The sequence below is a fragment of the Streptomyces sp. NPDC001220 genome, assembly GCF_053597895.1.
The window spans coordinates 288357-401936 of record NZ_JBSFJE010000002.1 but is presented as its reverse complement, the minus strand read 5'-3'; the positions used below and the strand labels follow the sequence as shown (position 1 = coordinate 401936).

Annotated in this window: 103 protein-coding genes, 1 tRNA gene and 1 pseudogene; 64 read left to right on the top strand and 41 right to left on the bottom strand. The window is 72.6% G+C overall.

Features of this window, described 5'->3' with window-relative positions; all coding sequences use genetic code 11:
- Window positions 1-242 precede the first annotated feature (242 nt).
- From ACWDGI_RS06365 to ACWDGI_RS06345, 5 genes are all read left to right on the top strand, one after another.
- A complete protein-coding gene (locus ACWDGI_RS06365; RefSeq protein ID WP_450755913.1) occupies window positions 243-1640 on the top strand; it encodes an APC family permease in 1398 nt (465 codons plus the stop codon).
- Between the two features lie 324 nt (window positions 1641-1964).
- The gene (locus ACWDGI_RS06360; protein WP_450755911.1) at window positions 1965-4613 is read left to right on the top strand and encodes a CocE/NonD family hydrolase; all 2649 of its coding nucleotides are present in this window, start codon (window positions 1965-1967) and stop codon (window positions 4611-4613) included.
- Window positions 4610-5464: an ABC transporter permease gene (locus ACWDGI_RS06355; RefSeq protein WP_450755909.1), complete on the top strand. Its 855-nt coding sequence runs from the start codon at window positions 4610-4612 to the stop codon at window positions 5462-5464. The genes ACWDGI_RS06360 and ACWDGI_RS06355 overlap by 4 nt, the downstream gene beginning before the upstream one ends.
- A 165-nt stretch (window positions 5465-5629) precedes the next feature.
- Window positions 5630-7138, top strand: coding sequence for a YfbK domain-containing protein (locus ACWDGI_RS06350; RefSeq protein ID WP_450755907.1), 1509 nt, complete (start codon window positions 5630-5632; stop codon window positions 7136-7138).
- Window positions 7139-7280: 142 nt separating this feature from the next.
- Window positions 7281-9215 carry an AMP-dependent synthetase/ligase gene (locus ACWDGI_RS06345; protein ID WP_450755905.1) on the top strand — a complete coding sequence of 645 codons (1935 nt, stop codon included), beginning with the start codon at window positions 7281-7283 and terminating at the stop codon, window positions 9213-9215.
- 83 nt (window positions 9216-9298) lie between these two features.
- On the opposite strand, the gene ACWDGI_RS06340 is transcribed toward ACWDGI_RS06345, so the two are convergent.
- Together ACWDGI_RS06340 and ACWDGI_RS06335 are read right to left on the bottom strand one after the other, a co-directional pair.
- Window positions 9299-9709 carry a rodlin gene (locus ACWDGI_RS06340; protein ID WP_450755903.1) on the bottom strand — a complete coding sequence of 137 codons (411 nt, stop codon included), beginning with the start codon at window positions 9707-9709 and terminating at the stop codon, window positions 9299-9301.
- Between the two features lie 232 nt (window positions 9710-9941).
- Window positions 9942-10355: a rodlin gene (locus ACWDGI_RS06335; protein ID WP_450755901.1), complete on the bottom strand. Its 414-nt coding sequence runs from the start codon at window positions 10353-10355 to the stop codon at window positions 9942-9944.
- 267 nt (window positions 10356-10622) lie between these two features.
- Here ACWDGI_RS06335 and ACWDGI_RS06330 point away from each other — a divergent pair, with 267 nt between their 5' ends.
- The 3 genes from ACWDGI_RS06330 (at window position 10623) to ACWDGI_RS06320 (ending at window position 12325) form a co-directional block, all read left to right on the top strand.
- Complete coding sequence (locus tag ACWDGI_RS06330; protein ID WP_450755899.1) at window positions 10623-11039, top strand: rodlin; 417 nt, start codon at window positions 10623-10625, stop codon at window positions 11037-11039.
- Window positions 11040-11280: 241 nt separating this feature from the next.
- Window positions 11281-11508 (top strand): chaplin, encoded by a 228-nt coding sequence (locus ACWDGI_RS06325; RefSeq protein WP_450755897.1) that lies wholly within the window; start codon window positions 11281-11283, stop codon window positions 11506-11508.
- 142 nt (window positions 11509-11650) lie between these two features.
- Window positions 11651-12325, top strand: coding sequence for a chaplin (locus ACWDGI_RS06320; RefSeq protein WP_450756503.1), 675 nt, complete (start codon window positions 11651-11653; stop codon window positions 12323-12325).
- Between the two features lie 58 nt (window positions 12326-12383).
- Here ACWDGI_RS06320 and ACWDGI_RS06315 read toward each other — a convergent pair whose 3' ends face one another.
- Both ACWDGI_RS06315 and ACWDGI_RS06310 read right to left on the bottom strand, forming a co-directional pair.
- The gene (locus tag ACWDGI_RS06315; protein WP_450755895.1) at window positions 12384-13640 is read right to left on the bottom strand and encodes an FAD-dependent oxidoreductase; all 1257 of its coding nucleotides are present in this window, start codon (window positions 13638-13640) and stop codon (window positions 12384-12386) included.
- Window positions 13640-14983 carry a carboxylate--amine ligase gene (locus ACWDGI_RS06310; RefSeq protein WP_450755894.1) on the bottom strand — a complete coding sequence of 448 codons (1344 nt, stop codon included), beginning with the start codon at window positions 14981-14983 and terminating at the stop codon, window positions 13640-13642. The genes ACWDGI_RS06315 and ACWDGI_RS06310 overlap by 1 nt, the downstream gene beginning before the upstream one ends.
- A gap of 174 nt (window positions 14984-15157) precedes the next feature.
- Here ACWDGI_RS06310 and ACWDGI_RS06305 point away from each other — a divergent pair, with 174 nt between their 5' ends.
- Window positions 15158-16492: a glycoside hydrolase family 26 protein gene (locus ACWDGI_RS06305; RefSeq protein WP_450755892.1), complete on the top strand. Its 1335-nt coding sequence runs from the start codon at window positions 15158-15160 to the stop codon at window positions 16490-16492.
- Here the strand turns inward: ACWDGI_RS06305 and ACWDGI_RS06300 are convergent.
- From ACWDGI_RS06300 to ACWDGI_RS06260, 9 genes are read right to left on the bottom strand one after another with little or no spacing between them, the layout of a single operon-like run.
- A complete protein-coding gene (locus tag ACWDGI_RS06300) occupies window positions 16489-17607 on the bottom strand; it encodes a GNAT family N-acetyltransferase (RefSeq protein WP_450755890.1) in 1119 nt (372 codons plus the stop codon). The two genes, ACWDGI_RS06305 and ACWDGI_RS06300, sit on opposite strands and share 4 nt — an antisense overlap.
- Complete coding sequence (locus tag ACWDGI_RS06295; protein ID WP_450755888.1) at window positions 17604-18251, bottom strand: lipopolysaccharide biosynthesis protein; 648 nt, start codon at window positions 18249-18251, stop codon at window positions 17604-17606. Before ACWDGI_RS06295 ends, ACWDGI_RS06300 begins: the two co-directional genes overlap by 4 nt.
- The gene (locus tag ACWDGI_RS06290) at window positions 18248-19387 is read right to left on the bottom strand and encodes a glycosyltransferase (protein ID WP_450755886.1); all 1140 of its coding nucleotides are present in this window, start codon (window positions 19385-19387) and stop codon (window positions 18248-18250) included. Before ACWDGI_RS06290 ends, ACWDGI_RS06295 begins: the two co-directional genes overlap by 4 nt.
- A complete protein-coding gene (locus tag ACWDGI_RS06285) occupies window positions 19388-20143 on the bottom strand; it encodes a polysaccharide deacetylase family protein (protein WP_450755884.1) in 756 nt (251 codons plus the stop codon). It lies immediately after the preceding gene.
- Window positions 20127-21785 (bottom strand): murein biosynthesis integral membrane protein MurJ, encoded by a 1659-nt coding sequence (gene murJ / locus ACWDGI_RS06280; RefSeq protein ID WP_450755882.1) that lies wholly within the window; start codon window positions 21783-21785, stop codon window positions 20127-20129. Before murJ ends, ACWDGI_RS06285 begins: the two co-directional genes overlap by 17 nt.
- A 26-nt stretch (window positions 21786-21811) precedes the next feature.
- On the bottom strand, window positions 21812-23167 hold the full coding sequence (locus ACWDGI_RS06275) for an O-antigen ligase family protein (protein ID WP_450755880.1): 1356 nt from the start codon (window positions 23165-23167) through the stop codon (window positions 21812-21814).
- Between the two features lie 2 nt (window positions 23168-23169).
- A complete protein-coding gene (locus ACWDGI_RS06270) occupies window positions 23170-24591 on the bottom strand; it encodes an exopolysaccharide biosynthesis polyprenyl glycosylphosphotransferase (protein WP_450755878.1) in 1422 nt (473 codons plus the stop codon).
- The gene (locus ACWDGI_RS06265; protein ID WP_450755876.1) at window positions 24588-25739 is read right to left on the bottom strand and encodes a glycosyltransferase; all 1152 of its coding nucleotides are present in this window, start codon (window positions 25737-25739) and stop codon (window positions 24588-24590) included. Before ACWDGI_RS06265 ends, ACWDGI_RS06270 begins: the two co-directional genes overlap by 4 nt.
- A gap of 57 nt (window positions 25740-25796) precedes the next feature.
- Window positions 25797-26897, bottom strand: a complete 1101-nt coding sequence (locus ACWDGI_RS06260; RefSeq protein WP_450755874.1) for a DUF3344 domain-containing protein — start codon at window positions 26895-26897, stop codon at window positions 25797-25799.
- Between the two features lie 257 nt (window positions 26898-27154).
- On the opposite strand from ACWDGI_RS06260, the gene ACWDGI_RS06255 reads away from it, so the two are divergent.
- The 8 genes from ACWDGI_RS06255 (at window position 27155) to ACWDGI_RS06220 (ending at window position 32303) form a co-directional block, all read left to right on the top strand.
- Entirely contained in the window at window positions 27155-27394 is a 240-nt protein-coding gene (locus tag ACWDGI_RS06255; protein WP_450755872.1) for a chaplin, read from the top strand.
- Between the two features lie 284 nt (window positions 27395-27678).
- Window positions 27679-28419, top strand: a complete 741-nt coding sequence (locus tag ACWDGI_RS06250) for a hypothetical protein (protein ID WP_450755870.1) — start codon at window positions 27679-27681, stop codon at window positions 28417-28419.
- A gap of 242 nt (window positions 28420-28661) precedes the next feature.
- Window positions 28662-28952 (top strand): hypothetical protein, encoded by a 291-nt coding sequence (locus tag ACWDGI_RS06245; protein WP_450755868.1) that lies wholly within the window; start codon window positions 28662-28664, stop codon window positions 28950-28952.
- Between the two features lie 128 nt (window positions 28953-29080).
- Window positions 29081-29581, top strand: coding sequence for a DUF5949 family protein (locus ACWDGI_RS06240; RefSeq protein WP_450755866.1), 501 nt, complete (start codon window positions 29081-29083; stop codon window positions 29579-29581).
- Window positions 29581-30165, top strand: coding sequence for a vitamin K epoxide reductase family protein (locus tag ACWDGI_RS06235; protein WP_450755864.1), 585 nt, complete (start codon window positions 29581-29583; stop codon window positions 30163-30165). Before ACWDGI_RS06240 ends, ACWDGI_RS06235 begins: the two co-directional genes overlap by 1 nt.
- Window positions 30166-30306: 141 nt before the next feature.
- Window positions 30307-30822 (top strand): hypothetical protein, encoded by a 516-nt coding sequence (locus ACWDGI_RS06230; RefSeq protein ID WP_450755862.1) that lies wholly within the window; start codon window positions 30307-30309, stop codon window positions 30820-30822.
- Between the two features lie 136 nt (window positions 30823-30958).
- Complete coding sequence (locus ACWDGI_RS06225) at window positions 30959-31453, top strand: tyrosinase family oxidase copper chaperone (protein ID WP_450755860.1); 495 nt, start codon at window positions 30959-30961, stop codon at window positions 31451-31453.
- Complete coding sequence (locus ACWDGI_RS06220) at window positions 31437-32303, top strand: tyrosinase family protein (RefSeq protein ID WP_450755858.1); 867 nt, start codon at window positions 31437-31439, stop codon at window positions 32301-32303. Before ACWDGI_RS06225 ends, ACWDGI_RS06220 begins: the two co-directional genes overlap by 17 nt.
- A 65-nt stretch (window positions 32304-32368) precedes the next feature.
- Here the strand turns inward: ACWDGI_RS06220 and ACWDGI_RS06215 are convergent, their stop codons facing one another.
- The 3 genes from ACWDGI_RS06215 to ACWDGI_RS06205 all read right to left on the bottom strand — a co-directional run bounded on the left by ACWDGI_RS06215 (window position 32369) and on the right by ACWDGI_RS06205 (window position 34838).
- Window positions 32369-32668 carry a chaplin gene (locus ACWDGI_RS06215; RefSeq protein ID WP_450755856.1) on the bottom strand — a complete coding sequence of 100 codons (300 nt, stop codon included), beginning with the start codon at window positions 32666-32668 and terminating at the stop codon, window positions 32369-32371.
- Between the two features lie 253 nt (window positions 32669-32921).
- Window positions 32922-33851 (bottom strand): NAD-dependent epimerase/dehydratase family protein, encoded by a 930-nt coding sequence (locus ACWDGI_RS06210; protein ID WP_450755854.1) that lies wholly within the window; start codon window positions 33849-33851, stop codon window positions 32922-32924.
- A 27-nt stretch (window positions 33852-33878) separates the two neighbouring features.
- Window positions 33879-34838 carry a ScbA/BarX family gamma-butyrolactone biosynthesis protein gene (locus tag ACWDGI_RS06205; protein ID WP_450755852.1) on the bottom strand — a complete coding sequence of 320 codons (960 nt, stop codon included), beginning with the start codon at window positions 34836-34838 and terminating at the stop codon, window positions 33879-33881.
- Window positions 34839-35299: 461 nt separating this feature from the next.
- Between ACWDGI_RS06205 and ACWDGI_RS06200 the strand changes: the two genes are divergently transcribed.
- Together ACWDGI_RS06200 and ACWDGI_RS06195 are read left to right on the top strand one after the other, a co-directional pair.
- Window positions 35300-36106 (top strand): response regulator transcription factor, encoded by an 807-nt coding sequence (locus ACWDGI_RS06200; protein ID WP_450755850.1) that lies wholly within the window; start codon window positions 35300-35302, stop codon window positions 36104-36106.
- A 157-nt stretch (window positions 36107-36263) separates the two neighbouring features.
- Entirely contained in the window at window positions 36264-36872 is a 609-nt protein-coding gene (locus tag ACWDGI_RS06195; protein ID WP_450755848.1) for a ScbR family autoregulator-binding transcription factor, read from the top strand.
- A 125-nt stretch (window positions 36873-36997) separates the two neighbouring features.
- Here ACWDGI_RS06195 and ACWDGI_RS06190 read toward each other — a convergent pair whose 3' ends face one another.
- Window positions 36998-37579 carry a TetR family transcriptional regulator gene (locus ACWDGI_RS06190; RefSeq protein ID WP_450755846.1) on the bottom strand — a complete coding sequence of 194 codons (582 nt, stop codon included), beginning with the start codon at window positions 37577-37579 and terminating at the stop codon, window positions 36998-37000.
- Between the two features lie 397 nt (window positions 37580-37976).
- Here ACWDGI_RS06190 and ACWDGI_RS06185 point away from each other — a divergent pair, with 397 nt between their 5' ends.
- From ACWDGI_RS06185 to ACWDGI_RS06135, 11 genes are all read left to right on the top strand, one after another.
- Window positions 37977-38600 (top strand): OvmZ protein, encoded by a 624-nt coding sequence (locus ACWDGI_RS06185; protein ID WP_450755844.1) that lies wholly within the window; start codon window positions 37977-37979, stop codon window positions 38598-38600.
- A gap of 32 nt (window positions 38601-38632) precedes the next feature.
- Window positions 38633-38836: a hypothetical protein gene (locus ACWDGI_RS06180; protein WP_450755842.1), complete on the top strand. Its 204-nt coding sequence runs from the start codon at window positions 38633-38635 to the stop codon at window positions 38834-38836.
- A 386-nt stretch (window positions 38837-39222) separates the two neighbouring features.
- Window positions 39223-39594, top strand: a complete 372-nt coding sequence (locus ACWDGI_RS06175; protein WP_450755840.1) for a dehydrogenase — start codon at window positions 39223-39225, stop codon at window positions 39592-39594.
- Complete coding sequence (locus tag ACWDGI_RS06170) at window positions 39591-40595, top strand: ester cyclase (RefSeq protein ID WP_450755838.1); 1005 nt, start codon at window positions 39591-39593, stop codon at window positions 40593-40595. Before ACWDGI_RS06175 ends, ACWDGI_RS06170 begins: the two co-directional genes overlap by 4 nt.
- A gap of 98 nt (window positions 40596-40693) precedes the next feature.
- Window positions 40694-41104, top strand: a complete 411-nt coding sequence (locus ACWDGI_RS06165) for a nitroreductase family deazaflavin-dependent oxidoreductase (protein ID WP_450755836.1) — start codon at window positions 40694-40696, stop codon at window positions 41102-41104.
- The gene (locus ACWDGI_RS06160; protein ID WP_450755834.1) at window positions 41101-41694 is read left to right on the top strand and encodes an NADPH-dependent FMN reductase; all 594 of its coding nucleotides are present in this window, start codon (window positions 41101-41103) and stop codon (window positions 41692-41694) included. Before ACWDGI_RS06165 ends, ACWDGI_RS06160 begins: the two co-directional genes overlap by 4 nt.
- 189 nt (window positions 41695-41883) lie before the next feature.
- Window positions 41884-43191: a cation:proton antiporter gene (locus ACWDGI_RS06155; protein WP_450755832.1), complete on the top strand. Its 1308-nt coding sequence runs from the start codon at window positions 41884-41886 to the stop codon at window positions 43189-43191.
- Window positions 43192-43342: 151 nt separating this feature from the next.
- Window positions 43343-44002 carry a hemerythrin domain-containing protein gene (locus ACWDGI_RS06150; protein WP_450755830.1) on the top strand — a complete coding sequence of 220 codons (660 nt, stop codon included), beginning with the start codon at window positions 43343-43345 and terminating at the stop codon, window positions 44000-44002.
- A 60-nt stretch (window positions 44003-44062) separates the two neighbouring features.
- A complete protein-coding gene (locus ACWDGI_RS06145; RefSeq protein ID WP_450755828.1) occupies window positions 44063-45535 on the top strand; it encodes an MFS transporter in 1473 nt (490 codons plus the stop codon).
- Window positions 45536-45633: 98 nt separating this feature from the next.
- Window positions 45634-46674 (top strand): methyltransferase, encoded by a 1041-nt coding sequence (locus tag ACWDGI_RS06140; RefSeq protein WP_450755826.1) that lies wholly within the window; start codon window positions 45634-45636, stop codon window positions 46672-46674.
- Between the two features lie 139 nt (window positions 46675-46813).
- The gene (locus ACWDGI_RS06135) at window positions 46814-47734 is read left to right on the top strand and encodes a MarR family winged helix-turn-helix transcriptional regulator (protein WP_450755824.1); all 921 of its coding nucleotides are present in this window, start codon (window positions 46814-46816) and stop codon (window positions 47732-47734) included.
- An 18-nt stretch (window positions 47735-47752) separates the two neighbouring features.
- Here the strand turns inward: ACWDGI_RS06135 and ACWDGI_RS06130 are convergent, their stop codons facing one another.
- Window positions 47753-47923, bottom strand: a complete 171-nt coding sequence (locus tag ACWDGI_RS06130; RefSeq protein WP_450755822.1) for a hypothetical protein — start codon at window positions 47921-47923, stop codon at window positions 47753-47755.
- A gap of 44 nt (window positions 47924-47967) precedes the next feature.
- Here ACWDGI_RS06130 and ACWDGI_RS06125 point away from each other — a divergent pair, with 44 nt between their 5' ends.
- The 20 genes from ACWDGI_RS06125 (at window position 47968) to ACWDGI_RS06030 (ending at window position 69374) form a co-directional block, all read left to right on the top strand.
- Window positions 47968-49683 carry an NAD(P)/FAD-dependent oxidoreductase gene (locus ACWDGI_RS06125; protein WP_450755820.1) on the top strand — a complete coding sequence of 572 codons (1716 nt, stop codon included), beginning with the start codon at window positions 47968-47970 and terminating at the stop codon, window positions 49681-49683.
- 45 nt (window positions 49684-49728) lie between these two features.
- Entirely contained in the window at window positions 49729-50322 is a 594-nt protein-coding gene (locus ACWDGI_RS06120; protein ID WP_450755819.1) for a flavin reductase family protein, read from the top strand.
- A gap of 1 nt (window position 50323) precedes the next feature.
- Window positions 50324-52093 carry an acetyl/propionyl/methylcrotonyl-CoA carboxylase subunit alpha gene (locus ACWDGI_RS06115; RefSeq protein ID WP_450755817.1) on the top strand — a complete coding sequence of 590 codons (1770 nt, stop codon included), beginning with the start codon at window positions 50324-50326 and terminating at the stop codon, window positions 52091-52093.
- 40 nt (window positions 52094-52133) lie between these two features.
- Complete coding sequence (locus ACWDGI_RS06110) at window positions 52134-53081, top strand: hypothetical protein (protein WP_450755815.1); 948 nt, start codon at window positions 52134-52136, stop codon at window positions 53079-53081.
- A 65-nt stretch (window positions 53082-53146) separates the two neighbouring features.
- The gene (locus ACWDGI_RS06105; protein WP_450755813.1) at window positions 53147-54613 is read left to right on the top strand and encodes an FAD-dependent monooxygenase; all 1467 of its coding nucleotides are present in this window, start codon (window positions 53147-53149) and stop codon (window positions 54611-54613) included.
- A gap of 99 nt (window positions 54614-54712) precedes the next feature.
- Complete coding sequence (locus tag ACWDGI_RS06100) at window positions 54713-55042, top strand: TcmI family type II polyketide cyclase (protein ID WP_217549284.1); 330 nt, start codon at window positions 54713-54715, stop codon at window positions 55040-55042.
- Window positions 55039-56313 (top strand): beta-ketoacyl-[acyl-carrier-protein] synthase family protein, encoded by a 1275-nt coding sequence (locus tag ACWDGI_RS06095; RefSeq protein ID WP_450755811.1) that lies wholly within the window; start codon window positions 55039-55041, stop codon window positions 56311-56313. Before ACWDGI_RS06100 ends, ACWDGI_RS06095 begins: the two co-directional genes overlap by 4 nt.
- Window positions 56310-57518 carry a ketosynthase chain-length factor gene (locus tag ACWDGI_RS06090; protein WP_450755809.1) on the top strand — a complete coding sequence of 403 codons (1209 nt, stop codon included), beginning with the start codon at window positions 56310-56312 and terminating at the stop codon, window positions 57516-57518. Before ACWDGI_RS06095 ends, ACWDGI_RS06090 begins: the two co-directional genes overlap by 4 nt.
- Window positions 57519-57717: 199 nt before the next feature.
- Window positions 57718-57993, top strand: coding sequence for an acyl carrier protein (locus tag ACWDGI_RS06085; protein ID WP_360483609.1), 276 nt, complete (start codon window positions 57718-57720; stop codon window positions 57991-57993).
- A gap of 107 nt (window positions 57994-58100) precedes the next feature.
- A complete protein-coding gene (gene fabG, locus ACWDGI_RS06080; protein WP_450755807.1) occupies window positions 58101-58886 on the top strand; it encodes a 3-oxoacyl-ACP reductase FabG in 786 nt (261 codons plus the stop codon).
- Window positions 58887-58915: 29 nt separating this feature from the next.
- The gene (locus tag ACWDGI_RS06075; RefSeq protein ID WP_450755805.1) at window positions 58916-59854 is read left to right on the top strand and encodes an aromatase/cyclase; all 939 of its coding nucleotides are present in this window, start codon (window positions 58916-58918) and stop codon (window positions 59852-59854) included.
- Between the two features lie 3 nt (window positions 59855-59857).
- On the top strand, window positions 59858-62146 hold the full coding sequence (locus tag ACWDGI_RS06070) for an SDR family oxidoreductase (protein ID WP_450755803.1): 2289 nt from the start codon (window positions 59858-59860) through the stop codon (window positions 62144-62146).
- Between the two features lie 4 nt (window positions 62147-62150).
- A complete protein-coding gene (locus ACWDGI_RS06065; RefSeq protein WP_450755801.1) occupies window positions 62151-63743 on the top strand; it encodes an MFS transporter in 1593 nt (530 codons plus the stop codon).
- Window positions 63744-63745: 2 nt separating this feature from the next.
- Window positions 63746-64201, top strand: coding sequence for an acyl carrier protein (locus ACWDGI_RS06060; RefSeq protein WP_450755799.1), 456 nt, complete (start codon window positions 63746-63748; stop codon window positions 64199-64201).
- An 8-nt stretch (window positions 64202-64209) separates the two neighbouring features.
- Window positions 64210-65055, top strand: coding sequence for a 4'-phosphopantetheinyl transferase family protein (locus tag ACWDGI_RS06055; protein ID WP_450755797.1), 846 nt, complete (start codon window positions 64210-64212; stop codon window positions 65053-65055).
- 103 nt (window positions 65056-65158) lie between these two features.
- Complete coding sequence (locus ACWDGI_RS06050) at window positions 65159-66670, top strand: acyl-CoA carboxylase subunit beta (protein WP_450756501.1); 1512 nt, start codon at window positions 65159-65161, stop codon at window positions 66668-66670.
- Window positions 66667-67317: an acyl-CoA carboxylase epsilon subunit gene (locus ACWDGI_RS06045; protein ID WP_450755795.1), complete on the top strand. Its 651-nt coding sequence runs from the start codon at window positions 66667-66669 to the stop codon at window positions 67315-67317. Before ACWDGI_RS06050 ends, ACWDGI_RS06045 begins: the two co-directional genes overlap by 4 nt.
- A gap of 121 nt (window positions 67318-67438) precedes the next feature.
- A complete protein-coding gene (locus tag ACWDGI_RS06040; RefSeq protein WP_450755793.1) occupies window positions 67439-68014 on the top strand; it encodes a nuclear transport factor 2 family protein in 576 nt (191 codons plus the stop codon).
- A 4-nt stretch (window positions 68015-68018) separates the two neighbouring features.
- Window positions 68019-68327, top strand: a complete 309-nt coding sequence (locus tag ACWDGI_RS06035; protein ID WP_351329174.1) for an acyl carrier protein — start codon at window positions 68019-68021, stop codon at window positions 68325-68327.
- A gap of 357 nt (window positions 68328-68684) precedes the next feature.
- On the top strand, window positions 68685-69374 hold the full coding sequence (locus tag ACWDGI_RS06030) for a GAF and ANTAR domain-containing protein (protein ID WP_450755791.1): 690 nt from the start codon (window positions 68685-68687) through the stop codon (window positions 69372-69374).
- A 186-nt stretch (window positions 69375-69560) separates the two neighbouring features.
- On the opposite strand, the gene ACWDGI_RS06025 is transcribed toward ACWDGI_RS06030, so the two are convergent.
- A tRNA-Arg gene (locus tag ACWDGI_RS06025) sits at window positions 69561-69633 on the bottom strand.
- Window positions 69634-69953: 320 nt separating this feature from the next.
- Between ACWDGI_RS06025 and ACWDGI_RS06020 the strand changes: the two genes are divergently transcribed.
- From ACWDGI_RS06020 to ACWDGI_RS05995, 6 genes are all read left to right on the top strand, one after another.
- The gene (locus ACWDGI_RS06020; protein WP_450755789.1) at window positions 69954-71561 is read left to right on the top strand and encodes a dynamin family protein; all 1608 of its coding nucleotides are present in this window, start codon (window positions 69954-69956) and stop codon (window positions 71559-71561) included.
- 435 nt (window positions 71562-71996) lie between these two features.
- Window positions 71997-74186 carry a GTPase gene (locus ACWDGI_RS06015; RefSeq protein WP_450756499.1) on the top strand — a complete coding sequence of 730 codons (2190 nt, stop codon included), beginning with the start codon at window positions 71997-71999 and terminating at the stop codon, window positions 74184-74186.
- Window positions 74187-74483: 297 nt separating this feature from the next.
- Window positions 74484-74951: a single-stranded DNA-binding protein gene (locus ACWDGI_RS06010; RefSeq protein WP_450755787.1), complete on the top strand. Its 468-nt coding sequence runs from the start codon at window positions 74484-74486 to the stop codon at window positions 74949-74951.
- 494 nt (window positions 74952-75445) lie between these two features.
- On the top strand, window positions 75446-76828 hold the full coding sequence (locus ACWDGI_RS06005) for a Cys-Gln thioester bond-forming surface protein (protein ID WP_450755785.1): 1383 nt from the start codon (window positions 75446-75448) through the stop codon (window positions 76826-76828).
- Window positions 76829-76864: 36 nt separating this feature from the next.
- Window positions 76865-77224, top strand: a complete 360-nt coding sequence (locus ACWDGI_RS06000; RefSeq protein WP_450755783.1) for a hypothetical protein — start codon at window positions 76865-76867, stop codon at window positions 77222-77224.
- A gap of 115 nt (window positions 77225-77339) precedes the next feature.
- Entirely contained in the window at window positions 77340-77813 is a 474-nt protein-coding gene (locus tag ACWDGI_RS05995) for a hypothetical protein (RefSeq protein WP_450755781.1), read from the top strand.
- Window positions 77814-77914: 101 nt separating this feature from the next.
- On the opposite strand, the gene pepN is transcribed toward ACWDGI_RS05995, so the two are convergent.
- Window positions 77915-80347 carry an aminopeptidase N gene (gene pepN, locus ACWDGI_RS05990; RefSeq protein WP_450755779.1) on the bottom strand — a complete coding sequence of 811 codons (2433 nt, stop codon included), beginning with the start codon at window positions 80345-80347 and terminating at the stop codon, window positions 77915-77917.
- A 144-nt stretch (window positions 80348-80491) separates the two neighbouring features.
- Here pepN and ACWDGI_RS05985 point away from each other — a divergent pair.
- From ACWDGI_RS05985 to ACWDGI_RS05970, 4 genes and pseudogenes are all read left to right on the top strand, one after another.
- A pseudogene (locus ACWDGI_RS05985) lies at window positions 80492-80575 on the top strand (GntR family transcriptional regulator); the annotation flags it as partial.
- A gap of 294 nt (window positions 80576-80869) precedes the next feature.
- Window positions 80870-82534 carry an energy-dependent translational throttle protein EttA gene (gene ettA, locus ACWDGI_RS05980; RefSeq protein WP_450755777.1) on the top strand — a complete coding sequence of 555 codons (1665 nt, stop codon included), beginning with the start codon at window positions 80870-80872 and terminating at the stop codon, window positions 82532-82534.
- A gap of 6 nt (window positions 82535-82540) precedes the next feature.
- The gene (locus tag ACWDGI_RS05975) at window positions 82541-82951 is read left to right on the top strand and encodes an acyl-CoA thioesterase (RefSeq protein ID WP_450755775.1); all 411 of its coding nucleotides are present in this window, start codon (window positions 82541-82543) and stop codon (window positions 82949-82951) included.
- A complete protein-coding gene (locus ACWDGI_RS05970; RefSeq protein ID WP_450755773.1) occupies window positions 82948-83616 on the top strand; it encodes a hypothetical protein in 669 nt (222 codons plus the stop codon). The genes ACWDGI_RS05975 and ACWDGI_RS05970 overlap by 4 nt, the downstream gene beginning before the upstream one ends.
- Window positions 83617-83675: 59 nt before the next feature.
- Here the strand turns inward: ACWDGI_RS05970 and ACWDGI_RS05965 are convergent, their stop codons facing one another.
- Window positions 83676-84080 carry a globin gene (locus ACWDGI_RS05965; protein WP_351735218.1) on the bottom strand — a complete coding sequence of 135 codons (405 nt, stop codon included), beginning with the start codon at window positions 84078-84080 and terminating at the stop codon, window positions 83676-83678.
- A gap of 79 nt (window positions 84081-84159) precedes the next feature.
- Here ACWDGI_RS05965 and ACWDGI_RS05960 point away from each other — a divergent pair, with 79 nt between their 5' ends.
- The gene (locus tag ACWDGI_RS05960; protein ID WP_450755771.1) at window positions 84160-85143 is read left to right on the top strand and encodes a methyltransferase domain-containing protein; all 984 of its coding nucleotides are present in this window, start codon (window positions 84160-84162) and stop codon (window positions 85141-85143) included.
- Between the two features lie 208 nt (window positions 85144-85351).
- On the opposite strand, the gene ACWDGI_RS05955 is transcribed toward ACWDGI_RS05960, so the two are convergent.
- The 15 genes from ACWDGI_RS05955 to ACWDGI_RS05885 form a co-directional block, all read right to left on the bottom strand.
- Entirely contained in the window at window positions 85352-87142 is a 1791-nt protein-coding gene (locus ACWDGI_RS05955) for an FHA domain-containing protein (protein WP_450755769.1), read from the bottom strand.
- 86 nt (window positions 87143-87228) lie between these two features.
- Entirely contained in the window at window positions 87229-88569 is a 1341-nt protein-coding gene (locus ACWDGI_RS05950) for a vWA domain-containing protein (protein ID WP_450755767.1), read from the bottom strand.
- A gap of 139 nt (window positions 88570-88708) precedes the next feature.
- Window positions 88709-90091, bottom strand: coding sequence for a PP2C family serine/threonine-protein phosphatase (locus ACWDGI_RS05945; protein WP_450755765.1), 1383 nt, complete (start codon window positions 90089-90091; stop codon window positions 88709-88711).
- A 3-nt stretch (window positions 90092-90094) separates the two neighbouring features.
- Window positions 90095-92647, bottom strand: coding sequence for a tetratricopeptide repeat protein (locus ACWDGI_RS05940; protein WP_450756497.1), 2553 nt, complete (start codon window positions 92645-92647; stop codon window positions 90095-90097).
- 23 nt (window positions 92648-92670) lie between these two features.
- Window positions 92671-94002: a hypothetical protein gene (locus ACWDGI_RS05935; protein WP_450755763.1), complete on the bottom strand. Its 1332-nt coding sequence runs from the start codon at window positions 94000-94002 to the stop codon at window positions 92671-92673.
- Between the two features lie 46 nt (window positions 94003-94048).
- A complete protein-coding gene (locus ACWDGI_RS05930) occupies window positions 94049-95074 on the bottom strand; it encodes a glutamate ABC transporter substrate-binding protein (RefSeq protein WP_450756495.1) in 1026 nt (341 codons plus the stop codon).
- A gap of 29 nt (window positions 95075-95103) precedes the next feature.
- The gene (locus tag ACWDGI_RS05925) at window positions 95104-96516 is read right to left on the bottom strand and encodes a hypothetical protein (protein WP_450755761.1); all 1413 of its coding nucleotides are present in this window, start codon (window positions 96514-96516) and stop codon (window positions 95104-95106) included.
- Between the two features lie 255 nt (window positions 96517-96771).
- On the bottom strand, window positions 96772-97743 hold the full coding sequence (locus ACWDGI_RS05920) for an N-acetylglucosamine kinase (RefSeq protein ID WP_450755759.1): 972 nt from the start codon (window positions 97741-97743) through the stop codon (window positions 96772-96774).
- The gene (locus tag ACWDGI_RS05915) at window positions 97734-99002 is read right to left on the bottom strand and encodes a 6-phospho-beta-glucosidase (RefSeq protein ID WP_450755757.1); all 1269 of its coding nucleotides are present in this window, start codon (window positions 99000-99002) and stop codon (window positions 97734-97736) included. The genes ACWDGI_RS05920 and ACWDGI_RS05915 overlap by 10 nt, the downstream gene beginning before the upstream one ends.
- 6 nt (window positions 99003-99008) lie before the next feature.
- The gene (locus ACWDGI_RS05910) at window positions 99009-99905 is read right to left on the bottom strand and encodes a carbohydrate ABC transporter permease (protein ID WP_450755755.1); all 897 of its coding nucleotides are present in this window, start codon (window positions 99903-99905) and stop codon (window positions 99009-99011) included.
- 2 nt (window positions 99906-99907) lie between these two features.
- Window positions 99908-100849 (bottom strand): carbohydrate ABC transporter permease, encoded by a 942-nt coding sequence (locus tag ACWDGI_RS05905; protein ID WP_450755753.1) that lies wholly within the window; start codon window positions 100847-100849, stop codon window positions 99908-99910.
- Between the two features lie 2 nt (window positions 100850-100851).
- A complete protein-coding gene (locus tag ACWDGI_RS05900; RefSeq protein WP_450755751.1) occupies window positions 100852-102195 on the bottom strand; it encodes an ABC transporter substrate-binding protein in 1344 nt (447 codons plus the stop codon).
- A 70-nt stretch (window positions 102196-102265) separates the two neighbouring features.
- Window positions 102266-103477, bottom strand: a complete 1212-nt coding sequence (locus ACWDGI_RS05895) for an ROK family transcriptional regulator (RefSeq protein ID WP_450755749.1) — start codon at window positions 103475-103477, stop codon at window positions 102266-102268.
- 281 nt (window positions 103478-103758) lie between these two features.
- Window positions 103759-104592 (bottom strand): hypothetical protein, encoded by an 834-nt coding sequence (locus ACWDGI_RS05890; RefSeq protein WP_450755747.1) that lies wholly within the window; start codon window positions 104590-104592, stop codon window positions 103759-103761.
- Window positions 104593-104904: 312 nt separating this feature from the next.
- Complete coding sequence (locus ACWDGI_RS05885; RefSeq protein WP_450755745.1) at window positions 104905-106008, bottom strand: mechanosensitive ion channel family protein; 1104 nt, start codon at window positions 106006-106008, stop codon at window positions 104905-104907.
- Window positions 106009-106357: 349 nt separating this feature from the next.
- Here ACWDGI_RS05885 and ACWDGI_RS05880 point away from each other — a divergent pair, with 349 nt between their 5' ends.
- A complete protein-coding gene (locus tag ACWDGI_RS05880) occupies window positions 106358-106894 on the top strand; it encodes an HNH endonuclease (protein WP_089107458.1) in 537 nt (178 codons plus the stop codon).
- Between the two features lie 36 nt (window positions 106895-106930).
- Here the strand turns inward: ACWDGI_RS05880 and ACWDGI_RS05875 are convergent, their stop codons facing one another.
- From ACWDGI_RS05875 to ACWDGI_RS05855, 5 genes are read right to left on the bottom strand one after another with little or no spacing between them, the layout of a single operon-like run.
- On the bottom strand, window positions 106931-107545 hold the full coding sequence (locus tag ACWDGI_RS05875) for a hypothetical protein (protein WP_450755743.1): 615 nt from the start codon (window positions 107543-107545) through the stop codon (window positions 106931-106933).
- Window positions 107542-108846, bottom strand: a complete 1305-nt coding sequence (locus ACWDGI_RS05870; protein ID WP_450755741.1) for a hypothetical protein — start codon at window positions 108844-108846, stop codon at window positions 107542-107544. The genes ACWDGI_RS05875 and ACWDGI_RS05870 overlap by 4 nt, the downstream gene beginning before the upstream one ends.
- Complete coding sequence (locus ACWDGI_RS05865) at window positions 108843-109595, bottom strand: ABC transporter ATP-binding protein (protein ID WP_450756493.1); 753 nt, start codon at window positions 109593-109595, stop codon at window positions 108843-108845. Before ACWDGI_RS05865 ends, ACWDGI_RS05870 begins: the two co-directional genes overlap by 4 nt.
- Before the next feature lie 8 nt (window positions 109596-109603).
- Window positions 109604-110506, bottom strand: a complete 903-nt coding sequence (locus tag ACWDGI_RS05860) for a zf-HC2 domain-containing protein (protein WP_450755739.1) — start codon at window positions 110504-110506, stop codon at window positions 109604-109606.
- Window positions 110503-111084 (bottom strand): RNA polymerase sigma factor, encoded by a 582-nt coding sequence (locus ACWDGI_RS05855; protein WP_450755737.1) that lies wholly within the window; start codon window positions 111082-111084, stop codon window positions 110503-110505. Before ACWDGI_RS05855 ends, ACWDGI_RS05860 begins: the two co-directional genes overlap by 4 nt.
- A gap of 157 nt (window positions 111085-111241) precedes the next feature.
- Between ACWDGI_RS05855 and ACWDGI_RS05850 the strand changes: the two genes are divergently transcribed.
- Both ACWDGI_RS05850 and malQ read left to right on the top strand, forming a co-directional pair.
- The gene (locus ACWDGI_RS05850) at window positions 111242-111451 is read left to right on the top strand and encodes a hypothetical protein (protein WP_450755735.1); all 210 of its coding nucleotides are present in this window, start codon (window positions 111242-111244) and stop codon (window positions 111449-111451) included.
- Window positions 111452-113542 carry a 4-alpha-glucanotransferase gene (gene malQ, locus ACWDGI_RS05845; RefSeq protein WP_450755733.1) on the top strand — a complete coding sequence of 697 codons (2091 nt, stop codon included), beginning with the start codon at window positions 111452-111454 and terminating at the stop codon, window positions 113540-113542. It begins immediately after the preceding gene.
- Window positions 113543-113580 lie beyond the last annotated feature (38 nt).

The window sequence follows — 113580 nt, the reverse complement described above, 5'->3', positions numbered from 1 at the left end:
GATGAAACGGATGGCTTAAGCACTCTTGGCGTGTGACCTTCGAAAGCAAGGTCAGGCGATCGGAAGGCTTGGTGATTGCCCTATGCGCGTGCTCGACCCTGCGAATGCGATGTGACCACCGTCGCTTTAAGGGTGCGGAATCCGAAGGTAAACAGCCATTGACGCCGCGGTTTTCGTCGGGGTTCCATGCAGCACAGCCCAACCGCCGGAGGCATCCGCAACGACGCGATCGGAACCGCCGCATGACCGACACGCTCCGCCCTGTCGAGACCGCCCTCCCCGAGGTGTCCGACAGTCCCAAGACGCTCAAGCGCTCCATCGGCGTGGTCGGCGGCACCCTCCTGACCCTCTCCTGCGTGACCCCCGCCTCGACGCTCTTCGTGGTCGTGCCCGACCTGTTCGGGTCCCTCGGCACCGCCACCGCCCTGACGATCGCCATCGGCTCCCTCCTCTGTATCGCCGTGGCGTTCTGCTACTCGGAACTGGGCACGCTCATCCCCAGCGCGGGCGGCGAGTACGCCATGGTCTCCACGATGGCGGGCCGCCTGGCCGGCTGGCTGGTCTTCGTCCTCTCCCTCCTCGTCGTGATGATCGTGCCCCCGGTGATCGCGATGGGTACGGCCGACTACCTGGCCCCGATCGTCCACCTGGACCCCGCCATGACCGGCGCCGGCGTGATGCTGCTGGCGACCCTCGCCGGCCTCCTGGACCTGCGCGCGAACGCCTGGATCACCGGCATCTTCCTGGTCCTGGAGGTCATCGCCGCGGGCGTGGTGGCCGTGCTGGGCTTCTCCCACAGCCACCGGGGCGTCGGCAGCCTCACCTCCATGCAGGTGGCGGACACGGGCGGCCACACCACCACGGTCACCGCCATGCTCGTCGTCTCCGGCCTCGCCATCGCCCTCTTCGTCACCCAGGGCTTCTCCACGGCGGTCTACCTCTCCGAGGAACTGGAGAACCCGCGCCGCAACGTCGCCCGCACGGTCCTCGCCACCCTCGCGATCTCCACGGTGATCATCCTCGTCCCGGTCGCCGCGATCACCATGGGCGCGACCGACCTCAAGGCCCTCACCGGCGGTGACATCAGCGCCATGGTCACCGCCTGGTCCAACTCCGCGGTCGGCACGTTCGTCAGCCTCTGCGTGGCCCTCGCGATCATCAACGCGGGCATCGTCATGGTCATCCAGAACTCCCGCGTCCTGTTCGCCTCGGCCCGCGACAAGGCGTGGCCGGCACCGGTCAACAGCGCCCTCTCCCGCCTGGGCCGGTTCGGCTCCCCCTGGGTGGCCACCCTCGCCGTCGGCGTCCCCGGCGCCCTGCTCTGCTTCGTCAACCTGGACACCCTGTACGGCGTGACGGGCGTGTCCGTGACCGGCATGTACCTCCTGGTCGCCGTCGCCGCCCTGCTGGCCCGCCGGGGCGCCCACAAGCACACCCCGGCCTGGCGCATGCCCCTGTGGCCGGCGATGCCGATCCTCCTCATCGCCGTCCTCGCCTACATCCTCACCCAGCAGGAAACCGTCTACCTCCTGTGGACCGGCGGCATCACAGCAGCGGCAACCCTCTACTGGGCCTTCTACCTCCGCCCCCGCAAGGAAACCCACTGGGTCGTCTCGATCCCGGAGGACGTCCAGTCCTGAAGAGGGGGCGACTGCAGCGCCCCGACAGGGGCGCGGGGCTGTATCGATCTGCGGCTACCGCCGCGCGGGCGCGAACGGCCGCGACGGTGCGCAACTGTTCGCACGAACCGAAGCGGCCCCGACAGGGGCGCGGGGCTGTATCGATCTGCGGCTACCGCCGCGCGGGCGCGAACGGCCCCCACCGGCCCGCACCCGAGGTCGCCCCGGCGCCCCGGTGTACCGCACCCGAAGTACGCGGCAACGCGGCCGTACTCCTCGGGGATGGCCCGCTGTTCAGCCCACCGTCGGCATCGGATGCCGGTACGGCCCCGTACCGTTGAGGGCATGGATCTTCGACCCCCCGGCCTACGAGCCCTGCTTCGGCGGCCGCGACGGCTTCTGTCCGCCGCGGCCGCCGTCGTCGTGCTCGTCGGCGCCGGCACGTGGACGGCCGTCGCGTCCGACGACCCGACCCCGGTCCACCGGTCCGACCAGGTCATGGCCGTCGACGGGGTACGGCTGGACACCTCGTTCTTCACCACCCCCGGCACCGGCCGGCGCCCCGCGGTCCTGCTCGCCCACGGCTTCGGCGGCTCCAAGGCCGACATGCGCCAGGAGGCCGAGGACCTCGCCCGCCAGGGCTACGCGGTCCTCACCTGGTCCGCCCGCGGCTTCGGCAGGTCGACCGGCAGTATCGGCCTGAACGACCCGAAGGGCGAGGTCGCCGACGTCTCCCGGCTCATCGACTGGCTCGCGAAGCAGCCCCAGGTCCGGCTCGACAAGCCCGGCGACCCCCGCGTCGGCATGGCCGGCGGCTCCTACGGCGGCGCGATCTCCCTCCTGGCCGCCGGCTACGACCGGCGCGTGGACGCGATCGCCCCGTCGATCACCTACTGGAACCTCGCGGACGCCCTGTTCCCGAACGGCGTCTTCAAGAAGCTGTGGGCCGGGATCTTCTTCAACACCGGCGGCGGCTGCGCCAGGTTCGAGCCGGCGCTGTGCGCGATGTACGACCGGGTCGCCGAGTCGGGCAGGCCGGACGCGGCCGCGGTCAAGCTCCTGGAGGAGCGCTCGCCGTCGGCCGTCGGCGCCCGCATCAAGGTGCCGACCCTGCTCTTCCAGGGCCAGACCGACTCCCTCTTCACACTCGCCCAGTCCGACGCCGCCGCGAAGGCGATCCGGGCGGCCGGCGCCCCCGTCGACGTCGACTGGATCGCCGGCGGCCACGACGGCGGCGACCTGGAGACCAGCCGCGTCGAGGGCCGGATCACCTCCTGGTTCGACCGCTACCTGAAGGACGACAAGGCCACCGGAACCGGCCCGGCCTTCCGGATCACCCGCACCGGAGGCGTCGACTCCACCGACGGCGCCGCCCAGCTGCGGGGCGCGACCTCGGACAGCTACCCCGGCCTGGAGAGCGACCGGAGGTCCATCGCCCTGACGGGCGGCACACAGCGCGTCCAGAACCCGGCGGGCGCCACCCCGCCCGCCGTCTCCGCGCTGCCCGGCCTCGGCGCCGGCGGCGGCCTCGCCCAGCTCTCCTCCCTCGGCGTCGGCGTCTCCCTGGACTTCCCGGGCCAGTACGCCCGCTTCGACTCGGCGCCCGTCGCCGACAACGTGCAGATCACCGGCTCACCCACGGCCACCGTCCACATCACCTCGACGAGCGACGACGCCGTGCTCTTCGGCAAGGTGTACGACGTCGGCCCGGGCGGCACCCGGCAGGTGCTGCCCTCCCAGCTGGTCGCCCCGATCCGCGTCGAGGGAGCCAGGTCCGGCAAGGACGTCACGGTCACCCTCCCGGCGATCGACCACGAGGTGCAGAAGGGCCACCGGCTGCGCCTGGTCCTCGCCTCCACCGACCTCGGCTACGCCTCCCCGACCGCCCCGGCGACCTACACGGTCTCCCTCAGGGGCGCTCTCAGCGTGCCGACGGCACCCCAGGTGGACACGGCCGCCGCGGCGCTGCCCGCCTGGGTGTGGTGGCTGCCGTCGGCCGGAGCGCTCGCCGCCGTGGCCCTGCTGCTCACCGGCCGCCGCCGTACCGCCACCCCGGCACCCGACCCCGAACTCGCCGACGTCCCGCTGCAGATCACGGACCTGAGCAAGCGCTACGCGGGCTCCACCGACCGGTACGCGGTCCGCGAGCTGTCCTTCCGCGTCGAGAAGGGCCAGGTCCTCGGCCTGCTCGGCCCGAACGGCGCGGGCAAGACCACCACCCTCCGCATGCTGATGGGCCTGATCAAGCCGGACGACGGCGATATCCGGGTCTTCGGCCACGCCGTCCGCCCCGGTGCCCCCGTCCTCTCCCGGGTCGGCGCCTTCGTGGAGGGCGCCGGCTTCCTGCCGCACCTCTCCGGCCGGGAGAACCTGGAGCTGTACTGGCAGGCCACCGGCCGCCCGGCGGCGGACTCCCACATCGAGGAGGCCCTCAAGATCGCGGGCCTCGGCGACGCGCTGGCCCGCGCGGTCCGCACCTACTCGCAGGGCATGCGCCAGCGCCTGGCCATCGCCCAGGCCATGCTCGGCCTGCCGGACCTGCTCATCCTCGACGAACCGACCAACGGCCTGGACCCGCCGCAGATCCGCGAGATGCGCGAGGTGATGATCCGCTACGCGGCCGCCGGCCGCACGGTGATCGTCTCCAGCCATCTCCTCGCCGAGGTCGAGCAGTCCTGCACCCACCTCGTGGTGATGGACCGCGGCCGGCTGATCCAGGCCGGCCCGGTCGCGGAGATCGTCGGCTCCGGCGACACCCTGCTCGTCGGCACCGGCGTGCCCGTGGAGGAGCCCGTGGTGGAGAAGGTGGCCGCGCTGTCCGGCGTCGCCTCGGTGACCCGCACGGACGACGGACTGCTGGTCCGCATGGAGCCCGGCGGCAGCGCGCCGCGACTGGTCGCCGAACTGGTCCGGCTCGATGTGCCCGTGGCGTCGGTGGGCCCCCACCGCCGCCTCGAAGACGCCTTCCTCACCCTGATCGGAGGTTCCGCATGAGCACGTTCACCGAGGTCGCCTCCGGCTATCGGGCGGGCCGCACCCTGCCGCTGCGCGTCGAGCTGGTCCGCCAGCTCAAGCGCCGCCGCACCCTGGTGATGGGCGGGATCCTCGCCGTACTGCCGTTCGTCCTGCTGATCGCGTTCGCCATCGGCGGCCAGCCGGGCGAGCGGAACGGCCAGGTCACCCTGCTGGACACGGCCACCGCGTCCGGCGCCAACTTCGCCGCGGTCAACCTGTTCGTGTCGGCGGGGTTCCTGCTGGTCATCCCGGTCGCCCTGTTCTGCGGGGACACGGTGGCCTCGGAGGCCAGCTGGTCCTCCCTGCGCTATCTGCTCGCCGCACCCGTGCCGCGGGCCCGCCTGCTCTGGTCCAAGCTGGTCGTCGCCCTCGGACTCAGCCTGGCCGCGATGGTCCTGCTGCCGCTGGTCGCGCTGGCCGTCGGCACCGCCGCCTACGGCTGGGGGCCGCTCCAGATCCCGACCGGCGGCGAACTCGACACCGGCACCGCGGCCCAGCGCCTGGCGGTCGTGGTGGCGTACGTCTTCCTGTCCCAACTGGTCACCGCGGGGCTGGCGTTCTGGCTCTCCACCAAGACGGACGCACCCCTCGGCGCGGTCGGCGGCGCGGTCGGCCTGACCATCGTCGGCAACGTCCTGGACGCGGTCACCGCCCTCGGCCACTGGCGCGACTTCCTGCCCGCGCACTGGCAGTTCGCCTGGGCGGACGCCGTACAACCGCATCCCGAGTGGTCCGGCATGATCCAGGGAACCGCGATTTCCATAACGTACGCCCTGGTGCTGTTCGCCCTGGCCTTCCGGGGTTTCGCCCGCAAGGACGTGGTCTCCTAGGTCACCGGACGATCTCCCTCCGGCCTCGAAACCCCTGGTCCGTGCCCCGTTCGAGATCCATCCGCAACCCTTCGGGTCGCACGTTCCACCCCCCTGCGCCGTCAGAGTCGACACAAGGCCAGAGAGCCAGGAAGCCGACTCCGACCGGCACAGGGGGCACACACGATGGACCGACACCGGACCCGACGACAGATCTCCGGGGCGCTGCTCGCCCTCACCACCGCGGGCGCCCTGCTGCTGACGGCCTGCAGCGCGGGCGACGGCAGCCACTCGTCCACCGACTCGAGACAGAGCAACAGCCTGCCGGCCCCGGCTCCCAGCCGGCCGCAGCGCGAGGACTCCGCGACCACCCCGCCCTCCGACTATCTCTCCACCTTCGCCCTGGACGTGGACACCGCGTCCTACGGCTACGCCCGCCGCACCCTCGCCGACGGCGCGCGCCCCGCCCCCTCGACGGTCCGCGCCGAGGAGTTCGTCAACAGCTTCCGCCAGGACTACCCCACCCCCGACCACAACGGCTTCACGGTCACGGTGGACGGCGCCCGGACCACCGACCCGAACTGGTCCCTCGTCCGGGTCGGCCTCGCCACCCGCCCCGCCGACGCCACCGCCGACCGGCCGCCGGCGGCCCTCACCTTCGTCATCGACGTCTCCGGCTCCATGGACGAGCCGGGCCGGCTGGACCTCGCCAAGAAGTCCCTGGACACGATGACCGACCGGCTCCGCGACGACGACTCGGTCGCGATCGTCGCCTTCAGCGAACGCGCCGAGAAGGTCCTGCCGATGACCCGCCTCGCCGGTCACCGCGGGGAGATCCACGACGCCGTCGACAGCCTCGCCGCCCTCTACTCCACCAACCTCGGCGAGGGCGTGGAGACCGGCTACGCCACCGCCGTCGCGGGCCTGCGCAAGGACGCCACCAACCGTGTCGTCCTGATCTCCGACGGCCTCGCCAACGACGGCGAGACCGACCCCGACGCCATCCTGAAGCGCATCGACAGCGACCGCCGCGAGTACGGCATCACGCTGTTCGGCGTGGGGGTGGGCAGCGACTACGGCGACGCGCTCATGGAACGCCTCGCCGACAAGGGCGACGGCCACACCACGTACGTCTCCGACACCGCCACCGCGAACCGGGTCTTCTGCCGGCAACTCCCGCAGAACATCGACCTGGTGGCCCGCGACGCCAAGGCCCAGGTGGCCTTCGACCCGCACACGGTCGCCGACTTCCGGCTGATCGGCTACCAGGACCGCAAGGTCGCCGACAAGGACTTCCGCGACGACCGGGTGGACGGCGGCGAGGTGGGCCCCGGCCACACGGTGACGGCCCTCTACGCGGTCCGCACCAGGCCCGGCACGGAGGGGCACCTGGCCACCGCCACGGTCCGCTGGCTGGACCCCGAGACCCGCGCCCCGCACGAGGACACGGGCGCGATGGAGGCCGGCGCCCTGCACTACTCGGTCTGGACGGCGTCCCCGCGCTTCCAGGTGACGGCGGTGGCGGCGTACTTCGCGGACGCGCTGGCGGGCGGCGACTACGACATCCCCGGGAAGCCGAGCCTCAGCAGCCTCCACTCCCGAGCCACGACGCTGGCACGAACGACCGAGGACAGGGACGTCTCCGACCTGGCGACAGCCATCAGGGAGGCGAGCCGTCCAAACGCCGCTGACTGAAGCGCCCCGTCAGGGGCGCGGGTCCGTGTCAATGTGCGGCTACCGCCGCGTCGGCGCGCTCGACCCCCCACCCGCCCGCACTCGAACCGCAAACCGCGCGAACCCATTGACCTCCCCTTACTTCTGAGTAAGTTGGCGCCCCATGGGCGTACGCAGCGACCTCAAGCGAGCACGTCGACGCACCGACCTCGCCGCCCGGGGCAGGGTCGAAGTCATCAGGGACCAGGCCGGTGTCGTACGGGAGGCGCGCCGGGAGCATCTCGCCGCGCCCCTCACCACCGGCTCCCTCGCCGACCTCCCCTACACCAACGCGGCCGAGGACCCCGGCGCCACCGCGATCCGCCGCAGCGAGGGCACCGTCACGGCGGCCGCCTTCGCCGCCCAGGTGACCGCCGTGGCAAAGGGGTTGATCGCAGCCGGCGTCGCCGCAGGCGACCGCGTCGCCGTGATGTCCCGCACCCGCTACGAGTGGACGGTCCTCGACTTCGCCATCTGGTCGGCGGGCGGGGTGACCGTCCCGGTCTACCCCACCTCCTCCGCCGAGCAGGTGGCGTGGATCGTCCGGGACTCCGGCGTCCGCCATGTCGTCACCGAGACACCGGAGAACACCGCCACCGTCACCAGCGGCACCGCCCGGCACCCCCGACCCCCGCGCGTCTGGGAACTGACGGAGACCTCAGCCGCTGCCGCGACGGGCGGCGCGGTCGCCGAACTCACCGCCCTCGGCGCGGACATCCCCGACGAGGACGTCGTCAAGCGCCGTGGCACCCTCACCCCCGAGTCGACCGCGACGGTCTGCTACACCTCCGGCACCACCGGCCGCCCCAAGGGCTGTGTCCTCACCCACGCCAACCTGCACGCCGAGGCCGCCAACACGGTCGAGCTGCTGTACCCCGTCTTCCAGGAGGTCACCGGGCAGACCGCCTCGACCCTGCTGTTCCTGCCGCTCGCCCACATCCTGGGCCGTACGCTGCAGATCGCCTGCCTGATGGGTCGGATCGAGATGGGCCACTTCCCGAGCGTGCAGCCGGACGAACTCCGGCCCGCCCTGCGGGAGTTCCGGCCGACGTTCCTGGTCGGGGTGCCGTACCTCTTCGAGAAGATCCACGACACCGGGCGGGCGACGGCCGAGAAGATCGGCCGGGCCGCTTCCTTCGACCGGGCGGAACGGATCGGCGTGCGCTTCGCCGAGGCCTACCTGAACAAGTTCCTCGGCACCGGAAAGGGCCCCGGCCCCGGCCTGTACGCCGCCTGGGCGCTGTACGACCTGCTGGTCTACCGCCGTATCCGCAAGGAACTCGGCGGCCGGATGCGGTACGCCGTCAGCGGCGGCTCCCCGCTCGACCGGAACCTCAACCTGTTCTTCCACGCGGCCGGGATCGTCGTCTACGAGGGCTACGGCCTGACCGAGACCAGTGCGGCCGCCACCATCGTGCCGCCGCTGGCGCCCCGCCCCGGTACGGTCGGACAGCCGATCCCCGGGACGGCCGTCCGGATCGCCGACGACGGCGAGGTGCTGATCAAGGGGCCGGTGGTCTTCGGGGCGTACTGGAACAACCCGGCCGCGACCGCCGAAGTACTGCCGGACGACGGCTGGTTCGCGACCGGCGACCTCGGCGCGCTCGACGCGGACGGCTATCTCACCATCACCGGCCGCAAGAAGGACCTGCTGGTCACCTCCGGCGGCAAGAACGTCTCCCCGGCGGTCCTGGAGGACCGGCTGCGCAGCCGCGCGCCCGTCGGCCAGTGCCTGGTGGTCGGCGACAACCGGCCCTTCGTCGCCGCGCTGATCACCCTGGACCCCGAGGCCCTCGCCCACTGGCTGTCCGTACGGAAGCTGCCGCCGGACACCCCGCTCGCCGAGCTGGTGCGCGACGACCGGCTGCGGGCCGAGGTGCAGAAGGCGGTCGACCACGCCAACGCGGCCGTCTCCCGGGCGGAGTCGATCCGTGCCTTCGTGCTGGTCGAGGGCGAGTTCACCGAGGACAACGGCCTGCTCACCCCGTCGCTCAAGGTGAAGCGGCACGCGGTGACCGCCCGCTACGCCGACGAGATCGAGGCGCTGTACCGAAAGTGAGCCGCGAGGCGAGTGAGCCGCGGGGGCAAAAGACGGCGGGCCACCGGGAGAACCGGTGGCCCGCCGTCCGCGGAGCTTCTGGACTACTGGTTGCCGGTGCCGTTGGCGGACAGGGCCGAGATGTCGTCCAGGATGTGCGACAGCGGCTCGTCGCCCTTGGCCTGGGTGGAGTTCTCGACGCACTGCTGGTTCTGCGGCGCGGAGAGGACCGGCACGTCCTGCAGGACGCCGACGGCGGCGGCGCCGACCAGGCCCTGGAGGTTCGCCTTGACCGGGAGGCCGACGCACGGCTTGTTCAGCGACCCCTGGACCAGCGAGAGCTGCGGGCTCTGGTCGCCGAACGTGGCCGAGTTGCCGAACTCCGACTTGGCGCCGTTGCCGCTGGCCGAGGTGGTGCCGCTGTCGTTGCCGGTGGCCAGGGCCTGGGGGGCGGCCGTGGCGGCGAAACCGGCGACGGTGGCGGCAACGGCCGCGGTTGCCCACAGCTTCTTCATGTTCAATCCCTTTCGAAAGGCGGACTCCGGGGAGGAGCTGCGTGATCGTCAACGGCAGGAACCCTGCCGGGGTTGCGTGCTTTGCCCCCATTGGAGTAGCGCAGTCCGATTAGGCGACGAGCGCCCCGCCGGGGGGTGGGTGCACCGGAGACGACGCAGGCCGGCGGGCCGCCGGGAAGTCGGCGGCCCGCCGGCCGAGAGCACCCCGAAAGGGGCCCGGAACGCGTGCGGACTACTGGTTGGCGGTGCCGTTGGCGGACAGGGCCGAGATGTCGTCCAGGATGTGCGACAGCGGCTCGTCGCCCTTGGCCTGGGTGGAGTTCTCGACACACTGCTGGTTCTGCGGCGCGGAGAGGATCGGCACGTCCTGCAGGACGCCGACGGCGCCGACACCGGCCAGGCCCTGGAGGTTCAGCTTCGCCGGCAGGCCGATGCACGGCTTGTTGAAGGAGCCCTGGATGAGCGCCAGCTGCGGGCTCATGTTGCCGTACGTGGCGGAGTTGCCGAACGCCTGCGAGGCACCGTTGCCGCTGGCGGAGGTGGTGCCGTGGTCGTTGCCGGTGGCCAGGGCCGGCGAGGCGGCGACAGCGGTGGCACCGGCCACGGAGGCGGCGACAGCGGCGACGGCCAGAACCTTCTTGATCACTGTGATTCCCTTCTGGAAAAACCCCGTCCACCGGAGCCCACTGGTCAACTCCCCGCGACGCGTTTGGTTGCTCCGTTTCACTCCGATGGCGCACGGCCCGGTAATCCCCGACGTCGCCGCGGGCGCGCGGCCGTAAGGGAATTCCGGGCGGTGACCGGTCCGATCGGGTGACGTGCCGCGTCCTCACCGCAACCATTCCGGGCGCGGGCGGTTGATGCGGGGGCAGGAACGTGCGTCTTGCGCACGGAGCCAGGAAAGGAAAGCGAAATGCTGAAGAAGGCAATGGCCGCGGCGGCGGTCGCCGCGTCCGTCGTAGGTGTGTCGGCGGCGGCAGCCCCCCAGGCGCTTGCCACCGGCAACGACCACGGCACCACCTCCGCCAGCGGCAACGGCGCCCAGGAGCAGTTCGGCAACTCGGTGACCAAGGGCAAGATGAGCCCGCAGGCCACCCTGGTGCAGGGCTCGCTCAACAAGCTCTGCGTCGGTCTGCCCGCGAAGGGGAACCTCCAGGGGATCCTCGGCCTCATCGCCGCCGTCGGCGTGGCCCAGGACGTGCCGGTCCTCTCCGCGCCGCAGAACCAGCAGTGCGCCGAGAACTCCACCCAGGCCAAGGGCGACGAGCCGGTGTCGCACGTCCTGGACGACATCTCGGCCCTCTCGGCCAACGGCGTCGCCAACCAGTGACCCCGGCCTCGTGAAATCCGCCCGGATGACGTGCTTTCGCACGCCGCCCGGGCGGATTTCGCTGCGTTCGGCCATTTCTTGCCAGGCGTTCGAGTGAATTACCCGACGGCGCGCGTTCCGTAGTTTCTTCGACCGCCTATTTCTCGTTCTACATTCTGCCGGTCATGATGCGAGCCATTCATGCCGTGCTCGCTCGGTTTCGGCCGTCATACGGGCATGACCGCAGAGTAAGGGAAAGTTCATGAAGAAGACCGCTGCTGTCGCTGCCGGTGCGATCCTGGCCCTGATGGGCGCCGTCCCGGCCTTCGCGGACTCGGGTGCCGAGGGCGCCGCCGTCAGCTCCCCGGGCGTGGTGTCCGGCAACGTGATCGAGGTTCCGGTCCACGTTCCGGTCGAGGCCTGCGGCGACACCGTCGACGTCATCGCGCTGCTGAACCCCGCGTTCGGCGGCGCCTGCGTCAACGACTGACGACGTCGGCGCAGCGCACCAGCCGTCCGGCTGTGTCACGGTCGGCCTCGGATCGTCGATCCTCCGCATCCGCGCTCCGAGGCCGGCCTCTCCACTTCTGAGCAGGAAGACAACGAGATTGCGACAGACCCTCAGCAGAGGAATGGTCGTGGCCGCCGCCGCGACCGGCATTCTGTCCCTGTACGCCAGTCCCGCGCTCGCCGACACGGACGCGACCGGGGCGGCAGGCGGTTCACCGGGTGTCGTGTCCGGCAACAACGTCCAGGCCCCGGTGGACGTGCCGGTCAGCGCGTGCGGCAACTCGATCGACCTGGCCGCCCTGTTGAATCCGGCCTTCGGCAACTCCTGTGCGAACGCACCGGGTTCCGACGAGCACACCGGCGACCGGGCGGACGACGCGTCCTACGGCGACTCGGGCGACGACAGCCCGGGCTACGGCAGCACGGGTTGCGACTCGGGCTACGGCGCCGAGGGCTCGCCCGGCAACACCCCGCCCCCCTACGGCGAAGAGACCTCGCCCCCCTGCAGCGAGACGCCGTCACCGAGCCCGACACCGCCGTCACCGACCCCGACGCCCTCGTCGCCGAGCCCGACGCCGCCGCCACCGAGCCGGACACCCCCGTCGCCGAGCCCGACGCCTTCGACGCCGAGTCCGACACCTCCGCCCGGCGGGCACCACCAGGGATCGCCGCCCACCCTGCCGCACACCGGCAGTGACCGGGAGGCCATGCTCGCGGCCTCGGCCGCCAGCGCCGCACTGATCGCGGGCGGGACGATGCTGTACCGACGGGGCCGAGCCGCGTCCCGCCGGTCCTAGGGCCTGCCCGGTCAGCCGGGTGCCGGACGCCTTCTTCGGGATCCGGCACCCGCGTCCGTCAGTTCCGCACCACGTCCGGTGCCGGCTCGCGGTGGTCCGCGTCGACACCCCAGCCGGCCGGGCCCGAGCGCAGCCGCCGCCGTACCCCGCGCACCAGCGTGTCCGCGGTGAACGTGGCGCCGTGCACGAAACGCATCGCCGGGCCGAATCCCGCGGCCGTGATCAGACCGGCCAGGAACAGCCCGGGGTACGACGACTCGAAACCCCGGCCGACCTCCGGCGCCCCGTCGGCCCCGGTCACCAGCGTCGTACGCAGGTCGTCGGCCAGGAGCCCGAGCCGCTCCCGGGTCGCCCTGAACCCCGTGGCCGCGATGACGTGTTCGGTCTCCAGGGTGTCCGCCCCGCCGCCGCGCACGGCCGTGTCCAGGCGTACCCCGCCCGCGGTGGCCCGGGCCGCCGTCACCTCGCGGCCGAGCAGCACCTCCACCCCGGACTCCACCCGCTCCCGCACCCACCAGGCGCCGGCCGGGCCGAGTGCCGTGGCCGCGATCCGCGCCCGGGTCGGCTCCGCGAGCCGCCGGTACAGGCCGGGGCGCTCGGAGTAGAACCAGTTGCGCCAGCCGGGGCCGAGACCGCTGTGCGGGGCGCGCGCCGACTTCCACCAGGGGCGCTCCCAGGGCGGCGGCACCTCGTTCCAGTACAGCTCTTCCGCGCGCACCAGCACCCGTACCCTGCTGCCCTGTTCGGCGAGGAGCGCGGCGGTCTCCAGGGCCGCCTGGCCGCCGCCGATCACCGTGACGTCCCGGCCCCGGAAACGGTCCAGGTCGGCGTGGTGGCTGCTGTGCGAGACCAGGTCGGGGGAGAGGCCGTGCAGGGCGGACGGGATCTCGACGAACGGCAGCACGCCGACGGCGAGGGCGACGGTCCGGCCGCGCAGGGTCTCGCCGTCCTCCGTCGTCGCGTCGAAGCCGCCGGTACGGGGCGCGATCCGGGTGACGGTGCGTTCGTCGACGGGCGGGGCGGCGTTGCGGGCGAACCACAGCCCGTACTCGGTGAACATGTCCAGCGGGATCGGCCGCCCGTGCCGGGCCTCCACCCCGCGGCCCGCGCAGTACACGTCCAGCCGCCAACGCGCCTCGGGATCCGACAGGTTGGAGGCCCACGGTTCGGACTTGAGGAACATCCCGCGGGGCATGTGGTCGCGCCAGGACGCCATCGGACGGCCGAAGACGCGGACGTTCAGCCCCGCCGCCGCGGCGTGGGACGCGATGGACAGGCCGTACGGGCCCGCGCCCACCACCAACAGGTCGTACATCAGCAGCTGCTCGCTTTCTCGTCGTCGGACCGGTCGGGCAGACCGGAGAGGCTGGAGACACCGGACACTCCGGAGAACTCCTCGTCCAGGGCGGCCGGGCGGCGTTCCCCGGCCGGCTCCCCGGCCTGGCGGACCACGACGGAGGACGGCCGCGGGACCGGGACCGTGCCGGGGCGCAGCCTGGCGAGGAGCCGGCCCGCCACGTGCCGGCACCACAGCGCCCACATCGCCAGGCCCGGCCCCCGGTCGTCCGGCGCGCTCCAGGCCAGCTCGCGCCCGCGCGGGGCCGGCCGCAGCGCGCTCAGCGGCGCGTAGTTCTCCACCACGAACGCCCGCCCGGCCAGCGGCGCCCCGGCGATCAGCGGACGGTGGGTCAGATCCAGGTGCAGGGCGCGTACGACGTCCAGGCCCGCGCCGTCGGTGAAGAGCCGGAACTGCGCGCCCGGACGAGGGTTGAAGTCGAGGAGGTGGTAGCGGCCGGTGCTGCCGCAGCGCCGGAAGTCCAGATCGAAGATGCCCCGGAAGCCCAGTTCGCCGGTGAGCCGTTCGGCCAGCCCCTGGACCTGCGGGTTGGGCGTCCACAGGCCGACCGCCGTCAGGCCCGCCCCGCGCGGCCAGGACCGCTGCTTGCGGCCGGGGCCGCCCGCGCGTACCGCGCCGGTGCGGTCGGCGTAACCGTGGAAGAACCAGTCGCGGTCCGGGCCCGGCGGCAGGAACTCCTGCAGCAGCAGCCTGCTGCCCGCCTCGTCGGCCCGCAGGAACAGCTCCCGCGCCTCCCGCGCCGAGCGCACCACGACCGTGCTGCGCAGCCCGGACCCGGCCGGGACCAGCCAGGGCCGGCTCCACTTGGCGACCACCGGAAGCCCGAGCCGCCAGACGGCGGAGGCGGCCTGCTCGGCGCTGTCCGGGACGAGGGTCCGCGGGTGCGGGATCCCGGCCGCCGCGCACACCTCGGCCAACTCGGCCTTGTCGGCGACCCGCTCGGGAAGCAGAGCGGGCTGCTGCGGCAGCAGGTAGGCGGGCGCGAGGTCCTCGCGGAGCCGGCCGACCGCGATCGCGCTCGCGTCGTCCATCGGGATCAGCACCGCCGGACGGGCGATCCGCGCCGCCACCCGGCGCAGCACGGCCACGATCTCCATGGCGGACGCACCCGGCGCCGGCGGCGGATGCAGCTGCCGTACGAAACGGGACCTGCCGACCGGACTGCCGGTGGAATCGGCGACCAGATGAACGTCCACGCCGGCTCTGCCGAGAGAGCGCACAGCCCCGAGGGTGCCGTGGTGAAAGGGATTCCGGTCGATCCGCAGCAGAACGGCGGGAACCCGGATGTCTAGCAGCGACACGGACCATTTCCTTTGCGTCGGTTCACCCGTGCGGGCGTTCGGCCCACCCGAAAGCCGCAGCCGCACTGGCGGAATTCATATTGATATGACTGAGTGTCAGTAACTGGTACTTCCTCAGCGCATGCGCGAACGGACGAGAAGAACGGACGAGAACTGGTGGAGAAAGGAGCAGGCATGGCTCCACAACGGCGAAAGCAGCCGAGATCCCGGTCGCACCGGCGGGCCGTGGTAGCGGCGGTGGCGGCGGTCGTCGTCGCCTCGGCGACCCTGGCCACCGGTCCGGGATTCGCCGCGGGTGCGGAGGTGGCGCTGGTCACGGACCCGACACCGGCTCCGACACCCACGACGTCCGTCCCGGCGTCGGCGGCACCCCTGCCGGCCGCGGCGAGTCCGGCACCGGTACCGGCGAGCCCGGCGCAGGTCACGCCCGCCCCCGCCAGGGCGGCACCGCCGGCCTTCGGGGCCTTCCTGGACTCCGGGCCGCTGGGCGTGGCCCGCATGGCCCAGCTGAGCGGCTGGCTCGGCGGGACCGAGCTGAAGGTCGCGCACACGTATCTGCCCGGCGACCGCTGGGCCGACATCGAGGGCGCGCCCGGCTTCCTCGACGTCTGGGCGCACTGGCGGCGGGAGAAGGACGACCGGATGCTCGTCCTCAACGTGCCCATGCAGGAGCGCAACGAGGACCACGTCGGGGACGCCGAGGTCCGGTCGCTGCTGGCGCAGGGCGCCGCCGGCCGGTTCGATCAGCACTTCCGGGCCCTGGCCGAGCGGCTCGTGCGGCTGGAGGTGCCGGACACGGTCATCGTGCTCGGCTGGGAGATGAACGGCACCACCTACACCCACCGTTGCGGGCCCGACCCGGAGGCCTGGAAGAAGTACTGGAAGAGGATCGTCACCACCATGCGTGCGGTGCCGGGCCAGAAATTCCGGTTCGACTTCACGCCGAGCCGGGGCCGCGACGCCGTCCCGTGGACACAGTGCTACCCCGGGGACGACACGGTCGACGTCGTCGGCATGGATTCCTACGACCAGCCCACCGGTCTTTCCTTCGGCGAACAGGTGCGGGAGCCCTACGGACTTCAGGACCACGTCGATTTCGCGAAGGCTCACGGGAAACCCGTCTCCTATCCGGAATGGGGTCTCTTCCGCAACGGTGACAACGCCGAATACATGCGGCGGATGCTCGCCTGGATGGACGAGCACAAGCCGCTGTACAACACGCTGACCGACTACTGCCCGCACGGTGTCTGGCAGTGCTCGGACAACCCGCGTTCGTCGCGGGTCTACCGCTCGGCCCTCTCCGGCCGGACCGACACCGCGACCCCGACGCCGGCTGCCACCCCGGACGTCTCGACCCCGAAACCGACCCCGACTTCCAGCCCCACTCCCACTCCGGGCACCACGCCGCCGGCCGGCTGCGCGCCGATGGACCTGGGCGACTGGGTCGAGTACTGGCTCGGCGGGAAACTCTGCGTCCGCCTCGACTGGTGGTCGCGCACGCGGAGCTAGTCCTGCCGGCGTTCCTTCCATCGGTGCCGCACCTCCTTGACCCGCTGCCGGGCGGCGGCGTCGCACAGCGCCGCCGTCAGCAGCGGCGCGGTGCGACGCCGGGCCAGCAGCAGCCGCTGGTTGACGACCGGCTGGGGCCGCCAGTGGTGCTTGTACGGCTCGTTCCCGCGCAGCAGGCTCAGCGCGCCCCGCTCGCCGGCCCCGGTGTGCTGGGCGCAGGCGTCCAGCAGCATCACCGCCACGTCCGCCTTGCGCTCGCGCAACTGCGGATGCGCCCCGTACAGATAGCCGCCGGCCAGGCTCGGCGACAGCAGGGTCAGATCGACGGCGACCACCTCGTCGTCCAGCCGGAACTCGGTGACCACCGCGTCCCCGGAGCGCACCATCGGCCCCACCGAGCGCACCAGATGCTCCCGGAACCGCGACTGGAGGTGTTCCGTCGTCACCTTCCGCCCCTGCCACTGGAGCCGGTGCAGATCGAGAAGCCGGCCGAGCGCGGTGTCGACACCCTCCGGCGTCACGACGTCCCGGCGCACCCCGAGCGAGCCCAGCTTGCGCAGCTTGGCGCGCACCCGCTGGGCCTGTTTCGAGGACAGCCGGGCCACCAGCTCGTCCATGGCCACGGCGGGCAGCTCCAGGCACAGCGAGTCCGGCACCTTCCGGCACGGCCCGTGCCAGCGGTCGTACACCCGCTCCACCGCACCGCCCGGACGCACCTCACGGAAGTCGATCAGCGCTGTCCGGGCCGCCCGGGCGAGCTCCTGGGTGAGGGCGGCCGCCGCCCGGCCGTCGTCGCCGTCGGCGAGCAGCACGTCCGTGTAGTCCGAGATGGCCCCGCCCAGCGGCACCAGCGTGGGCAGCGGCCGGTGCACCAGCATCAGCGGGGCCGCGCCCACCAGTTCACCGCCGTGGCGCACCAGGACCAGGCGGAGCCGCCCGGGCACCCCGTACGAGCGCCACCAGGAGTGCAGCCAGGCGTGGCTCTGGAACGGGGTGGCCGTGCCGCACCGCCGGTACAGGCGCCCCCAGGCGGGGGCCAGCCCGGCGAAGGCCGCCTCGTCGGTGACGAGTTCGGTGGTGTGCGCGGCGAGCGTCGGGTGCGCCGTCGTCGTCACAGCTGCCCGTGCACGTCGGCGGCGACGGCAGGTCCCGGCACGGAGGCCTGCAGGGCGTTCTCCTCCTCGCGGCGCCGGGGCCGCACCAGCACCACGAGACCGGCCAGCAGCCCGCCCGCGCTCGCCCCCACCAGACCGGTCACCTTCGGGGACGCCGAGGTGGGCGCGGTCGGCTTCAGCGCCCGGGAGAACTGGAGGAGCTCGACGTGCGTGTCGCCCTTGGTGTCGTTGGCGTGCTGGGCGAGCGAGCGGGCCACCGCGTTCGCCATGTCGGCGGCCTGCAGGGGGTGCGGCGAGGTGGCCGAGACGGCGACCATCGGCGCGTCCGGCGAGGTCTCCGTCTGCACGCTGTTCCGCAGCGTGTTCACCGGCACCCCGGCCCACACCTGGGCGTCCCCGAGCACCGCGAGCTGGGTCGCGACCCGGCCGTAGGCCTGCGCGAAACCCTGCGCGGTGGCGGTGTCGGACCGGTCGGTGGGGACGGCGATGACATAACTGGTCGCGGTGTAGCTGGGCGGCGTGAGCACGCCGTAGGCGCCGCCCAGCAGAGCGCCGGCGGCGACCCCGGCCGCCAGCAGCGACCAGGGCGGGACCGTGCGGGCACGGGCGAACGGGCGGGCTGCCCTGGTGGTGGTCTCGGTCATGGCGTACTGGCTCCCTGAGGGGTGGTGGCGAGTGCGGCCGCGTAGACGTCCATGAGCTGGGCGGCGCTGCGGGTGATGCAGTAGTGACGGGCGGCCTCCGGCGCGGTGCGCGGGCCGGACCCGGTGGCGCGGGCGGCGGCCAGCGCCTCGGCGAAGGCACGGACGCCGCCCTCGATCCGGCGGGCGCCGGGGGCGGCGGCGGCCGGCAGGTCCTCGACGGCCGGGCAGGAGCTGTAGAGGACGGGCAGCCCGGCGGCCAGCGCCTCGATCACCGCGAGCCCGAAGGCCTCCTCGGTGCAGGGCGAGGCCAGTACGTCCATGGCGGAGGTGAGGGCGGGGAGGTCGGGGTCGGCCGGGCTGTCGGAGACATACGGCCGCTCGCCGGCGAACAGGACCCGGTCGGCGACCCCGGCCTCCCCGGCGGCACGGCGCAGCGCCTGCTCCTCCGCACCCCCGCCGACCAGCAACAGCCTGCAGTCCCGGGGGAGCCGGGGCAGCGCGCCGATCAGTACGTCGAACCGTTTGCCGGGCGCCAGCCGCCCGATGCCGCCCACCACGAAGGCGTCCTGCGGGATCCCGAGCCGGGCCCGGGTGCGCTGCCGCCGGTCCGGGTCGAAGCGGAACCGCTCCAGGTCGATGCCGTTCGGTACGACCTCGATCCGCGGCCCCGGCACCCCCCACCGGCGCAGCCGCTCGGCGACGGTGGGGGAGACGGCGACCGTGGACCGGCCGAGCCGTTCGCCCGCGAGGTACAACGCCCGTACCCCGGCGTTCAGCCGGCGCCCCTCCAGCTGGGTGTCGCCGAGCGAGTGCTCGGTGGCGACGACGGCCCGCACGCCCGCGAGGCGCGCCGCGATCCGGCCGTACAGACAGGCCCGGTAGAGGTGGGTGTGGACGAGGTCGTAGCGGCCCCGGCGGATGAGCCGGACCAGGCGGGGCAGCGCGGCCAGGTCCCGGTTCCCGGCCATCCCGAGATGGACCACCCGCACCCCGTCGGCGGCCAGGGAGTGTGCGACCGGCCCGGGGTTGGTGAGCGTGACGACGTCGCAGGAGACGGGCAGATGACGGAGCAGCAGCCGGAGCTGCTGCTCCGCCCCGCCGACGCCCAACCCCGTGATGACATGCAGAGCTCTCATTCACAGCCCCTTGACCGGGCGGCGGCGCAACCGGTGCAGCCGGTACTTCAGGAAGAGGCGCAGGGCGCGGTCGTTCTGGCCGATGTGCAGCCGGGGCAGGATGTGCAGGCCGTTCAGGTCGCCGGGGTCGATGGCGCAGGCGTAGCCGTATCCGGCGTCCCGTACGGCGTCGACGACCCGCTGGTCGACGGACCCGTAGGGGTAGCAGAAACCGTCCACGGGGGCCTGGACCAGCTCCTCCAGGAGAGCCCGGCTGTCGGCGGTCTCGGCCCTGAGGGTGTCCGCGTCGGCCTTCGTCAGGTCGACATGGGTGAGCCCGTGCGAGCCGATCTCCACACCGGCCGCCGCCGCCCGCCGGACCCCCTCGGCGGTGAGCAGCGGCTTGCGCGGGCCGAGCGAGTCCCAGCGGTTGTCGCTGCCGAGCCGTCCGGGCAGCACGAACAGGGTGGCGCCACAGCCCCAGCGGTCGAGCAGCGGCAGGGCGTGGTCGAGGAAGTCGGCGTAGCCGTCGTCGAAGGTGAGCCCGACCAGCCGCCGCCCCTCGCCCCGGGCCCGGGCGGCGAGCAGCGCGGCGACCGACACCCCGCGCAGCCCCCGCCGGCGCAGCCAGCCCAGCTGTGCGGCCAGCCGGTCGGGCGTGACGGTGACCCGGTACGGATCGTCCGAGCAGTCGCCCACGGAGTGGTACATGGCGACCCAGGGAACCGGGCCCGCCAGGCGTCTGACCTTCTCGGCGGACTCAATGGAAGACGGCATGCGCGAGCCTTCGGGTGACGGTGCCTACGGAACGGAGTGCGGGTGCGAAGCCCTGGGCGTCCAGCGCCCAGCCGAGCAGGACGAAGATCGCGGTCACGGCCGTGGCACCGGCCGCCAGACCGGTGAGCGGGTCCGCGGGCCGGGCGGCGACGAAGGTGCCGACGACCGTGGCGACCACGGCGGCCCGCACCGGCCGGCTCAGCTCGGCCAGCACCCGCCGGGTGCGGATCGGGACGCTGCGCGGGCCCATGCCGGACAGCAGGAGCACGGCGGTGACGGTGATGCCGGTGGCGTTGGCGGCGGCGATGCCGGTGATGCCGTACCGGCCCACCGCCATGGCGCCGATCCAGGAGGTCACGACGATCCCGGCGGCCATGGCCCCGACCGGGTACCAGGTGGCGCGGCCCGCCGAGAAGTAGGAGCGGACCAGCACCCCGACCATGGTCTGCCCGAGCAGCCCGAGTGCGTAGACGCGCATCACGGCGGCGGTGGCGGCGGTGTCCGCGGCGGTGAACGCCCCGCGCTGGAACAGGAGGTGGATGAGCTGCGGCGCACACGCCACGACCACGGCGGTGCCGAGCAGGACGACGCTCGCCGCCACCGACAGGTCCCGCTCCACCCGGCGCCTGGCCCGCTCGGTGTCGCCCTCGGCCAGCGCCCGGGCCACCACCGGGAAGGTGACCGTGCACAGCATCATCGACATCGACATCGGGATCTGCGCGACCTTCTGCGCGTAGTTGAGGTGCGAGATCGCCCCGGAGTGCAGATGCGAGGCGAGGAACCGCTCGATCAGCACCTGCGACTGCCGGCACAGCGCGAACAGCAGCACGGTGGCCATCAGGACGACGTTCAGCGGCTCCGCCTCGGCGACCGGGTCACCGACGGCGGCCTTGACCCGGCGCCGCAACTGCCCGAGCAGCGAGGGAAGCTGTACGGCGACCATCAGCAGGCCCCCGGCCGCCACCCCGAACGCGGCCGACCGCACGCCCCAGTGGCCGCCGAGCGCGAACATCGCCGCGATGATGCCGGCGTTGTAGGCGACGTAGATCGCGGCCGGCGCCAGGAACCGCCGGTGGGCGCGGAGGGCGGCGCTGCAGTACCCGGCCAGTCCGAAGGTCAGCACACAGGTGGCGGTCAGGCGGGTGCAGTCCACGGCGAGCCCGGGGTCGCGCAGACCGGGCGCGAGCACCTCGACGAGCTGCGGGGCACCTCCGATGAGGAGAGCGCCGACGGCCGCGAAGGCGAGGGCCAGCTTCGGCAGGGTCCCGGCGACCAGCGCCCGGACGGGGTCGCCGGGAGCCCCCTGGGCCCGCCGGGCGAGGGCCAGGCTGAAGGCGGGGATCAGCGCGAAGGCGAGGCCGTCCTCGATGAGCAGGGTCGCCGCGAACTCGGGAACGGTCCAGGCGACGAGAAAGGCGTCGGTGTCCCGCCCGGCTCCGAAGAGCCGGGCGAGCGACTGGTCCCGGATGAGACCGAGGAGCGAGCCGACGACGGAGAAGGTGGCGGTGACAAGGGCGGCTCTGGCGAGGACACGACGGGAGGAAGGCGCACCGTCAGGGGCGCGGGGCTGTGACGTCTGCGGCTCCGCCGCGTGGGTGCGCTCGGCCGCCGCCGACTCGCTGTCGACCCGCGACCCGGGCACGCCCGAAGTCCTGGAAGGCGTGACCGTCATAGCGAACGCCCCGCCCCCACCAGCTCGGCCCCCGCCGGCTCGGCCCCTGCCGGCTCGGCGCCCACCAGGTCCGCCCCCACCAACGCCCACCAGGCCACCGCCCCGAAGACCACCGCCGTCAGCACGGTCGACGGCCCCCCGATGTCCGCGTACGCGAAGTCCACGAGCTGCCAGACCAGCAGCCCGCACCCCACCAGCGCGCAGTCCAGGCCGTCACCGCCGCGGACCCGCCACCACCCGCGCAGCCCGCACACCAGCAGCGCCAGCCAGCTGCCCGCCAGCGCCAGCGCCCCGAGCAGTCCCTGCTCGCTCAGCACCAGCAGGTACATGTTGTGCGGCGAGAGCAGCGGCTGCTTGCGGAACGCGGCCCCCGCCCCCTCCGTGTCGCTCCCGGAGGACAGCGCCAGCGAGGCATGCCCGTCCCGGTAGGCCGGGAAGTTCTTCAACCCGACGCCGGTCACCGGATGTTCGCGCCACATGCCGGTCGCCGCAGCCCACAGCGTGTAGCGGTCGACCACCGACTGGTCCGGCGCGTCGGTCACCTGCCCGATGCTGCTGAGCCGCTCCTGGAGCATCGTCGTACCGACCCCGAAGCCCCCCACCAGCACCACACCCGCGGCGACCGCGACCGCCGCCACCTTCAGCGCCCGCCGCAGCCCGGCCAGCACCAGCTGCACACCACAGGTCAGCACCGTCGCGATCCAGGCCCCGCGGCTGAAGGACACGGCCAGCGGCAGCAGCAGGCCGAGCGCGCACACGCCCGCCGCCACCCGCTGCCGTACCGGCGAGCGCCCCAGCGCCAGCCCCAGCGCGCAGACCAGGCCGAACGACACCACGGTCGCCATGCCCATCACGTCCTGCGGCCCGAACGTGCCGACCGCGCGGATCTCCTCGCCCTGGTACGACGCCCCGGTCCCGGTGAGGTACTGGTGCACCCCGACCGCGCCCTGCCACCCCGCGAGCCCCACGAACGACCAGGCCAGCAGCCGGAGGTCGGCACGGTCCCGGATCAGCAGCAGCACGGCGGCGGGGACCAGGACGAACACCTGGAGATAGCGGCCGAGGCCGGTCAGCCCGGCCCCAGGCGAGGACGCGCCGGCCGCCGCGACGGCCAGCCCCACCACCGGCATGCCCAGCACCACCGCGGCCGTCGCCGACAGCGGCCGCCGCCGCTCCCGTACCGTCCGCACCGCGGCGTACAGCACCACCAGCGCGGACACCGCGTCCGCCGGTCCCGCGCCGCCGTCGTCGCCGGCCGGGGTGAGCGGCAGCGCGAGGACGGCGAGCACGGCGGCCGCGGCGAGGACCGGCCGCAGCCGCAGGGGCCTGGCCGGGGAGAGTGCGAAACTCATCGTCAGCTCCCCGTCGAGCGCACGAGCGCGGCCGCGGTGCGCAGCAGGATGCAGACGTCCTGCCACAGCGACCAGTTGTCGATGTAGGCGTTGTCGAAGCGGGCCCGGTCCTCGATGGAGGTGTCGCCGCGCAACCCGTGGATCTGGGCGAGTCCGGTGATGCCGGTCCGCATCCGGTGGCGGGCCGCGTAACCCGGGTAGGCCTGGCTGAACTGGCCGACGAAGTAGGGTCGTTCGGGGCGCGGCCCGACCAGGCTCATGTCGCCCCACAGCACGTTCCACAGCTGGAGCAGCTCGTCCAGGGAGGTCTGGCGCAGGAAGCGGCAGAACGGGCTCATCTCGCGTTCGCCGGCCACGCTCCAGCGGGTCGCGGCCTCGTGCGCGTCGACCGGGCGGTGGGTGCGCAGCTTGAGCAGGGTGAAGGGGCGGCCGCCGCGGCCGATGCGCTCCTGCCGGAAGACCACGCCGGGTCCGTCGGTGAGCCGCAGTACCGCCGCGCACACCAGCAGCAGCGGGCTGACCAGGACGAGCGCCGACCCGGAGACCACGATGTCGAGGATCCGCTTGCCGGCGCTGCCGCGCCGCCGCGAGCTCATCTCGAGCCGGCGGCAGGAGAACCCGGCGAGCTGGTCGCGCATCTCGTACGCCGGTGAGTCCGCGTCGACCTCCCAGACCGCGCAGCCCGACTCGGCCAGCGCCCGCAGCAGCGGGCCCTGTTCGGTGCGGACATCGGGGTGGACGGTGAGGACGGCCCGGACCCCGTTCTGGATGAGGGCCCGCTCGACCTCCTCGCCGGTGGTCAGCACGGGCAGTCCTTCGGGGCCCTCGGGGCGCTCGGCGACGACACCGACCGGCCGTACCCCGAAGCCCGGGTGGCGCAGCACGGCGGCGGCGACCCGCTGGGCGGTGGCGGCGGGGCCGATGACCAGGGCGGCGCGCGGGTGGCGCAGCAGGGCCAGCCGGCGGCGCCAGTGCACCAGACCACGGCCGGCGCAGGCCGCCGCCGCGTGCAGGACACAGCCCAGCAGCAGGGTGCGGGCGGGCAGCGCGCGGTCCGGGTCCCAGGCGGCGAGTGCGGCGGCGAGGCCCAGCCAGAGGACGGCGATCCGGCCGCACACCGCCGGGAGTTCGTCCAGGATCCCGGACACCCGCCCGCTGGGCTGCGGGCGCAGCAGTATCGCCCCGGACATCAGGAGACCCACCAGGACGGGCCGGCGTACTGCCTCGTCGAGGACGACCGTGCCTAGCAGCGCGGCGCACAGGTCGGTGGCCAGCAGCGGCACCGGGGAGGCGGGCCGCGCGGGCGGCCGGCGCAGCGGGAACCGGAAGCCTCCGGTGGTGCGGGCCGGCAGGACCGAGACGGGCGAGAGTCCGTGTTCCCGTGGCTGCGGGCCGGGGGAGGGGACGGTGCTTTCCGCGGTCACGAGTGGATGGACTCCCTGCACTCAAAGGACATGAGCGGGCGCCCGCCGAGGAGTTCGCGGTACAGCTCCGCGACCGCCTCCGCGGTGCGCCGCACATCGTGCGTGGACTGGACGTGCCGGCGCCCCCGGTCACCGAGCGACGCGCGCAGCTCCGGGTCGAGCAGCAGCGCGGCGACGGCACCGGCCAGCGCGCCCGGCCGGCCCGGCGGCACCGGACCGTGCGCGCCGTACCCGGGCGGCAGGCTCTCGCGGGCGCCGTCGACATCGGTGACGAGCACCGGCCGGCCACAGGCCATCGCCTCCAGCGGGGCCAGTGCCATGCCCTCCCAGCGCGAGGGCAGCACCACCAGGTCGGCGGCCCGGTACCAGGGGCGGACGTCCGTGACGGCGCCGGCGAACTCGACCGAGTCGGGGGCGAGCCGGCGCAGCGCCTCGCGGTCCGGTCCGTCGCCGACCAGCGCCAGCCGGGCGCCCGGCACCCGGCGCAGCACCTCGGGCCAGGCCCGCAGCAGCACGTCCTGGCCCTTCTGCGGGCACAGCCGGCCGACGCAGACGACCAGGGGCGCCCCGGGCGCGGACCGGCCCGGGGTGTCCGGGGCGCCCGGGGTGAAGTGAGCGGTGTCGATGCCGTTGGGGACGACGGCGTACCGGGCGCGAATCCCGGCGCGCACGCCGGTCGCGCGTTCCGCCTCGCTGACACACACCACCCGGTGCGCCCAGCGCGCTCCCCATCGCTCCCACCGCAGCGCCAGCGCGGCGGTGGCTCCGCCGACCGCCTCGAAGGACCAGGCGTGCGGCTGGAACAGGGTCGGGACGCGGCCGCGCACGGCCAGGCGGCCGGCCAGGCCCGCCTTGGCGCTGTGCGCGTGCACCAGCTCCGGCCGCACCTCGTCGAGCAGCCGGCCGAGCCGGCGTACCTCGTCCCGGAGACCGGCGCCCGGGGACCGGTCGGCGCGCCACCCGCGCACCTCGGCGCCCAGTTCCCGCGCGGCCTCGGCCAGTTCACCACCGGGGCAGGCCACCGTGACCCGCAGACCGGCCGTGAGCTGGGCCTTCGTCAGGTCCAGGACCACCCGGGCCACCCCACCCTCGACGGGTTGCGCCAGGTGCAGGACCCGTCGCCGAGGGTCGGTTGCTGATCGGTGCATACGCGGTATTCCTCGCTCACGGGGGGCGCTCGGGACTGCGGGCGGAAACGCGCCGCACTACTGCACGTCCACGGCGGCGAAGAGCGCGCCCGCCCACGCCGCGTCGCGCTGGGAAACGAGCTGGAAGGTCAGCTGGTCACCGCCCTGCGCGAGACCGGTACCGAGATCGAACACATCCGAGTCGTAGCCGAGCGCGTTGTCGTACGCGGGCTCACGCCGGGCGCGTACCGGGCCGGGGTCGTTGATCGTGGAGTTGAGTACGTCGTCGGCCGGGTCGGCGGAGTCGGCGAGCGGGGTGGGGGCACGGCCGGCGATGGAGTACGTGAGCGAGTCGCCGGTGTCGCCCCGGTCGCCGTTGTAGGCCACCAGGCCCACTCGCCCGTCGGCGCCACGCGGGACACGTAGCCCGTTCAGCCGTACCTCGGCCGCCCTGTCGAGTGAGTCGAAGCCGTCCCAGAGGGCGAGCGTGCGCAGCGGCTCCGCCGGGTTCCGGTACGCCACCACCAGGGTCCAGCCGGCCCAGGCACCGGGCCCCGACCGGCCCATGGCGGCGTTCACCTGGCCGACCGTCCACAGTCCGGGGCCGCTCGACCGGACCAGGTCGGTGATCTCCGCCGAGGCCTGGAAGGCGTCCGTGCCGCCCTCCGCCCGACGGCCCACGACCGTGTCGGCGAGCAGTTCCTTGTACTGGCCGCCTGGTTCGGCGATCAGTACCCGCCCGTTCTCCCTGGCCGGCTTCTGCTCACCGGCCAGCAGATTGGCGCCCCAGTACAGCCGCGCGTACGTCACCCGGGAGCCCTCCGGCAGCCGGAGCTCGGCGCGCGAGGAGTTGTAGGTGTGGGGGTCGTCGTCGACGTCCACGTAGAACATGTCGAAGTCCCCGTTCACCGCCGGGACCTGACCCGCGCGGGCGGCCGGGCAGAGCGGCTCGGACGGGTCGCCCGCCGTGGTACGGCAGCTGACGGACGCGTTGGCCGCGCGGACGATGCCGCCTCGCTGCACCACGTGGTAGCGCTCGGCGAAGGGGATGCGCGGGGCCTCGGGGGAGGGCGGTGCGGCCGGGACGGTCGCCCGGGCGGTGCCCGGTGCCCAGATCGCGGCGAGGGCGAGCGCGCTCACCGACGCACGGCGCAGCGGCGGGCCCAGGGGATTGCGCATGACCGGCTTCGCCCTTTCGGGAAAGGAGGGGGAGGCGGGAAAGAGTGCGATGTGATGCCAATACGGGTATGTCAGGAGGTCCGCAACTCTAGCTTCTTTCAGCACTAATCGGTCGAAACCGGGCAAGTGTGTCGGAATGGTGAAGGAGGGCTTCCGGGAGATCACTCGTTCGGCGGCACAACCCGGGCCGGTGTCGCGCGTTGACACGGCGCTGGGCATCCGCCCGGATGTTTGTCCCGACCCCAAGGAGCACCTTCATGTCGCGTATCGCGAAGGGCCTGGTCCTCTCCACCGCCGCCGTCGCGGCCGTCGCCGGCGGCGCCGGTATGGCCGCCGCCGACAGCGGCGCGAACGGCGCCGCAGCCCACTCCCCGGGCGTGCTGTCCGGCAACGTGATCGAGGTTCCGGTCCACGTGCCGGTCAGCGTCTGCGGCGACACCGTCGACGTGATCGGCCTGCTCAACCCCGCGTTCGGCAACACCTGCGTCAACGACTGACGCGGCGGTATCTCCCCTTGGCCGGCCGGCCGCCCGCGCACCCCGCGGGCGGCCGGCCGGTTCGTGCGTCCGGGTGCGGCTTCCGCACGAGCCTCACCCGGGCGTTCCCTCGAACGGCCGGAGTCGGGGCGGACCTGGCGAGGCGGCCTTGGCAGGGCGCCTCATCAGGCACGATGCCTGCCTCACCGAAGGTGATCGGTGACGGTGGGCGGTCGAGCGGTTGCAGGCCGGCACGGGTGATTTCACGGTGGCAGCAAGTCCCCTGTGCATCGAAAGGAACACCCATGCGTGCTCTGCCCGCACGGCGTCTCGCGTCCACCGCGCTCTGCGCCCTTCTTCTGGCCGGGATCACCGGCCCGGCGGCCGTCGCCGCCGACTCGGCCCACGAGCGCACCCACGCGATGTCCCAGGCGCCCGTCCCCGGGGCCGACGCGCTGCTCGCCCAGGTCAAGTCGCTGGGCAACCTCGGGACCGTGCTCAAGCCGGTCACCGACCTGCTCAACACCGTGCTCGCGGCGGACAACGGCCAGCTGACCCCCGATCAGGCCACCCAGCTCGGCGACGCCGTGAAGGCGGCCATCGCCCAGGTCACCGCGGCGGCCCCGGCCCCGGCGCCGACCGTCCCCGCGACCCCGGCACTGCCGTCGGCGCCCGCCCTGCCGTCCGTGGCCGCCGTGCCGTCGGCGTCGGCCGTGCCGGGCGCCCCCGCCGTGCCGGCCGCGTTCCCCGAGCCGGCCGCCGCCCAGGCCAAGGGCCTCGGGGGCGCCCCCGCCGCCAAGGACCTGGCCGGCGACGCGCTGACCGCCCTGCAGACCGCGGTCGACAACCTCCTCAAGGCCGCCACCTCCGGTGACGTCAGCCAGGTGCTGCCGGCCGCCACCGCCGTCGTGACCGGCCTGGTCAACCTGCTCGCCGCGATCCTGCTCGGCAGCGGCCTGCCCGCGCCCAACCTGCCGGGGCTGCCGAGCCTGCCCGCCGCGCCCAGCCTGCCGGCCTCCCCACCGCTCCCGGTACCCACGACCTGACCGACCTGACCGACCCGACCGACCTGACCGACCTGACCGACCTGACCGACCTGACCGACCTGACCGACCCGACCGGTGCCACCGGCCGGTCCTCGGCCGTCGGCCCTCTCGGGATCTCATATGTCTTCCGGGCGTGGGGTTTCCGGCTTGCCGGGGCGTCGTTAGGCACGGCGTCAGCATTTCCCCTGGTGGCTTCCGTCGTGTGGCTCGCGCCGCCGCAAGTCGCCGAAGAAAGGAACACGATGAAGTCTCTGAAGGCTGCCGCTGTCGTCGCCGGTTCCGTGGCCCTCGCCGGCTTCGCCGCGCCCGCGTTCGCCTCCAACAACGCCGACCTGACGCCCACCAGCCTCAACGGCGCCGTGAACACGCTCACCAAGAGCCCCCTGACGCTGGACCAGGCGATGCCGCTGAAGCACCAGTCGGACGCCCTCAACACCGAGAACAAGCGCTCCGTGCTCAACAAGGTGAAGCGGACGACCGGCGCCGTCAACCAGCACAGCCCGCTGCTCGGCGGTCTGCCGCTGCAGGGCTGAGGCCGGGCGGGAACGCTGCGAGGGACGTCGGAGCGGCGTCCCTCGTTCGTGTGGCCGCGCCGCCGGCTGTCCGCCGGTCGGGTGACGGGGCGCCGGGCCGCCCCGCGCCCCGTCGATAAGGTCACGCGGTGACCTCAACCCCTAGCGAAACCCGCCCGTTCCGCCCGGCCGACCTCGGCACGGTCGCCGTCCTCGCCTGGAGCGGTGAAGCCCCCGACGGCAGTGACATGCCCTATCTGCTGGCCTACTCCCTCGGCGACGCCGCGGGCGGTGCGGAGGCCACCTCGGCCGCCGTCGAGGCGCTGCTGGAGAACAACGGACTGCCGGTCGGCGGCGACCTCGTCGACGGCACCGCCCGGCCCAGCCTGCCCGTCACCCTGCTGGTCGAGTCCGGTACGGCCGTCCTCAACCTGGCTCCGCTCAACGCCCAGTGCCCCGCGCCCGAGGAGTGGCTCGCCGCCGTCGGCGAACGCGGCTACGCCTACCTGGTGTTCACCACCCGGCCGTGGCCCCAGGGCGCGCCCGGCAGGCCCGTCGAGGCGGCGGCGCTCAAGGACTTCGCCGGGGCCGAGGAGACCCTGACGGCCGCCGCACACGTCGTGCTGCCCGCCCGCAGCCTGCGCGGCTGATGCCGCGGACCGCAGCCGCCGGCCGGGGGTTCGCGCTGCTCACGGTGGTCGCGGGGGCGGCCGGGCTGCTGGCCTCCTGGGTCATCACCCTCGACAAGTTCAAACTGCTGGAGAACCCGCGCTTCGTCCCCGGGTGCAGCCTGAACCCGGTGGTGTCCTGCGGCAGCGTGATGAAGAGCGACCAGGCCGCGGCGTTCGGGTTCCCCAACCCGATGCTGGGCCTGGCGGCCTACGCCGTCGTGATCTGCGTCGGCGTGAGCCTGCTGGCCGGCGCCCGCTTCCCCGCCTGGTACTGGCTGACCTTCGACGCGGGATGTCTCTTCGGCGTGGGGTTCGTGTCCTGGCTGCAGTTCGAGTCGCTGTACCGGATCAACGCGCTCTGCCTGTGGTGCTGCCTGGCCTGGGTCGCCACCATCCTGCTGTTCTGGTACGTCACCTCCTTCGCCGTACGCCAGCGATTCCTGCCCGCGCCCGCCTGGCTGCGGGAATTCCTCGGCGAGTTCACCTGGGTGCTTCCACTGCTGCACATCGGGGTCGTCGGCATGCTGATCCTGACCCGCTGGTGGGACTTCTGGACGAGCTGAACAGTGGACTTCGGGACGAGCTGATGAGTGAACAGCCGACTAATGCTGCACCCGGGCGAATTGTGAACTGATGCCGTTTTCCGGCTCGTTACCCGGTACGGACCTCGCTCTCCCCGCCTCCTGAAAGGACCCGTACCCGACATGAAGCCGACCACCCGAGGAACCCTCGCCGCCGTCGTCACGGGCGTCGCGGTCGCCGTGGGCGCCGCCGCCACGCCCGCCGCCGCGACCCCGACGGTCCCTGTCCCCGTGCCGCTGGACGGCGTCGAGAAGTCCCTCGGCATGGAGGTGCCCAAGCTCGGCATGGAGCTGCCGCTGCTGATCCCCGGTGTGCCCGAGGGGCCGCGCTTCACCGAGGGCCGGCTCCTCCCGGACCGTACCCTGCCGCAGGTGCCGCTCAACGGCGGGCTGCCGGGCGTCGGCCTCCGGGCGCCGCTGCCGCACGTCCTCGGCGACGGCTACGACCACATCGATGTCGGCACCCCGGCCTCCGGCCTGCGCGCGCTCACTCCCGGCCTGGCGCTCGTCGCCCCGCTCACCGCGCCCGACCCGGAGCACCTCGGCATGCCGGCCCCGACGATGCCCGACGCCGGTGTGCTCGCCCCGGCCCTGCAGACGGTCGTCGGCGGCGACCTGGGCGCCGGCCCCGGCCGCTGACCCGCCGCCGAGTACGGCCGCGTCGGCCGCTCCCCGGGCCCGCCGTGCGGCCGGATGGCGGCGCGGCGGTGACCGGGCGGCCCCTCGGACGGTTACCGGTACGGACAGCGATCGGTGAACGGTAAGAGGAGTGAGCATGGTCGTCGGAGTGGGCGGTGTCGCGGTGGGCGCGGAACCGGGGGCGGGGCGGCCGGACAGAGCCGGGGCGGCCGGACCGACGCGGCGCGAGGTGACCCGGGGGCTGCTCGCCTCCGCGGCCGCCCTGGCGCTCGCCCCGGTCGTCGCGGCCTCCCGCCCGGTGCCCCCGGCTGACGGGCCGGCGGGCACCTCCTTCGACGAGACCTACCGGGGCCGCCGTATCCACGGTGTCCTGGTGCCGGCCGCCGACCGGGCCGACGACGAGGGCGAGTGGCAGGTCACCGTGGCGGGCCGGCCGCTGCATCTGATGCGGCGGGCCGACGGCACCTGGCTGAGCATGGTCGACCACTACAGCTCGTACCCGACCCCGCTGCAGGCGGCCCGGGCGGCCGTCGACGAGATCGGGCCCGGGCAGCGGCTGCGCGACCTGGCCCCGGGACCGATGGGCGGGGGGCATCAGCACATGGGGGGCGGCCGTGGCGTACGTGCGTAAGGACGTCAGCAGGCTGACGGCCGGCGAGCGCAAACGGCTCGTCGACGCCTTCCTGGAGGTCAAACGGCGGGGCGAGTACGACGAGTTCGTGCGGACGCACATCGACCACTACACGGCCGACGGCGAGAAGGGCCTGCGCACCGCCCACATGGCCCCCTCCTTCCTGCCCTGGCACCGCCGTTTCCTGCTGGAACTGGAGCGCGCCCTGCGCCGCGTGGACGGGTCGGTGACCGTGCCGTACTGGGACTGGACCAAGGACCGTACGGCGTCCTCCGTCCCCTGGACCAGGGACCTGCTCGGCGGGAACGGCCGGGCCCGGGACCAGCAGGTGATGACCGGGCCGTTCGCCTACTCGGCGGGGCACTGGACCATCAAGGAGGGCGTCACCGACGGCGAGTTCCTCGCCCGGGACCTGGGCCGGGCCCGCGACCCGATCGCGCTGCCCACCAGGGCCCAGCTCGCCCAGGCGCTGTCCGACCCGGTGTACGACGTCGCCCCCTGGGACTCGACCGTCAGCCGGGGCTTCCGCAACAAGCTGGAGGGCTGGGGGGCCGGCAGCGGCAGCTCGTCCTGGCGCAACCACAACCGGGTGCACCGCTGGGTCGGCGGGGCGATGCTCGGCGGGGCCTCCGTCAACGACCCCGTCTTCTGGTTCCACCACGCCTTCGTCGACCTGCAGTGGGAGCGCTGGAAGGCCCGGCACCGAGGGCAGCGCTATGTGCCGGCCGGACCGCCCGGCCGCGGCGACCCGCAGCACCGACGGGTGGTGGCCCGCGGCGAGAAGCTCCCGCCGTGGAACGTCACCCCGGGGTCGCTGGAGGACCTGAGCCGGATCTACCGGTACGCCTGAGGCGCCCCGGACACGGGAAGAGCCCCGGCACCCTGGGTGCCGGGGCTCTTCCGCAAGGCGGTGGCTCAGTTGCCGTAGCCGCCGTTCTTGCCGTCGCCGCCCTTGTTGTCACCGGCCTTGAGGTGGCCCTCGTTGGCGCAGCCGTCGCCGAACGCCGGGTTCAGCAGACCGATCACGTCGACGGTGTTGCCGCACACGTTCACCGGGATGTTGACCGGGACCTCGATGACGTTGCCGGACACCACGCCGGGCGAGCCGACGGCCTCGCCGTTGGCACCCGCGTCGGCCAGGGCCAGGCCGGCCCCGCCGATCACCACAGCGCCGGTGCCCAGGGCGACGGCGGCGGCCTTCGCGATGCGAGACATCACGTTCTCCTTCTTGTTGCTCGGGGAGTGCGGCGGCAGGACCAGCCGCCGCACTCCCCGTTCAACGCTCCGACCTGCGGCTGGTCACGCCGATCACCGGACGATCACTCCAAGGGCCCGAGTCGGGGCAGCCGTCGTACCGCGAACCCCGCCAGGAAGGGCCGGATGTTCTGCCCGGCCCGGCCGTGCCACGTCGTGCAGTTGACGTAGGAGACACGGCCATCAGCGCATCCGAGGGGGGCGGGGCCGGCGGTCAGACCCCCGCCAGCGTCGACCGGTACCACCGTTCCGCACGGCGGAAGCAGCTCGCGAAACCCGCGGCCGGCGACTCGCCGAGGTCGGACCAGAGCGCGTCCGCCTCGAAGAAGTGGTCCGTGGTCAGGATGTCGAGCGTGCCCGGCGGGACGCCCTTGGCCGCGAGGATCGCCTTGGCCCCCTCGACGGTGAGGTTGTCGTGCGGCCAGGCGATCCCGGCGCACTCGGCGACCGCCCGCAGCGCACTGCCCACGGTGACCGGCACGGGATGCGCCGCGTGGTACACCCGCGAGGTCAGTGCCGCCTCCGGCGCGAGCGCCGTGGCCACCAGCAGCCGGGCCAGGTCCGGCGCGGTGATCACCGACGCCCGCGCCGGCCAGCCGGCCACCACACCCGGCAGGGCGCGCAGCAGCCGGGCCAGGTTGGGCCCGACCCACAGGTCCCCTTCGCCGAAGACCAGATGGGGGCGGAGCACCACACCGCCGGCGGCGAGGACCGCGTCCTCGGCCGCCGCGCGGGTGCGGGAGGTGACGGAGCCCGGGTTGCGGGTGAGCTCCTCGGGGCGGGAGCCGCGGAAGGTGCCGCGGCCGTAGACGGAGGCGGTGCTGAGCTGGACGATCCGGCGTACCCCCGCGCGCCGGGCCTCGGCGACCAGCGCCGCCGTACCACGTGCGTTGACGGCCTCGTTGGCCGCCGCGCTGCCGCCGATCTGCGAAGCGCAGTGCAGCAGGACGTCGACCCCGTCGCAGACCCCGCGCAGCGAGCCGGGATCGGTCAGATCCGCGGACACGGTCCGCACCCCGGGGCAGGCCCGGGGCAGGGACCTGCGGTGGGTCATGAGCCTGAGCTCGGCGCGCCGCAGTCGCGCCTCGTGTGTCACGTGCGCCCCGACGAACCCGGACGCGCCGGTGATGAGGATGGTGGGCACGGGGACTCTCCCGGAAGGCGGTCGGGGTCAGCGGACACGTGGCCGCAGGACGAGTTCCGCGGTGAAGACCGTCTCCTGCCGCTGGCTGCCGCGCACCCGTACCAGCAGGTCGCCCGCGCCGCCGTACGGCTCGGGGTCGGCCGTGATCCAGCAGGGCGCGTCGAGTTCGGCGTACCGCACGAACTCGCTGCGCAGGCCGAGCAGGAGGGCGCCGGGCACCCCGGTGCGGGCGTGCGCGGCCTGCCGGGCGGCCTCCAGGAGGAACATGCCGGGTATGTGGTCCACGGGGTGGTCGAAGTAGGTCGGGTGCGCGGTGTCGACCCGCAGTTCCCATCGGCCGCGGGTGCCCGGCGCGGGCTCGCCGAGGACGACGTGCCGGGGGCCGGCGTGGCCCACCGCGGCCGGGTCGAGGGCCGGTGGCGGGGTGCGGCCGGTGGTGGGGCGCTCCCCGCGCATCCGCCGGTACACGTCCGGGCTCATGCAGCGGAACGCGGCCGAGGCGGTGGCCCGGGCGCCGTTCTCGCGGACCACCGTGACGTCGTAACGCATCTCCCGCAGCCGGCCCGCGCGGCGGACCACGTCGCAGACCGTGTGCATCTCGACATCGGTGGGGACCGCGTCCGCGACGAGCAGTTCCGGCTCGGTGGTCACGGACATGTCAGACATGAGGAACTGGTGGCCGAACGGGACGTCGAACTCGGCGTGGGCGAGCAGGGAGCCGATCTGACGGACGGACTCGATCAGCAGCATGGGGTCCTGGTAGCCCCGGTCGGGGGCGAACAGGGCGTGGCAGCGCGGCCATTGGGCCCGGACGACGAAACCGGCCCGGTCACCGGGACCGTCGGCGGCGGGAGACGCGTCGGGTTCCCAGCCGGTGAGGAGGACCTCGGAGACCGCCGCGCGATGGACGTACTCACGCGGCACGGTGGTGGTCAGCACGGGGAGCAGGGGCTTGTGGGCGAGGATCCGTTCGGTGAGGTGCGGCATGTGCGGCGCTCCTGTGTCGGTGTGACGGGGAGGGGGCAACAAGCCGTACGCCGGCTGTCACCCCCCGTGGCCGACGTTCTAGCCACAAGATACAGACAGGTCGGTCCGGTTCTGCAAGAGGCGAGCCGATTTCTTGGGGGAGTCCCGAACTCCGCCGGTCCGACCGTCGAGAACGGCTGACCGTTATGCCGGAATTGCATCCGCGAAACGTACAACCTTGTATGGTTTATTGAAGAGGCATAGTCCTTGGTCAAGTCTTTCCTGGGACGTCCTGAGTGGAGTCCTGCCTCCCACTTGTCCGGTAATCCGATGAAATCGCAGCTCATCGCGGCGCGGGTCGGGCAGGGCCGGAGCGCCGCGCCGTGTCACCTCGCCAGTTGACAATCAGACAAGTCTGTTTGGTACGGTCTGGTCGTGAACCCGCAGTCCGAGATGACGTGGATGTGCCTCAGGGGGAACAGATGAACCGCCAGTACGCGGATCTCGTGGCGCCGTCGGCGCGGCGCCACCGCTCGCACGGCCCGCTCGTCCCGCTCGCCCCGGGCGGGCACCCGGCCCGCCCGGCTCCCGCGCAGGGCGCGCCCCGGGCGGGGGTCCTGAACATCCTGGTCGTCGAGAACGACCCACGGGCCTCCGACACCCTCCGGCAGGGTCTGGTCCGGCACGGGTACGCCACCCACGGCGCGACCACCGGCGCCCAGGCGCTGCGCGGGCACCGCGAGGCCGACCTGGTGCTGCTCGACCTCGACCTGCCCGACCTGGACGGTCTCGAGGTGTGCCGCGGCATCCGGGCGGTCAGCGATCTGCCGATCATCTCCGTCACCGCGCGCGGCTCGGAGCTCGACTGTGTGCTCTGCCTGCAGGCCGGCTCGGACGACTACCTCGTCAAGCCCTACGGGTTCCGGGAGTTACTGGCCCGGATGGAGGCGGTGCTGCGGCGGGCCCAGGTGCGGCCGACGGCCCAGCCGGCCGCCGGCCGGGTCGTCACCCACGGGCCGCTGCGGGTCGACCCGGGCGCCCGGACGGCCACCCTCGACGGACGGCCGCTGGACCTGACGCGCAAGGAGTTCGACCTCCTCCACCTGCTGGCCTCGCAGCCCAGCACGGTGGTCCCACGCCGCCAGATCATGGCTCAGGTGTGGGACGACGCGTGGTCCCCGCGCGGCCGCACGGTCGACACCCATGTCGGCACCCTGCGCGGCAAACTGGGCTCCAGTGCCTGGATCGTCACCGTCCGGGGGGTCGGTTTCCGGATCGGCTCCCCCTAGCGCTCCCGCGCGTTCCCCGAGGTCATGCCCCGTTCCCGCGTCCGGCGACGGAACCGCTTTCTGACAACTCCCGCCGCGGTACTGACCGTGGGCCGTGGATGCGGCTTACGATACAGACAAGTCTGTTGAATTCAGTGGGAGAGCGTAGGGATCTGGCATGGCTCAGCAAGAACGCGGCAAGCGGTCACGGCGGTCGATCCTGGAGGCGGCGGCCCAGGTCTTCGACGAGCGCGGTTACGACGCCGCCAGCACCAACGAGATCCTGGCCCGCACCGGACTCACCCGCGGTTCCCTCTACCATCACTTCCCCTCCAAGGAAGCCATCGCGCTGGCGCTGGTGCAGGCGCACGCCGAGGCCCTGGAAGTGCCCGAACGGCCGGTCAGGCTGCAGTCGGTGATCGACCTGACCCTGGAGTTCGCCCGGCGCCTCCAGCACGACGCGGTGCTGCGCGCGAGCGTGCGGCTGACCACGGAGCAGACCTCGTTCGACTGCCCGCCGCAGACCACCTACGAACAGTCCATGGAAACCATCCTGACGCTGCTGCAGGAGGCCGAGAAAGGGGACGAGATCCTCCCCGGGGTGGATGTGCGCGAGGTCGCCTCGCTCATCGTCGGCTCCTTCACCGGCCTGCAGATCATGTCCCAGGCCTACTCGGGCCGCGCCGACCTGCCCGAACGCACCAGCGTCTTCTGGAAGTTCCTGCTGCCCGGCCTCGCCACGCCCGGTCTGGTCGGCCGGCTGCGCACGACACCGCCGACGGACTGACTGGCCCTACCAACCGGTTCCCCGGCCGCCCCTCGGGGGCGGACCGGCGGCGGGTGCAGGGGTGTGCGGGTGCATAAATGCCCGGTGCACGGGGCCCGGGTGCGCGCCGGTGGTCCGGCGGCGGGTCAGATCCGGCGCTCCCCGCCCCGGTTGGGCCGGTCGCGGTCGAACAGCGGGCGCAGCAGCCGCCACAGCCGCTGGCTGATCTCGCCGTCCCACCAGCTCGGGTCGGTGTGCCCCAGGGTCTCGATGCCCGCGGCCATCACCACGGCCAGGTCCGCGAGATCCTCGGCCGGCTCCTCGGCCTCCTTGTGCGCCTCGGTGACCCGCTCGTGGACCGCGGCCAGCATGTCGTCGCGGAGCCGGGGCGGCCCGGCCGAGCCGTCCGCGGCCAGCTGCATGCCCGCCCGGACGATCTTCTCGGTGCGCATGGCCTCGCCGAGCGCGAACAGAAAGCGCTTCGGCGCGTCCGCCGCCGGACCCGAGAACGCTTGCTCGGTCAGCGCCTCGACCCGCTGCCGGGCCTCCTCGTAGACGGCGGCCGTCAGAGCCGTGGTGGAGGAGAAGTGGTGGTAGAGCGCCCCCCGGCTGACGCCGGCCCGGCGGCAGATGTTGACCAGCCCCGCGTCGGACAGCCGGCCGTCCGCGATGAGCTCGGCGGTGGCATGGAGGAGAGCCTGACGCGTCTGCTCGGATCGCGCCTGCATCAGGTCGTACCCGCCTTCCCTGCCAACAGTGTGCCCGGTGCGCGCTGCTCGTGGACACCGATGTCAATGATGGTGAGAATCATACAACCATGCCTGTTTCCTGGGAGGACCCCGGCATGGTCCTACCTCCGCACGATCTCCACAGAATCCGAACGTCCCAGGCGACAAGGGGGGTTGTCCGGAAACATGCGCGACGGGCGAAGGTCCGAGTTGATCCTCAATCAGACAGGTCTGTTTGTAACAGTGATCATATCCGGCCACTTGACACTGGTTTGACACTCCGCTGACAGAGCTGCGCAGGATTGTGGGAACCCTGAACCGCCGTGCGTTGAACGGCCCGGCGACCCTCGTGAGACTGGTGGCAGTTCCGCAAGGGTCAAGGATTCGGGGGATCCCAATGGAAGAGTTCGAGCGACTCACGGAGGACCATCGCAGCCGCGACTGCGGACGGCGCTGCGGACGGATCTGTGTCCGCTGTCTGGACCGGATCGACGGCGCCCTGCGCACCCTCCTCGACCTGTACCGGGAGAGCGACCAGGCGCTGGTGCCCGGCGGTCCGGTACTGCGCGAGCGGGTGAGCGGCAGCCGCGCCACCGTCGGCATCGTGCTCGACGAACGGGCCCTCGCGCTCAGGAGCCGGACCACCGAGGTGATGACGTTGTGGGCGCGGCTCGTCGTGGACGAGCGCGCCGGCACCCGGCCCGCCGACCGCCAGATGGGCGCCCTGGTGCGGTTCCTGCGCCGGCAGCTGCCCTGGCTCGCCGGGCACCCGGCGGGCCCGGACTTCGACGAGGAACTCGCAGAACTGCTCGGCGACCTCCGCGCCCTGCTCGGCCCCGGCCCGGTGCGCCGGTTCGCGCTCGGCCCGTGCACCCGGGCGGAGTGCGCCGGAACGCTCTACGGCGTACTGCCGGCGGACGGCGGCGACCGGGTGCCGAGCCACGTCACCTGCGACGACGGCCACGCGCTGCCACCGCGCCAGTGGCTGCTGGTCGCGGACCGGATACGGGAAGCGGCCTGACGGAGGCGGCCTGACGAAGGGAGGTGAACGGCATGACCGAGCCGACACGGCCGGCGGGCGGGGCGGCGAAGCCGCGCCGGGTGCCGACGGAGCTGGCGGCCCTCGCGATGGGCGTCACCCAGGCGACCATCCGCAAATGGGCCAGCCGCGGCAAGATCACCCGGCACGGCGGTCCGCGCCGCGCCGAGTACGACCTCGACGAACTGTTCGCACTGGCCCGCAGGGGCGAGACCTAACAGGCGGCGCGAGACCCTGTAATCGCCATGAATTCGAGTAGGCCTTCGCCGGCACGCGAATAAGCCTTCACGCGAAATTTACCGACCATCACCCGCAAGAAACCGGATCCGTGCGGGGATCCGGTGCGAAGCAGCCCCCGCGGCCCATCCCCCCGCCGCGGGGGCTGCTTTGGTTGCCTGACCATCAACTCGCTTCACTAAAAGGGAAGTTGACGCACCCGAACAGAGGTGTCACACTCTTTTCGGCGCCTCCATGCCCTGACGGCGGTGGCGCTTCACCCGGGCTCCTTTCTGGCGAGCCCGTGGCTTTCTTCTCGAAATCCGTGTCCCGTTCGGGGCGCGGATTTTTTGTTTCTCTCCCGCCCCGACTTGAGGAAGTGTGGTCGATGCCTGTTTCCACCTGGACACCCGTCGGTCAATGGACGGGTACGGTCACGCACGACGGCGAGGTCGACCAGTACACCGTCGCCTTCGCCCCGGACGGCTCGCTCTCGGTCACCACGCAGAAGAGCACCGGCACCGGCTCCTGGACCGTCACCGGCGACGACTCCGTGGAGTTCTCCCTGCGCGAGGACTTCAACCTCGACGTCACTCAGATCAGCCCCAACGGCCACCGGGCCGCGTACATACAGATCGACATCACCGCCCGGCACGAGGACGGTGCGCTCACCGGCGAGGGCAAGGCCGTCGTGCACGGCCCCGACGACGTCGTGATCTACGCGACGGACGCCCAGACCGAAGCGCGCCGGGTGTCATGACGGCCGAAGTCGCCCGGCTCACCGACGTGCTGAGCCTGCGGGACCTGGCCGGGCGCTATCTGGCGGGCCTCGACGAGGGCGGCTTCGACGAGACCTGGGCGCGTTCCCTGTTCACCGAGGACATCGAGATGACGTTCCCGGTGGGCAGCCACCAGGGCCTGGCCGGGGTGGCCGGCTTCACCACCGAGATCATGGCGCGCTGGGGCCGTACCCACCACCACGGCTCGGAGAGCCAGGTGGAGGTGGACGGCGACACGGCCCGGCTCAGCTGGAGCCTGATCGCCTCCCATGTCCACCACGGCTCACCGCTCCCCCCGGACCCCACCCAGTACTTCCAGCTCGGCGGCCGGTTCACCGGCACCGCCCGGCGCACCCCCGACGGCTGGCGCTTCGACCGGCTGCGGCTGCGGATCGTGTGGACCACCGGCGCCGTGCCCAGGGGAGTGACCCAGGTCGACCGAAAGACCCTCGACACCCGGGGAAACACGGTCACTTCAGCCACTTCAGCCACTTCAGCAGAGGAGAACCCGCCCATGCCCACCACGCTCACCGCGGACCAGCAGAAGGAACTGATCGAGAAGGTCTTCCACGAGGGCCTGGACCTGGGCGACCTGTCGGCCGCCGACCGCTACCTCACCGCCGACTTCCGCAACAACGGCAGCCACGACGACTCCATGCGCGGCCCGGAGGCGTTCAAGCACACCATCAGGATCCAGCAGTCCGCGTTCAGCGGGATCAAGTACGAGATCCTCGACTTCATCTCGATGGGCGACAAGGCCGCCATCCGCTGGGTCATGCACGGCAAGCACACCGGTCCCTTCATCGGCATCAAGCCGACCGGGCTCCAGGTGCAGCACCAGGCGATCATCTGGTTCCGCTTCGAGGGCGACAAGATCGCCGAGCGCTGGGGCATCGTCGACAACTTCTCGCTGCAGAAGTTCCTCCAGTCCGGCGGCAAGCCGGTCGGCCCGCTGACCCCGGCGGGCAAGCCCGCGGCCTGAGCCGCGCCCGGCCGTGCGCCCGGCCCCCGCTGACGGCGGCGGGGGCCGGGCGCACCTCCACGGAATCGAAGTGCCCGACGGAGCAAGGGACTTGAGACATGCCGATCGACAGGAAAGTCGCCCGCTTCAACCGGCGGTTCGCCAACCATCTCGTCGGGCCGCTGTTCAGCCGGCTGCCCGGGTTCGGGAAGGTCCACCACCGCGGCCGCAAGTCCGGCCGGGAGTTCGCCACGCCCGTCAAGCTGTTCCGGCGCGGCGCTGACATCGTCATCACGCTGCCGTACGGACCCGGCTCCGACTGGGTCAAGAACGTCCTGGCGGCGGGCGGCTGCGAGATCACCACACGGGGCCGCCGCATCCAGGTCGGCAACCCGGTCGTCTTCAGCGACGACGGTACGACGAGGATGCCCGCCCTGACCCGGCGGATCCTCTCCCGGGTCGAGGCCACCGAGTTCATCGCGCTGACCCCGGTCCCGGCGCCCGCGCAGGTACCGGCGGGCCGGACATGACCGCCGTCGGCCAGGTCACCCGCCCGCTGCGGGTGGCGCTGCTGGTCGGCTCGGCCCGCGACGGGCGGCTCGCGCCGGACGTCGCGGGCTGGTTCGCGCGGGTGACCGCGCGCCGGGACGACCTCGTCCTGGACGTCGTCGACGTCGCCGAGCACCCGCTGCCGGCGAGCCTCGACGCGGACGACCCCCGGGCGGCGGCGCTGCGGCCCCGGCTGGCCGGGGCGGAGGCGTACGTCGTGGTCGTACCGGAGTACAACCGCAGTGTCCCCGGTCCGCTGAAGACCCTCATCGACAGCTTTCAGTCGGAGTGGGAGGCCAAGCCGGTCGGGTTCGTCGGCTACGGGCTCGGCATGGCCGGCGGGGTGCGGGCGATCGAGCATCTGCGGCAGATCTTCGCGGAGTTCCACTGCGTGGGGATGAAGGACGTGGTGACGTTCCCGCGGGTGCTGGAGCACTACGACGCGGACGGCAACTTCCCGGCGGAGCCGGAGGGGGCCGAGGCCGCGGCCAAGCTGATGCTCGACCAGTTGCTCTGGTGGGCGGCCGCGTTGCGCGAGGCCAAGTCACTCCGTCCGTACAACGCCCCGTAAAGGGGCGCGGGGAACTGCGCGACCAGCCACGACGGCGCCGCAGCCGTCCGCTCCACCGTGCCCACCCACTGCGCGGCGAGTGCGGCGATCGGCTGTGGGCCGTCCACCGGTCCGTGGTGGCTGATCGCGCAGTTCCCCGCGCCCCCGAGGGGGCGCGTCACCTGACCCCCCTTTCGACAGGAGAACGTGATGGCAGCTGCTGCCGCACCCGATCCGCTCACCCCTCTACTCGTCGCCGTGCCCGTGGTGATCCTCGCCTGCCGGGCCGGGGCTCAGCTTCTCAAGCGGCTCGGGCAACCCCCGGTCGTCGGGGAGATCCTCGTCGGCATCCTGCTCGGCCCCTCGCTGCTGGGCTGGCTCTGGCCGGACGCGCAGGGCTGGCTGTTCCCCGCCTCGGCGCTGCCCTACATCGGCGTGCTCGGGAACATCGGGCTGCTCGTGTTCATGTTCCTCGTCGGGCTGGAGCTCGACCTCAAGTCCCTGCGCGGCAACAGCAGAACCGCCGTCGCCGTCTCGCAGGCCGGGATCGCGCTGCCGCTGGTGCTGGGCGTGCTGCTGGCGCTCGGCATGTACAGCCGGTTCGCCCCGGACGGCATCGGGAAGCTGCCGTTCGTGCTGTTCATCGCCGTGTCGATGAGCATCACCGCGTTCCCGGTGCTGGCCCGCATCCTGACCGACCGGGGCCTGTACCGGACCCGGGTCGGCGTGCTCGCGATGGCCAGCGCGGCGGTGGACGACGTCACCGCCTGGTGCCTGCTGGCCGCCGTCGTCGCGGTGACCAAGAGCGGCTCGCCCACGGACGCGCTGGTCACCGCGGGCTACGCGGTCGGCTTCGCGGCCGTGATGTTCGTGGTCGTACGACCGCTGCTCGCCCGGTGGGCGGCGCGGGCCGAGCGCCGGTACGCCGACGGTGTCGTGCTGGTCGTGCTGTTCGGCGGGCTGAGCCTGTCCGCGTACGCCACCGACCGGATCGGTGTGCACGCGCTGTTCGGCGCCTTCCTGTTCGGCGTGATCGCCCCGCGCGGCAGCCGGCGGATCGAGGTCGCCGCGGCCCGGATGCGGTCCTTCGCCGTGCCGGTGCTGCTGCCGCTGTTCTTCGTCAGCACCGGGCTCAAGACCGATGTGGGGCTGCTCGGCGGCAACGTCACCCAGTGGCTGTGGGCGGGCGCGGTGCTCGCCGTCGCCGTGGTCGGCAAGTGGGGCGGCGGCACCCTCGCGGCCCGGCTCTCCGGCCGTGACTGGCGGGACTCCATGTCGCTGGGCGCGCTGATGAACTGCCGCGGTCTGACCGAGCTGATCGTGCTCAACATCGGGCTGGGTCTCGGGGTCATCGGCCCCGAGCTGTTCACCGTCCTGGTGCTGATGGCCCTGCTCACCACCGCCATGACCACCCCCGCGCTGACCCGGATCCGCAAGGGGGCCGACGAGGAGCTGGGACAGGAACCGGCCGGAATCGGCCCGGACGAATCCGCTCTGCAGCCCGCGAGTACTCGCTGACCTGCGCCTTCGGGAGCGGCAGCGGCGTCAGCCCGGTTCCGGCGCATAGTTCAAGCCCTGATGGTTGGAATACTGCTAGTTGGAAGCTTGATAGATAAGCGGGTTGACGATACTCTCGCGGTACGACGACGCAGCAGTGAGGGAGAGAGCGATGAGCCAGGAATTCAAGAACCTCGACATGACGATGATGTTCGCGATCCACGACGCCCTGCGACGCGAACTGGAGCGGATCGCCCGGATCACCGCGCGGGTCGACGAGGACCCCCGGCACGTGCTGAGCACCGCGGTCGGCTGGGAGCTGTTCAAGAAGTTCCTGACCGTCCACCACACCTCCGAGGACGACATGGTCTGGCCGGTCATGGAGGCGGCCCTGGCCGGCAAGGACGCCGAACTGGCCCTGCTCGCCGACATGGAGGCCGAGCACGGCGTCATCGACCCGCTGCTCGCCGACATCGACGCGGCCCTCGCCGACCGCGACTCGGGCCTGGAGCGCCTGACCGGCCTGACCGACACCCTCTACACCCGGCTCGGCGGCCACCTCGACCACGAGGAGCGGGACGCCCTGGCACTGATGGACATCACGCTCTCCCAGGAGCAGTGGCAGGCCTTCAGCGCCGAACAGCGCACCCGGATCGGCGACGACTCCTCCCGCTACCTGCCCTGGCTGCTCGACGACATAGACGCCGCCAAGGTCGCGAACATCATCGGCAAGATGCCCGCACCGCTGCGCAACGCCTACGAGAACGACTGGCGCCAGGCCTACGAGGACCTCGGCATCTGGACCCCCAGGACCGCCTCCACCACCCGCTGACCGGATCCCGAGGGTTCCGCTCGACACCCCCCAACCCTGAGACAGACACGGAGACATCCCATGTCGCTGCAAGACCGCACTCAGGCCGTCCCCAAGGCCGCGGCTCCGCCGCAGCAGGACGGCAAGCTCGGACTCGCGTTACTCGTGATCGCCACGGCCCAGCTCATGCTCGTCCTCGACAACACGATCGTCGCCGTCGCCCTGCCGAGCATGCAGAACGCCCTGGGGCTGAGCGAGTCCAGCCTCGGCTGGATCGTCACCGCCTACGCGCTCGCCTTCGGCGGTCTGCTGCTGGCCGGCGGCCGCGCCGGTGACCTCTTCGGCCGCCGCCGGGTCTTCCGCACCGGCCTGATCCTGTTCACCGCCGCCTCGCTGCTCGGCGGCCTGGCCCAGAGCGGTGAACTCCTGATCGTGGCCCGGGTGATCCAGGGCGCGGGCGCCGCGATCGCCGCCCCCACCGCCCTGTCCCTGCTCGCCACCACCTTCCCCGCGGGCCCCGCCCGCAACAAGGCGCTCGGCGTCTACGGCGCGATGGGCGGCCTCGGCTCGGTCGTGGGCCTGCTGCTCGGCGGCGCGCTCACCGAGTACCTCAGCTGGCGCTGGGTGATGTTCGTGAACGTCCCGATCGCCCTGGCCGTCCTGTTCGGCACCAGCGTCCTCGTCGAGGGCGAACGCGAGCGCGGCAAGGTCGACGTGCCCGGCGCGCTCACCGCGACCCTCGGCTTCGGCTCGCTCGTCTACGCCATCAACCGCGCCGGCGACAAGGGCTTCGGCGACGGCGTCACCCTGATCGGCCTGGCTGTCGCACTCGTCCTGATCATCGCCTTCGTCGCCATCCAGCGCTCCAGCCGGGCGCCGATGATCCCGAGCGGCGTGCTGGCCGACAAGGGCCGGGTCGGCGCCAACCTGATCATGTTCCTGGTCGGCGCGGGCATGCTCGCCACCTTCTACTTCCTGACCCTCTACATGCAGATCGTCAAGGGCTACGCCCCGATGGTCACCGGCGTCGCCTACCTGCCCTTCGCCCTCGGCATGGGCATCGCGGCCGGCGGTCTCGGCCCGCAGCTGCTCGCCAAGATGCCCGAGCGCAACGTCGTCGCCCTCGGTCTGCTGATCGGCGTCGCGGGCATGGTCTGGTTCAGCTTCATCGAGCCCGGCCAGAACCCGTGGGCGGCCCTGCTGCCGGCCCAGCTGGTCGCCGGTCTCGGCCTCGGCATGGTCTTCGTGGCCGTCACCATCGTCAGTGTCCGCGGGGTCGCCCCGCAGGAGACCGGCGCGGCCTCCGGCCTGGTCAACACCGCCCAGCAGATCGGCGGCGCCATCGGCCTGGCCGCACTGGCGGCGGCGGCCACCGCCATCACCGACCACGAGCTGCCGGGCAGTGTCCCGCACGCCCTGACCACCGGCTACTCGTACGGGTTCCTGTTCGGCGGCGGCCTGTACCTGCTGGCCCTGATCGTGGCCCTGGTGACCCTGCCGGGCACGGCCCCCCAGCCCCACCAGGACGGCGAGCCCGCTCCCGCCGCCCTGTGACCCGGCCCCGGCGGCCCCGCCCTGTCCACCCGGGCGGGGCCGCCGGCACCCCGGCACCCTCATGCCGTCTCACCCCCCACGACTGTCAGGAGGCCGACATGACCGACCGCAGCGAAGGCCGGGCACAGCCGCGCTCCCTCGCCCTGTGGGAGCTGGCCGACCTGGTCACCCCCATGGCCGTGCGGGTGGCCGCCACCTACCGGGTCGCCGACCACATCGCCGCCGGCACCACCACCGCCGTCTCCATCGCCCAGGCCGAGCGGCTGCACGCCGAGTCCCTCGACCGGGTGCTGCGCCACCTGGTCACCGTCGGCGTCCTCACCCGCGCCGAGGACCGCGAGACCTACGGGCTCACCGAACTCGGCGAGCAGCTGCGCTCCGACCACCCCGGCGCCCAGGTCCGGCTGATCGACACCGAGGGCGCTATCGGCCGCGGCGACCTCAGCCTGGTGGACCTGCCGCACACCGTCCGCACCGGCGAGCCCGCCTACCCGGTCCGCTACCAGATCGCCTTCTGGGACGACCTGGACACCGACCGCGCGCTCGCCGAGTCCTTCGACGCGGTGATGGCCGACAACCTGTCCCGTGACGTCCCCTCGATCGCCGCCGCCTACGACTGGTCCGCGCGCGGCCACGTCTACGACGTCGGCGGCGGCAGCGGGGTGCTGCTCACCGGTCTGCTCGCCGCCCACCCGACGCTGCGCGGCACGGTCGTCGACCTGCCCGGCACGGCGGCCCGGGCCGAGGAGCACTTCCGGGCCGCCGGCCTGGACGGCCGCGCCGACGTCGTCCCCGGCAGCTTCTTCGAGGAACTGCCCGCGGGCGGCGGCGCCTACGTGCTCTCCTCCGTCCTGCACAACTGGACCGACAAGGAGGCCCTGCAGATCCTGCGGCACTGCGCCGACGCCGTCGCCGAGGACGGGCGGGTGCTCGTCGTCGAGGAGACCGGCGACGGCACCGAGACCGGCATGGACCTGCGGATGATGGCCTACTTCGGCGGCGTCGAACGCTCCCTGGACGAGCTGGGGCAACTCGCCGCGCAGGCCGGTCTCGCGGTGGCCGGGGTGTACCGGGCGAGCGGCCAGGCGTCCGCCGTCCGCTCCCTGATCGAACTGGTACGCGACGATCGAGCGCACTGACCCCTCCGTGCCGCCGGGCCGTCCCGGGCGTTCCCCGGGGCGGTGCAGCGGGCCGAACAGCGTGCGAGCAGGTGCATATACTCGGGAAGGAGGTGCTGTCTTGCGGAGTTCAGGCGATTCTGGTGGTGCGCGAGGTCCGGTGACCCGGACCGAGGAGACCGCGGAGATCCCCGGAGTCCTCCCGGATGCGCTCACCGGCTTCATCGGCTACCTCCTGCGCCGGGTCTACGCGCAGTTCGCCGCCAGCGGCGACGGCGGCGACAGCGACTCCCGCGACTTCCTGGTCCTCGACGCGCTCACCGGCCACGACTGGGAGTCCCAGCTCGATCTCGCGGAGCGGCTCGGCATCAACCGCACCATCATGGTCGGCGTCATCGACCGGCTGGAGGACCGCGACGAGGTCCGCCGCACCCGCAACCCCGACAACCGGCGCCAGTACGTGCTCTCCCTGACCGACCGGGGACGGGAGGCCGTGGAGGCCAGGCGGCGGGCGGTCGCCGAGCGGGACGCCCGGCTCACCGCCGTACTGACCGCCGGGGAGACCGCCCGGCTCGACGAACTGCTCGCCCGGCTGCTGCCGGAGTCCGCGCAGCCGCTCGTGCAGGGCACCGAGTACCTGGTCGCGCAGGCCCATCACCGGCTGCGCAAGCACGGCGACGACAAGCTGGCCGGCACCGGGCTCAGGGTGCGCCACTACGGCCCGCTGTCCGCTCTCGACGTCCTCGGGGCCATCTCCCAGCAGCGGCTCGCCGAGCTGCTCGCCATCACCGGGCCGGCCGCCTCCCAACTGGTCGACGAACTCGTCAAGCTGGGCCTGGTGCGCCGCGGCCGCGATCCGCACGACCGGCGCCGGTACGCCCTGGAGGTGACCGAACTCGGCCGCGAGCAGCTCGCCGTGGTGGCCCGGGCCGTCGCGGAGCTCGCCGGGGACGTCTCCGCCATGCTCGGCCCCGGCGGCGAGCAGGACCTGCGCGAGCTGCTGCTGAAACTCCTCGCCCCGACCCATTCCGGACCCGCATTCTCCGAGAACGCCAAGTCATCTGTTTCCGCCAGGGGTTGACCCTCTGGCCAAAGGCTGTCACGCTTTATCCAGCGGCTGCCCCGCGCCTTTTTCCAGGTCCTTCAAAGACCCCTTCCAGGCTCTTCTCTCCAGGCTCTTCGTAACGTTTCCAGGCTCTTCGAAGCGCCCTTCCGAATCTTTCCGGAAGGGCCACGAGGGGCCTTTTTTCATGCGGATTTCCCGCTCCATGCGGAATTCCCGTTGCGCACCGCCCCTCGACGAAGGAGACAGTCATGGTCGCGCAGAAGACCGACGGCTCGCCCGAACCGGCGCGCATACCCGAGGACATGACCTACGACGTCATCATCCTCGGCTCGGGCCTCGCCGGCTCCGTCACCGGCACCATCCTCGCCAAGCACGGCGCCAAGGTGCTACTGGTCGACGCGGCCGCACACCCGCGCTTCGCCATCGGCGAGTCCATGACCCCGCAGCTCGTGGAATGGATCCACATCCTCTCCGAGCGCCACGACATCCCCGAGCTGAAGAGCCTGTCCAGTGTCCAGGCCTCCACCCGCGACATCGGTCCGACCTTCGGGACCAAGGCGCACTTCGGCTTCATGAAACACGAGGTCGGAAAAGAGCCCGACCCGCGTGAGGCCACCCAGCTCGCCCTGCCGAAGATATTCCACCAGAACAGCCACATGTTCCGGCAGGACAGCGACGCCTTCATGTTCCACGTGGCGATCAAATACGGCTGCACCCCCCGGCAGAACTGGCGCGCCACCGAAGTCGATTTCGACGACGACGGTGTCACCGTCACCGGAAAGAGCGCCGCCCCGGGTGCCGCGCCCGAGCTGTACCGGGGCAGGTACCTGGTGGACGCCTCCGGTTTCCGCTCGCCGCTCGCCGACAAGTTCGACCTGCGCGACAAGCCCACCGCCCGCTTCAAGCACCACTCCCGCTCGATGTTCACGCACTACGTCGGCATCAAGCGGTTCGACGACGTCAGCGGCCACCCGCAGGACCTGCGGCCGCCGGCCGACTGGCACACCGGCACCATGCACCACCTCATCGAGCGCGGCTGGTTCTGGATCATCCCGTTCGACAACCACCCCGACTCCCGCAACCCGCTGTGCAGCATCGGCCTGACCATGGACGAGCGCACCTACCCCAAGCCCAAGGACCTCACCCCGGAGCAGGAGTTCCAGCTCTTCCTCGACAAGTACCCGGCGGTCAGGCGCCAGTTCGACGGCGCCACCCGGGTCCGCGAGTGGATCTCCACCGACCGGCTGCAGTACTCCTCGAAGCAGACCATCGGCGACCGCTGGTGCCTGATGTCCCACGCGGCCGGCTTCCTGGACCCGCTGTTCTCCCGCGGCCTGTCCAACACCATGGAGGTCGTCGACGCCCTGACCTCCCGGCTGATCCCCGCCCTCAAGGACGGCGACTTCTCCGCCGAGCGCTTCGCCTACGTCGAGCAGGTCGAGCAGGGGCTGCTCCAGTACAACGACGACCTGGTCAACAGCTCCTTCATCGCCTTCTCCCACTTCCGGCTGTGGAACGCGGTCTTCCGGGTCTGGGGCTCCTTCATCACCCCCGGCACCATGCGGCTCACCCGGGCCCGCCTCAAGCACTTCAAGGACCGCGACGTCCGGCACTTCGACGAGCTGGAGCGGGTGCCCTACCCGGGCCTGTGGTGGCCGCAGAGCGACTCGTTCAAGAGGATCCTGGAGGCCACCGCCGAGACCTGCGAGAAGTACGAGGCGGGCGCGCTCAGCGGTGACGAGGCCGCCGACATCGTCTTCGGGCTGCTGAAGGAGTCCCCGGTCGTCAATCCGGTCTTCGGCTGGAAGGACGAGGAGCGGCGCTTCATCTACCCGTCCGTGGCGACGATGGCCCGCTTCCTGTACTGGGCCTCGGTCCAGGCCCCGCCCGAGATGAACAGCGTCGGCCGCGAGTTCCTGCTCGGCATCGTCAAGGCCGGGGCGAAGGTCCGCAAACTTCTCTGACCCGCGCGGCACCCCCCTCGACCCACACCCCAGAAAGGGATGCGCATGTCCGCAGCAGCGCGGTCGCTGACCCGCGCCCAGGAGACCCGGACCGCCGAGCAGCCCCGGACCGCCGAGCAGCCCCGGCCCGTCGAGCCGACGAGTCTGCGCCGCGTGTGCGGCCTGTTCACGACCGGCGTCACGGTCATCACCACCGGCCCCGACGGCGACGCGGACGGCACCACCGTCAACTCGTTCACGTCCGTCTCGCTGGAACCCCCGCTGGTGCTGTTCTGTCTGCACCAGCAGTCCCGGCTGCACACGCTCCTGGAGCAGAGCGGCGGGTTCACCGTCAACTTCCTGTCCGGGCGCCAGCAACCGCTGGCCCGGCACTTCGCCGGCCGCCGGTCCACCGCCTTCGAGGGGGTTCCGCACCACTTCACCGAGGACGGGCTGCCCGTGCTCAGCGAGGCCCTCGCCTACCTGACCTGCACCACGGTCGACATCCACACGGCCGGCGACCACGACATCGTCATCGGCGAGGTGGTGGACCTGGGCGTGCCCGAGCACGGACTGGAGCCGCTGGTCTTCTTCGACGGCTCGCTCGCCCCGCTGCGGTCGGGCACGGACCGCTTCCACCACTCCGAACAGGCGTCCTGACATGCGCCGGGTGCTCATCGCCAACCGTGGCGAGATAGCCGTGCGTGTCGCCCGGGCCTGCCGGGACGCCGGGATCGCCGGCGTCGCCGTCTACGCGGACCCCGACCGGGACGCCCTGCACGTCCGGGTCGCCGACGCGGCCTACGCCCTGGGCGGTGACACTCCGGCCACCAGCTACCTGGACATCGACAAGGTCCTGCGGGCCGCCCGGGAGACCGGCGCGGACGCCGTCCACCCCGGCTACGGCTTCCTCTCCGAGAACGCCGAGTTCGCCCAGGCCGTCCTGGACGCGGGCCTGACCTGGATCGGTCCGCCGCCGCAGGCCATCCGCGACCTCGGAGACAAGGTGGCCGCCCGGCACATCGCCCAGCGGGCCGGCGCCCCGCTGGTCGCCGGTACCCCGGACCCGGTCTCGGGCGCCGACGAGGTCGTGGCGTTCGCCGAGGAACACGGCCTGCCGATCGCCATCAAGGCCGCCTTCGGCGGCGGCGGGCGCGGACTGAAGGTCGCCCGGACGCTGGAGGAGGTGCCGGAGCTCTATGAGTCGGCGGTGCGGGAGGCGGTGGCCGCCTTCGGACGCGGGGAGTGCTTCGTGGAGCGCTACCTGGACCGGCCGCGGCACGTGGAGACCCAGTGCCTCGCGGACCGGTACGGCCACGTGGTCGTCGTATCGACGCGTGACTGCTCGCTGCAGCGTCGGCACCAGAAGCTGGTGGAGGAGGCTCCGGCGCCGTTCCTGACGGCGGAACAGACCGCCGAGCTGTACCGCGCATCCAAGGCGATCCTGCGGGAGGCCGGGTATGTCGGCGCGGGGACCTGCGAGTTCCTCGTCGGGCAGGACGGCACGGTCTCCTTCCTGGAGGTCAACACCCGCCTCCAGGTCGAGCACCCGGTGACCGAGGAGGTCGCCGGCATCGACCTGGTCCGCGAGATGTTCCGGATCGCCGACGGCGCGGAGCTCGGCTACGACGACCCCGAACTGCGCGGTCATTCCTTCGAGTTCCGGATCAACGGCGAGGACCCGGGCCGCGGGTTCCTGCCCGCCCCGGGCACGGTCACCCGTTTCGACCCGCCGACGGGTCCGGGCGTACGGCTGGACGCGGGTGTGGAGGCGGGCAGCGTGATCGGTCCCGCCTGGGACTCGCTGCTGGCCAAGCTGATCGTGACCGGCCGGACCCGCGAGGAGGCCCTTCAGCGGGCCGCCCGCGCCCTGGACGAGTTCCAGGTCGAGGGCATGGCCACGGCGATCCCGTTCCACCGGGCCGTGGTCAGGGACCCGGCGTTCGCCCCGCAGGACGGCCCGTTCACCGTCCACACCCGGTGGATCGAGACCGGGTTCGACAACCGGATCGAGCCCTTCTCCGCGCCCGCCCCCGACGCCGGGACGGCCGAGAGCGCTCGCGAGACCGTGGTCGTCGAGGTCGGCGGACACCGGCTGGAGGTCTCGCTGCCGGCGGTGCTCGGACGGGTCCCGGACCGGGTGCCGAGCCTGGCCGGGGCGGCGGCGCCCCGGGCCCGCCGCCGTACCGCGTCCGGCTCCGCGCCGGCCGCGTCCGGGGACACGCTCACCTCGCCGATGCAGGGCACCGTCGTCAAGGTCGCCGTCGCCGACGGGCAGACCGTCGAGAAGGGCGACTTGGTCGTCGTCATCGAGGCCATGAAGATGGAGCAGCCGCTCACCGCGCACCGCTCCGGCACCGTGACCGGGATCGCCGCCGAGGTGGGACAGGCCCTCGCCGCGGGTGCGGCCGTGTGCGACATCAAGGACTGAGACACCGACCGAACACCGACTTGACCGAGGACTGGTCGACTTGGCACACCTCACCTACACCGACGCCATGAACGGAGCACTGGAGCGGCTGAGCTCCGTGGGGTACGAGCACGGGCGCAGCTTCGTCAACCACGCCCCGATGGCCGCCGAGGCCCTGGCCCACATGGGATACGCCGACGAGGTGCCCGGCTGGGTGGAGGGGCACCTGCGCAGCCACACCTTCCACGACGTGCCCGAGCGGCGGTTCACCATCGACCCGGCGGACGAGGCCGACTGGCGGCAGGCGCTCGGCGACTTCGGCCGGGTCGCCGACTGGACGGCCCTGTTCGAACGGGAGCTGGCCGAGGGCGAGTGGACCGACGTCCTGGCCCGCTGGTGGCCCCGGCTGCTGCCCGGCATGTCCGGGGTGCTCACGCACGGGGTCATCCGCACCGCGCACGCGGTCCGTGCCGTGGTGACCGCGAGCCCCGACCACCGGATGCAACTGGCCGAACTGGCCCAGGGACTGGGCTACTGGGCGGCCCGTCACTCCGAGGGCGGAGTCGTCGTCGAGGAGCGCCCGGGCGAGGACGGCGGCGGTGATGCCGCGGGGGCCCTGGACGAACTCGTCGCCGAGTTCTCCGGGATCTACGCCACGCTCTCCCTGAACCATCCGATCCCGCTGATCCACTCGGTCACCGGGCCCGCCGCCGTACGCCTGGTGGTGGATCACCTCCCCGAGGCGCAGCGGTGGCCGTCGTACCGGGTCGCGCGGGCCGTCAGCCGCACGATGCTCGACTGGTTCCACGCCGTGCCCCGGCCCTCGGCCCCGCTGCCGGACGCCCCCGACGTGGCCGGTCTCTTCGCCGAGGCCGTGGGGATCGGCGACGAGCACGCCATCAAACTCGCCGAAGTGGCCGTACGGCACGAGGCCCGGGCGCCCGATCCGCGGCACGCGGCGGCCGCGCAGGTGGCGAACCGGGCCATCGGGCGCCTCCTGCACCGCTGACAGATCGTCTTCGACGGTCCCGCAGACCGGACCGTACGGACCGTTACCCGTTCCCGAGGAGTGTCATGGACGCACAAGTCATCGTCGTGGGCGCCGGGCCGGCCGGCATGATGCTCGCGGGCGAGCTACGGCTCGCGGGCGCCGACGTCATCGTTCTGGAGAAGCTGCCCGCGCGCACCGGAGAGTCGCGCGGCCTCGGCTTCACCGCCCGCACCATGGAGGTCTTCGACCAGCGCGGACTGCTGCCCCGCTTCGGGGACATCGAGGTCAGCAACGTGGGCCACTTCGGCGGCCTGCCGGTCGACTTCGGTGTCCTCGACGGTGCCCACCAGGCTGCCAAAACGATCCCTCAGTCGGTCACCGAGACCGTCCTGGAGGAGTGGGCCGCCCGGCTCGGCGCGGACATCCGGCGCCGGCACGAGGTGCTGTCCGTCAAGGAGAAGGAGGACAGCGTCGAGGTCGAGGTGCGCGGCCCCGAGGGCGTGCACCGGCTGCGCGCCGAGTACCTGGTGGGCTGCGACGGCGGCCGGTCCACCATCCGCAAGGCCGCCGGCTTCGACTTCCCGGGCACGCCGTCGACGCTGGAGATGTACCTCGCCGACGTGCGCGGTATCGAGCTCGAGCCCCGGATGATCGGGGAGACCCTGCCCGGCGGCATGGTCATGGTCGGCCCGCTGCCCGGCGGCATCACCCGGCTGATCATCTGCGAGCGCGGCACCCCGCCGCAGCGCCGGGACAAGCCGCCCACCTGGGCGGAGGCCGCGGCGGCCTGGCAGCGGCTGACCGGCGACGACATCTCGCACGCCGAGGCGGTGTGGGTCTCGTCCTTCGGCGACGGGACGCGCCTGGTCACCGAGTACCGGCGCGGCCGGATCCTGCTCGCCGGGGACTCCGCGCACATCCATCTGCCGGCCGGCGGCCAGGGCATGAACACCAGCATCCAGGACGCCGTGAACCTGGGCTGGAAGCTGGGCGCGGTGGTGCGCGGCCGGGCGCCCGAGGCACTGCTCGACACGTACCACGACGAACGGCACCCGGTCGGGCAGCGGCTGATGATGAACACCCGGGCCCAGGGCCTGCTGTTCCTGTCCGGGCCCGAGGTGCAGCCGCTGCGCGACGTGCTGAACGAGCTGATCCGCTATCCCGAGGTCAGCAAGCACCTGGCGGCGATGGTCTCCGGCCTGGAGATCCACTACGACCTCGACGGGGGCGCGGGCGCGCTGCTGGGCCGACGGCTGCCGAACGTGCCGCTGGCCGGCCACAAGAGGGTGGCCTCCAGCACGGAGGCGCTGCGCTCCGGGCGGGGCGTCCTGCTCGACCTCGCCGACAACGCGCGGCTGCGGGAACGTGCCTGGGCCTGGCGGGACCGGGTGGACGTGGTGACGGCGGTGGCGGAGCTGCCGGCCGACAGCCCGCTCGCGGGGACCACGGCCGTGCTGGTGCGGCCCGACGGTTACGTGGCCTGGGTGGCGCCGGGCAGTCACGCGGATCTGCCGATGGCTCTTGAGCGGTGGTTCGGGCCTGTGCGGTGAGGCCGTGCCGCGTTTTGTCGTCGTGCGGCTGCCCCGCCGTCGTGGCTGGTCGCGCAGTTCCCCGCGCCCCTATCGGGCGCTTTCCCTTGAGGAGTTCTCATGCACAGCACCCTGATCGTCGCCCGTATGGAGCCGGCGCACAGCCAGGAAGTGGCCCGGTTGTTCAAGGAGTTCGACGAGACCGAGATGCCGCATCTCATGGGCACCCGGCGGCGTGAGCTGTTCGCCTACCGCGGGCTGTACTTCCACCTCCAGCACTTCGACACCGACAACGGCGGTGAGCTGATCGAGTCGGCCAAGACCGACCCGCGGTTCGTGCGGATCAGCGAGGACCTCAAGCCGTTCATCCAGGCGTACGACCCCGCCACCTGGCGGTCTCCCGCCGACGCGGTCGCCACGCGCTTCTACGACTGGGAGGGCCGGGCGTGAACGCCAGGCGAGTGGTCATCACCGGGGTCGGGGTCATCGCCCCCGGCGGTGTCGGCACGAAGAACTTCTGGAACCTGCTCAGCGAGGGCCGTACCGCGACCCGCGGCATCACCTTCTTCGACCCCTCCTCCTTCCGGTCCCGGGTCGCCGCCGAGGTCGACTTCGACCCGGAGGACCACGGGCTCAGCCCGCAGGAGATACGCCGGATGGACCGCGCGGCCCAGCTGGCCGTCGTCAGCGCCCGCGAGGCGCTCGCCGACAGCGGACTCGACCTGTCCGGCGCCGACCCGCACCGGATCGGGGTCACCATCGGCAGCGCGGTCGGCGCGACCATGGGCCTCGACCAGGAGTACCGGGTGGTCAGCGACGGCGGCCGGCTCGACCTGGTCGACCACACCTACGCCGTCCCGCACCTCTACAACTACCTGGTGCCCAGCTCCTTCGCCGCCGAGGTGGCCTGGTCGGTGGGTGCCGAGGGCGCGGCCACCGTCGTGTCCACCGGCTGCACCTCGGGTCTCGACTCCGTCGGGCACGCCGTCGAGCTGATCCGGGAGGGCTCCGCCTGCGCGATGATCGCCGGCGCCACCGACGCGCCGATCTCCCCGATCACCCTCGCCTGCTTCGACGCCATCAAGGCCACCACCCCGCGCAACGACGACCCCGAGCACGCCTCCCGTCCCTTCGACGGCACCCGCAACGGGTTCGTGCTGGGTGAGGGTTCGGCCGTCTTCGTCCTCGAGGAGCTGGAGGCGGCGCGCAGCCGGGGGGCGCACATCTACGCCGAGATCGCCGGATACGCCTCCCGCTGCAACGCCTTCCACATGACCGGACTGCGCCCGGACGGCGCCGAGATGGCCGAGGCGATCACGGTCGCGCTGGGCGAGGCACGCCTCAACCCCGAGGCCGTCGACTACATCAACGCGCACGGCTCCGGCACCAAGCAGAACGACCGGCACGAGACCGCCGCGTTCAAGAAGAGCCTCGGCGACCACGCGTACCGGACCCCGGTGTCCTCCATCAAGTCGATGGTCGGGCACTCGCTCGGCGCGATCGGCTCCATCGAGATCGCCGCGTCCGTCCTCGCCATGGAGCACCACGTCGTGCCCCCGACGGCGAACCTGCACACCCCCGACCCCGAGTGCGACCTGGACTACGTGCCGCTCACCGCCCGTGAGCACCGCACCGACGCGGTGCTCACCGTGGGCAGCGGGTTCGGCGGCTTCCAGAGCGCGATGGTGCTCGCCCGACCGGAGAGGAGCGCGGCAGCATGAGCACGCGCACGGTTGTGACCGGGCTCGGCATCGCCGCGCCCAACGGCCTCGGTACCGCCGACTACTGGGCTGCGGCCCGCGCCGGCAAGAGCGGGATCGCCCGGGTCACCCGGTTCGACCCGTCCGGATACCCGGCGAAACTGGCCGGGGAGGTCCCCGGGTTCAGCGCCGGGGAGCATCTGCCGAGCCGGCTGCTCGCCCAGACCGACCACATGACCCGGCTCGCGCTCGTCGCGACGGACTGGGCGCTGGCCGACGCGGACGTCAGCCCGGCCGACCTGCCCGCCTACGACATGGGCGTGGTCACCGCCAGCTCGTCCGGCGGTTTCGAGTTCGGCCAGGGCGAGCTGCAGAAGCTGTGGAGCCAGGGCAGTCAGTTCGTCTCGGCATACCAGTCGTTCGCCTGGTTCTACGCCGTCAACAGCGGCCAGATCTCCATCCGCAACGGGATGAAGGGGCCGAGCGGGGTCGTCGTGTCGGACCAGGCGGGCGGCCTCGAGGCGCTGGCCCACGCACGCCGGCAGATCCGGAAGGGAACGCGGCTCATCGTCTCCGGGGCGATCGACGCGTCCATCTGCCCGTGGGGGTGGGTGGCGCAGCTGGCCAGCGCCCGGCTGTCCACCTCGGAGGAGCCCGAGCGGTCCTACCTGCCGTTCGACCCGGCCGCGGCCGGGCACGTGGCCGGCGAGGGCGGGGCGATCCTGATCCTGGAGGCCGAGGAGACGGCCGTACGGCGGGACGCCCGGGTGTACGGGGAGATCGCGGGATACGGCGCGACGTTCGATCCGGCGCCGGGCAGCGAGCGGCCGCCGGGGCTGCGCAAGGCCATCGAACTGGCCCTCGCGGACGCGGGCGTGGACGCGGCCGACGTGGACGTCGTGTTCGCCGACGCGGCGGCCGTGCCGGAGCTGGACCGGGTGGAGGCCGACGCGTTGAGCGCCGTGTTCGGGCCGCACGGGGTGCCGGTGACGGCGCCGAAGACGATGACCGGGCGGCTGTACTCGGGGGCGGCGCCGCTGGACGTGGCGACGGCGCTGCTCGCCATCAGGGACGGGATCGTGCCGGCGACGGTGCATGTCTCGCCGGAGGCGAGCTATGACCTCGACCTGGTGGTGGGGGAGCCGCGGCTGACCGAGGTACGGACGGCGCTGGTGCTGGCGCGGGGCTACGCCGGGTTCAACTCGGCGATGGTCGTGCGGGCGTAGGCCGCCCACGAGGCCGCGCGCCGGGGGCGCCTGCGGGCCCGTCGTGGTCGCTCGCGCAGTTCCCCACGCCCCTGACGGGGCGCCGCCCCCCCCCAAGACACACCCGCCCTTCCGGTCCACCACTCTCTCCCACGCCGGGCCGGAAGGGCGGGTGTTCCCGTTCGTGGAACCGATTCGCACAACCGAAAGGAAGATCACCGTGGCCACCCAGTCCTTCACCCTCGACGACCTCAAGCGGATCCTGCTGGAGGCCGCCGGCGCCGACGAGAGCGTCGACCTCGACGGGGACATCCTCGACACCGACTTCGAGGAGCTCAGCTACGAGTCGCTCGCCATCCTGGAGACCTGCGGACGCATCGAGCGGGAGTACGACATCACGCTCGACGACACCGTCGTGACCGAGGCGAAGACCCCCCGCGAGCTGCTCGCCCTCGTCAACACGCAGCTCGGCGACGTCGCCGCCTCCGCGGCCTGACCTCCTTCCATCCCCCCGGCCGCCGGCGCCCGCCCCCCTTCGTTCCGGGCGCCGGCGGCATCCCCATGCCCTGAAGCACCCGAACGCCCTGAAAGGGAGCGGCAGACATGTCCGAACAGCAGCAGAAGGTCGCCCTGGTCTCCGGGGCCACCAGCGGAATCGGCCTCGCCTCGGCGCGGCTGCTGGCCCAGCAGGGCCACCGCGTCTTCATCGGCTCCCGCGACGCCGCGAACGTGGAGCGGACCGTCAAGGAACTGCGCGCGGAGGGACTGGAGGTCGACGGGACCACCCTCGACGTCCGGTCCGCGCTGTCCATCGCGAACTTCGTCCAGGCGGCCGTCGACCGGTACGGCACCGTCGACGTCCTGGTCAACAACGCCGGCCGGTCCGGCGGCGGGGTGACCGCCGACATCGACGACGAGCTCTGGTACGACGTCGTCGAGACCAACCTCAACAGCGTCTTCCGCCTCACCCGCGCCGCCCTCACCACCGGTGGCATGCGGGACAAGAGCCGCGGCCGGATCATCAACATCGCCTCGACGGCCGGCAAGCAAGGCGTGGTCCTGGGTGCGCCGTACTCCGCCTCCAAGCACGGCGTGGTCGGCTTCACCAAGGCCCTCGGCAACGAGCTGGCCCCCACCGGCATCACCGTCAACGCGGTCTGCCCGGGATACGTCGAGACGCCCATGGCCCAGCGCGTCCGGGCCGGCTACGCGGCCGCCTACGCCACCTCCGAGGACGCCATCCTCGACAAGTTCCAGGCGAAGATCCCGCTCGGCCGCTACTCCACGCCCGAGGAGGTCGCCGGACTCGTCGGCTACCTCGCCTCCGACACCGCCGCCTCGATCACCGCCCAGGCCCTCAACGTCTGCGGCGGACTCGGCAACTTCTGAAAACCCCGGCACCCTCTAGGAGTTCACCCATGTCCGAGTCCAAGGAAGTCGAGCACGAGATCACCGTCTCGGCGCCGGCCGCCGAGGTCTACCGGCTGATCGCCGACGTGGCCAACTGGCCGCGGATCTTCCCGCCGACCATCTACGTCGACCACCTGGAGCGCTCCGGCCGCGAGGAGCTCATCGGGATCTGGGCCACCGCCAACGGCGAGGCCAAGAACTGGACTTCGCGCCGGGTGCTGGACCCCGACGGTCTGCGGATCACCTTCCGGCAGACCGTCTCCACCCCGCCCGTCGCGAGCATGGGCGGCACCTGGATCATCGAGCCGCTCGACGACGGCACCGCCCGGATCCGGCTGCTGCACGACTACACCGCCGTCGACGACGACCCGGCCGGGCTCGCCTGGATCGACGAGGCGGTCGACCGCAACTCCCGTTCCGAGCTGGCGGCGCTGAAGACCAACGTCGAACTCGCCACCGCCTCCGAGGAGCTGACCTTCTCCTTCGAGGACACCGTCGAGGTCGACGGCTCCGCCAAGGACCTCTACGACTTCGTCAACGAGGCCGACCGCTGGTCCGAGCGGCTGCCGCACGTGGCGACCGTCCGCCTCACCGAGGACACCCCGGGTCTGCAGACCCTGGAGATGGACACCCGCGCCAAGGACGGCTCGACGCACACCACCAAGTCGTACCGGGTCTGCCTGGACGGCCGGAAGATCGCCTACAAGCAGACCACCCTGCCGGCCCTGATGAACCTGCACACCGGCCACTGGACGTTCCGCGAGACCGACGCGGGCACCTTCGCCTCCTCGCAGCACACCGTCGTGCTGCGCCCCGAGAACATCGAGAAGATCCTCGGACCGGACGCGGGGGTCGCCGAGGCCCGCGCGTACGTCCAGGGCGCGCTCAGCACCAACAGCCGCGCCACCCTGAACCACGCCAAGGCGTACGCCGAAGCGAGGCGCTGACCCATGGCCGGTGCCGACGCTGTCGAGACGCACGTCGTGGTGGTCGGCGCCGGACCCGTCGGGCTGATGCTCGCCGGGGAACTGCGCCTCGGCGGCGCCGAAGTGACCGTACTGGAACGGCTGGACGCCCCGACGACCGAGTCGCGGGCGTCCACCCTGCACGCCCGCACCATGGAACTGCTGCGGCAGCGCGGTCTGCTCGACGGGCCCGGCGGCTTCGGCGACCCCGAGCCGCCGCCCCACGAACCCCGCGGCCACTTCGGCGGCCTCCCGCTCGACCTCACCCTGCCCAGCAGCCACCCCGGGCAGTGGAAGGTCCCGCAGACCCGCACCGAGGAACTCCTCGGCGCCTGGGCGGAGCGGCTCGGGGCGCGGGTGCTGCGCGGCCACCGGGTCGTCGCCCTGCGGGAGGACCGGGACCGGGTGGTCGTCGTCGCCGAACACGACGCCCAGAGGCGCGAGTTCACGGCGGGGTACGTCGTCGGCTGCGACGGCGAGCACTCCGTCGTACGACGGCTCGCCGGCATCCCCTTCCCCGGCGACGACGCCGGACGGGAGCTGATCCGCGCCGACGTCGACGGCATCGACATCCCGAACCGGCGGTTCCAGCGGCTGCCGAACGGGCTCGCCATCGCCGCCCGGCGCGGCGACGGCGTCACCCGGGTGATGGTCCACCGGTTCGGCACCCCGCCCCGCGGCTCGGGCGAGGCGGAGTTCGCCGACATCGTGACCGCCTGGCGGGACGTCACCGGCGAGGACATCGCGCACGGCACCTCGCTGTGGGTCAACTCGTTCGGCGACGCCTCCCGGCAGGCCGAGCGCTACCGCGCGGGCCGGGTGCTGCTCGCCGGCGACGCGGCCCACCAGCAGATGCCGATCGGCGGCCAGGCCCTCAACCTCGGCCTCCAGGACGCCGTCAACCTGGGCTGGAAGCTCGCGGCCACCGTCCTCGGCCGGGCCCCGGCGGGGCTGCTGGACACCTATCACGACGAACGGCACGCGGTCGGGCGCCGCGTCCTGTCCAACATCCGCGCCCAGGCCCGGCTGCTGCTCGGCGGGCCCGAGGTGGACCCGGTGCGCTCGGTCGTCGGCGAACTCACCTCGTACGAGCGGGTCCGGGCGCACCTCGCCGGGATGATCAGCGGTCTCGACGTGCGGTACGGCGACGCCCCGTACGGCGACGAGCAGCCCGGGCCCGTCGGAGCGCGGCTGCCCGAGCTGCGGCTCGACTCGGGGGCGACCACCGCCGAACTGCTGCACTCGGCACGCGGGTTGCTGCTCGTGACGGACGAGTCGCTGGCCGGGGCGGCCGGCGACTGGTCGGCCTCCGTCGACACGGTCACCGCACGGCCCCTGGACACCGGCCCGCTCTCCTTCGGGGCCGTGCTCGTACGACCCGACGGTTACGTCGCCTGGGCCGGCGGCTCGGCGGACGGCCTGCGTGAGGCCCTGGGCCGCTGGTTCGCGCCCACCGCGCCCACCACGCGTGCCGCCGCCCGATCATCACAACTGACTGGCAGGAGAAGGAAGATGGGCAACCTGACCGGAAAGACCGCCCTTGTCACCGGCGCCAGCCGGGGCATGGGCCGGGCCACCGCCGAGCGGCTCGCCGCCGACGGCGCACTGGTCGCCGTGCACTACGGCACCAGCGAGGAGGCCGCCGCCGAGGTGGTCGCCGGGATCGAGCGGGACGGCGGCCGGGCCTTCGCGGTACGCGCCGAACTCGGCGCCCCCGGCGACGTTCACGAGCTGTTCCTCGCCCTGGAGGCGGGGCTGAAGGAGCGCACCGGCGAGACCGAGCTGAACATCCTGGTCAACAACGCCGGTGTGATGGGCGGGGTGAAGGCCGAGGACACCACCCCGGAGCAGTTCGACCGGATCTTCGCGGTCAACGCCCGGGCGCCGTTCTTCGTCGTCCAGCGGGCCCTGGTCAACATGCCCGACGGCGGCCGGATCGTGAACATCTCCTCGGGGCTGACCCGGTTCGCCAACCCGGACGAGATCGCGTACGCCATGAGCAAGGGCGCGGTGGAGCAACTCGCCCTGCACTACGCCAAGCTGCTCGGCCCGCGCGGCATCACCGTGAACAGTGTCGCCCCCGGCATCACCCGCAACGGCAACCCGGTGTTCGGCATCCCCGAGGCCGTCGAGGCCATGTCGGCGCTGTCCACCTTCAACCGGGTCGGCGAACCGCAGGACGTCGCCGACGTCATCGCCTTCCTCGTCTCCGACGACGCCCGCTGGGTCACCGGCTCCTTCGTCGACGCGAGCGGCGGCACGCTCCTCGGGTGACGCGGTGACCAGGACCCTTCCGTCACCGGTCGCCGCCGGCCCGGACGAGCGGTTCGGCCCCCGGCTGTGGGGCCTGCTGCTCGTCCTCGCGGGCAACATGCTCATCGACGCGCTGGAGGTGTCCGTGGCGGTGGTGGCGCTGCCCGCCATCGGCACGGACCTGGGAGCGGCGCCGACCGTCACCCAGTGGGCGATGACCGGCTTCGCCGCCGGCTTCGGCGGCCTCCTCCTGTTCGGCGCCCGCGTGGTGACCCTTCTCGGCCGCCGCCGCGTCTACCTCGCCGCCCTCCTCGCCTTCGCCGCCGCCTCCGCGCTCAGCGCCCTCGCCCAGGACCCGTGGCTGCTCCTCGCCACCCGCCTGGTCAAGGGCTTCTGCGCAGCCCTCACAGCCCCCACCGGCCTCGCGATCATCACCAGCACGTTCCCCGAGGGCCGCCCGCGGGCCCGGGCCGTCTCCGTCTACACCCTCTTCGGCGCGGGCGGCTTCACGGCCGGGCTGCTCCTCTCCGGCTGGCTGACGGAGACGTCCTGGCGCTGGGCGTTCGCTTTTCCGGCGCCGGTGGTGCTGGTGCTTTTCGTGTCCGGGCTGAGGCTGATTCCGAAGGGGGGCGAGGGGGGTGCCCTGAAGGCAGCTGACCTGAGCGTTCCGAGGAGGGGCGCCGAGAGCGCCCCACAGGGGCGCGGGGCTGTATTGGATATGCGGCTACCGCCGCGTGGGCGCGACCAGCCCCCACGGCGCCGCACCATGACCACGACGGCGCAGCGATACGACATCCCCGGCGCCCTCACTTTCTTGGTAGCCCTGCTGGCCCTGGTCCAAGGCATTACCCAACTCCCCGGCCACCGCTGGAGCGACCCGAGAGCCGTCGGGCCGCTCTGCGCGGCCGTGGTGCTGCTGGCGGTGTTCTGGTGGATCGAGGGCAGATCGGCCGACCCCCTGCTCAACGTCGGCCCCTCGCTGCGCGGCAACCCGGCCCTGCTCCGCTCCGCGGCCGGCGCCGCCTGTCTCAACGGCTCCTACCTGGGCCTGCTGTTCGTCCTGACGTACCAGACCCAGACCCTGGCCGGCTGGTCCCCCCTCCGCGCCGCCGTCGCCCTCACCCCGGCCGCCGCACCCCCGGCGCTCACCGCCCTGGCCTCCGGCCGCCTGGTCGCCAGGTTCGGCGCCCCCCGTCTCATCGTGGCCGGCGCCGCCTGCGCCTTCGCGGGCTACCTGCTCCAACTTCGGCCGGATCCGTGGCCGTTGGACTACCCGGGCCGGATGCTGCCCACGCTCCTGCTGGTCGGCGCCGGCTTCGTGCTGTCCTTCGCGGCGCTCAACATGCAGGCGATGTCCCGCCTGGCCCCCGCCGACAGGCTCACCGGCAGTGGCCTGTACCAGACGGCCGTACAGCTCGCCGCGGTCGTCACGGTCGCGCTCGTCGCCGCCCTGCTCGCCGCACACGCACCCGCCGCGGGCCCGGCCGCCGCGGCCGCCGCGGCCGCCGCCTGCCGGCCCGCGCTGACCCTGGTCGCCGTCCTCGGTTTCCTGGGCCTGCTCGTCGGCCTCACCGGCCTGATCCGAACCCCACCCTCCTCACTCCACGACGGGGAATGACCATGGACCAGACAACGCAGACCTGGGTCTTCGACGACCTGGAGGACGAATTAGACGATCTGGACTACGAGTTCGAGCGCGACCAGATCGTCGAGGTGATCCCGCCCAGCCTTCCGCACCTCGCCTCCGTCGGCCTCGCCGAGCGCACCCGGATCATCGACGCGTACGTGCGCGGCGAACTCGCCCGGGTGCTGCGGGTGTCACCCGAGAGCATCGACACCGCGGGCCGCCCGATGAACAGCCTGGGCATCGGGTCCATCAACGGCCTGGAGCTGCAGCGCCGCATGGAGGCCGCGCTGCGCGTCGACGTCAACCTCAACCGGCTGCTGCGCGCCAACAGCGCCGCCGAGCTGGTCGAGTGCCTGGCCGGACAGCTCGGCCCGGACGACAGCCCGCACAAGCACGCCGGGAAGGACGAGTACCACCTGGTCGCGCACGACGTGCCGAGCCCGAGGTGATCGGGCAGATGCCGGTCCTGGAGTTCGGCGCGGCCACCCTCGCGGCCGCGCCCAGGCTGCCGGCGGCCGGGCAGCTGGACGTCTGGATGGTCCGCCGGGCGCAGCTGGAGACCGCGGCCGAGCTGCTCGACCTGACCGAGCTGAGCGAGGCGGAGCGCAGGCGGACCGCGTCCTTCGTCCGGCCCACGGACGGGGTGACGTACGCCTCCGCGCATGTCGCCCTGCGCCGGCTGCTCGGGGCCTACCTGGGGCTGGCCCCGCAGGACGTGCCGTTCGTGCGGGAGCCCTGCCCGGGCTGCGCCGAGCCGCACGGCCGCCCGGCCGTCGCCCACCCCGACCCGCCGCTGCACTTCTCGCTGGCGCACAGCCACGGCATGGCCGTGGTCGCCGTCTCCCGTACGGTCGTGGGCGCCGACGTGGAGCGGCTGCCGCGGGCCGAGACCGTCGAGGTGTGCACCCCGGCGCTGCACCCGGGGGAGCAGAAGGAGCTGGCGGCGCTCGACGACGCCGGGGCGCGGCGCGCGGCCTTCGGGCGGCTGTGGACCCGCAAGGAGGCCTATCTCAAGGCGCTGGGCACCGGTCTGTCCCGCGACCCCGGCCACGACTACCTGGGCGCCGACCCGTACCGCAGGCCGGCCGGGTGGACGCTGCTCGACCTGCCGTCGGGGCCCCGGCACAACGCGGCCGTCGCGGTGCGCGGCGGGGCGCCGGAGCAGGTCACCGTGCGCTGGGTGCCGCCCCTCGCGCTGTACGCGGGACAGACGGTCGACCTGGACGCCGACGGCACCGTGGGCGTGCCCGTGCACCGGGGCGCCGAAGGCACGACCACCGGAGTATCCGACTGGGGAGCGTGACCCACCAATGTCACTCGAACAGAAATCCGGCCGCCCGAGCCTGCACGACCGTGAACAACGCGGCCAGTGGAGCGCCGCCGAGCGGATCGAGGAGCTCGGCCTCATGAAGGAGGCCGCCCGGCACGGCGACCCGCTGGCCACCGAGCGCCAGCACGCCAAGGGCAAGCTCACCGCGTACGAACGTATCGAACTCCTGCTCGACGAGGGGTCGTTCAACGAGGTCGAGATGCTCCGCCGGCACCGGGCCACCGGCTTCGGCCTGGAGAAGAAGCGCCCGTACACCGACGGTGTGATCACCGGCTGGGGCACGGTCCACGGCCGTACCGTCTTCGTCTACGCGCACGACTTCCGCATCTTCGGCGGCGCCCTCGGCGAGGCCCATGCCCAGAAGATCCACAAGATCATGGACATGGCCGTCTCGGCGGGCGCCCCGCTGGTGTCCCTCAACGACGGTGCCGGCGCCCGGATCCAGGAGGGCGTCTCGGCCCTCGCCGGCTACGGCGGCATCTTCCAGCGCAACACCCGCGCCTCCGGGGTGATCCCGCAGATCAGCGTGATGCTCGGTCCGTGCGCGGGCGGCGCCGCCTACTCGCCGGCCCTGACCGACTTCGTCTTCATGGTCCGGGACATCTCCCAGATGTTCATCACCGGACCGGACGTGGTCAAGGCGGTGACGGGCGAGGAGATCACCCAGAACGACCTCGGCGGCGCCGACGTGCACGCCACCGCCTCCGGCGTGGCCCACTTCGCCTACGACGACGTACGCAGCTGCATGGAGGACGTACGGCACCTGCTGTCGCTGCTGCCGTCCAACAACCGCGACCTGCCGCCCCGGGTGCCGACCGAGGACCCCGCCGACCGGCGCACCGACCACCTCCTGGAACTGGTCCCGGAGGACCCGGGCCGGGTCTACGACATCCGGTCCGTCGTCGAGGAGATCGTCGACGACGGCGACTACTTCGAGATCCAGCCCGGCTTCGCGACCAACGTGGTGTGCGCGCTGTCCCGGCTGGACGGCGAGGTCGTCGGCATCGTCGCCAGCCAGCCCGCCTCCTTCGCCGGCGTCCTGGACATCGACGCCAGCGAGAAGGCGGCGCGGTTCGTGCAGTTCTGCGACGCCTTCAACATCCCGCTGGTCACCCTGATCGACGTACCGGGGTTCCTGCCGGGCGTGGACCAGGAGCACAACGGCATCATCCGGCGCGGCGCGAAGCTGCTCTACGCCTACTGCAACGCCACCGTGCCCCGGATCTCCCTGGTGCTGCGCAAGGCGTACGGCGGCGCGTACATCGTCATGGACTCCCGCTCCATCGGCACCGACCTGGCGCTGGCCTGGCCGTCCAACGAGATCGCCGTGATGGGCGCCGAGGGAGCGGCGAACGTCATCTTCCGCCGGGAGATCGCGGCCGCGGACGACCCCGAGTCCACCCGCGCGCAGAAGATCAAGGAGTACCAGGCGGAGCTGATGCACCCCTACTACGCGGCCGAACGCGGACTGATCGACGACGTCATCGACCCGCGGCAGACCCGTAGCACCCTGATCCGCGCCCTTGCGATGCTCCGCAGCAAGCAGGCCGACCTGCCGTGCCGCAAGCACGGCAACCCGCCGCAGTGACCGCGGCGGAGGCCGCGCCCGGCCTGGACGGCACGGGCCGTACTGGCGGTGCGGGCCGTACTGGCGGTGCGGGCCGTACTGGCGGTGCGGGCCGTATTGGCGGTGCGGGCCGTATTGGCGGTGCGGGCCGTATTGGCGGTGCGGGCCGTATTGGCGGTGCGGGCCGTATTGGCGGTGCGGGCGGTTCCGGTGGCCTGGAGGGTTCGGGTGGCTCGGGCGGTTCCGGTGGCCTGGAGGGTTCGGGTGGCTCGGGTGGTTCCGGTGGCCTGGAGGGTTCCGGTGGCTCGGGCGGTTTTGGCGGCTCGGGTGGTTCCGGTGGCCTGGGTGGTTCCGGCGGCCCGGGCGGCACTCGCGGCCTGGACGCCACCGGCGGCACGGATGCCACCGGCGGCACGGACGGTGCCGGCGGCAGGGACGGTGCCGGCGGCAGGGACGGCGCCTTGGTCATCAAGGTCGTGAAGGGCACGGCGAGCCCCGCCGAGCTGGCCGCGCTGACCACCGTCCTCCTGGCCCGCGCCGCCGCCCTGGCCGCGGCGGACCCGCGCCCGCTGGAGTCCCGTCCGGTGGCCGGCTGGCGCCGCCCGGAACGCCTCGCGGCGCACCGCGACCCCCGCGGCTGGCGTGTCGCGGGCAGTCCCGCGGCCTGACCGGCCACCCGGCGCCCCCTGCGCCTGACCGGCCACCGGGCGCCCCTCGCGGCCTGACCGGCCACCGCGCGCCCCCCGCGGCCTGACCGGCCCCCTCACCCGAATTGGAGCCACGGACCCCATGACGTCCCCGTCCCTCGACCGCGCCGGCACGGTCCTCGAACTGCGTGCCGAACTCGACGCCCTGCGCGCCGAGTTCGCCGTACTCGCGGACCGCGCGGCCGTCGCCGAACTGATCGACCGCTACATCACCCTCCTCGACACCCAGGACGAACACGGCTTCGACCCCGCCTGGCCGGCCGAGGTCTTCACCCCGGACTGCCGGCTGGAGTTCCCGGTCGGCACGGTCGAGGGCCGCGACCAGGCCGCCGCCTTCCACTACGACCGCAAGTCCCGCTTCGCCCGCACCCACCACCTGGCCGCCAACTACGGCATCCGGGTCGACGGGGACACCGCCCGGATCCGCATCCACCTCATCGCGTCCCATGTGCACCACGACGACGGTCCGGACCCGGACGGCCGCTTCGACATCGGCGGCCACAGCGAGGGCGAGGCGGTCCGCACCCCGGACGGCTGGCGGCTCAGCCGCTGGCGCTTCCACCTGATGTGGTCCGACGGCGCCGGCCCGCGCCCCGGTCCCGACCCCCGTGCACTGCGCACCTCCCAGCCACGCCCACGCCAGACGAAAGGACGATGAGACCGTGTCAGGCACACCGACCACCGCGCTCGACCTGGGCGCCCTGCGCGAGACTCCCGGCGACGACCGCCGGCGCGCGTTCGAGACCTTTCTCTGCCGGAATCTGGCCCAGCACCTGGACATCCCCCCGGCCCACCGCATCGCCCGCAACCGCCCCCTCTACACCCAGGGCATCGACTCCCTCACGGCCCTGACCCTCCAGCGCACCCTGGAGTCGGCCCTGAACATCCCGGTGCCCGCCCACCACCTGCTGCGCGAGCAGTCGGTGGGCGAACTGGCCGCGACACTGAGCGACTTGGTCGACCGGACCTGAGCCTCCCCGGTGGCCGCCACCAGGCTCCTGTGCCGTTGAGCGCGAGATGTCCGGCATCTCGGCCCATCGGCCCAGGAGCGTCCTCCGCCGGCTTCTGCCATCTCCGGCCGCGACTCCTGCCGTCTCCGGCCGCGACTCCTGCCGTCTCCGGCCGCGACCCCTGCCGTCTCCGGCCGCGACTCCTGCCGTCTCCGGCCGCGACTCCTGCCGTCTCCGGCCGCGACTTCCGCCGGCTTCCGCCGGCTTCTGACAACGATGTCATCCTTCGCCGCCCGCCGGTTCCTCCGAGCCCGGCGTCCGCCGCGTGACATGCTGAGAGCGGGACGGGCCGGGAGGCGGCGAGAGGCGGCGGACGCGATGGACTGGGCGCGGTTCGCGCAGCGGCTGGCGTCGTTGGCGCGGGACCTGCTGGCGCAGGAGTCGGTCGACGCCACCCTGGCCCGGATCACCGATTCGGCCACGGAGCTGGTGGAGGGCTGCGACGCGGCCGGCATCCTGGTGCTGCACGGCAAGGAGGTGCGGACGCTCGCCCCCACGGAGCAGCTGGTCGTCGACAGCGACCGGCTCCAGGAGCGGCTCGGCGAGGGCCCGTGCTTCGACGTCGCCCACGCCGGGAACGGGGAGCGGGTGTACCGCATCCGGGACTTCACCCAGGAGCAGCCCAAGTGGCCGGAATACGCCCCCAGGGCCCACCGGCTGGGCGTCGGCAGCATGATGGGCTTCCTGCTCTACACCGAGGACGAGGAACTCGGCGCGCTGAACATCTACTCCCGCCGGCCCGGCGCCTTCACCGAGGCCAGTGAACTGGCCGGCTGGCTGCTGGCCTCCCACGCGGCGGTCGCCTTCTCCAGCGCCCGCACCCAGGCCCAGCTGGAACAGGCCGTCGCCACCCGTCACGTGATCGGCGAGGCCATGGGCATCCTGATGGGCTGCCACCACCTCACCGAGGAACAGGCCTTCGACGTGCTGCGCCGCTACTCGCAGGAGAACAACATCAAGCTCCGCGAGGTCGCCCGCCGGGTCTGCGAACAGGGCCCACTGTCCTGAAAGCGGCGGCCGGCCGCGGTCGGCCGCGGGTGGTCTTCTGCGGGCTGTTGTCCGCGGCGTCGACAACAAGCCCATTCTCGGCTGCCTGTGACGCCCGCGCCCGGGCTCGGCGAAATCCTGCCCATACGGCCCCGGAATCGGGCCTGACCTGCGGTTTCCCGTGAGAACGGATGGCCGCGGAGTGGGCGCCCCCGGCAGGACTCGAACCTGCGGCCAAGCGCTTAGAAGGCGCCTGCTCTATCCACTGAGCTACGGGGGCCGGCTGTGCTGGCCTCGTACGTACTGCCCCGGTCGGGCCGGTCCGTGACGTTGCCGGGGACAAGGATAGAACTCCCCGGTCCTCGTCCCGGTTGCTTCGCCTCCGTGGCTCAATGTGGAGGTTCGGTGAAGCGGTCCTGATAATCGCAGGCAGGTACGAATCGTGCATCGCTTTTGGCGCCTGGCGCACCGGGTGTTGTGCACTCGTTATGCCTGGACTGTGCCTCCGTCCCAGTCGTCCCTTCCGCCCGTTGTGTTCTGTCGGCGCGCAGACATGTCTATATGCTTCAGAATTCCCCTAAAATTGGGCATTCTTCGCATGTGGTGACCTTGGACGTACGGCCTCAGCTGCTCGACACACTCTCCGCTCTGCGCGACCGTGTCGCCGCCGCACGCTTTCCGTTGCCCCTGGCCGGGGCCGCACGCGCGCGTGCCAATCGCGACGAACTGCTCGCCCAGCTCGACGACTATCTGGTGCCCCGGCTCAAAGAACCCGAAGCGCCGCTTCTGGCCGTCGTGGGCGGATCGACCGGTGCCGGCAAGTCGACCCTCGTCAACTCTCTGGTGGGCCGCCGGGTCAGTGAGGCGGGTGTGCTCCGGCCGACCACCCGCACACCGGTCCTGGTCTGTCATCCGGAAGACCATCACTGGTTCAGCGGCATGCGCGTGCTGCCCGACCTCACACGCGTGTGGGTACCGCACCAGGATCCCGGCGACGACCCCCTCCTCCCCGGCGAGAACCCCGGGCGCGTGCTGCGTGTCGAGACCGTCGACAGCCTCCCGCGCGGACTCGCCCTCCTCGACGCCCCCGACATCGACTCCCTCGTCGTCGACAACCGTGTCCTCGCCGCCGAACTCATCTGCGCCGCCGACATCTGGGTGATGGTCACGACGGCCGCGCGCTATGCCGACGCCGTCCCCTGGCATCTGCTGCGCACCGCCAAGGAGTACGACGCCACCCTGGTGACCGTCCTCGACCGGGTCCCGCACACGGTCGTCTCCGAGGTCTCCCGGCAGTACGGCGCCCTCCTCACGAAGGCCGGGCTCGGCGAGGTGCCCCGGTTCACGGTGCCCGAGCTGCCCGAGTCCGCCTGGGGCGGCGGGCTGCTCCCGGCCACCGCCGTCGCCCCGCTGCGCGCCTGGCTCCTGCAGCAGGCCCAGGATCCCGGCGCCCGCCGGCACACCCTGGCCCGCACCGCCCACGGCGTCCTCGACTCCCTCAAGGCCCGGCTGCCCGAGCTGGCCGGCGCCGCCGCCGCCCAGTACGCCGCGGCCCTGCGGCTGACCTCCGCCGTCGAGACGGCCTACGACAGCGAGCACGCGCGCGTGCGCGGTCGGCTGCAGAACGGCGCCGTCCTCTCCGGCGACGCCCTCAAGCGCTGGCGCGCCTTCCCCGTCGACTGCGCCCCCGGTGAACTCCTGGACGCCCTGGTGGAGAGCCTCGCCGCGCTGCTGCTGTGCGCCGTCACCGCCGCCGACGAACGCGTCGACGACTCCTGGCGCCGCGAACCCGCCTCCGCCGCCTCCGGGCTCACCGGCCGCGACCCCTCCCTGGAGAGCGCCGAGCACCGCATCGGCATCGCGGTCCGGCGCTGGCGGCGCGAGCTGGAGGAGTACGCCGACGACGAGGTGCGCGAGCTCGACCGCAGCGTCGCGCCGGACTCCGAGGCGGTAGCCGCCCTGGTGGCCACCGCGCTGCTCGGCGGGCGCCGCACCCGGGTGGCGGGGGAGCGGCTCGCCGAACGCATCGGCGCCCACGGCGCGCTGCGGCTGCGCGACCGGGCGGGACGGCTGCTCGGGGAGCACCTGGACCGCGTCATGCACGTCGAACGCGAACGCCGGCTCGCCCCGTTGGACGCCCTGGACGTCCACCCCGAACCCCAGGCCGAACTCATCGCCGCCCTGTCCGTCCTCCAGAAGGAGAGGTGACCGGTGACCGCCGTCACTGACCACGACCACACGGATCGCATGGAACGCATGGATCACACCGGTGACTACACAGGTGACCGCCCGAGTGAGCCCATTGGTGACCCCATCGGTGAGTACACGGGTGGCTTCGAGCGCGGCCTGACCGCGACGGACCCCGCGCCGGACGCGGGTCGGGAGCCGGCACGGCAGCCGGGACGAGAGACGGGTCGGCAGGCGGGACGGGAGCCGGGACGGGAGCCGGGACGAGAGGAGGGTCGGGAGTCCGGCCGGCAGTCCGGCCGGGAGTCCGGCCGGGAGTTCGGGCGGGAGTCCGGGCGGGTCCCTGGACGGGAGTCCGGGCCGGAGCCGGTCCGCGACCCCGGGCCGGACCCGGTGAAGGCTTCGGGTAAGGCCTCCGAGAAGGACACCGCGAAGGGCACCGCGAAGGGCACCGCGATGGAGTCGGTCGGGGACTCGGGGAGGGACCCGGGGAAGGGCCTGGTGGCGGGCGTGGAGACGGGCTCGAGGAAGGGCCCGGGGAGGGACTCGGCGGGGGGCTCGGGGAAGGACCCCGGGCCGGCCCCGAAGGACGCCACCGCGAAGGACTCCGTACCGGACGGGTCCGAGGACCGGCGGGACGGAACCGGGGCGGAGCCCGCGCACCCGGCGGAGGGCGCCGCCGACACCGAGACCGTGCCGCACGCGCGCGTACGGGGGCAGCGCGAGAAGCGTGAGCCAGGCGAGCAGCGTGAGAAGCGTGAGCCGGGCGCTCAGCGTGAGAAGCGTGAGGTGGGCGCTCAGCGCGAGACTCGTGAGGTGGGCGAGCAGCGTGAGCCGGGCGCTGAGCGTGAGAAGCGTGAGAAGCGTGAGTCGGGCGACGACGCCCCGGCCGCCTCCGCCTCCGCCTCCGCCTCCGCCGCCTCCGCCGCAGCAGCAGCCGCCGACGAAGACGACGTCTGGGACGACGGCCTCATCGCCCGCCGGGTCACCGAGTCCGCCAAACCGGCCGCCCCCGTCCTGGAGACCCGGGGCCCGGGCGCCCCGCCCCCCGCCCCGCTGGCCTACGACGGCCAGCTGCGCTCCCGCCTCGACGCGCTGCGCGAACTCGTCGGCCAGTCCCGCACCCGGCTCGACAGCCAGACCCTGTCCGAGGCCGGCCGGGTCCTGGACGAGGCCGCCGCCCGGCGCCGGCTCTCCGGCCAGCACACCGTCGTCGCCATCGCCGGCGCCACCGGAAGCGGCAAGTCGCAGCTGTTCAACGCGCTCGCCGGAGTCGCCATCTCGGAGACCGGCGTACGGCGCCCCACCACCGCCGCGCCCATCGCGTGCAGCTGGAGCGACGGCAGCGCGGCCCTCATCGACCGGCTCGGCATCCCGGGCCGGCTGCGCCGCCGCCCCGTGCACAACCCGGAGGCGGACGCGCAGCTGCGCGGGCTGGTCCTGATCGACCTGCCCGACCACGACTCGGCCGTGGTCCAGCACCGCGAACACGTCGACCGGATCCTGAAGCTGGTGGACGCGGTGATCTGGGTCGTCGACCCCGAGAAGTACGCCGACGCGGTGCTCCACGAGCGTTATCTGCGGCCCCTGTCCGGTCACGCGGAGGTCATGTTCATCGTCCTCAACCAGACCGACCGGCTCCCCGGCGAGGCCGCCGACCTGGTCCTCGACGATCTGCGCCGGGTGCTCGACGAGGACGGCGTCGCGCTCGGCGAGTACGGCGAACCGGGCGCCACGGTGCTCGCGCTGTCCGCGCTCACCGGGGACGGCATCGGCGAACTGCGCGAGAGCCTCGGCCAGTTCGTCTCCGAGCGGGGCGCGGCGGCCCGCCGGGTCGCCGCCGACGTGGACGCCGCCGCGGCCCGGCTGCGGCCCGTGTACGCCACCGGGCACCGCGCCGGGCTCAGCGAGGAGGCGCGCGACGACTTCGCCGCGCGGCTGGCCGACGCGGTGGGCGCCACCGCCGCCGGCGAGGCCGCCGAACGCGCCTGGCTGCGCAATGCCAACCGGGCCTGCGGCACCCCCTGGCTGCGGCTGTGGCGCTGGTACCAGGGGCGCGGCGAGCCGCCCACGGGGCGCCTGCAGCAGGCCCAGCCGGAGGAGGAGGCCACCGCGCGGCAGCGCGTCGAGCAGGCGGTGCGCACGGTCTCCGACCGGGCCTCGACCGGACTGCCCGCGCCCTGGGCGCAGGCGGTGCGGGAGGCGGCCGTACGCGGCTCGCAGGGCCTGTCGGAGGCTCTCGACGACCTGGCCGCACAGGCCGGGCTGCCACCGGGGCGGCCGCCCCGGCCGGGCTGGTGGCCGGTGGCGGTGCTCGCCCAGGCCGCCATGACGCTCCTCCAGGTGGTCGGCGGGCTGTGGCTGGTCGGGCAGATCGCCGGGGTGGTGGCGCCCAACCTGGGCGTGCCGGTGCTCCTGATGGTCGCCGGGATCGTCGGCGGCCCGCTGGTCGAATGGGGCTGCCGGATGGCGGCCCGGGGACCGGCCCGGCGGTACGGCCTGGAGGCGGAACGCCGACTGCGGGAGGCGGCGGCCGGATGCGGCCGGGCCCGGGTGCTGGATCCGGTGGCAGCGGAACTGCTGCGCTACCGGGAGGTACGGGAGCAGTACGGCAGGGTGACGCGGACGGGAGCCGGCGTGGGGTGACGTAGGCGGGGTGGGGTGACTTCGGCGGCGTGGGGTGACGTCGGCGGGGTGGGGCGACGTGCCGCCGCCGGGACGGGGTGAGGCCCGTCGGGGGGACTCGGGTCACTCGTCCGGGTGGTGGGTTTTTCCACAGGCCGGCGGTGGTCCACAGCGCTCGGCGGGTCCGGTCCGGCGGCGGCAGTCTGGTCCCGCGGCGATCGCCACGAGGGCGGCCGCCGCGAGGGACACAGCCGTACGGGACGGGCCCGTACGCGCATCCGCCCCGGCCCCGACGGCCGGGTGAGGGAGGGGTTCGTGATGAACGAGACGCTGGTCTGCGCGGTCGGCAACGTGGCGACGCAGCCGGTCTACCGGGAGCTGGCGGCGGGACCGTCGGCGCGGTTCCGGCTGGCGGTGACCTCGCGCTACTGGGACCGCGAGAAGAACACCTGGACGGACGGCCACACCAACTTCTTCACGGTGTGGGCCAACCGGCAGCTCGCCACCAACGCGGCGGCCTCGCTGTCCGTCGGCGACCCGGTCGTCGTGCAGGGGCGGCTGAAGGTGCGCACCGAGACCCGGGAGGGCCAGCAGTGGACCTCCGCCGACATCGACGCGGTGGCGATCGGCCACGACCTCGCCCGCGGTACGGCGGCCTTCCGGCGGGCCGGGAAACCGGAGACGACGGCACCGGCACCGCCTCGCCCGGAACCGAACTGGGAGACACCGGAGGAGTCCCCCGACATCCCCGCACAGCAGCAACCGGAACCGATGGCGGTGACCTGAACCGAAACCGGCTGCGGTGGCGTTGATGTGAACCGGAACCAGACCGGCGGCGGTGGCGGTGGCGGTGACGTGAACCGGAACCGATGGCCGTGACCCGAACCGAAACCGCTGGCGGTGCCGTGAAGTCGCCCCGCGTGCCGCGTCGTTCGCGACGGACTGCCCGAACTGCGGCCCATTGAACGCTCCTTGACGGCTTATCGGCGAATGCGCTCCGAAGTGCCCGCCGTGACGGGCAGGTGGATTTGTCGACATGCGCTGTTCGTTCGGGGCTCCGCGATAACGATTACGGATCGGATCGCTCATCCGACCATCTCACCGGGAATGGGCGGTCCGGCTGATCCATAGGATGCCGGGCGTGGCCCCTGGGGTCGCTGATTCTGCTGGTGGGACCACCCCCCACGTTCAAGGGGTCCTGCTCGAAGGGGAATTCTGTGCTCACTGCGTTCTCTGGTCCCTCGGCGCCCGGCGCGCCAGCCAGGCACTCCGGTACGCCCGTGTCCGCGAGAGGCGTGTCCCGCCTCGCCGCCGCGGCACTGGCGGCCGGGCTGGCGGCAGCCGCCGTGCTGACCGGCGCCGGCCGGGCCGCGGCCGACGACGGGACCGGCCAGAGCCAGAGCGGGGCGACGGCGACCATAGGCGGCCTGAAGACCTACGGCGAGGCCGTCGTGCACGGCGACAGCGGCGACGAGCAGGTGGCCGCGGGCCTGTTCGAGATGTCCGTGGACGGCGGCGGCATGCTCCAGACGTACTGCGTCGACCTCCACAACCCCACCCAGCGGGACGCCAAGTACCACGAGACGGCCTGGAGCGGCACCTCGCTGGGCGCCAACAAGAACGCCGGAAAGATCCGCTGGATCCTGCAGAACTCCTACCCGCAGGTCAACGATCTCGCCGCGCTCGCCCGCAAGGCCGGCGCCGGCACCCTCACCGAGCAGGACGCGGCGGCCGGCACCCAGGTGGCGATCTGGCGCTACTCCGACGGCGCGGACGTCGACGCCGTCGACCCGCAGGCCGAGAAGCTCGCCGACTACCTGGAGAAGAGCGCCCGCGGCCAGTCGGAACCGCAGGCCTCGCTGACCCTGGACCCGCCCGCCGTCTCCGGTCGGCCGGGCGGCCTGCTGGGCCCGGTCGAGGTCCACACCAACGCGCGCACCGTCACCGTGATCCCGCCCGCCGACGCGGCCCTGACCGGCGTACGGATCACCGACAAGAGCGGACAGCCGGTCACCACGGCGCGGAACGGCAGCGAGCTCTACTTCAAGGTCCCCGACGACGCCACGGACGCGTCCGCCGAACTCACCGTCCAGGCGTCGACCACCGTCCCGGTCGGCCGCGCCTTCACCTCCGAGAGCCGCAGCCAGACGCAGATCCTGGCCGGCTCCAGCGAGTCCACGGTCGCCGCGACCGCGAACGCGACCTGGGCCGAGCAGGGCGCGATACCGGCACTGTCGGCCGAGAAGAACTGCGCCGCGGGCGGCGTGGACATCACCGCGGCCAACACCGGCGACCAGCCGTTCACCTTCGAGCTGATGGGCACCGAGCACACCATCCCCGCGAACACCTCGCGGACGGTGACCATCCCGCTCCAGGAGGACCAGGTCTACGACTTCACGATCACCGGTGCCAACAGCCTCGAACGGCGCTTCACCGGCGTCTTCGACTGCAGGACCCAGGCCGTCGAGAGCGGGCTCACCACCCAGACCCTCAGCGAGCCCAGCCCCGCGTCGGTCGGCGGCACCGCCTCCGACGTCAACCTCGCCGCCACCGGCGGCGACTCGGCGACCGGCGTGATCACGGGCGTCGCCATCGGCCTGGTGGTGATCGGCGGCGCGGTCCTGGTGATCCTCCGCCGCCGCGAGAACCCGACGGGCGACTGACCCCCGCGGAGGGGCCCCGCAGGGCAGTATGACCCCATGACCAAGTCACCCCGCGCCACCTCCTCCGACTCGGTGCTGTCGCTGTGGTCGCAGGACTCGGTCCTCTCGATCGGCTCGGTGGGATCCGTCCTGTCCATCGGGTCGGTCGGCTCGGCCCTGTCCGTCGGCTCGATCGGCAGCGCCCTCTCCGTCGGCTCGATCGGCTCGGCGCTGTCCGTGGTCTCGGCAGGCTCATGGCTGAGCACGGGATCCCTCCTGTCGGCCCAGTCCCGCTGGTCGGTCCTCTCCTGGCGCTCCTCCCACGCCCTCCGCGCGGCCGGAGTCGTGGGCACGGCGGCGGCAACCGCCCTCCTGCTCCACCGAACACTCCACAAGCCTTCTCCCGGCCTCCGCTGACGCGGTCCCAACGGGCCGGCCGCCGCGGCTCGCCCCGGTCGACGGCGCCGGCAGTGCGGCGGACGCCGGATCGTCACTGTCCGCATCCGCCGACTACTCTGTGTATGGTCTTCCCATGGCCGCTTCCCGTGCCGTCCGCCGCCTCCTGCTCGCCACCGGCTTCCTGGTGCTTGTGCAGGCGGGGGTCGGCTTGGTCATCAATCTCTACGGCCTCTTTCCGGTTCACCACCGGGGATCTCCGGCGGAGCCCCATCGCATCAGGACCTACGAGAGCTTCACCTGGGCGGTCGGGCACGGCACCTTCGCCCTCGCCGTGCACACGGCGCTCGGCCTCACGCTCGTCCTGCTGTCGATCGTCACGGCAGCGCGCGCCGTGCTGCTCCGCCGCCGCGCGGTCGCGTTCTGGACCGTGCTCGGGGCCCTCCTGGTCATCGGCGCGGCCGCATTCGGTGGGAGCTTTCTCGCCAACGGCAAGACCCTCAACTCACTGCTGATGGCCCTGTTCGCACTGAGCGCCGAGCTGTGCTTCCACCTCGCCGTCGACCTCCTGCCTTCCGACCGACACGGAGCCGTGGCCACACTCCGCTGAGGTACACCGCATCGTCAGCAACGCCGCGCGCCACTGCTGCCGATCCGGCGTGCGAGTTACCCGCGGGTGGGCGTCCGGAGAAGCATCCGCGGCGCAGGCCTTCAGCCGCGGGAGCGCAGTATGCGGCGCATCCGGTCGGCCCGGTCCAGGAGGTTCGTGCGGACGACCGGGACAGCCTGCGCCGCCAGCTCTTCCGCTCGCTCCAGGTAGGTCAGGTCGATACCGAAGACCGGGAAGAGAGTTTTGGTGTAAGTCGTCGCCGGCATGGTTCCCCTGCGGTGGATGGTCGGTACGAGATCGAGGTAAGCCTCCGCGTGGGGCCTCAGCAAGTCGTCCTGACCGGCGCTCCAGAACACCGCCGCAACCGAGTGGACCGAAGCGAGAGGCACCGCGCGGTCCGTCACCAGCGTCTGCCACACCGCGTTCTTCTCTGCCGCGTCCGGGGTCGCAGCGCGGACCTGGAGCCTGCTGATCCATGCGTCGGGGTCCGGGTCGCGGTCGAGCAGAGCCTGTGCCTCGGTGGCGGTCGGGCTTCCGAACTGAGCCTTGCGAACCAGCGCCCGCCACTGGAGATCGATGTCCTCCCCGGCCTCGATCTGGAGCCAGGCCACCTCCTCCGGTTCCGCCGCGGTGCGAGCGAAGCCGCGCAACGCCGCTTTGCGGTAGGCACCGACGCCGGAGAGACCGCGGCACGCCGCGGCCACTGCTCGCAGCAATGCGTCCCGCTCCGACTTCGGGCTCCACAGATCTGCGGCCTCGACAGCCAGGTTGAGATACGGCTCGATCACCGACGCGGAGGTCTCGACAGCCAGCACTCCGGTCAGGCACCGCACGGCTTCGGCGGCTGTCGCCTCGCCGTTGATCAGCATGTCCCAGGCCGTGGTGACGGCGACACCCCGCGCGGTCGCAGTGGGCAGGCGGGCGGCGTTGCCGAAGAGCGCGTCTCTGGTCGTGGCGTCAGGTCTCGTCGAGGCGAAGGTCAGGTCTTCGTCGTTGACCAGATACAGGTCGGCTCCTGCCGGCAGGCCGAGCCGGGTCCGTTCGCCCGCCACCTCGACCTCGACGAGTGCCATCCGCTGAAGGTGGTCCCCTGAACGCTCGTAGGCGCCGACGGCAAGCACCTGCGGGCGCGGCCGGCCACCCGAACCATGAGCGACCAGGGCGAACCCGTCTCTGTCGTGGTCGAGAGTGAGCCGGTCGGTGCCCGCTGTCTCCAGCCATCCCGCGCGCCACTGGTCCAGGTCACGTCCGCTGGCGTCGGCGACCGCGTCGATCAGGTCCTTCAGTGTGGTGTTGCCCCAGGCATGCGTGGCGAAGTAGCTGGTGAGACCCGCGGAGAAGTTCGCCTCGCCGACGTACGTCATCAGCTGGTGCAGTACGGAAGCGCCCTTGGAGTAGGTGATGGCGTCGAAAGTCGCTTCGGCCTCGGAGACGTCGCGGACCTGCTGGCGGATCGGGTGCGTCGTCGGTCCCTGGTCCATGAAATAGGCTTTGAGTTTCTCGCCGGCCAGATGTGCCGTCCAGGCATCGGTGTACGACGTCGCGCTCACCGCCGCCCAATTGCTCGCGAACTCCGCGAACGCCTCGTTCAGCCACAGGTCATCCCACCAGCGCATCGTGACGATGTTGCCGAACCACATGTGCGCGAGCTCGTGCAACAGGTACCGCGAGAAGATGTCCCACTCCGCTCTGGTCGGCGTGCTCCTGCGCAGGAACCAGTCCATCCAGGTGACGCAGCCGAAGTTCTCCATCGCGCCGGGGAACTCGGGCGTGAAGACCTGGTCGTACTTGTGCTGCGGAAACGGCATGCCGAACTTGTCGGCGAAGAACTCGAGCCCCTGGGTGGTCAGGGTGAACAGCTCGTCGGCGTCCCGGTCCAGGACGGAGGCCAGCGACTGTCGGGCGAAGAGGCCGAGATCATGACCTGCTCCGCGACGACGCAATTCGTAGTACGGGCCCGCGTTGATCACGGTGTTGTACGTCGCCAGCGGCGGCGTCGGCGGGAAGGTCCAGCGTCGCAGGGAGCCGAGGTATTCGATCCGCGGGTCACCGCTGTTGCTCAATACCCGCCAGTCGGCAGGAGCGGTCACGGTGAACGCCCACGGCGCCTTGAGGTCCGGCTGATCGAAGCAGGCCAAGACGTACCGGGCGTGGTCGGGACTGAAGTCGGTGTAGACATACGTCTCGCCGTCGGCGGGATCGACCGCCTTGTACACGCCCCGGCCATCGGCCGAGCACTCCGTCACCGAGACCACCGTGAGGACGTTGCGCTCGGCGAGATCGGTCAGCGCGATCCGGCCCTCACCAGCCGGCCGCAGCACGACCCCGTTGAGCGTCGCGCTCTCCACCGCCGCCGCACAATCGACAAAGGTCTCGGCCCCGGGCCGGTGACACGTAAAGGTGATCGTCGATTCGCACCGGACCCGCGAGCCGGCCATCAGATCCGTCAGGTCGACGGCAACGTCATACCGCTCGACCGCCAGCAGCCCCGCGCGCCCCTCCGCCTCGGTTCGGCTCAGACTCCCGCCGCTCATCGCTTTCCCTTCGGAGATTCGTTCATTCGCCGCGCCCCCCGCTCAGCAGCAAGAGGCCCGCGACGACCGATGTACCCAGTCCGTACGCCCCCCACTGCCGAACGAGCACGAGTCCGAGCCGGCCGCACGGATGAGGGCTGCGGCGACCAGGGGCGGCCGGTGGAGACGGCGGACATCGTGGTGCCCCCGGCTCACCGCGAGATCGCGTACGAGATCCCGATCAACCGCTGGCCGGCGTTCGGCAGCCGGCGGCGAGCCCGCCAATCGATGCCGGATGCCCGATGCTCGGCATCCGGTCCGGCCCCCACTCATGGAATGCCCGATGCGAGCCCCTCCCTGGACCGTGCGAGGGTGCCCGAGGTCGATCGTTGACGACCGGCGGCGACAGGTGCGCTAGCGATGCCGAGAGTGAAACCCCAGGTCACAGCCCCCCAACCAAACGGGTTAACACCCGAGGCTGGACGTCAGGCAAGATGGGGTGTATCTGCCCACTGCCAGATTCAAGCTGCCGGACGGTTTCTCTTGGCTGAGTTCATTTACACCATGCGCAAGGCGCGCAAAGCGCACGGCGACAAGGTGATCCTCGACGACGTCACCCTGAGCTTCCTGCCGGGGGCGAAGATCGGCGTCGTCGGTCCGAACGGCGCCGGTAAGTCGACCGTGCTGAAGATCATGGCGGGGCTGGAGCAGCCGTCGAACGGCGACGCCTTCCTCTCGCCCGGTTACAGCGTCGGCATCCTGATGCAGGAGCCCACCCTCACCGAGGACAAGACCGTCCTGGAGAACGTCCAGGAGGGTGTCGCCGAGATCAAGGGCAAGCTCGACCGGTTCAACGAGATCGCCGAGCAGATGGCGACCGACTACTCGGACGCCCTGCTCGACGAGATGGGCAAGCTCCAGGAGGAGCTGGACCACGCCAACGCCTGGGACCTCGACGCCCAGCTGGAGCAGGCCATGGACGCGCTCGGGTGCCCGCCCGGCGACTGGCCCGTCACCACCCTCTCCGGAGGAGAGAAGCGCCGCGTCGCGCTCTGCAAGCTGCTGCTGGAGGCCCCCGACCTGCTGCTCCTCGACGAGCCCACCAACCACCTCGACGCCGAGTCGGTGAACTGGCTGGAGCAGCACCTCGCCAAGTACGCGGGGACCGTGGTCGCGATCACCCACGACCGGTACTTCCTGGACAACGTCGCCGAGTGGATTCTCGAGCTCGACCGCGGCCGTGCCTACCCCTACGAGGGCAACTACTCCACCTACCTGGAGACCAAGGCCACCCGTCTCAAGGTCGAGGGCCAGAAGGACGCCAAGCGGCAGAAGCGCCTCAAGGAGGAGCTGGAGTGGGTGCGCTCCAACGCCAAGGGGCGCCAGGCCAAGTCCAAGGCCCGTCTCGCTCGGTACGAGGAGATGGCGGCCGAGGCCGACAAGATGCGGAAGCTGGACTTCGAGGAGATCCAGATCCCGCCGGGCCCGCGGCTGGGCAGCGTGGTCGTGGAGGTCGACAAGCTCAACAAGGCCTTCGGTGAGAAGGTCCTGGTCGACGGGCTGAGCTTCACCCTGCCGCGCAACGGCATCGTCGGCGTGATCGGCCCGAACGGCGCCGGCAAGACCACCCTCTTCAAGATGATCCAGGGCCTGGAGACGCCGGACTCCGGTGACATCAAGGTCGGCGAGACCGTCAAGATCTCCTACGTCGACCAGGGCCGCTCCAACCTCGACCCGAAGAAGACGCTGTGGGAGGTCGTGTCCGACGGGCTCGACTACATCAACGTCGGCCAGGTCGAGATGCCGAGCCGGGCGTACGTGTCCGCGTTCGGGTTCAAGGGCCCGGACCAGCAGAAGCCGACCGGTGTCCTCTCCGGCGGTGAGCGCAACCGTCTCAACCTCGCGCTCACCCTGAAGCAGGGCGGCAACCTGCTGCTCCTCGACGAGCCGACCAACGACCTCGACGTGGAGACCCTCAGCAGCCTCGAGAACGCCCTGCTGGAGTTCCCCGGGTGCGCCGTGGTCGTCTCCCACGACCGCTGGTTCCTGGACCGGGTCGCGACCCACATCCTCGCCTACGAGGGCGAGTCCAAGTGGTTCTGGTTCGAGGGCAACTTCGAGTCGTACGAGAAGAACAAGATCGAGCGGCTCGGACCGGACGCCGCCCGTCCGCACCGCGCCACCTACAAGAAGCTGACCCGGGGCTGATCCGACTTGCGTCATCACTACCGCTGCCCCCTGCGCTGGTCCGACATGGACGCCTACGGCCATGTCAACAACGCGGTCTTCATCCGCTACCTGGAGGAAGCCCGTATCGACTTCCTGTTCCGGCCGGAAAAGGATTTCAAGCAGGGGTCGGTGGTGGCCCGCCACGAGATCGACTACAAACGGCAGCTCGTCCACCGGCACCACCCGGTGGACATCGAGCTGTGGATCACCGAGATCCGGGCCGCGTCCTTCACCATCACCTACGAGGTGAAGGACGACGACCTGGTCTACGTACGGGCCTCCACGGTGGTCGTGCCCTTCGACTTCGAGACGGGCCGGCCGCGCCGGATCACCGCCGACGAACGGGACTTCCTGGAGGAGTACCGGGACGACAAGGAGGAGGCCGTCGCCGCATGACGGTGCTCCACCTCGCCGACGACGGGGAGACGGCGGATCTCGCGGCCTTCCTCTCCCGGCTGCTCCACTACGACCGTTCGGCCGCGGTACGCCTCCAGGCGGCCGGCACCGCGCTGGCCGTCTTCGGGCGGCCGCCGTCCTTCGAGGTACTGGCGATCCGCGCGGTGCGGCTCGCCAAGCCGTACGAGCGGGGTCTCGACGTCACGCTCGATGTGACCGTCTCCGCGGGGGAGTTGCTGGAGTCGGTGGACGAGCAGGCCGCCACGGCCGGAGTGCCGGGGGCGGTCACCGGGCCGCCGTGGGCGGGCGTGCTGCCGCCACGCGGTGGCTGGCTGCCCGAGCCGGGACTGCCCGCGCCGCGGGCACTGCAGGCCACGGTGGCGGCCGCGGTGGGTGAATTCCGGTCCCGTACGGCGGAGTTGGCGCCGGAGGGCCGTACCCGGGCCGAACTCGACCGGATCGGGCGGGACATCTGGTCCCGGACCGTGGGCGGCACCCGCCTTCCGGTACGGGCCGTGCACGCTGCCCAGTCGCTGCGCTTCCTGCGCCCGGCCGACGAGGCCGTACTGCTCTCCGCGGGGGCGTGGCTGCGGCTGCGCACGCCGTTCGGGTCGATCGCCGTACGGCGGGCGGGACTCGGGGCGCTGGACGTCAGCGTCCGCTGAGCCGGCACCCGCGGCCGGTCGCGGCGTCCGCTGAGCCGGCGCCCGCGGCCCGTCGGGGGTCAGTCCGGGGTGTTCACCATCGAGGCGGCCGCGTAGGTGAGGTAGTTCCAGAGGGTCTCCCGGTGCTCCTCGGAGAGGCCCAGCTCGTCCACGGCCACCCGCATGTGCCGCAGCCAGGCGTCGTGCGCCGCCCGGTCCACGGTGAACGGGGCGTGCCGCATCCGCAGCCGGGGGTGACCGCGGTTGTCGCTGTACGTCGTGGGGCCGCCCCAGTACTGGATGAGGAACAGCGTGAGCCGCTCCTCGGCCGGACCCAGGTCCTCCTCCGGGTACATCGGCTTGAGGAGCGGGTCCCCGGCGACGCCCTCGTAGAAACGGTGCACCAGCCGCCGGAAGGTCTCCTCCCCGCCGACCTGCTCGTAGAAGGTCTTCTCCTGAAGCGTGCCGCGCCGAATCTCTCTCACCCCTACATGGTCTCAGACGCGGTGACCGAGGACCTGAGGCTTAGGACCCGCGACGGAGGCGGGGCTCTAGGGTGGACGCATGGGCGCCCACGACGCGGAGATCCCGGACATCGAGGGGCTGGCCGCGGTGGCACGGGCCGAGCTGGTGCGGGAGATCGACGCCGAGGGGGTCTGGGCGGCGGAACCGGTGTGGCGGGAGGCCTTCGAGGCCGTGCCCCGGCATCTGTTCGTGCCGTACTACTACGTCGCCGGGGCGGGCGGTTATGAGCGCCGGTGGGGCGAGAGCGCCGATCCCGGGGCCCGGGAACGCTGGGTGCGGGGTGCCTACGAGGACGTTCCGCTGGCCACCCGGCTGCGCGACGGCGAGCTGCTGTCCTCCAGCAGCCAGCCCTCGCTGATGGCGCGGATGCTGGTCGAGCTGCGGGTGGCCGACGGCGACCGGGTGCTGGAGATCGGCGCCGGGACCGGGTACAACGCGGCGCTGCTGGCCCATCGGCTCGGCGACGACGATCTCGTCACCACGGTGGACGTCGATCCGGAGATCACCGAGTCGGCGCGGCTGCATCTGGCCGCGGCCGGGCATCGGCCGGCCGTCGTCACCGGGGACGGGGCGCGGGGGGTGCCCGAGCGGGCGCCGTTCGACCGGATCATCGCGACCTGCGCGCTGCCGAGTGTGCCGCGGGCGTGGGTCGCGCAGAGCGCGCCGGGCGCGCGGATTCTCGCGCCGGTCGCCACCGGACTGCTGGCGCTGACCGTACGGGGCGAGGGGCGCGCCGAGGGCCGGTTCCTGCCGTCGGCGGCGTTCTTCGTGCCGCTGCGCGGGGTGGAGCGGGCCGGCGCGGGGGATGTGAGCGGGGTGCCGTCCCGGGCCCTCGAGGACGAGCTGTTCCAGTTCCTGATGGAGCTGACCCAGGGGGTGCTCAGCCCTCGGGAGGCCCACGAGGTGTGGGAACGGGCGGGGATGCCCGGGCGGGAGCGGTACGGGGTCACGGTGGCGGAAGACGGGGAGTGGGTGTGGCTGGACGACCGGGAGGGGCGGTGGGTCTGGCCTCTCCCGGTCTGAGCGCTGTTCTCGGCCGCGGGCCGGCCCGGGTTGCGCGCGCTCGCGCGGCGGCAGCCGCGGACGGGGGTTGCGCGCGCCCGCGCGCGGCGAGAGGCGCAGACGGGGTAGCGCGCGCCCGCGCGCGGCGAGAGGCACAGACGGGGATTGCGCCCGCGCGGCGGCAGCCGCAGATCGATACCGCCTGGCGCCCCTGACGGGGCGCCAGGGCTCAGCCCCGTCGGACGGTGATCGTCGTCCAGGCGCCTACGTGCACCCGGTCCCCGTCCTGCAACGGCACCGGGACGAACGGCTGGATCGGCTCCTCGCCGCCGTTCACCGTCGTGCCGTTCGTCGAGTTCTGGTCGACGACCGCCCAGCTGCCGTCCGGCTGCTGGACCAGGACCGCGTGCTGGTGCGAGACGCCCGGGTCCTCCGGCGGCACCGACAGGTCGATGTCGGGGGTGTCACCGGTGGAGTGCCGGCGGCGGCCGATGGTCACCTGGTTGCCGGCGAGCGTGCGCTGCTGCTCGGGGGAGTACGCGGGCAGGTTGAGGCCGGCCGCCTCCGGGCCCGAGCGCTGCATCATCGCCATGAAGTAGTCGCGGTCCGGGCCGATCGTCGCCGTCCAGGTCGCCGGGCCCTGGGGGGCCTGCGGGAAGCCGGGACCGGCCGGGGCGCCGGGCTGCGGGTAGCCGTAGCCACCGGGACGGGCGCCCTGGGCGGGGGCGGGGGGCGCGCCGGGGCCGGCCGCCGGCGGGGAGATCACCCAGTCGTCGTCGGCGCCGCCGAAGGACGAGCCGCCGGCCGGGGGCCTGCCGGTCTCCTGCGGGAAGCCGGGCGGCGCGGGCGGAGCCGACTGCTGGAAGGCCCCGGGGGCGCCACCGCCGGGCGGCGGCGGAACCGGCGGCCGGGACGGGTCCCCGCCACCGAAGGGACCGGCGGCCGGGCCGCCGGAGGGGTCGCGGGTGAACGGCCCGGAGGCCGGGCCGGCGCCGGGGGCGCTGCCGAAGGCGGACGGGCCGCCGGGGTTCTGGCCCGGAGCGGCACCGAACGACGGGGGCGGAGCCGAGGCACCACGCTCACCACCGAAGGGCGGCGGCCCGGACTGCCCCTGCTCACCACCGAACCCCGAAGGCCCGGACTGGCCGCGCTCGCCACCGAAGGCGGGCGGGCCGGACTGACCGCGCGGAGGCCCGGACTGGCCACGCTCGCCACCGAACGCCGGAGGCCCGGACTGCCCGCGCTCGCCACCGAACGCCGGAGGTCCGGACTGCCCGCGTTCGCCACCGAACCCGGAAGGCCCGGACTGGCCGCGGTCGCCGCCGAAGGCGGGCGGGCCGGAAGGGCTCCGGTCGTTGCCGAAGGCCGGGGGAGCGGGCGGGGCGGCGGGGTCGCGGTCGCCGCCGAACGCCGGGGGCCCGGACTGGCCGCGGTCGTTGCCGAAGGCGGGCGGTCCGGACTGGCCGCGGTCGCCGCCGAAGGCTGGAGGGGCCGGCGGACCCGACGGGCCGCCGCCGCGCTCGTTCGCGAACGGCGTCGGGCCCGAGGGCTCGCTGCCGAAGGAGGGGATCGGCTCGGCCGGACGGTTCATCTGGGAGGGCCGCGAGCCCTGGTACTCGTACGAGTCGGTGTTCCCGCCGTACGACGGCGGGGTGGGCGGCCGGAAGGTCGGCGCGGCCGGGCCGCCGCCCGCGGGCGGGCGCGGGGCGGCCGGGGTGTACGAGGTGGCCGTGTTGGTCAGGAAGTTCCAGCGGCACTCCTCGCAGAACGGCGCACCCCCCTCCCGGGGCGTACGGCACTGCGGGCACAGCTCCGGCTCGCGGGCGTTCGGCACGGCCGACAGGTGCCGGCCACCGGCGGGACCGCCGGCCGGGGCGCCGGGCGCGGGCGGCGGGAAACCGTAGCCGCCGGCGGTCGGCGGGGGCGGAGGCGGCGGGGGCACGGCACCGGCCATGCGGTGACCGCACACCTCGCACCAGTCGTCGGAACCCGACTGGTGTCCGTTCGGGCAGGTCGGCATGTCGGTGGTTCCCTCTCTGTCAGGTTCGTCCTGAGCCTGTCTCTGGGTGTCCTGCGTGTGCCGCCGGGTCACCGTGTGCTGCTAGGTCACTTCTTTACACGAACAGTCTTTGTGGACCGTGTTTCGAGAGTCATCTCGTCGGCCTCCGCAACCTTCGCTTTCAATCGCACAGTACCTGTCGCGGCATCGACCACGTCCACCACCTTCGCAAGCAGTTTCGCAGTATCCGCGTTCCCGGAGGCGCTGGCGAGTTGAACGGCCCGGCCCAGTTTGGCCGTTGCTCCATCCATATCGCCCGCTTTGCGGAGATCAAGCCCTTGTTGGATGGCTTGTGCCAGTTCGGCCTGGCCGGTGTAGTGGGCGACTTGGGGGTTGATGGAGGTCGAGGCGACCATGTCGTCCGTCCACACCGCCCTGACCAGACCCTGCGCGCCCAGGTTCTGGACGCTGCCGTCGGACTGCGGGACCACCAACGACACCCGGGCGGCGAGCATCTCCTGGCCGAGGCCGGCCGTGGGGACCTCCACGCAGACGTGGTAGTCCCGGGACTCGTCGCCCCAGGAGCCGGTCGGATAGTCCCCGGCACGCGGCCCGGCCTCGGTGCGGCGGCCGGTCAACTCCTCGACCGTGGGCGCCACTTGCTTGACGAACTTGATGGTCGTGCCGACCGGGGTCCACAGCCGCAGCGCGACGTCCGCGACCTCCTTGCCCATCGCCGTCTCCATCATCTGCGTGAAGTCGGCGGCCAGACCCGTGGGGTCGGCGACGATGTCGGCGGTGCCGAGGAGCGAGGAGGCTATCCCTGTGACTTCTTTCACTTCCCAGTCGGTGCCCACGCCGCGGGCGTCACAGGTGAACCGACCGGCGCAGGAGTCCAGGGCGGCCCTGAGGTCCTCCGGCGACTCGTGCTCGTTGCGGCCGTCGGTGAGCAGGATGCCGTGCCGGATCGCGACGTCCGCCGAGGACAGCAGCCGGTCGGCCAGCCGCAGCCAGGTCCCGATCGCCGTACCGCCGCCCGCGCTCAGCCTGCGCAGCGCCTGCTTGGCCTGGTCCCGGGTGGTGCGGTCGGCCACCGCGAGCCGGCCGCCGCCCGGGTAGACCTCCTTGGCGACGTGCGTGCCGCCGATCACGGCGAAGTGGGTGCCGTCGCGCAGGGTGTCGATCGCGGCCGCCGTGGCGTCCCGGGCGTTGCGCATCTTGGTCGGCGGGTAGTCCATCGAGCCCGAGCAGTCGACCATGATCGCCACCCCGGCGGCCGGCGCCTGCCCGGGCGCGTACGACGTCCCGGCCACGCTCCCGACGGTGCCGCCGCCGGTCGACGTCACCGTGACGATCGCGTTGACCTCGCGGCCGCCGTCCGGCAGGTACTCGTTCTGGTAGACGTCCACCGAGAACTGCGGCACGTTCGACTTCGAGAAATTGGCCATGACTGCTCTGGTCCCCCTCCACCCCACGCGTGGTGGGTGCTGACGGTGTGCGGACCGGTCCCCTCCGGTCCGCCGGTGTTCCCCTGTGCTGCCCCGTGCCCCGCTCCTGACCCTCCGTTTACGGCCGTTTTGCGCGGCCTCAGGCGGATCCTGCCCCCTGCGGCAGCGCCGGGAACGGGAGCAGCGCCACTGTTACGTTGTCGTGGCCCCCGCCGTCCAGGGCGTGGCCGACCAGGACCCGGGCCGCGTGCAGCGGCCGCAGGGCCGCGTCGGCGGGGACGACCTCGCACATCTCCTCGGCCGACTCCGCGTAGTTCCACAGGCCGTCCGTGCACACCACCACCACACCAGGCCGGTCCGGCTTGAAGGAAGCGGTGTGCGGCTCCAGTTCGTAGGCGTCCGCGCCGAGCCAGCCGGTGATCGCGTGGGCCCGTTCGTCGGCGTACGCCTCGGCCTCGCTCATCAGCCCCGCTGCCACCATCTGGGCCGCCCAGGAGTCGTCCTCGGTGAGCCGGGCCGGCGGTGCGCCGCGGTCCACCGGCACCCAGTAGGCGCGGCTGTCGCCGACCCAGCCGACCACCAGCAGGCCCGCGGTGACGATCGAGGCGACGATCGTGCACGCCGGGGCGTTCTGGTGCGGGCTGTGCTCACGGGCCGTCGGCGGCTCCTCGGCGAGGGCGTTGACGGCCTGGGAGGCGACGACGATCGCCTCGTGCATCGCCGCCTGCGGATGCGTGCCCTGCGGCAGCGCGGCCAGCAGCGCCTCGCTCGCGGCCCGGGAGGCGGCCAGCGAGGCCTCGTCGGGGCGGGTCGCCGAGGAGACGCCGTCGCAGACCACCGCGAGCAGCGCCGGGGTGCCGTCGGGCAGCGCGGTGCGGCCGACGGTGAACGCGTCCTCGTTGCGGTGGTGGCGCAGCCCGCGGTCGCTGACGGCGGCCACCGGGCCCACCTCCTGCTCCATGTGGTCGCGCTCGCGCGGCTGGGCGTGCCCGCAGTTCTCGCAGTAGCCGTCGTCGTCGACCCGGCCCGCCCGGCAGGCCACGCACACCTTCGGCAGCTCCGTGGTCTCGGCGCTCTCGGCGCTCTCGGTGGTCTCGGGGTTCTCCGTGGCGGAGGCGGCCACCCGCGGGTCCGGCGCCTGCAGCGCGTAGTCCTCGTCGGGCTCCGGCGGCCGGTCGAACCGCACCCCGGAGGCCGGCGAGACCGGCGAACCGTGCGGCGGCGAACCCGGCGAACCCGGCGAGCCGTGCGGCGGCGAACCCGGCAGCGGCTTGCCGCCCGAGTCCGTGCCGGGCAGGTCCGTCGGCAGATGCGCGGCCGACGGTGGCCCGGAGCTGTCCGGCTCGGGCGGTGGCCAGGCCACGCCGGAGGCGCCCATGGTGAGGGTCGGGTGGTCCTGCGGCGCGGCGGGCACGGCCGACAGGTCGTACCCGCACGCACCGCAGAACAGGTCACCCGATTCGAGCGGCTCCGCGCAGCTCGGGCACTTCGCCGGTGCGGCCTGCTGGGGCATCTGCGACATCAACTACACCCACGTCCGGGGGCGGTAACGGTTGGCCCGTTCCACCAGGTCGATCCTCTCCTCACCGCCGGTCGCCAGTCTGGCCAGCGTGCGGTACGAGCGCTCCAGGCCGAAACGGAGGCCCCGCTCGTCCAGACCGCTGCCGAGCAGCACCCGGCCGCCGACGACGGGCTGGGAGTCCTGGCCTCCGGAGAGTATCCAGTCCAGCGCGCAGCCGAGGACTTCCGCCGACAACTGCTCGCGCCGTGCCGGATCCAGACCGTACGCGTCCAGCGCCTCGATCTGCCCGGCGGCGGCCGTCAGATCGTCCAGGAACGGCGTGTCGTCGGGCGTCCCGGTCCGGTGCCGCAGCCGCGCCCGTACGGCCGCCACCCGGGCCGCCGTGTAGTGGATCGACGCCTCCGGCACCGATTCCAGGGTACGCACCGCACCGCGCCGGTCCCCGGCCGCCAGCTGCACCCGGGCCAGACCGAAGGCCGAGCTGACGAAGCCCGGGTCGGTCGCCCACACCAGCCGGTAGTACTCGGCCGCGTTGTCCAGCTGGCCGAGCACCTCCGCGCACAGGCCGAGCGCCAGCTTGGGCGTGGTCTCGCCCGGGAAGGCGTCGTAGATCGCGTCGAAGGACAGCGCCGCGCCCTCGAAGTCCCCGGTGACCAGGGCGGTCACGCCCCGGTACCAGACCACCCGCCAGTCGTCGGGCTGCTCGTCCTCCAGCTCGCCGAGGGTCACCAGCGCGGCCTCGAAGTCGCCGTTCTCCAGCCGGGCGCGGATCTGGCGCAGCCGGGTCTCGACCGTCTGCGTCGGTGCCGAGGCCAGGGCGCTGAGCAGGCTGACCTCGCCCGCCCCCGAGGTCGTGAGCCCCGCCAGGAATCCGGCGTTCGGGTCGTTCGGGTCGACCATCGGGACCGGCAGGGCGAGTGCGGCGGCCGAGGTGGGGACGGGCCGCACCAGGGCGGGGGAGACCGGGGCCGCCGCGCCGGCCCGGGCGCCCGCCGGGCGGCCGTCGCCGGCCGGGGTTCCGGCCGCTCCCGGTGGCTCCAGGGCGAGCGTTCTGGAGGCCACCGCGCGCGCCCCCAGCCGGGACACGTCCCCGTCCAGCTTCGGGAACAGCTCCGTGTCCGTGACCTTCACCTCGGGCCCGAACAGCGTCGACAGGGCGGGCCGGGCCCTGCCGGTCTGCACCGACACGACCTCGCGCAGCACCCCTGTCAGCTGCTCGGCCATCTCCTGCGCGGAGGCGAACCGGCGGGCCGGGTCGGGATCGGTGGCCCGGACCAGCAGCCGGTAGAAGGACTCGTAACTCCGGAACACCTCGATGTTGTCCGGGTCGGGCAGCGAGTCCACGAAGACGGTCGTGTAGCCCTGGAAGTCGAAGGTGAGGACCGCGAGGGTGCGGCCGACCGTGTACAGGTCGGAGGCGACCGACGGGCCGACCTCGGCGACCTCCGGGGCCTGGTAGCCGACCGTGCCGTAGATCGCCGACTCGTCGTCGTCCATGCGGCGCACCGCGCCCATGTCGATCAGCTTGAGCTGGTCCTCGGTCTGGATGGCGTTGTCGACCTTGAAGTCGCAGTAGAGGAGGTTGCGGCTGTGCAGGTGGCCGAGGGCCTCCAGGGCCTCGATGCCGTACGCGCAGGCCTGCTCCACCGGCAGCGGGTCGCGGCGGCCCTCCGGGGTACGCCGGTCGTTGGCGATCTCCTTGAGGGACTTGCCGCCGACGTACTCCATGACGATGTAGCCGTCGAGCGAGCCGGTGCGCTGGTCCAGATGCTCCACGAAGTTGTAGATCCGCACGATGTTGGCGTGCTCGATCTCCGCGAGGAACCGCCGCTCGGAGATGGCGGCGGCCATCGCGTCCTGGTCGCCGGTGTCCAGCAGGCCCTTGAGCACCACCCAGCGGTCGGACACCGCGCGGTCCACGGCCAGGTAGATCCAGCCCAGGCCACCGTGCGCGATACAGCCCACGACCTCGTACTGGCCGTGCACGACGTCCCCGGCCTTCAGCTTGGGCACGAACGAGTACGGGTTGCCGCACTTGGTGCAGAACCCCTCGGTCCGGCCCGGCCGCTCCCCGCGGGCCCGCCCGACCGGCGCCCCGCAGTCCGAGCGCGAGCAGAACCGCTTCCGCTCGGGCACCTCCGGGTTCTCGAGGACCATCTCGCGCGGGTCCGGCTTGGGCACCTGCGGGACCGTGACCAGCCCCGCGCCCAGCCGGCTGCGCCCCGACCCGCTCGTCGAGGAACCGGAGCTGCGCACCGACACCGAACGGCCCGTCGACTTGCCCGACAGGGACCGCGAGAGCCGCCCGGAGACCGAGCGCCGTGACTTCGACGACTGCGACGACGTACGCGAACTGCGGCTGCTGGAGCGCGAACTCCCGCCGCTCGACGAGGACCGGCCGCCGGCCGTGATCCCGGTGGGCGGCGAACCGACCATCCCGCTCGCCGAGACGACCGGGGCCAGACCGCAGGTGTCGCAGTACAGCTCACCGCCGCCGACGTCCTCGTACGTCCCCTCGCAGTCCGGCCGCTGGCACGCCTGTCCCGCCTGACTCATCGCCGCCGCATCCCCCTTGTCGCTCACGCTCCGGGCCCCCTCCGGTCCTCGGGACCGCTCTGCTGCGGCACCCGCGGCGCGCCCAGCGCCTCGGCCGCCGCCTGCTGATAGCGCAGCACCGCCTGCTCCGCGACCCGCAGGTCGCAGGGCGCGCTCCACAGCATCCGCCGGGCCGCGTCGTACCGCTCGATCAGGAACGGGTCCTCCGCCAGGCCGTGGCGGGCCACCTTCGCCTTGTAGGCGTCCAGCCGGCCGCGCAGCTCCGCGCGTACCGCCAGCGGCGCGGTGACCGCCGTCAACGACTCACGGGCGCGCAGCAGTTCGTCCTCCGCCTTCTGCTCCAGGGACTCCAGGAGCGGTGACAGCCGGTGCCACTGGGCCATTCTGCGGTACTCGGCGGCCGTCGCCAGCTGCTCCTGCAGCGCGGTCGGCGGGCCGCTGACCACCGGCACCTCGGTCGCCGCGATCTTCGCCAGCACCTCACCGCGCGCGGTGCGCGCCTCGGCGAGGGTACGGTCCGCCCGGGAGAGCACGTCCCGCAGCTTGATCAGCCGGGCCTCCGCGTCCTGCCGGACCGTCAGCACGGCGTCGATCTCCCGCCGGACATCCTCCAGCGCCCGCGCCTCCCGGTCGTACACCGTGGTGTCCGGCCGGCCGCCGCCCGGCGCCGAACTCCCCTGCGCCGGCACCCAGAAGCCCAGCGGGTCCGACACGACGTCCTCGCGCAGCTTCGACAGTATGCGGGTGATCCGCTCCAGGTCGTCGCCCGCCGGGTGCTCGCCCGGGCGCACCCCGACGGAGTGCGCCAGCTTGCGGGTGCGCTGCAGCTCGGCGGCGAGTAAATCGATCCGCGCGGGCAGCGCCGACCACACCGCGTCGGCGGTGACGACCATGTCCAGCGAGGTCGCGTACAGCTCGTTCATCCGGTCGACCAGGGTCACCAGCGAGAAGCGCTCGCTGAGCCGGCCGGCCGCGGACAGCAGCGTCGGCGCGTTCGCCGTCGCGGTGGCGCTGCCCGCCACCGTCACCGACTCGCCGCGCAGCAGCTCGGTCAGCTCCACCAGGTCCTCACGGCTGGACCAGCGGCGCCGGGCCCGGATCTCCCGGGCCGAGCGCAGCGTGTCCGTGTAGGCGTCGAAGTACGCCCACAGCAGGGTGATCGAGGCGTCGGCGGACGTCCACCGCTCCCGGGTCGTCCCGGTGAGCTCGGCGCCCTCCAGGAGCCTGCGGCCCGCGTGGTCCTGCAGGGCGAGCAGCGAGGTCTCGATCGCCTCGTGCTCCGCGCCGAGCCGCGCCAGCGCACGGTCCACCTCGTCCCGGTCCATCACCGGCCCGGCGGGGTCCGTGACGCCCATCGATCACCTCTCGCTTGCTTGTCGGGACCGGCCCTGCGGATGCGGGTCAGCTCGTGCGCAGGTACTGCGGCGCCGACGGTTTCGACGCCGCCGAGTCCGCTCCCAGTGTCGCCGACAGCCACTTGTCGTACGACGCCTGCCAGCCGTCGGCCCGGTAGCCGACCAGGATCTGATTGACCCGGCGTACCAGATCGGTCGCACCCTGTTTCATCGCCACGCCGTAGTACTCGGTCGTGAAGGCGGCGCCCTTCAGCTCGACCGTCGGGTCCTGCGCGGCCTGGCTGGCGGCCAGCGCGCCGTCGGTGACCACCGCGTCCACCTCACCGAGCTGCAGCCGTACCAGGCAGTCGAGTTGGTTGGGCACGGTGGTGGAGATGTCGGCCGAGGCGGCCAGCTTCCCTGCCTTCCGGTCCGCGTCCAGCTTGGCGTACGCCGTCGAACCGGCCGCCGTGCAGATCCTCTTGTGCGCCAACGTGCCGTTGTAGCCGGTGATCGGCGACGACTTGGGCGCCAGCACCTGCTGGCCGGTCTTGAAGTACGGCGCGGAGAACGCCACGTCCTTCAGCCGGTCGCAGTTGATGGTCATGGTGCGGACGACCATGTCGACCCGGCCGTCCTGGATCGCCGGTATCCGCTGGCTGGTCGGAATCGCCTTGAACTGCACGGCGTCGGGGTCGCCGAGGATGTCCTGGGCGATCCGGTGCACCAGGTCGATGTCGAAACCCTCCAGCTCCGCACCCGCGTTGTTCGGGTTGCGGTAGCCCCAGCGGTAGCTGTTCTGGTCGATGCCGACGATCAGCTTCCGCTTGGCGCCGGTACGGGCCTTGATGGCGTCGATCGTCGAGCCGTCCGCGCTCGACGGCGACCATGTCTCGTTCTGGGCCTGGGAGTCGACACAGCTGTCGGCCCTCGCCGGGCCCGCCGTGGCCAGCCCCGGACCGCCGAGCCCCTCGTCCGTGTCGCTCCCCCCGGCGGACTGGGTGAGGGGCAGCAGCAGGACGAACGCCAGCGCCAGAGCGCAGCCGACCGCCATCGCGCCCACTCCGCCCCAGCCCCGCAGGGAGGCCCGCATCCTCTGCGCGAACACCGCCACGCCCCCTCTCACCGGTACTCCGAAAGCCTGCGCCCGATACCGAACAGCGCGCCCGACGCCGCCGCGACGCCCAGCATGGCGGCACCGATCGGCAGCCCGGACATCGCGTCCCGCCCGTCGGTGGCCTGCTCCTGGAACTCGGTCTCCTCGTGGGCGAGAGCGTTCTTCAGGTTCGCGTCGACGCTGTCGAAGCACTCGGCGGTGGCGCCCTTGGCGCCTATCACCTTGTCCAGCGCCGCCTGGTAGTCGCCGTTCTCGTCCTCGGTGCGGGCGTCGGCGTGCCGCTCCTTCCACACCTTCATGTTCCCCTCGGCAGCCTGCACGGGCTTGCTGCCCGCCGAGTCGTCCGCGAGCGCCGCGGCCTGGGTGAGTCCCTTGCCTAGGGCGGCCATGTCCTGGTCGAAGTCGTAGTAGTACGCGTCGTAGGTCTCACCGTCGACCGTGACCGTCTCCGCGCCCCGCGCGACCAGGCTGAGGTTCTCGTTCCCCCGGGCCTTCAGGGACGCGATCCGGGCGTCGTGCAGCACGTTCAGCGAGCGGACGCCGTGGTCGTAGGAGCCGTCCAGGCCGGCGCGGGCGAAGGAGTGGCCGACGACCAGCCACAGCAGCGTGACGACGGTGGCCGCGGAGGCCGCGACCAGGCCGTGGTTGAGCACGCGGTTGGTACGGCGGTAGTGGCGCAACTGGGCCCAGGCGAGTCCGGCGAGGGCGAGCAGGCCGAGGACGATCGCCGCCCACGGGTACGGGGTCGCGTCCGCGTAGTCGGACGACAGCCGCGCGTTCTCCTTGGTGTAGAGATCCTCCGCCGCCGGGAGCATCTCCTTCTGCATCTTCTCGTTCGCGTACCGCAGGTAGGCGCCGCCGACCGGGTAGCCCTGCCGGTTGTAGACGCTGGCCCGCTCGACGAGCCCCTTGTACTCCGGGAGCAGCTTGTTCAGCTTCGCCACGGCCGCCTCGGAGGGGGAGCCGGGCTCGGAGTTGGCGGCGGCGGTGACGAGCCTGGCGGCGGCCGTCCGGATGTCCGTCTCGTACCGCGCGCGGGAGGCCGCGGTCTCCTGACCGCCCGCCAGGAAGCCGCTGGCGGCCGCGGTGTTGGCGTCCGCCAGCGAACGGTAGATGTCGGCCGCGCCCGAGCTGAGCGGCTGGCTGCGGTGCAGCACGTCGTCGGCGGCGGCCGCGCGATCGGTCATCTGCCAGGCGGTGACGGCACCGAAGGCGACGATCAGCACGGCCAGGACGGCGCCGATGAGCCGGAGCCGGCCGGGCTCGGTGGTGACGGCGGCGCGCACCTGCTCGACGCCCTCCGCGAAGGCGCTGCGGCGCGGGGGCGTTGTCTCGGGCGTGGGGGAGCCGGTCCGCTGTGCGGGCAGGACGGTGCCTGCGCCTGGCGGTGCCGCGCTCTTCGTCGGCGGGTGTGTCACTTGACCTCCCCCATGGTCATCCGGTCGCCGCCCAGTATCGCCGCCCGGACTGACATTCGGCACCGGCCGTCACTCGATCTTGATCCGATCGCAGCGGAACCCCTGCCCATGAATACGCCGGGGGAATCGGTTCGGTTCCGGAGGGGTGAATCGGTGGTGTCCGGGGCGCGGGCGGGTGGGGGCCGAGCGCGCAGTTCCTCCCCCGGCCTTCGGCCGGGGGTACCCCCGGCGCCCTTTACGGGGCGCTGCCCCGGGTCACCCCTCGAAGTACGCCCGCACCCGGTCCTGCACAGCCACCTCCGCCCCCACCGTGTCCAGCCCCAGCAGCGCCGCCCCCAGTACCGGCCGCGCCGTCACCACTGTCGGTACCGCCTTGGGCGCACGCGCCGCCAGCAGTTCCCGTACGCCGTCGTCCAGTAGCGGGTGACCGCCCGTCAGGACGCCGCCCCCCAGCAGCACCGGCGTCTCCTCGTCCAGCAGGTCGAGGCGGGTCAGGGCGACCGTGGCCATCGTCGCGACCTCCTGGGCCAGCCGGTCCACCACCGAGCGGGCGATCGGGTCACCGTCGGCCGCGGTCGTGAACAGCACCGGTGTCAGCTCGTGCCGGCGGCCGTACTCGACGTGCTCCAGGTGCAGCGCCTCGATCAGCGCGTACATGGACGTCAGCCCGAAGTGCGCCGGGAGGGTGCGGACCAGGGCGGTCGGCCCGCCGCGCCCGTCCTCCGCCCGCGCCGCGTGCCACAGGGCCTCCTCGGCCAGTCCCCAACCGCCGCCCCAGTCACCGGAGATACGCCCTATCGCGGGGAACCGGGCGGTGCGGCCGTCCGGGCGCATGCCGACGCAGTTGATGCCCGCCCCGCACACCACGGCGACACCCCGGGGCTCGGCCACGCCCGCCCGCAGGATCGCGAAGGTGTCGTTGCGGACGGTCACCGAACCGCCCCAGTCGCGGGCGGCCAGCGCGGCGGCCAACTGCTCCTCCTCCACCGGCAGGTCGGCGTTGGCGAGACAGGCGGAGACATGGGCGACGGAGGTGACGCCGGCGGCGGTGTACGCCTCGGCGACCGCCGCCGCCACCTCGTCCACGGCCTGCTCCACGCCCACCACCGGCGGCCGGAAGCCGCCGCCGCGGGCCGTGGCGAGGACCTCGCCGTCCGCCGCCACCACCGCGACGTCGGTCTTGCTGTTGCCCGCGTCGATGGCGAGGACACTTGCGGTCAGGCCCACGCGAGGTGCTCCCGGTTGTGCGCGATCAGTCGGTCGGTCAGGGCCTCGGCGTACTCGTACTGGCCGACGAGGGGGTGCGAGAGAAGGGCCTTGTAGACGCGGTCGCGGCCGCCGCGCAGCGCCGCCTCCAGGGCCAGTTCCTCGTACGCCGTCACGTTCGCCACCAGGCCGGCGAAGAGCGGGTCGACGTCCGGGACGGACAGCGGCACGGGTCCGCCCCTGCCGACCGCCGCCTGCACCTCGATCACCGCGTCGTCGGGGAGGAACGGGAGCGTGCCGCCGTTGTAGGTGTTCACCACCTGGTAGGGGTTGCCCCCGCCGCCGAGCAGCGCCGCCGCCAGGTCCACGGCCGCCTCCGAGTAGTACGCGCCGCCCCGCTTGGCGAGCAGCCCGGGCTTCTCGTCGAGCGCCGGGTCGCCGTACATCTCCAGCAACTGTTTCTCCATCGCGGCCACTTCGGCGGCCCGGGACGGCTTGGTGCGCAGCTCCCGCACGACCTCGTCGTGCGCGTAGTAGTAGCGCAGGTAGTAGGAGGGGATCACGCCCCCCAGACGGTCGAGGAGGGCCGTCGGCAGCTTCAGGTCGGCGGCGATGGTGTCGCCGTGTTCCCCGAGCAGCTTGGGCAGCACGTTCTCGCCCTCGGGGCCGCCGAGGCGGACCGCCGTCTCCCAGGTGAGGTGGTTGAGGCCGAGGTGGTCCAGGTGGACCTCGGACGGTGTGACGCCGAGCAGGTTCGCGAACTTCCGCTGGAAGCCGATCGCCACGTTGCACAGTCCGACCGCCCGGTGCCCGGCCTGCAGCAGGGCGCGGGTGACGATCCCCACCGGGTTGGTGAAGTCGATGATCCAGGCGTCCGGGTTGGCCCGGCGGACGCGCTCGGCGATGTCCAGGACGACGGGGACGGTCCGCAGGGCCTTGGCGAGCCCGCCGGCGCCGGTCGTCTCCTGGCCGATGCAGCCGCACTCCAGGGGCCAGGTCTCGTCCTGCTGGCGGGCCGCCTGGCCGCCGACGCGCAGCTGGAGCAGCACCGCGTCGGCGCCCTCGACCCCGGCGTCCAGGTCGGAGGTGGTGACGATACGGCCGCTGTGGCCCTGCTTGGCGAAGATCCGGCGGGCCAGTCCGCCCACCAGTTCCAGGCGTTCGGCGGCCGGGTCCACCAGGACCAGTTCCTCGATGGGCAGGGTGTCCCTGAGCCGCGCGAAGCCGTCGATGAGTTCGGGGGTGTAGGTCGAGCCTCCGCCGACCACGGTGAGTTTCATACGTGGTTAACCCTTCACTCCGGTGAGCGTGACGCCCTCGACGAACGCCTTCTGGGCGAAGAAGAACACGAGGATCACGGGGGCCATGACCAGTACGGTCGCGGCCATGGTGAGATTCCAGTCGGTGTGGTGCATGCCCTTGAACGACTCCAGGCCGTAGGACAGCGTCCAGGCGCCCGGGTTCTCCGAGGCGTAGATCTGGGGTCCGAAGTAGTCGTTCCAGGCGTAGAAGAACTGGAAGAGCGCGACGGCGGCGATACCCGGTTTCGCCATCGGGATCACCACTCGCAGCAGGGTCCGCAGGTCCCCGCAGCCGTCCACCTTCGCCGCGTCCAGGTACTCGTTCGGGATCGTCGTCAGGAACTGGCGCAGCAGGAAGATGGAGAACGCGTCGCCGAACGCCATCGGCACGATCAGCGGCCACAGGGTGCCGGAGAGGCCGAGCTGCTTCGCCCAGAACAGGTACATCGGGATGATGACCACCTGCGGTGGCAGCATCATCATCGAGATCACCAGCATGAGTGAGAGGTTGCGGCCCCGGAAGCGGAACTTCGCGAGCGCGTACGCCACCGGCAGCGAGGAGACGACCGTCAGGACGGTGCCCAGACCGGCGTAGAACAGCGTGTTCCGCCACCAGGTCAGGAAGCCGGGGGTGTCGAAGACCTTCCGGTAGTTGCCCCACTCCCAGGTGTGCGGGATCAGGTCCCGGCTGAGCGCCTGGCTGTCGCTCATCAGCGAGGTCAGGAAGACGAACACGAACGGGAGGGTGAAGAAGAGGGCGGCGGCGACGCCGAGCGAGTGGACCGCCACCCAGTTCAGCAACGCCATGCGGCGGGCGGTGCGTTCGGCCGAGGTCATCGGCTGCGGGGTCACGTCCACCGGCCGGTCCAGTACCTGGGCCATGTTCAGTCACCTGCCTGGATGAGACCGCCCCGGCGCCGCATCAGGAACGACGTGAACACCATGGACAGGACGAAGAGGACGAGGGCGACGACACACGCGGAGCCGTAGTCGAAGCGCTGGAAACCGAGGTTGTAGACGAGCTGGGGCAGGGTGAGCGTCGACTTCTCCGGATACCCGGGCTCGAACTGGGTGCCCGCGCCCTGGATGACCCCCGAGGCGACCTTCCCGGCGATGAGCGGCTGGGTGTAGTACTGCATCGTCTGGATGACACCCGTGACGACCGCGAACATCACGATCGGCGAGATGTTCGGCAGTGTCACGTACCGGAAGCGCTGCCAGGCCGACGCGCCGTCCAGCTCCGCCGCCTCGTACTGCTCCGCCGGCACGTCGAGCAGCGCGGCCATGAAGATGACCATCAGGTCGCCGATGCCCCACAGCGCCAGCAGGGTCAGCGCCGGCTTGGACCAGGTGGGGTCGTTGAACCAGCCCGGAGCCGGGATGCCGATTTTCTCCAGGAGCGAGTTGACCGGGCCGGTACCGGGGTTGAGGAGGAAGGCGAAGGCCATGGTGGCCGCGACCGGCGGGGCCAGGTAGGGCAGATAGAAGAGGGTGCGGAAGACACCCGTACCCGTCTTGATCTTCGTGATGAGCATGCCGATGCCGAGGCCGAAGACGACCCGGAGCGAGACCATCACGACCACGAGCCACAGGGTGTTGCGCATCGCGGGCCAGAAGTAGGGATAGTGCTCGAAGACGTACGTCCAGTTCTTCGTGCCGTTCCACGTCGGCGGCTTGAAACCGTCGTAGTGCATGAACGAGAAGTAGACCGTCGAGATCAGCGGATACGCGAAGAAGACCGCGAAGCCGATCAGCCAGGGCGACATGAAGGCGAGAGTGCGAAGCGTCGACCTGCGGCGCTTCGAGGCCAGTGTGATCGTGCTCATCGCTACTTCGCCTGCGCGATGTCCGTGTCGATCTGTGCGGCGGCCTGCTTCAGGCCCGCCTTCAGGTCGGTGACCTTGCCGCTCTCGTAGTCGTAGCCGAGCTGCTGGATCGTCACCAGGTACACACCGCCGTTGACGGAGGCGGGTGCCGTCGTGGAGTCCGGGTTCGCGGCGATGTCCAGGAACGTCTTGAACCGCGGGTCGTACTTCAGCTTCGGCGACTTCAGGGCGGCCAGCGTGGACGGCACGTTGTGGATGGCGTTGGAGAAGTTCACCACCGCGTCCGTGTCGGTGCTGATGTACTTCACGAACTCCCAGGCCGCGTTCTGCTTCTTGCTGGTGGCGGCGATGCCGGCGATGGTGCCGGTGATGTAGCCCTTGCCGTACTGGGCGGCCTGGTCGTCGGGGACCGGCATCGGGGCGACGCCTATGTCGAACTTCGGCTTGGCGTCCAGGGCCATGCCGAGGCGCCACTCACCGTCGAGCTGCATCGCGACCTGGCCGGTCTGGAAGGGGTGCTTGGGGCCCCACTCGTCGCCGAGCGTGGCGCGGAACGTCTCCAGCTTCTTGTAGCCGCCGAGCGTGTCGACGAGGTCCTTCTGGAGCGTGAAGGACTTCTCGAAGGCCGGGTCCTCGGCGACGTTCGACTTGCCCTTGCTGTCGAAGTACGTCGGCGAGAACTGCCCGAGGTAGTGCTCGGTCGTGGTCTCCCAGCCGTGGTAGTCCGGCATGAAACCGAGCTGCTTGAAGCTGTCGCCCTGGGTGATCGTCAGTTTCTTGGCGTCGGCCTTGAATTCGGACCAGGTCTTCGGCGGAGTGGTGATGCCGGCCTTCGCGAACGCCGTCTTGTTGTAGTAGAGCCCGTACGCGTCCCCGAGCAGCGGCACCGAGCAGCGGTTGCCGTCGAACTGGGTGTACTCGTTCATCGCCTTCGGGAACGTCGTCTGCGGGTCGACGCCCGACTTCTTGAAGAAGGGGTTGAGGTCGACCAGCGCGCCCGAGTCGCAGAACTTGCCCACGCTGTTGGTGGTGAAGGACGAGATGACGTCCGGGGCCTTGTCGCCGCCGGTGCGCAGCGCCTGGTTCATCTTGTCGTCGGTCATGTTGCCGACGACGTTGACGTGGATGTTGGGGTGCGCCTTCTCGAAGCCGGCGATCAGCGCGTTGACGGCCTTGACCTCGCTCGGCGCGCTCCAGGCGTGCCAGAAGTTGATGGTGGTGTTCGCGGAGGCGTCGTCGGTGGCGCCGGAGGAGGACTGGCCGGTACAGGCGGTGAGAAGGGCGAGCGAACTGGTCAGGGCGGTCAGGGCAAAAGCCGTCTTTCGGGCAGCGGAAGGTATGGGCATGGCAAGGTCTCCCAAGGGCGGGCGGTGAGGGAAGGGGCCGGTGCGGGGGGCTGAAAGGGGCTGGGGCGGGTCAGCGCGAGGTGTCGAAGACCTCGTCGCGGGTGGTCGCGAGCGCACTCTCCAGCGCGCCGCGCAGCACGGGGTGTTCCTGGACGTCGCCGACGACGAGCCGTGGCCTGGCCGCCGCCAGTTCCTCCAGCTCGGCCTGGACCAGGGCGCGCAGCACTTCGCCGCCGGAGGTCAGGACGGTGCCGCTGAGGACGACGAGTTCGGGGTCGAGGACGGAGACGAGGGAGGCGAGACCGGTGGCGACCCGGGTCGCGTAGGTCCGCAGGAGTTCGTGGTGCGGGCCGTCGCCGTGGTCGGCGGCGCGGGCGACGAGCGCGGCGGCCACCTCGGAGTGCGACCCGGCCGGCAGGTCCCCGATGCCGAGCGCGCCGGCCAGCCTGGGCAGCGACTGCGCGCCGGCGAGTTCCTGGTAACCGCCGCTGTTGGCCTTGATGACCTGGCGGACCAGCGGGGTGCCCGGCACCGGCAGGAAGCCGACCTCGCCGGCACCGCCGGTCCAGCCGCGGTGCAGCCGGCCGCCGAGGACCAGGGCGGCGCCGAGGCCCTCCTCGTTCCACAGCAGCACGAAGTCGCCGTGGCCGCGGGCCGCGCCGAGCCGCTGTTCCGCGATGGCGACGAGGTTGACGTCGTTCTCGTACTCGACGGGCATCGGCAGCGCGGCGGCGAGGTCGTCGAGCAGCGCGGGGGAGTGCCAGCCGGGCAGGTGCGAGGCGTAGCGCAGCCGGCCGGTGTTGGGGTCGAAGGCGCCGGGCGTGCCGATGACCAGCCGGCGGACGTCGTCCCGGGCCAGCCCGGCCGCCTTGACGGCACCGTCGAGGGCGTCGGTGACCTGCCGTACGACGGACTGGGCCGACCGCCGCCCCGGGGTGGGCAGTTCGAACTCGCCGACGGTACGGCCGGTGACGTCGGCGACGGCGGCCCGGATCCGGGCCGGGTTGACGTCGAGTCCCGCGGCGTAGGCGGCGCCCGGATTCACCGAGTACAGCTGGGCGTTGGGACCCGGCCGGCCCTCGCTGGTGCCGGTCGCCAGCACCAGCCCGGCCGCCTCCAGGCGGGCCAGCAGCTGGGAGGCGGTCGGCTTGGAGAGGCCGGTGAGCTTGCCGATCCGGGTCCGCGACAGCGGGCCGTGCTCCAGCAGCAGGTCCAGTGCGGCGCGGTCGTTCATGGCGCGGAGTACGCGCGGGGTGCCCGGCGTACCGGCGGTTCCTGCCATGCGGTTCGACACCTGCCCTTCCAGCCGCTCAGTTTCCCAGTGACCCGGGTGGTCGGTCCACCCGGGGGACGCGTCGGGTTCACGCACCGGATCGCTCGCCCGGACCGCTCACCCGTTGATCACTGTTAGGAAAGTTTCCTGTTGGCTGGAAAACGTAAGGCCGCCGGAAGGAGAGCGTCAATAGCCCGCCTGCGCGGCAACCCACTCGTTACCTGGGGCCGGACATCCGAAGGGCCCGCCCGGAAGACCGGACGGGCCCTGTGGTGAGGCGGTCGCGTGCGCTACTTGACCTTGATGAAGTCGCCCGTGGCCGTCGCCGCCGCGGTGGTCGTCGTCCCCGCGAAGACATAGCGGTAGTAGCCGCTCCTGGACGCCTTCACCGTGGTGGACAGGGCGCCGCCCGTGCCGGAGGTGATGCCCTTGACGTTCGCGTACGTCTTGGTGCCCTCGGCGCGGAACTGCAGGACGGCCTTCTGCCCCTGGTAGCCCTTGTATGCGACGGCTTCCCAGTCCGCCCGGGTCAGCTTCCCCTTGACGGTGATCGTCCTGCCCTTGGCCACCGGCTCCGGAGAGGCGTCGGCGGTCAGCCTGGCCGCGCGCTGCACCGTGGCCGTGGCGAGGTTGCCCCAGATCGCCGTGCCCGAGTTCGAGCTGAGGAAGTCGTCCGAGACGGTGCCGTCGACGTAGCTGTAGAACCCGCCGGCCTTCCAGGTGGTGGCGTCGGCGGCCGAGAACAGGCCGTCCTGCGGGTCGATGACGATCTTCTCGGAGCAGGTCGCGGTGACGGTCGTGTCCGTCGTCGCCGTCGTCGTGCAGGAAGGCGAGTCGTCGGGGCCGACGATGTTGCCCACCGACCTCAGGGTGCCGCGGTAGAGGATCACGCCGGCGAACGACGAGTCGCCGTCCACGTCCACGCCCACGGGCCGGGTCAGGGTGTACGTCACCGGCACGCTCACCGTCTTGGTGGTGCCGACCACGATCGCCTTGCCGTTGTTCACCTTGATGCCGGTGAACTTCAGGTCGGGCGTGGTCGGGGCCGCGGAGGCGGCGGGCGCCGCGAGACCGGCCAGGGCCAGGGCGCCGGACAGGGCGGCGCCTATGGCGAGCTTTCTCATGTGTCCCCACATTCGCAACGGGTCCCCGGGCGGCTTCGCGCTCCAGAACAAGGACCCGTGGTGGAGCGACCCTAGATCACCGTGTGACGCGTGGAGAATGCGGGGGACCTGTGAAGGGCCTCTGAATCCGGCCGGGGCTCCGCGGGCCGGGCGCCGAGGCCGGCCCCTGAGCCGGGGGCGGCTGCCCGGTCGCCGCGGAAGGGTGCCGTGTCGGGTGTCGGGCGCCCCGGCGGAACGACGGGGCACCCCGCACGTCGTGAGACGCCGGAATGCCCCACCTGTTCACTCGAACGAGCGTGCTGATCCGTTCCGCTACTTCCCCGCCGTCGTCGGCCGCTGGGCGGCGATCGGTGTCGTCGCCGCCACCTGCGGGGAGTCCGCGTTGGCGAACGCCGACGGTGCCGCCACGGCCGCCGTCGGGTCCGGGGCCTCGTCCTCCGAGAGCGCGACGGGGGCGCCGCCGACCATCCTGATGTCCGCCTCGTCGAAGGCCCGCTTGATCCGCCAGCGCAGCTCGCGCTCCACGGTCAGCGCCTTGCCCGGCATGGTCTTGGCGGAGAGGCGGACCACCATCGAGTCGATGAGGACGGAGTCCAGGCCGAGGATCTGGACCGGGCCCCACAGCAGCTCGTTCCAGGGCTCCTCCTTGGCCATCTTCTCGGCGACCTCGTCCAGGGTGGCCCGCACCCGGTCCAGGTCCTCGCTGGTCCGGACGGTGACGTCGACACCGGCCGTGGCCCAGCCCTGCGAGAGGTTGCCGATGCGCTTGATCTCGCCGTTGCGGACGTACCAGATCTCGCCGCTGTCACCGCGCAGCTTGGTCACCCGCAGGCCGACCTCCACCACCTCGCCGGAGGCGACCCCCGCGTCGATCGAGTCGCCGACGCCGTACTGGTCCTCCAGGATCATGAACACGCCGGACAGGAAGTCCGTGACCAGGTTGCGGGCGCCGAAACCGATCGCCACACCGGCCACACCGGCCGACGCCAGCAGCGGCGCCAGGTTGATCTGGAAGGCGGACAGCACCGTCAGCGCGGCCGTGCCCAGGATCACGAAGCTCGCCACCGACCGCAGCACCGACCCGATCGCCTGCGAGCGCTGCCGCCGCCGCTCGGCGTTGACCAGCAGTCCGCCGAGGGTGGTGCCCTCCGCCGACTCGACGGTCCGGTTCATACGGTCGATGAGCTTGGTTATCGCCCGCAGCACGACCCTTCTGAGGACCACCGCGATCACCAGGATCAGCAGCACCTTCAGACCTATCGCCAGCCAGGTCGACCAGTTCTGCTCGACCCAGCTCGCGGCGTTCGTGGCGCTCTCCTGGGCGTCCTGGAGCGTGGGCACCGCCGGAGTGGCCGACCCCGAGGGGGTCGGCGACGGCGACGCACCGGCGGCCAGTAGGACGGCGGGCAAGGACACGGCGGGTACCTCCAGGCGGTGCGGTACTGCCCTCCGGCACGGCGTTCACGGTCACGTACGGCGTTCAAGGTCACGAAAAGGTCACCGGACGGGCAGGATCACCACACTAACGGGGCATCGCGTGTGCACCCGACCAGTACGAGAAGGAGAGACCGTGCTCACTTCGCGGGCCTCCCGGTTGAACAGGCTCGCTTGAAAAGGGGGGGATCCGGGGGATGAATGCGTTGTGGTCGAAAACACTCCCAGGCCGTTACGCGGACATGGTGGCGCGTCCACCAGGCAAGAGGGGAGACTGGCCACAGATCGTCCCGGCGCGAGCCACGCGCCGCCGACGCCCAAGGAGGCCCCCGTGCCGCATGTCCTGGTCCTCAACGCGTCGTACGAGCCGCTCGGCGTCGTACCGCTCCGCCGCGCGCTCGTCCTCGTCCTGGAGAACAAGGCAGTCGCCTTGGAGGAATCCGGCGCCTATATGCACAGCGCAACCGTCACAGTCTCCGCACCCAGCGTGGTCCGGCTCAAGCGATTCGTACGGGTTCCCTACCGGGGGCCCGTTCCTCTCACCCGGAGGGCGCTCTTCGCGCGCGACGGGGGCCGGTGCATGTACTGCGGTGGCGTCGCAACCAGCGTCGACCACGTCATCCCGCGCAGTCGCGGGGGTCAACACGTCTGGGACAACGTGGTGGCGTCGTGCCGCCGCTGCAACCACGTCAAGGCCGACCGCCATCTCTTCGAGATCGGCTGGCGGCTGCGGCACAAACCAGCCCCGCCCACCGGCCTGGCCTGGCGCATCATCGGGACCGGCCACAGGGACCCGCGCTGGCTGCCGTACTTGCAACCGTACGGCGCGGATGACGCCCTGGCCCGGATCGACGGCATCTCCGCCTGACGATCCGGGCTTTCGCATACCCCGTGGCTGTCCGCCTCAGCCACGGGGCCCTTCGGCACGCGCACCGCGTACGACGTACAGCGCGCCGCCCACCGCGAACGCCCCCAGCGCCGCCGCCCAGGCGCCCGGTTGCGCGCCCGGTTGCACGGGCCACGCCCACACCGTCGCCGCGCTTCCGTGCGCCCCCACCGAGCCCAGGTACACGGCACTGACGTAACCGAAGGCCGGCAGCCAGCTCAGCCGGGCGCCGAGCAGTACCGCCGCCGCGGCCGTCACTCCCGTACAGCCCAGCGTGTTGCGTATGACGGCCGGCGGCCCGAAGGTCTCCGGATGCCCCAGCACCGCCAGCGGCAGCAGCACGGCCGCGAGCGCGGTGAGCCCGGCCAGCTGGGCCAGCCGGCATGGCCACCACGGCCGGACCGCCGTACGGTCCAGTTCGTCGCAGGGCGAGTACAGGCTGACCCCGATCACCGCGGCCGCCAGCAGCGGGGCCAGCGCGACCACCGGCACCCGGCGGTCGGGGTCCAGGAAACCGTCCAGGCGGGCCGCCGCCCAGACGGCGAAGGCCGTCGTGCCGGCGAGCGCGGCCAGGGTGGCGGGGACGGTGCGGGAGCGGGCGTAGAGCACGAGCGGCTTTCGGACGGAGGTCACAGGGCCGGCACCCCCTTCGCATCGCACGCCGCCCGGGTCGCGAAGTACGCCGAGAGCCAGGTCCGGCGTTCCGCGCCGCCCATCGCCGCCAGCCGGGCCCGGGCGGCGCGCCGCCCGGCCAGCGCGGCCCGGGCCCGCGCGTCCCCATGGGCGTCCAGGCGGTCGAAGTCCTCCTGCGCGGGCTGGGGCGAGAGGTAGTTCTCGACAGCGTCGTCGGCCGTGGAGACCGCGTCGTCCGGGCAGTCGCCGCGCAGCTGCAGCGCCCCCACCGCCTCCGACGCGAACTGCTCCGGATCGGTCAGCCGCCCCCGCACGAACGACCAGCCGAGCGGCGTCAGCGACGGCAGGGCGGCCTCGCCGGCGCGCGGCCCGCCGTACCGGTCCGACCAGCGCACCGGCAGGTTCCGGACGCCCTTCAGCTTGCCCGTGACACCCGACAGCGCCTCGGTGAGCTGCGGCAACGCACCCGCGTACCGCGCGTTCACGCACACCGCCGGGGTGACGGACGTGTCGCACACCTGCCGGCGGACGAGCGGGTCGGTGCGCCACAGGCCGTCCCCGGTCTGCGTGAGCAGCACGGCGGCGGCCGTCGCGGCGGCCAGCGGCAGCAGCGCGGTCCACCGGCGCCGGGCCGCGTACGCCAGTACGGCCGCCCCCGCCAGGCCCCCGGTCCAGACCGCCATCGCCGCCGGCTGCCACCACACCGGCACCCAGTTCTCCGTGATCGAGAACGCGGGGTTCAGATACCGCCCGGACCCCTCATGCGCCGCCGCCGTCACTCCCAGCCCGACATACCCGGCCGTCGCCAGCAGCGGAGCCGCGAGCCGCGAGGGCACCAGCCGCCCCACCGCATGACCGGCCAGCACCGCGGCCCCCGACACGAACGCGTCGGTGGGCAGCAGGGCCGGCCGCGGGCCGTCTCCCAAGGCGTACGGCCAGGTCGCGAGCAGCGCCAGACCCGCCGCACCCGCATACCCGGCGGCCACCCAGAGCGCCGTCGGCAGCGCCGACACCAGGAACCGGACCAGCGGCGGCCGTACGACCGTCCCCCACAGCTCCCGGGTACGCCGCCGCCGCTCCCGCCCGCCCTGCCAGCAGCCCGCCGCCGCGGCCGCCGGAACCGTGATCAGCACGGCGTTGTGCAGCTGTGCGGCGGTCTCCGCCCAGCCGCCCTGCCACCTGCCGGCGGACGCGGCGAGGGTCACGCCCAGCGTCAGCAGCACGGTCAGCCCGGCCCAGGGGGCGAAGCCCCGGCGCGCCTCCACGAGCAGCGGGGCCTTCACCGCCGTCACGACGCTCATCGCGATGCCTCCTGGACGGTGCGGTGGGTGCGCAGGGCCGTCGTGTAGCCGCGCTCGATCGGATGGTCGCCGGGGCCGTCGGACACCTCGCCCAGGGCGGCCAGCGCTTCGGGAGTGCCCCGGTAGGCGACCCGGCCCCTGTCCAGCAGGGTGACCTCCGTACAGGCCGTCGCCACGTCCTCCACCAGGTGGGTGGAGACGACCACGGTCGCCGAGGCGCCCAGCTCGCGCAACAACTCCCGGAACTCCACCCGCTGTTCGGGATCCAGTCCGGCGGTCGGCTCGTCGAGCAGCAGGACCTGCGGCTCGTTGACGACGGCCTGGGCGATGCCGACCCGGCGGACCATGCCCCCCGACAGCGTCCTGATCTTCGCGTCGGCCCGCCCCGCGAGCCCGACCCGGGCCACCGCCCGCTCCACGGCCGCCGGGACCTCGGCGGCCGGCATCTCCTTCAGCCAGGCCACGTACGCCACGAACTCCCGCACCGTGAACCCCGGGTAGTAGCCGAACTCCTGCGGCAGATAGCCCAGCCGGGCGCGGACCTCGCCGAGGGCGCGATGCCCGGCGGTGTCCCGGCCGAGCAGCTCCACCCGGCCCGCGGCCGGCCTGGCGACCGTCGCCAGCACTCTGATCAGGGAGGTCTTCCCGGCACCGTTCGGGCCCAGCAGCCCGTGCACACCCGTGCCGAGCGCGAGGTCGACCGAGTCCAGGGCGACGGTCCGGCGGTGCCGGACACACAGGCCGGCCACTCTGATGCTCAACGGTTCTCCAGGTGGTCGTAGGCGCCCCGGCGGACGGCCAGGAGCGCGGCGCACGCGACGGCGGCCGCGGCCCAGCCGGCCTGGGTGCCGTCGAAGCGGGCGGACAGCTGTCCCGCCAGCCGTGCGGTGAACGGGCCGCCGTGGGAGGCGACGGCCGGGACGAGGACGGCGGCCAGCCAGCCGCCGCCCGTCACCGCGGTCGCGGTACGGCAGCCGGCGTAGGACGTGAGCGCCAGGGAGCCGAGGGTCAGCGCGAGGCCCGGCAGCAGCCAGGCGGCGGCACCGGGAGCGCCCGAGGCGGGCAGCGCGGCGCCGGTGACGGTCAGCGCGGGGAGGCTCACGGCGAGGACGGCGGCGGTGCGGGTGAGCGCGAGGCGCAGGCCGCCGGAGGGGGTGGCCGCGGTGATCTCGTGCAGGGGGTCGGCGTGCGGCCCGTAGGAGAGGGCCACGCCGGCCACGGGGACGACCGGGGCGATGGTGAGGAGAAGGGTGCGGGTGGCTTCGTAGCCGGCGGCGTGGTCGAGGAGGAGGGCGCCGACGACGACGGTGAGCAGGGCGAGGAGCCAGGTGCCGCGCAGGGCGGGGCCCAGGGCCCAGAGGGCGGGCCGGAGGTGGCGCGTCAGGTGCCGGCCGGCGGGGGCCGGTCGCGCCCGCGCGGCGGAGCCGCACATGTCGGAGCCGCGCGCCCCCGAGGCGGGTGGCGCGGCTGTCAGCACCAGGTCCCGTACCTCTTCGAGGACCGGTCCCGCCGCCGTCTCCCGTACCGCCGCCGACACCCGGGTCGCGCAGTCGGGGCAGCCCTCCAGGTGCTTCTCCAGGGACCACGCGTCGGCCTCCGGCAGGGAGCCGTCGGCGTACCGCAGGGTGAGGTCCCCGGAGGCGTGCCAGGGTGTCGTCATGCCGCGCCTCCCGCCGGCGAAGGGTTCAACTGGGCCAGGGCGGCGCGGAGTTCGGCCCGTGCCCGGAGCGCGCGGGACTTGACCGTGCCCTCCGGTATGCCGAGCAGCCGCGCGGTCTCCCGGGTGGACAGGCCGTCCACGACCGTCGCCCGCAGCACCTCGCGCAGCTCGGGGGAGATCCGCTCCAGCGCGGTGCCGACATCGCCGTACTCCAGGCCGGCGAGCACCCGGTCCTCCGCGGAGGGCGTGACGGCGGGGTCGGGCAGGGGCTCCACCCGTGCGGCCCGCTCCTGCACCCGACGGGCGTCCACCAGCCGGCGGGCGGCGATCGTCCACAGCCAGCCGCCGGCCTCCTGCCCGCGATGCCCGGCCGCCGACCGCCACACCGTGACGAAGGTGTCCTGGAGCACCTCCCGCACCACCTCGGGGTCGGCGCAGCGCCGGGTCAGGCGGGCGTACAGCCAGCCCGCGTGCCGGTCGTACAGCACGGCCAGCGCCGAGCCGTCGCCGGCCGCCACGGCCCGCAGCAGCGCCCCGTCCCCGCCGGCCGTCTCGTCGTTCTCCCGATGGCCCCCCATGGGGCGGAACAGTCTCACAGCCTCTCTATCGATCACCCGGACGCGGTCGGTTCACCCGGTACGGGGACGGCCGCGGGGAGTGCGCTCGCCACGACGGGGTAGGCCTGCCAGGACGCGGCTTCCGCCGCCGTACCCGACGTCAGACAAGGAGGCCACCGTGGCCGCAACGGTTCACCATCCGATCCCGGCCCAGTTCAAACCCCCGGTGCCGACCGAGGAGATGTCCCGGCTGTGCGTGTTCAGCGCCGAGACCGTCTGCGCGCAGGCGCCGCTGACCAGCGAACCGCCGCTGCCCGACGCCGAGCCCCTGACCAGTGAACCCCCGCTCGCCGACCTGGCCCCGCTGACCAGTGAGCCGGGGTTGTAGATGAGCGAAGGCCTGGACCGGGGGCTGTGCCGGCTCGCCGAGCTGCACGGCGTCGCCACCTCCTACAGCCCCTCCCCGGACCGTACGGTCGCGACCTCGGCCGGTGCCGTGACCGCCGCGCTGGCCGCCCTGGGCGTCGACGCGAGCGGCCCGGAAGCCGTCCGCGCCGCCCTCGCCGAACGGGAGCGGGACCTCGCCGAACGACTGCTGCCGCCGACGGTCGTGCACTGGGCCGGCTCCGGCGACCCCGCCCTCGGCCTGCCCGCCGGCACCCGGCTGGAGGTGCGGACGGAGCACGGGCAGACCCTGGACGACGTACGGGACCTGCCGACCGGCGTGCACCTGCTGACCGCCGCGGCGCCCGACGGCCGTACCGCCCGCGCCCACCTGATCGTCGCCCCCGACCGGCTGCCCACCCCCGCCGGCCGCTCGTACGGACTTCTCGTCCAGCTGTACTCGCTCCTTTCCCACCGCTCCTGGGGCATGGGCGACCTCGGTGACCTCGCCGAACTGGCCGACTGGGCCGGGCGCACCGCGGGCGCCGGATTCGTCCAGGTCAACCCGCTGCACGCGGCCGTGCCCGGACCCCCGACCGACCCCTCCCCGTACCGCCCCTCCTCCCGCCGCTTCCCCGACCCGGTGCATCTGCGGCTGGAGTCCGTCCCCGAGTACGTCCCGGACCCCGCGCTCGCCGAACGCGCCGGACGGCTGCGCGCCACCGTCCTCGACCAGGACGCCCACATCGACCGGGACGCGGTCTGGGAGCTGAAGCGGGAGGCACTGGAGACGCTGGCCGCCGTACCGCTCAGCGCCGCCCGGCAGGCCGCCTACGACGCCTTCCGCACCGAACAGGGGCAGGCCCTGGAGGACCACGCCACCTGGTACGCGCTCGCCGAGCACCACGGTTCCGACTGGCACCGGTGGCCCGAGGCCCTGCGCGACCCCCGCTCGGCGGAGACCGCCCGCGCCCGCGCCGCGCTGAGCGACCGGGTCGCCTTCCACTCCCGGCTCGCCTGGCTCACCGACACCCAGCTCACCGCCGCCCAGCGCACCGCCCGCGAGGCCGGGATGCCGGTCGGGATCGTCCACGACCTCGCCGTCGGTGTGCACCCCGCGGGCGCGGACGCCTGGGCGCAGCGCGCGTTCTTCGCCGCCGGGATGTCCGTCGGCGCCCCGCCCGACGCCTTCAACGCCCGCGGCCAGGACTGGGGCCTGCCGCCCTGGCGCCCCGACCGCCTCGCCGCCTCCGGCCACGCCCCCTACCGCCAGCTGCTGCGCGCCCTCTTCCGCTACGCCGGCGCCCTGCGCATCGACCACGTGATGGGCCTGTTCCGGCTGTGGTGGGTGCCGGAGGGCCGGCCGCCCACGGAGGGCACCTACGTCCGCTACGACGCCGAGGCGATGCTGGCCCTGCTGGCCCTGGAGGCGACCCGGGCGGGCGCGGTGGTGATCGGGGAGGACCTGGGGACCGTGGAGCCGGGGGTCCGCGAGACGCTGCAGCGGCACGGGGTGCTCGGCACGTCGGTGCTCTGGTTCGAACGGGACTGGGACGGCGACGGCCGCCCGCTCCCCCCGGAGAGCTGGCGCGCCGACTGCCTCGCCACCGCCACCACCCACGACCTGCCGCCCACCGCGGCCCGTCTCACCGGCGAACACGTCGAGCTCCGCGACCGGCTGGGCCTGCTGACCCGCCCGCTGTCCGAGGAGCGGGCGGACGCGGCGGCCGACACGGCGGAGTGGCTGGCCCTGCTGACCCGGCTGGGCCTGCTGGCCGCGTCCGACGCCGGTGACGAGGAGGCCGAGATCCGGGCCGTGCACCGTTTCCTGCTCCGCACCCCGGCCCGCATGGTCGGCGTCTGGCTCCCCGACACGGTCGGCGACCGCCGTCCCCAGAACCTCCCCGGCACCTGGGACCAGTACCCGAACTGGCGCCTCCCGATCGCCGACGCGACGGGCCGCCCGGTGACCCTGGAGGAGCTGATGACGTCGGCGAGGGTGCGGGCGCTCCTGGAGGTACTGCGGCCGGACAACCCGCCCGACCCGGAGGACGACGGCCGCTCGGTATCCCTTTCCAGCCCGTCCGGGGCGTGAGACTCCAGCCCGTCCGGGGCGTGAGACTCCAGCCCGTC

Bases quoted from the DNA above. Each gene is read 5' to 3' on its own strand.
- ACWDGI_RS06160 (WP_450755834.1), top strand. From the start codon at position 41,101: ATGACCGCCGTCGGCCAGGTCACCCGCCCGCTGCGGGTGGCGCTGCTG.
- ACWDGI_RS06215 (WP_450755856.1), bottom strand. From the start codon at position 32,668: ATGTCTCGCATCGCGAAGGCCGCCGCCGTCGCCCTGGGCACCGGCGCT.
- ACWDGI_RS06225 (WP_450755860.1), top strand. From the start codon at position 30,959: ATGGTCGTCGGAGTGGGCGGTGTCGCGGTGGGCGCGGAACCGGGGGCG.
- ACWDGI_RS06050 (WP_450756501.1), top strand. From the start codon at position 65,159: ATGAAGGAGGCCGCCCGGCACGGCGACCCGCTGGCCACCGAGCGCCAG.
- ACWDGI_RS06115 (WP_450755817.1), top strand. From the start codon at position 50,324: ATGCGCCGGGTGCTCATCGCCAACCGTGGCGAGATAGCCGTGCGTGTC.
- ACWDGI_RS06200 (WP_450755850.1), top strand. From the start codon at position 35,300: ATGAACCGCCAGTACGCGGATCTCGTGGCGCCGTCGGCGCGGCGCCAC.
- ACWDGI_RS05960 (WP_450755771.1), top strand. From the start codon at position 84,160: ATGGGCGCCCACGACGCGGAGATCCCGGACATCGAGGGGCTGGCCGCG.
- ACWDGI_RS06355 (WP_450755909.1), top strand. From the start codon at position 4,610: ATGAGCACGTTCACCGAGGTCGCCTCCGGCTATCGGGCGGGCCGCACC.
- ACWDGI_RS05895 (WP_450755749.1), bottom strand. From the start codon at position 103,477: ATGGCAGGAACCGCCGGTACGCCGGGCACCCCGCGCGTACTCCGCGCC.
- ACWDGI_RS06345 (WP_450755905.1), top strand. From the start codon at position 7,281: ATGGGCGTACGCAGCGACCTCAAGCGAGCACGTCGACGCACCGACCTC.
- ACWDGI_RS05890 (WP_450755747.1), bottom strand. From the start codon at position 104,592: ATGAGAAAGCTCGCCATAGGCGCCGCCCTGTCCGGCGCCCTGGCCCTG.
- ACWDGI_RS06165 (WP_450755836.1), top strand. From the start codon at position 40,694: ATGCCGATCGACAGGAAAGTCGCCCGCTTCAACCGGCGGTTCGCCAAC.
- ACWDGI_RS06250 (WP_450755870.1), top strand. From the start codon at position 27,679: ATGCGTGCTCTGCCCGCACGGCGTCTCGCGTCCACCGCGCTCTGCGCC.
- ACWDGI_RS06360 (WP_450755911.1), top strand. From the start codon at position 1,965: ATGGATCTTCGACCCCCCGGCCTACGAGCCCTGCTTCGGCGGCCGCGA.
- ACWDGI_RS06315 (WP_450755895.1), bottom strand. From the start codon at position 13,640: ATGTACGACCTGTTGGTGGTGGGCGCGGGCCCGTACGGCCTGTCCATC.
- ACWDGI_RS06365 (WP_450755913.1), top strand. From the start codon at position 243: ATGACCGACACGCTCCGCCCTGTCGAGACCGCCCTCCCCGAGGTGTCC.
- ACWDGI_RS06145 (WP_450755828.1), top strand. From the start codon at position 44,063: ATGTCGCTGCAAGACCGCACTCAGGCCGTCCCCAAGGCCGCGGCTCCG.
- ACWDGI_RS05995 (WP_450755781.1), top strand. From the start codon at position 77,340: ATGGCCGCTTCCCGTGCCGTCCGCCGCCTCCTGCTCGCCACCGGCTTC.
- ACWDGI_RS06125 (WP_450755820.1), top strand. From the start codon at position 47,968: ATGGTCGCGCAGAAGACCGACGGCTCGCCCGAACCGGCGCGCATACCC.
- ACWDGI_RS06205 (WP_450755852.1), bottom strand. From the start codon at position 34,838: ATGCCGCACCTCACCGAACGGATCCTCGCCCACAAGCCCCTGCTCCCC.
- ACWDGI_RS06130 (WP_450755822.1), bottom strand. From the start codon at position 47,923: ATGGAGCGGGAAATCCGCATGAAAAAAGGCCCCTCGTGGCCCTTCCGG.
- ACWDGI_RS06070 (WP_450755803.1), top strand. From the start codon at position 59,858: ATGGCCGGTGCCGACGCTGTCGAGACGCACGTCGTGGTGGTCGGCGCC.
- ACWDGI_RS05910 (WP_450755755.1), bottom strand. From the start codon at position 99,905: ATGGCCCAGGTACTGGACCGGCCGGTGGACGTGACCCCGCAGCCGATG.
- ACWDGI_RS06275 (WP_450755880.1), bottom strand. From the start codon at position 23,167: ATGAGTTTCGCACTCTCCCCGGCCAGGCCCCTGCGGCTGCGGCCGGTC.
- ACWDGI_RS05955 (WP_450755769.1), bottom strand. From the start codon at position 87,142: ATGCCGACCTGCCCGAACGGACACCAGTCGGGTTCCGACGACTGGTGC.
- ACWDGI_RS05860 (WP_450755739.1), bottom strand. From the start codon at position 110,506: ATGACGACACCCTGGCACGCCTCCGGGGACCTCACCCTGCGGTACGCC.
- ACWDGI_RS06295 (WP_450755888.1), bottom strand. From the start codon at position 18,251: ATGACCGAGACCACCACCAGGGCAGCCCGCCCGTTCGCCCGTGCCCGC.
- ACWDGI_RS06140 (WP_450755826.1), top strand. From the start codon at position 45,634: ATGACCGACCGCAGCGAAGGCCGGGCACAGCCGCGCTCCCTCGCCCTG.
- ACWDGI_RS05935 (WP_450755763.1), bottom strand. From the start codon at position 94,002: ATGGGCGTCACGGACCCCGCCGGGCCGGTGATGGACCGGGACGAGGTG.
- ACWDGI_RS06100 (WP_217549284.1), top strand. From the start codon at position 54,713: ATGCACAGCACCCTGATCGTCGCCCGTATGGAGCCGGCGCACAGCCAG.
- ACWDGI_RS06000 (WP_450755783.1), top strand. From the start codon at position 76,865: ATGACCAAGTCACCCCGCGCCACCTCCTCCGACTCGGTGCTGTCGCTG.
- ACWDGI_RS06325 (WP_450755897.1), top strand. From the start codon at position 11,281: ATGAAGAAGACCGCTGCTGTCGCTGCCGGTGCGATCCTGGCCCTGATG.
- pepN (WP_450755779.1), bottom strand. From the start codon at position 80,347: ATGAGCGGCGGGAGTCTGAGCCGAACCGAGGCGGAGGGGCGCGCGGGG.
- ACWDGI_RS06195 (WP_450755848.1), top strand. From the start codon at position 36,264: ATGGCTCAGCAAGAACGCGGCAAGCGGTCACGGCGGTCGATCCTGGAG.
- fabG (WP_450755807.1), top strand. From the start codon at position 58,101: ATGTCCGAACAGCAGCAGAAGGTCGCCCTGGTCTCCGGGGCCACCAGC.
- ACWDGI_RS06320 (WP_450756503.1), top strand. From the start codon at position 11,651: ATGGTCGTGGCCGCCGCCGCGACCGGCATTCTGTCCCTGTACGCCAGT.
- ACWDGI_RS05905 (WP_450755753.1), bottom strand. From the start codon at position 100,849: ATGAGCACGATCACACTGGCCTCGAAGCGCCGCAGGTCGACGCTTCGC.
- ACWDGI_RS05940 (WP_450756497.1), bottom strand. From the start codon at position 92,647: ATGAGTCAGGCGGGACAGGCGTGCCAGCGGCCGGACTGCGAGGGGACG.
- ACWDGI_RS06285 (WP_450755884.1), bottom strand. From the start codon at position 20,143: ATGCCGTCTTCCATTGAGTCCGCCGAGAAGGTCAGACGCCTGGCGGGC.
- ACWDGI_RS05970 (WP_450755773.1), top strand. From the start codon at position 82,948: ATGACGGTGCTCCACCTCGCCGACGACGGGGAGACGGCGGATCTCGCG.
- ACWDGI_RS06245 (WP_450755868.1), top strand. From the start codon at position 28,662: ATGAAGTCTCTGAAGGCTGCCGCTGTCGTCGCCGGTTCCGTGGCCCTC.
- ACWDGI_RS06010 (WP_450755787.1), top strand. From the start codon at position 74,484: ATGAACGAGACGCTGGTCTGCGCGGTCGGCAACGTGGCGACGCAGCCG.
- ACWDGI_RS06290 (WP_450755886.1), bottom strand. From the start codon at position 19,387: ATGAGAGCTCTGCATGTCATCACGGGGTTGGGCGTCGGCGGGGCGGAG.
- ACWDGI_RS06015 (WP_450756499.1), top strand. From the start codon at position 71,997: ATGGAGTCGGTCGGGGACTCGGGGAGGGACCCGGGGAAGGGCCTGGTG.
- ACWDGI_RS06350 (WP_450755907.1), top strand. From the start codon at position 5,630: ATGGACCGACACCGGACCCGACGACAGATCTCCGGGGCGCTGCTCGCC.
- malQ (WP_450755733.1), top strand. From the start codon at position 111,452: ATGAGCGAAGGCCTGGACCGGGGGCTGTGCCGGCTCGCCGAGCTGCAC.
- ACWDGI_RS06040 (WP_450755793.1), top strand. From the start codon at position 67,439: ATGACGTCCCCGTCCCTCGACCGCGCCGGCACGGTCCTCGAACTGCGT.
- ACWDGI_RS06235 (WP_450755864.1), top strand. From the start codon at position 29,581: ATGCCGCGGACCGCAGCCGCCGGCCGGGGGTTCGCGCTGCTCACGGTG.
- ACWDGI_RS05915 (WP_450755757.1), bottom strand. From the start codon at position 99,002: ATGAAACTCACCGTGGTCGGCGGAGGCTCGACCTACACCCCCGAACTC.
- ACWDGI_RS06340 (WP_450755903.1), bottom strand. From the start codon at position 9,709: ATGAAGAAGCTGTGGGCAACCGCGGCCGTTGCCGCCACCGTCGCCGGT.
- ACWDGI_RS05870 (WP_450755741.1), bottom strand. From the start codon at position 108,846: ATGAGCGTCGTGACGGCGGTGAAGGCCCCGCTGCTCGTGGAGGCGCGC.
- ACWDGI_RS06155 (WP_450755832.1), top strand. From the start codon at position 41,884: ATGGCAGCTGCTGCCGCACCCGATCCGCTCACCCCTCTACTCGTCGCC.
- ACWDGI_RS06255 (WP_450755872.1), top strand. From the start codon at position 27,155: ATGTCGCGTATCGCGAAGGGCCTGGTCCTCTCCACCGCCGCCGTCGCG.
- ACWDGI_RS06060 (WP_450755799.1), top strand. From the start codon at position 63,746: ATGGACCAGACAACGCAGACCTGGGTCTTCGACGACCTGGAGGACGAA.
- ACWDGI_RS06230 (WP_450755862.1), top strand. From the start codon at position 30,307: ATGAAGCCGACCACCCGAGGAACCCTCGCCGCCGTCGTCACGGGCGTC.
- ACWDGI_RS06170 (WP_450755838.1), top strand. From the start codon at position 39,591: ATGACGGCCGAAGTCGCCCGGCTCACCGACGTGCTGAGCCTGCGGGAC.
- ACWDGI_RS06265 (WP_450755876.1), bottom strand. From the start codon at position 25,739: ATGCACCGATCAGCAACCGACCCTCGGCGACGGGTCCTGCACCTGGCG.
- ACWDGI_RS06185 (WP_450755844.1), top strand. From the start codon at position 37,977: ATGGAAGAGTTCGAGCGACTCACGGAGGACCATCGCAGCCGCGACTGC.
- ACWDGI_RS06075 (WP_450755805.1), top strand. From the start codon at position 58,916: ATGTCCGAGTCCAAGGAAGTCGAGCACGAGATCACCGTCTCGGCGCCG.
- ACWDGI_RS06305 (WP_450755892.1), top strand. From the start codon at position 15,158: ATGGCTCCACAACGGCGAAAGCAGCCGAGATCCCGGTCGCACCGGCGG.
- ACWDGI_RS05945 (WP_450755765.1), bottom strand. From the start codon at position 90,091: ATGTCGCAGATGCCCCAGCAGGCCGCACCGGCGAAGTGCCCGAGCTGC.
- ACWDGI_RS06030 (WP_450755791.1), top strand. From the start codon at position 68,685: ATGGACTGGGCGCGGTTCGCGCAGCGGCTGGCGTCGTTGGCGCGGGAC.
- ACWDGI_RS05900 (WP_450755751.1), bottom strand. From the start codon at position 102,195: ATGCCCATACCTTCCGCTGCCCGAAAGACGGCTTTTGCCCTGACCGCC.
- ACWDGI_RS06180 (WP_450755842.1), top strand. From the start codon at position 38,633: ATGACCGAGCCGACACGGCCGGCGGGCGGGGCGGCGAAGCCGCGCCGG.
- ACWDGI_RS06055 (WP_450755797.1), top strand. From the start codon at position 64,210: ATGCCGGTCCTGGAGTTCGGCGCGGCCACCCTCGCGGCCGCGCCCAGG.
- ACWDGI_RS06260 (WP_450755874.1), bottom strand. From the start codon at position 26,897: ATGCGCAATCCCCTGGGCCCGCCGCTGCGCCGTGCGTCGGTGAGCGCG.
- ACWDGI_RS06150 (WP_450755830.1), top strand. From the start codon at position 43,343: ATGAGCCAGGAATTCAAGAACCTCGACATGACGATGATGTTCGCGATC.
- ACWDGI_RS06190 (WP_450755846.1), bottom strand. From the start codon at position 37,579: ATGCAGGCGCGATCCGAGCAGACGCGTCAGGCTCTCCTCCATGCCACC.
- ACWDGI_RS05950 (WP_450755767.1), bottom strand. From the start codon at position 88,569: ATGGCCAATTTCTCGAAGTCGAACGTGCCGCAGTTCTCGGTGGACGTC.
- ACWDGI_RS06175 (WP_450755840.1), top strand. From the start codon at position 39,223: ATGCCTGTTTCCACCTGGACACCCGTCGGTCAATGGACGGGTACGGTC.
- ACWDGI_RS06330 (WP_450755899.1), top strand. From the start codon at position 10,623: ATGCTGAAGAAGGCAATGGCCGCGGCGGCGGTCGCCGCGTCCGTCGTA.
- ACWDGI_RS06105 (WP_450755813.1), top strand. From the start codon at position 53,147: ATGGACGCACAAGTCATCGTCGTGGGCGCCGGGCCGGCCGGCATGATG.
- ACWDGI_RS06090 (WP_450755809.1), top strand. From the start codon at position 56,310: ATGAGCACGCGCACGGTTGTGACCGGGCTCGGCATCGCCGCGCCCAAC.
- ACWDGI_RS05930 (WP_450756495.1), bottom strand. From the start codon at position 95,074: ATGCGGGCCTCCCTGCGGGGCTGGGGCGGAGTGGGCGCGATGGCGGTC.
- ACWDGI_RS05855 (WP_450755737.1), bottom strand. From the start codon at position 111,084: ATGGGGGGCCATCGGGAGAACGACGAGACGGCCGGCGGGGACGGGGCG.
- ACWDGI_RS06120 (WP_450755819.1), top strand. From the start codon at position 49,729: ATGTCCGCAGCAGCGCGGTCGCTGACCCGCGCCCAGGAGACCCGGACC.